The 115,343-nt window shown below is 67.0% G+C and carries 85 protein-coding genes and 2 pseudogenes (1 of these 87 running past the window's edge); 47 read left to right on the top strand and 40 right to left on the bottom strand.

Annotation, left to right across the window (positions count from 1 at the left end):
- Together NE2_RS10450 and NE2_RS10445 are read left to right on the top strand one after the other, a co-directional pair.
- A protein-coding gene (locus tag NE2_RS10450; protein WP_233429730.1) for a glycosyltransferase family 2 protein crosses the window boundary here: on the top strand, positions 1–373 show its 3' portion. The gene continues 290 nt to the left of window position 1, outside the view; 373 of the gene's 663 nt are visible here — the last part of the coding sequence; the start codon falls outside the window, past its left edge; the stop codon is at positions 371–373.
- Complete coding sequence (locus tag NE2_RS10445) at positions 370–1,044, top strand: TIGR04282 family arsenosugar biosynthesis glycosyltransferase (RefSeq protein WP_063025741.1); 675 nt, start codon at positions 370–372, stop codon at positions 1,042–1,044. The genes NE2_RS10450 and NE2_RS10445 overlap by 4 nt, the downstream gene beginning before the upstream one ends.
- A 19-nt stretch (positions 1,045–1,063) precedes the next feature.
- On the opposite strand, the gene NE2_RS10440 is transcribed toward NE2_RS10445, so the two are convergent.
- The gene (locus NE2_RS10440; RefSeq protein ID WP_063025740.1) at positions 1,064–2,179 is read right to left on the bottom strand and encodes an aminotransferase class I/II-fold pyridoxal phosphate-dependent enzyme; all 1,116 of its coding nucleotides are present in this window, start codon (positions 2,177–2,179) and stop codon (positions 1,064–1,066) included.
- Positions 2,180–2,432: 253 nt separating this feature from the next.
- Here NE2_RS10440 and NE2_RS10435 point away from each other — a divergent pair, with 253 nt between their 5' ends.
- On the top strand, positions 2,433–3,455 hold the full coding sequence (locus tag NE2_RS10435) for an NADP-dependent oxidoreductase (protein WP_063025739.1): 1,023 nt from the start codon (positions 2,433–2,435) through the stop codon (positions 3,453–3,455).
- Positions 3,456–3,586: 131 nt separating this feature from the next.
- On the opposite strand, the gene NE2_RS10430 is transcribed toward NE2_RS10435, so the two are convergent.
- The 6 genes from NE2_RS10430 to NE2_RS10405 all read right to left on the bottom strand — a co-directional run bounded on the left by NE2_RS10430 (position 3,587) and on the right by NE2_RS10405 (position 11,071).
- Positions 3,587–3,988, bottom strand: coding sequence for a hypothetical protein (locus NE2_RS10430; protein ID WP_063025738.1), 402 nt, complete (start codon positions 3,986–3,988; stop codon positions 3,587–3,589).
- A gap of 310 nt (positions 3,989–4,298) precedes the next feature.
- Positions 4,299–5,285, bottom strand: coding sequence for a quinone oxidoreductase family protein (locus NE2_RS10425; protein WP_063025789.1), 987 nt, complete (start codon positions 5,283–5,285; stop codon positions 4,299–4,301).
- Between the two features lie 220 nt (positions 5,286–5,505).
- Complete coding sequence (locus tag NE2_RS10420; protein WP_063025737.1) at positions 5,506–5,877, bottom strand: nitroreductase family deazaflavin-dependent oxidoreductase; 372 nt, start codon at positions 5,875–5,877, stop codon at positions 5,506–5,508.
- 1,200 nt (positions 5,878–7,077) lie between these two features.
- A complete protein-coding gene (locus NE2_RS10415) occupies positions 7,078–7,971 on the bottom strand; it encodes an SAM-dependent methyltransferase (protein ID WP_063025736.1) in 894 nt (297 codons plus the stop codon).
- 108 nt (positions 7,972–8,079) lie between these two features.
- The gene (locus NE2_RS10410) at positions 8,080–9,213 is read right to left on the bottom strand and encodes an acyl-CoA dehydrogenase family protein (RefSeq protein WP_084493943.1); all 1,134 of its coding nucleotides are present in this window, start codon (positions 9,211–9,213) and stop codon (positions 8,080–8,082) included.
- A 196-nt stretch (positions 9,214–9,409) separates the two neighbouring features.
- Positions 9,410–11,071, bottom strand: coding sequence for a cutinase family protein (locus NE2_RS10405; RefSeq protein ID WP_167356727.1), 1,662 nt, complete (start codon positions 11,069–11,071; stop codon positions 9,410–9,412).
- Between the two features lie 946 nt (positions 11,072–12,017).
- Between NE2_RS10405 and NE2_RS10400 the strand changes: the two genes are divergently transcribed.
- The 5 genes from NE2_RS10400 (at position 12,018) to NE2_RS10380 (ending at position 40,148) form a co-directional block, all read left to right on the top strand.
- Positions 12,018–12,284, top strand: a complete 267-nt coding sequence (locus NE2_RS10400) for an MbtH family protein (RefSeq protein WP_030518083.1) — start codon at positions 12,018–12,020, stop codon at positions 12,282–12,284.
- A 189-nt stretch (positions 12,285–12,473) separates the two neighbouring features.
- On the top strand, positions 12,474–13,184 hold the full coding sequence (locus NE2_RS10395) for a hypothetical protein (protein WP_228831376.1): 711 nt from the start codon (positions 12,474–12,476) through the stop codon (positions 13,182–13,184).
- Positions 13,185–13,741: 557 nt separating this feature from the next.
- Positions 13,742–38,209 carry a non-ribosomal peptide synthetase gene (locus NE2_RS10390; protein ID WP_063025733.1) on the top strand — a complete coding sequence of 8,156 codons (24,468 nt, stop codon included), beginning with the start codon at positions 13,742–13,744 and terminating at the stop codon, positions 38,207–38,209.
- A 44-nt stretch (positions 38,210–38,253) separates the two neighbouring features.
- Positions 38,254–39,555, top strand: coding sequence for a cytochrome P450 (locus NE2_RS10385; RefSeq protein ID WP_063025788.1), 1,302 nt, complete (start codon positions 38,254–38,256; stop codon positions 39,553–39,555).
- Positions 39,556–39,674: 119 nt separating this feature from the next.
- Entirely contained in the window at positions 39,675–40,148 is a 474-nt protein-coding gene (locus NE2_RS10380) for a hypothetical protein (protein WP_063025732.1), read from the top strand.
- A gap of 18 nt (positions 40,149–40,166) precedes the next feature.
- Here the strand turns inward: NE2_RS10380 and NE2_RS10375 are convergent, their stop codons facing one another.
- From NE2_RS10375 to NE2_RS37435, 3 genes and pseudogenes are all read right to left on the bottom strand, one after another.
- Entirely contained in the window at positions 40,167–41,405 is a 1,239-nt protein-coding gene (locus tag NE2_RS10375; protein ID WP_063025731.1) for an esterase/lipase family protein, read from the bottom strand.
- A 48-nt stretch (positions 41,406–41,453) separates the two neighbouring features.
- Entirely contained in the window at positions 41,454–42,104 is a 651-nt protein-coding gene (locus NE2_RS37440; RefSeq protein WP_267888175.1) for an amidase family protein, read from the bottom strand.
- Between the two features lie 112 nt (positions 42,105–42,216).
- A pseudogene (locus NE2_RS37435) lies at positions 42,217–42,894 on the bottom strand (amidase family protein); the annotation flags it as partial.
- A 128-nt stretch (positions 42,895–43,022) separates the two neighbouring features.
- Here NE2_RS37435 and NE2_RS10365 point away from each other — a divergent pair.
- Together NE2_RS10365 and NE2_RS10360 are read left to right on the top strand one after the other, a co-directional pair.
- A complete protein-coding gene (locus tag NE2_RS10365) occupies positions 43,023–43,967 on the top strand; it encodes a LuxR C-terminal-related transcriptional regulator (RefSeq protein WP_063025730.1) in 945 nt (314 codons plus the stop codon).
- A 95-nt stretch (positions 43,968–44,062) separates the two neighbouring features.
- The gene (locus NE2_RS10360) at positions 44,063–44,533 is read left to right on the top strand and encodes a hypothetical protein (protein ID WP_146165160.1); all 471 of its coding nucleotides are present in this window, start codon (positions 44,063–44,065) and stop codon (positions 44,531–44,533) included.
- Positions 44,534–44,659: 126 nt separating this feature from the next.
- On the opposite strand, the gene NE2_RS10355 is transcribed toward NE2_RS10360, so the two are convergent.
- Complete coding sequence (locus NE2_RS10355) at positions 44,660–45,523, bottom strand: NAD(P)-dependent oxidoreductase (RefSeq protein WP_063025728.1); 864 nt, start codon at positions 45,521–45,523, stop codon at positions 44,660–44,662.
- A gap of 143 nt (positions 45,524–45,666) precedes the next feature.
- Here NE2_RS10355 and NE2_RS10350 point away from each other — a divergent pair, with 143 nt between their 5' ends.
- Both NE2_RS10350 and NE2_RS10345 read left to right on the top strand, forming a co-directional pair.
- The gene (locus tag NE2_RS10350; RefSeq protein WP_063025787.1) at positions 45,667–46,017 is read left to right on the top strand and encodes a winged helix-turn-helix transcriptional regulator; all 351 of its coding nucleotides are present in this window, start codon (positions 45,667–45,669) and stop codon (positions 46,015–46,017) included.
- A gap of 281 nt (positions 46,018–46,298) precedes the next feature.
- On the top strand, positions 46,299–46,571 hold the full coding sequence (locus tag NE2_RS10345) for a hypothetical protein (RefSeq protein ID WP_063025727.1): 273 nt from the start codon (positions 46,299–46,301) through the stop codon (positions 46,569–46,571).
- 106 nt (positions 46,572–46,677) lie between these two features.
- On the opposite strand, the gene NE2_RS10340 is transcribed toward NE2_RS10345, so the two are convergent.
- The gene (locus tag NE2_RS10340; RefSeq protein WP_063025786.1) at positions 46,678–47,346 is read right to left on the bottom strand and encodes a TetR/AcrR family transcriptional regulator; all 669 of its coding nucleotides are present in this window, start codon (positions 47,344–47,346) and stop codon (positions 46,678–46,680) included.
- 226 nt (positions 47,347–47,572) lie between these two features.
- On the opposite strand from NE2_RS10340, the gene NE2_RS10335 reads away from it, so the two are divergent.
- The 7 genes from NE2_RS10335 (at position 47,573) to NE2_RS10305 (ending at position 54,790) form a co-directional block, all read left to right on the top strand.
- On the top strand, positions 47,573–48,376 hold the full coding sequence (locus NE2_RS10335; protein ID WP_063025726.1) for an SDR family NAD(P)-dependent oxidoreductase: 804 nt from the start codon (positions 47,573–47,575) through the stop codon (positions 48,374–48,376).
- A gap of 62 nt (positions 48,377–48,438) precedes the next feature.
- Positions 48,439–49,566, top strand: a complete 1,128-nt coding sequence (locus NE2_RS10330; protein WP_063025725.1) for a DUF5938 domain-containing protein — start codon at positions 48,439–48,441, stop codon at positions 49,564–49,566.
- 8 nt (positions 49,567–49,574) lie between these two features.
- Positions 49,575–51,119, top strand: a complete 1,545-nt coding sequence (locus NE2_RS10325) for an AMP-binding protein (protein ID WP_063025724.1) — start codon at positions 49,575–49,577, stop codon at positions 51,117–51,119.
- A gap of 298 nt (positions 51,120–51,417) precedes the next feature.
- Positions 51,418–51,903: a PNPOx family protein gene (locus NE2_RS10320; protein WP_063025723.1), complete on the top strand. Its 486-nt coding sequence runs from the start codon at positions 51,418–51,420 to the stop codon at positions 51,901–51,903.
- Positions 51,904–52,185: 282 nt separating this feature from the next.
- Entirely contained in the window at positions 52,186–52,806 is a 621-nt protein-coding gene (locus NE2_RS10315; protein ID WP_233429729.1) for an SDR family NAD(P)-dependent oxidoreductase, read from the top strand.
- A gap of 217 nt (positions 52,807–53,023) precedes the next feature.
- Positions 53,024–53,506 (top strand): adenosine-specific kinase, encoded by a 483-nt coding sequence (locus NE2_RS10310; RefSeq protein WP_063025722.1) that lies wholly within the window; start codon positions 53,024–53,026, stop codon positions 53,504–53,506.
- Positions 53,507–53,782: 276 nt separating this feature from the next.
- Complete coding sequence (locus NE2_RS10305) at positions 53,783–54,790, top strand: RNA polymerase subunit sigma-70 (protein WP_063025721.1); 1,008 nt, start codon at positions 53,783–53,785, stop codon at positions 54,788–54,790.
- A gap of 221 nt (positions 54,791–55,011) precedes the next feature.
- Here NE2_RS10305 and NE2_RS10300 read toward each other — a convergent pair whose 3' ends face one another.
- A complete protein-coding gene (locus NE2_RS10300) occupies positions 55,012–55,575 on the bottom strand; it encodes a dihydrofolate reductase family protein (protein ID WP_063025720.1) in 564 nt (187 codons plus the stop codon).
- A gap of 169 nt (positions 55,576–55,744) precedes the next feature.
- Between NE2_RS10300 and NE2_RS10295 the strand changes: the two genes are divergently transcribed.
- The 3 genes from NE2_RS10295 to NE2_RS10285 all read left to right on the top strand — a co-directional run bounded on the left by NE2_RS10295 (position 55,745) and on the right by NE2_RS10285 (position 57,910).
- On the top strand, positions 55,745–56,149 hold the full coding sequence (locus NE2_RS10295) for a DUF3052 family protein (RefSeq protein ID WP_063025719.1): 405 nt from the start codon (positions 55,745–55,747) through the stop codon (positions 56,147–56,149).
- A gap of 395 nt (positions 56,150–56,544) precedes the next feature.
- Entirely contained in the window at positions 56,545–57,153 is a 609-nt protein-coding gene (locus NE2_RS10290) for a DUF8020 domain-containing protein (protein ID WP_030517045.1), read from the top strand.
- Between the two features lie 19 nt (positions 57,154–57,172).
- Positions 57,173–57,910 carry a cobalt-precorrin-6A reductase gene (locus tag NE2_RS10285; RefSeq protein ID WP_063025718.1) on the top strand — a complete coding sequence of 246 codons (738 nt, stop codon included), beginning with the start codon at positions 57,173–57,175 and terminating at the stop codon, positions 57,908–57,910.
- A gap of 73 nt (positions 57,911–57,983) precedes the next feature.
- Here NE2_RS10285 and cobJ read toward each other — a convergent pair whose 3' ends face one another.
- From cobJ to NE2_RS10255, 6 genes are all read right to left on the bottom strand, one after another.
- Positions 57,984–59,576: a precorrin-3B C(17)-methyltransferase gene (gene cobJ / locus NE2_RS10280; protein ID WP_063025717.1), complete on the bottom strand. Its 1,593-nt coding sequence runs from the start codon at positions 59,574–59,576 to the stop codon at positions 57,984–57,986.
- Complete coding sequence (locus NE2_RS10275; protein WP_063025716.1) at positions 59,573–60,208, bottom strand: precorrin-8X methylmutase; 636 nt, start codon at positions 60,206–60,208, stop codon at positions 59,573–59,575. The genes cobJ and NE2_RS10275 overlap by 4 nt, the downstream gene beginning before the upstream one ends.
- A 91-nt stretch (positions 60,209–60,299) precedes the next feature.
- On the bottom strand, positions 60,300–60,872 hold the full coding sequence (locus tag NE2_RS10270; protein WP_063025715.1) for a hypothetical protein: 573 nt from the start codon (positions 60,870–60,872) through the stop codon (positions 60,300–60,302).
- Between the two features lie 150 nt (positions 60,873–61,022).
- Positions 61,023–62,216 carry a precorrin-3B synthase gene (gene cobG / locus NE2_RS10265; RefSeq protein ID WP_063025714.1) on the bottom strand — a complete coding sequence of 398 codons (1,194 nt, stop codon included), beginning with the start codon at positions 62,214–62,216 and terminating at the stop codon, positions 61,023–61,025.
- A 72-nt stretch (positions 62,217–62,288) separates the two neighbouring features.
- A complete protein-coding gene (locus NE2_RS36570; protein ID WP_174553925.1) occupies positions 62,289–62,618 on the bottom strand; it encodes a hypothetical protein in 330 nt (109 codons plus the stop codon).
- 4 nt (positions 62,619–62,622) lie between these two features.
- Positions 62,623–62,877 (bottom strand): hypothetical protein, encoded by a 255-nt coding sequence (locus tag NE2_RS10255; RefSeq protein WP_146165159.1) that lies wholly within the window; start codon positions 62,875–62,877, stop codon positions 62,623–62,625.
- Positions 62,878–63,121: 244 nt separating this feature from the next.
- Between NE2_RS10255 and cobN the strand changes: the two genes are divergently transcribed.
- Positions 63,122–66,745 (top strand): cobaltochelatase subunit CobN, encoded by a 3,624-nt coding sequence (gene cobN / locus NE2_RS10250; protein WP_063025711.1) that lies wholly within the window; start codon positions 63,122–63,124, stop codon positions 66,743–66,745.
- 94 nt (positions 66,746–66,839) lie between these two features.
- Positions 66,840–67,229, top strand: a complete 390-nt coding sequence (locus NE2_RS10245; protein WP_063025710.1) for a PPOX class F420-dependent oxidoreductase — start codon at positions 66,840–66,842, stop codon at positions 67,227–67,229.
- 30 nt (positions 67,230–67,259) lie between these two features.
- Here NE2_RS10245 and NE2_RS10240 read toward each other — a convergent pair whose 3' ends face one another.
- Both NE2_RS10240 and map read right to left on the bottom strand, forming a co-directional pair.
- Complete coding sequence (locus NE2_RS10240) at positions 67,260–67,646, bottom strand: PPOX class F420-dependent oxidoreductase (RefSeq protein WP_063025709.1); 387 nt, start codon at positions 67,644–67,646, stop codon at positions 67,260–67,262.
- 110 nt (positions 67,647–67,756) lie between these two features.
- Positions 67,757–68,524 (bottom strand): type I methionyl aminopeptidase, encoded by a 768-nt coding sequence (gene map, locus NE2_RS10235; RefSeq protein WP_063025708.1) that lies wholly within the window; start codon positions 68,522–68,524, stop codon positions 67,757–67,759.
- A gap of 77 nt (positions 68,525–68,601) precedes the next feature.
- Here map and NE2_RS10230 point away from each other — a divergent pair, with 77 nt between their 5' ends.
- A complete protein-coding gene (locus tag NE2_RS10230; RefSeq protein ID WP_039778318.1) occupies positions 68,602–68,865 on the top strand; it encodes a helix-turn-helix domain-containing protein in 264 nt (87 codons plus the stop codon).
- Positions 68,866–68,911: 46 nt separating this feature from the next.
- Here the strand turns inward: NE2_RS10230 and NE2_RS10225 are convergent, their stop codons facing one another.
- The 3 genes from NE2_RS10225 to NE2_RS10215 are packed head-to-tail and all read right to left on the bottom strand — an operon-like array spanning position 68,912 to position 71,639.
- Positions 68,912–69,844, bottom strand: a complete 933-nt coding sequence (locus tag NE2_RS10225; protein WP_063025707.1) for an SMP-30/gluconolactonase/LRE family protein — start codon at positions 69,842–69,844, stop codon at positions 68,912–68,914.
- Positions 69,841–70,704 (bottom strand): NmrA family NAD(P)-binding protein, encoded by an 864-nt coding sequence (locus NE2_RS10220; protein ID WP_063025706.1) that lies wholly within the window; start codon positions 70,702–70,704, stop codon positions 69,841–69,843. Before NE2_RS10220 ends, NE2_RS10225 begins: the two co-directional genes overlap by 4 nt.
- The gene (locus tag NE2_RS10215) at positions 70,701–71,639 is read right to left on the bottom strand and encodes an EamA family transporter (RefSeq protein ID WP_084493940.1); all 939 of its coding nucleotides are present in this window, start codon (positions 71,637–71,639) and stop codon (positions 70,701–70,703) included. Before NE2_RS10215 ends, NE2_RS10220 begins: the two co-directional genes overlap by 4 nt.
- 79 nt (positions 71,640–71,718) lie before the next feature.
- Here NE2_RS10215 and NE2_RS10210 point away from each other — a divergent pair, with 79 nt between their 5' ends.
- Positions 71,719–72,603, top strand: coding sequence for a LysR family transcriptional regulator (locus tag NE2_RS10210; protein WP_063025705.1), 885 nt, complete (start codon positions 71,719–71,721; stop codon positions 72,601–72,603).
- A gap of 119 nt (positions 72,604–72,722) precedes the next feature.
- Here NE2_RS10210 and NE2_RS10205 read toward each other — a convergent pair whose 3' ends face one another.
- On the bottom strand, positions 72,723–73,367 hold the full coding sequence (locus tag NE2_RS10205; protein WP_063025704.1) for a TetR/AcrR family transcriptional regulator: 645 nt from the start codon (positions 73,365–73,367) through the stop codon (positions 72,723–72,725).
- A gap of 96 nt (positions 73,368–73,463) precedes the next feature.
- On the opposite strand from NE2_RS10205, the gene NE2_RS10200 reads away from it, so the two are divergent.
- A complete protein-coding gene (locus tag NE2_RS10200; protein ID WP_063025703.1) occupies positions 73,464–73,970 on the top strand; it encodes a nitroreductase/quinone reductase family protein in 507 nt (168 codons plus the stop codon).
- Between the two features lie 16 nt (positions 73,971–73,986).
- On the opposite strand, the gene NE2_RS10195 is transcribed toward NE2_RS10200, so the two are convergent.
- Together NE2_RS10195 and NE2_RS10190 are read right to left on the bottom strand one after the other, a co-directional pair.
- The gene (locus tag NE2_RS10195) at positions 73,987–75,375 is read right to left on the bottom strand and encodes a metallopeptidase TldD-related protein (protein ID WP_063025702.1); all 1,389 of its coding nucleotides are present in this window, start codon (positions 75,373–75,375) and stop codon (positions 73,987–73,989) included.
- A 49-nt stretch (positions 75,376–75,424) separates the two neighbouring features.
- Complete coding sequence (locus NE2_RS10190) at positions 75,425–76,948, bottom strand: TldD/PmbA family protein (RefSeq protein ID WP_084493939.1); 1,524 nt, start codon at positions 76,946–76,948, stop codon at positions 75,425–75,427.
- A gap of 206 nt (positions 76,949–77,154) precedes the next feature.
- Between NE2_RS10190 and NE2_RS10185 the strand changes: the two genes are divergently transcribed.
- Positions 77,155–77,808 (top strand): TetR/AcrR family transcriptional regulator, encoded by a 654-nt coding sequence (locus tag NE2_RS10185; RefSeq protein ID WP_081879689.1) that lies wholly within the window; start codon positions 77,155–77,157, stop codon positions 77,806–77,808.
- A gap of 7 nt (positions 77,809–77,815) precedes the next feature.
- On the opposite strand, the gene NE2_RS10180 is transcribed toward NE2_RS10185, so the two are convergent.
- Positions 77,816–78,577: a sulfite exporter TauE/SafE family protein gene (locus tag NE2_RS10180; protein WP_373862241.1), complete on the bottom strand. Its 762-nt coding sequence runs from the start codon at positions 78,575–78,577 to the stop codon at positions 77,816–77,818.
- Between the two features lie 87 nt (positions 78,578–78,664).
- On the opposite strand from NE2_RS10180, the gene NE2_RS10175 reads away from it, so the two are divergent.
- The 6 genes from NE2_RS10175 to NE2_RS35595 all read left to right on the top strand — a co-directional run bounded on the left by NE2_RS10175 (position 78,665) and on the right by NE2_RS35595 (position 85,218).
- Positions 78,665–79,885, top strand: a complete 1,221-nt coding sequence (locus NE2_RS10175) for a sensor histidine kinase (protein ID WP_063025701.1) — start codon at positions 78,665–78,667, stop codon at positions 79,883–79,885.
- Between the two features lie 31 nt (positions 79,886–79,916).
- A complete protein-coding gene (locus NE2_RS10170; RefSeq protein ID WP_036501594.1) occupies positions 79,917–80,576 on the top strand; it encodes a response regulator in 660 nt (219 codons plus the stop codon).
- 84 nt (positions 80,577–80,660) lie between these two features.
- A complete protein-coding gene (locus tag NE2_RS10165; RefSeq protein ID WP_063025700.1) occupies positions 80,661–81,143 on the top strand; it encodes an FxsA family protein in 483 nt (160 codons plus the stop codon).
- A gap of 50 nt (positions 81,144–81,193) precedes the next feature.
- Complete coding sequence (locus NE2_RS10160) at positions 81,194–82,789, top strand: amidohydrolase (protein WP_063025699.1); 1,596 nt, start codon at positions 81,194–81,196, stop codon at positions 82,787–82,789.
- 107 nt (positions 82,790–82,896) lie between these two features.
- Positions 82,897–84,486, top strand: a complete 1,590-nt coding sequence (lnt, locus tag NE2_RS10155; protein ID WP_084493950.1) for an apolipoprotein N-acyltransferase — start codon at positions 82,897–82,899, stop codon at positions 84,484–84,486.
- A gap of 558 nt (positions 84,487–85,044) precedes the next feature.
- Positions 85,045–85,218: a hypothetical protein gene (locus NE2_RS35595; protein ID WP_157110928.1), complete on the top strand. Its 174-nt coding sequence runs from the start codon at positions 85,045–85,047 to the stop codon at positions 85,216–85,218.
- 115 nt (positions 85,219–85,333) lie between these two features.
- On the opposite strand, the pseudogene NE2_RS10150 reads toward NE2_RS35595, so the two are convergent.
- From NE2_RS10150 to NE2_RS10105, 11 genes and pseudogenes are all read right to left on the bottom strand, one after another.
- Positions 85,334–86,548 (bottom strand): annotated as a pseudogene (locus NE2_RS10150) (IS110 family RNA-guided transposase); the annotation flags it as partial.
- A 657-nt stretch (positions 86,549–87,205) separates the two neighbouring features.
- Positions 87,206–87,505, bottom strand: a complete 300-nt coding sequence (locus NE2_RS35590) for a hypothetical protein (RefSeq protein ID WP_146165158.1) — start codon at positions 87,503–87,505, stop codon at positions 87,206–87,208.
- A 9-nt stretch (positions 87,506–87,514) separates the two neighbouring features.
- Entirely contained in the window at positions 87,515–88,357 is an 843-nt protein-coding gene (locus NE2_RS10145) for a hypothetical protein (RefSeq protein WP_063025782.1), read from the bottom strand.
- Between the two features lie 319 nt (positions 88,358–88,676).
- The gene (gene acs / locus NE2_RS10140; RefSeq protein ID WP_036497383.1) at positions 88,677–90,665 is read right to left on the bottom strand and encodes an acetate--CoA ligase; all 1,989 of its coding nucleotides are present in this window, start codon (positions 90,663–90,665) and stop codon (positions 88,677–88,679) included.
- A gap of 10 nt (positions 90,666–90,675) precedes the next feature.
- Entirely contained in the window at positions 90,676–91,827 is a 1,152-nt protein-coding gene (locus NE2_RS10135; RefSeq protein WP_063025697.1) for an acyl-CoA dehydrogenase family protein, read from the bottom strand.
- Positions 91,827–93,614, bottom strand: coding sequence for an acyclic terpene utilization AtuA family protein (locus tag NE2_RS10130; RefSeq protein WP_063025696.1), 1,788 nt, complete (start codon positions 93,612–93,614; stop codon positions 91,827–91,829). The genes NE2_RS10135 and NE2_RS10130 overlap by 1 nt, the downstream gene beginning before the upstream one ends.
- A 14-nt stretch (positions 93,615–93,628) precedes the next feature.
- Complete coding sequence (locus NE2_RS10125) at positions 93,629–94,429, bottom strand: TIGR03084 family metal-binding protein (RefSeq protein ID WP_063025695.1); 801 nt, start codon at positions 94,427–94,429, stop codon at positions 93,629–93,631.
- Positions 94,429–95,193, bottom strand: a complete 765-nt coding sequence (locus NE2_RS10120; protein WP_063025694.1) for an enoyl-CoA hydratase/isomerase family protein — start codon at positions 95,191–95,193, stop codon at positions 94,429–94,431. Before NE2_RS10120 ends, NE2_RS10125 begins: the two co-directional genes overlap by 1 nt.
- Positions 95,193–97,214: an ATP-binding protein gene (locus NE2_RS10115; protein WP_063025693.1), complete on the bottom strand. Its 2,022-nt coding sequence runs from the start codon at positions 97,212–97,214 to the stop codon at positions 95,193–95,195. The genes NE2_RS10120 and NE2_RS10115 overlap by 1 nt, the downstream gene beginning before the upstream one ends.
- Before the next feature lie 8 nt (positions 97,215–97,222).
- Entirely contained in the window at positions 97,223–98,821 is a 1,599-nt protein-coding gene (locus NE2_RS10110) for an acyl-CoA carboxylase subunit beta (protein ID WP_063025692.1), read from the bottom strand.
- 238 nt (positions 98,822–99,059) lie between these two features.
- On the bottom strand, positions 99,060–100,082 hold the full coding sequence (locus NE2_RS10105) for an NAD(P)H-dependent flavin oxidoreductase (protein WP_063909351.1): 1,023 nt from the start codon (positions 100,080–100,082) through the stop codon (positions 99,060–99,062).
- A gap of 122 nt (positions 100,083–100,204) precedes the next feature.
- On the opposite strand from NE2_RS10105, the gene NE2_RS10100 reads away from it, so the two are divergent.
- Positions 100,205–101,545 (top strand): LuxR C-terminal-related transcriptional regulator, encoded by a 1,341-nt coding sequence (locus NE2_RS10100; protein ID WP_084493938.1) that lies wholly within the window; start codon positions 100,205–100,207, stop codon positions 101,543–101,545.
- Between the two features lie 2 nt (positions 101,546–101,547).
- Positions 101,548–102,735 (top strand): LuxR C-terminal-related transcriptional regulator, encoded by a 1,188-nt coding sequence (locus NE2_RS10095; RefSeq protein ID WP_063025690.1) that lies wholly within the window; start codon positions 101,548–101,550, stop codon positions 102,733–102,735.
- A gap of 85 nt (positions 102,736–102,820) precedes the next feature.
- Here NE2_RS10095 and NE2_RS10090 read toward each other — a convergent pair whose 3' ends face one another.
- On the bottom strand, positions 102,821–104,173 hold the full coding sequence (locus tag NE2_RS10090) for a C40 family peptidase (protein ID WP_063025689.1): 1,353 nt from the start codon (positions 104,171–104,173) through the stop codon (positions 102,821–102,823).
- A gap of 417 nt (positions 104,174–104,590) precedes the next feature.
- Here NE2_RS10090 and NE2_RS10085 point away from each other — a divergent pair, with 417 nt between their 5' ends.
- The 11 genes from NE2_RS10085 to NE2_RS10035 all read left to right on the top strand — a co-directional run.
- A complete protein-coding gene (locus NE2_RS10085) occupies positions 104,591–105,421 on the top strand; it encodes an MlaE family ABC transporter permease (RefSeq protein WP_084493937.1) in 831 nt (276 codons plus the stop codon).
- 2 nt (positions 105,422–105,423) lie between these two features.
- On the top strand, positions 105,424–106,251 hold the full coding sequence (locus NE2_RS10080) for an MlaE family ABC transporter permease (protein WP_063025688.1): 828 nt from the start codon (positions 105,424–105,426) through the stop codon (positions 106,249–106,251).
- A gap of 7 nt (positions 106,252–106,258) precedes the next feature.
- Positions 106,259–107,458, top strand: a complete 1,200-nt coding sequence (locus NE2_RS10075) for an MCE family protein (RefSeq protein WP_063025687.1) — start codon at positions 106,259–106,261, stop codon at positions 107,456–107,458.
- Between the two features lie 23 nt (positions 107,459–107,481).
- Entirely contained in the window at positions 107,482–108,474 is a 993-nt protein-coding gene (locus NE2_RS10070) for an MCE family protein (protein WP_307617481.1), read from the top strand.
- A complete protein-coding gene (locus tag NE2_RS10065) occupies positions 108,474–109,631 on the top strand; it encodes an MCE family protein (protein WP_063025780.1) in 1,158 nt (385 codons plus the stop codon). The genes NE2_RS10070 and NE2_RS10065 overlap by 1 nt, the downstream gene beginning before the upstream one ends.
- 2 nt (positions 109,632–109,633) lie before the next feature.
- A complete protein-coding gene (locus NE2_RS10060; RefSeq protein WP_233429728.1) occupies positions 109,634–110,917 on the top strand; it encodes an MCE family protein in 1,284 nt (427 codons plus the stop codon).
- Positions 110,917–112,056 carry an MCE family protein gene (locus tag NE2_RS10055; RefSeq protein ID WP_084493936.1) on the top strand — a complete coding sequence of 380 codons (1,140 nt, stop codon included), beginning with the start codon at positions 110,917–110,919 and terminating at the stop codon, positions 112,054–112,056. The genes NE2_RS10060 and NE2_RS10055 overlap by 1 nt, the downstream gene beginning before the upstream one ends.
- Positions 112,053–113,468 carry an MCE family protein gene (locus tag NE2_RS10050; protein ID WP_063025684.1) on the top strand — a complete coding sequence of 472 codons (1,416 nt, stop codon included), beginning with the start codon at positions 112,053–112,055 and terminating at the stop codon, positions 113,466–113,468. The genes NE2_RS10055 and NE2_RS10050 overlap by 4 nt, the downstream gene beginning before the upstream one ends.
- Complete coding sequence (locus NE2_RS10045; protein WP_233429727.1) at positions 113,468–114,268, top strand: Rv1363c family protein; 801 nt, start codon at positions 113,468–113,470, stop codon at positions 114,266–114,268. Before NE2_RS10050 ends, NE2_RS10045 begins: the two co-directional genes overlap by 1 nt.
- Positions 114,265–114,834 (top strand): hypothetical protein, encoded by a 570-nt coding sequence (locus NE2_RS10040; RefSeq protein WP_084493935.1) that lies wholly within the window; start codon positions 114,265–114,267, stop codon positions 114,832–114,834. The genes NE2_RS10045 and NE2_RS10040 overlap by 4 nt, the downstream gene beginning before the upstream one ends.
- On the top strand, positions 114,831–115,343 hold a 513-nt coding region (locus NE2_RS10035; protein ID WP_507755385.1), incomplete at its 3' end, for an Rv1363c family protein. The genes NE2_RS10040 and NE2_RS10035, both read left to right, overlap by 4 nt.

The following is a 115,343-nucleotide window of genomic DNA, read 5'->3' as shown; positions in this document are numbered from 1 at the left end:
GCTGCTGGTGGCCGAATTGGGCCCCGATGTGACCATGGTGGCCGGGCGCCGCCGCCCGGTCCGGGGCGCCTGGCCGTGGCATGCGCGCCTGGGCAATTGGCTGCTGGCGCACTGGTTGCGGCGCCATTACGGGCTGCCGGTGCACGATCTGGCCGCGATGCGCGTGATCCGCCGATCCGAGCTGGTGGCACTGGGCCCGCTGCATCCGCGGTCGGGATATCCGCTGGCTCTGCTGGCCGGGGCGGCGCGGGCCGGGTGGAAGGTGGTCGAACGGGATGTCACCTATCGGCCGCGCACCCACGGTGTGTCGAAAGTGTCCGGTTCGGTAATCGGGACGGTACGTGCCGCCCGCGACTTCTGGAGTGTGCGATGACTGTTCTGCCATTGACGCTGCTGGTGGTGGCGAAGGCGCCGGTCGCCGGATTCGCCAAGACCCGGCTGACCCCGCCGCTGGCTCCGGCCGAGGCGGCGGATCTGGCCGCCGCCGCGCTCCTGGACACCCTGGCCGCGGTGCGTGACTGCGGCCCGGCGCGAGGCGTGGTCGCGTGGACCGGCGACCTGGAGCGAGCGTGCCGCGCACGCGAAATAGGTTCGGCCCTGCGCGATTTCGATGTGGTCCCGCAGCGTGGCGACGGTTTCGGTGTGCGCCTGGCGAATGCGCACGCCGACGCGGCTCGATTCGGGCTGCCCGTTCTGCAGATCGGGATGGACACCCCGCAGGCCGGGCCGGCGCTGCTGGCCGAATGTGGGGCTCGGCTGCTGGCCGGCCCGGATGCGGTGCTGGGGCCGGCGGCCGACGGCGGCTGGTGGGCGCTGGGGCTGTGTGACGTGCGCCCGGCGCGAGCCCTCGCGGAGGTGCCGATGTCCACCGATCGAACCGGTGCGCTCACCCGGGAGGCATTGCTGCGCAACGGTTGTCGCGTCGAGATGCTGCGGGAACTCAACGATGTCGATCTGTACTCCGATATCGCCGAGGTCGCAGCGGGCTGCCAGGGCCTGTTCGCGGCGGCGGCCGGATCGCTGACGGCGGCTCCGGGCACATGAGCGCCGAGCGCGGCCGAGGTCATTTGCCGTATACGGCATGGACCTGTTCGCACGCGGTGATGATTCGCCCGATCTGCTCGGCGGTGAGTGCGGCGTGCAGCGACAGCCGGATCAGCGACCTGCCCGCAGGGGTGGCGGGCGGACAGAACGGCGCGCCGAGGACACCGTGTGCTTCCAGGATCGTGCGCACCGCGCGACCGTCGGCTTCGGTTCCGGCGGGAACCGCGATGATGTGGCTGTCGACTCCCGCCGTGTCGAAACCTGTGCGGGCGAGCGCTTTTCGGACGGTATGGGCGATCTCGCACAGCCGGGCGCGGCGTCCGTCCTCGGCTCGGATCACCTCGAGGGTCGCGGACAGCCCGGCGATGTCGTGGGATCGCAGGCCCGAGGAGAAGATCGCAGGGTAGGACACCGACTCGAAATAGGGTGCGAACTCGGGGTCGAGCGCGGTCACCAGCCCGGCCCGGCCGACGAACGCCTTGGCCAGGCTGGCGGTGCGAAACGGCACGCGCCGGGTGAGCCCGAGCGCGACGACGGCACCCGCACCGTGCGGGCCGACGACGCCCAGAGAGTGCGATTCGTCGACCACGAGCAGAGAACCGGTCTCGTCGGCGACGTCGCACAGTGCGGCCAGGGGGCTCGGGGTGCCGGTGGTGTTGTCGATCGCGTCGACGGCGATGATGCCGGGGCCGTGGGCGCGGATCTGCGCCGCCAGCCGGGCGGGGTCGTTGTGCCCGAAGGTGTGCAGTGGCGCGGCCGCGGCCAGGGCCGCCTGTCGCCAGGACATGTGCGTGTTCTCCCCGACATGTATCGGAACGCCCGGCGCCGCAATGGCCTGCAACAACCCGAAATTGGCTGCCCAGCCGGATTGGCACACCACCGCCGTAGCGCTGTGTGTGTAGTCGGCCAGGCGGCGCGCCAGAGGACCCGGTTCGGGCTCGATCGGGGTGAGCAGCGCCTCGCTCATGGCGGCTGTGATCCGCCTGTCGCCGGACAGCGCCAGGTAGTCGCTCGTCGACAGTCCGATGTCGGTGGCGGCCGTGCCGGGGCCGCGAAGAAACATCCGGGCTTCTCGCATCTCCGCCGCGTGGCCGCGGCCGATATGTTGCTGCACGCGTTCGGCGACTGTTGCCACCTCGGTCTCCTCGGTAGGTCACGCTCGTCGGTGTGATTCGCCCTGCCTGGTCGGTGCCCGCCGCCACAGCCTGATGAGCAGGCGCCCCGAAGATCATCGCGCACTCGGAGGGGGAGGTGCCCCGCGATGCGATGACGAAACAATGACGTCATGATCTCGTCTCGTCGGGCCGGGGTAGTAGTCGAATCCGTGCCTGCCGGTCACGGCGGAAAATGGTTCGAAGGCTGTGATGTATGTGATTTAGCATCGCCCGGTGGCGGATACGGTGAACCGGCAGTGGATTCTGCGGAGGCGGCCCGAGGGGGAGTTGCGGGAGGGTGATTTCGAGCTCGGAACCGCTCCGATTCCGGTGCCGGGGCCTGGGGAGGCCTTGGTCAGGGTGCATCGACTGGGTATCGATCCCACCCAGCGTGGGTGGCTCAACGATTCGGACAACTACATCGATGCGGTCCCGGTCGGCACGGTGATGCGGGGGAGCGGGGTGGGACAGGTGGTGCGCTCGAACACCGCGAGCTATCCGGAGGGCAGCTGGGTCGCCGGTATGGTCGGCTGGCAGGATTACGTCGTCGCGTCCGACGGGGGTTTGTTCGGGCTGAACGTGGTGCCCGACGGCGTCGCCCCGACGCTGATGCTGAGCCTGTTCGGAGCGCCCGGTTTGACCGCGTACTTCGGTATGACGGATATCGGCCGGCCCGAGCCGGGCCGGACGGTGCTGGTGTCGGCTGCGGCCGGTGTGACCGGATCGATTGCCGGACAGATAGCGAAAGCCTTGGGCTGCACTGTCATCGGCATCGCGGGCGGTCCGGCCAAGTGCACCTGGATCACCGACCGCGCGGGCCTGCATGCCGCCATCGATTACAAGAACGACGACGTCTCGGCCGGTTTGTCCCGCCTGGCCCCGGACGGTGTCGACGTCTTCTTCGACGGTGTCGGCGGCCGCGTTCTCGAGCATGGTCTGGCGCACCTGGCGCACGGCGCTCGTGTCGTTCTGGCCGGTGCGATCTCTTCCGGGTACAGCGGCGCGGACCCGCAGTACGGGCCGCGGAACTACATGCAGCTGGCCATGCGCCGGGCACGCATGGAAGGTTTCATTTTCCTCGACTATCTCGACCGCTTTCCCGAGGCGTTCGCGGCGCTGCGCGACTGGCACGAGCGGGGCGAACTCACCATCGCCGAAACCGTGAGTATCGGCTTGGAATCCGCTCCCGGTGCACTGCGCGCTGTCTTCGAGGGCGGCAATCTCGGTAAGCAGTTGGTCGACATCGTGGAGTCCTGACCAATCGACCGCCGAGGACCGCGAGGCTGCTCCGGAAGGGGCCCTACGTCAGGCCACGCACTGTTCGAAGGCCATCGGGCCGAGACCCATCCGCAAGATGGAACTCGGCCCGGCGACAGCGCGCGCAGTCTCTATGCGGTGTGCATGGCCGCGGTGATCTTGCGGATCATTTCGGAGGTCACGGGGCTGGGGCGGCCGTGAGCCGCAGCGGCCTCGAGCGCCATCTCGACGGTGGTGCGGAAGTCGTCGGCCTGGGCGGGATCCTGCTGGGCGAGCACCGTCACCGCGGTGGTCAGCGCGGGCAGTACCTGGTCGGCGAGTTCGGCGATGGACTTTCCGCGCAACGTGATGTCCTTGGACTTCGCAGCCAGCAGATGCCCGACGGGACCGGTCGCCGACATCAGCGCCACCGAGCCCGCTGTGGCGGCCTTGTGGGGCTTGTCGGAGGTAGCGGCGAGCAGAGAGACGGCGCCGTAGGCGGCGGTGCGCACGGTGAGCTGGTGCTGCTTGGTCGCAACGAGGGCGGTGGACATGGCGTACTCCTTCGAAAGATGTTGTGGCGGTTGCCCTACCGGTCTCGGTGGGGCTCGCCTGTTCGATGGACTTACTGTGTCCGGTGCCGCTGACAGGGCCCTGATGCCGTTCTGACACCGACGCTGACACCGGATGTGTGGGCTAATCATCCCCGCGGGACCGGGCGCAGGACCGAACGCATCGTCGCGCCAGCGGAAGATCAACCCGCCGAAACTGTTTCGCGTCGACCTGCCCGCCTCCGACGCAGTGTGCTCTCCGCTTTCCTGCGCGCCACATCCGAGCCGGCACGGCGTTGACTCCGCTGTGCATCTAGTTCGACACAGAACCGATGCGGGCGACGTATTTGCCCGCACCCTGTCCGGACGCCAGCAGGTCGTGTCCGGCAATTACCTCGTCCAGCGATGCCAGTTCGGTGACCGGGAGTGAGAGTGTGCCCTCGGCGAGGTAGTCCAGCACTCGGCGGGTAGCGGCGGCGACCTTCGACGGTGCACCGGCGACGAGGCCGCGGTGGCTGAAACCGGTCAGGGTGAGGTTGCCGCCCAGCAGGCGACCGAACGGCGGGAGCGGGGCGGGTGCGCCGCCACCTGCGTTGCCGAACAAGACGATTCGGCCGGTGGGGCGGGTGACCTCGAGATCCAGATCCAGTGCCTCGGTGCCGAGCGGGTCGAGCACGAGGTCCACTCCGCGGCCATCGGTCACCGCGCGGATCTCCTCGGCCAGGCCGTCACCACGGATGAGGACGGTGTCGTAGCCGGGCACCGACCGGCCGGCGCGGCTCACCGTCCCCAGGAGGCGGCCACCACCGAGCAGCGGTACCAGCTGTGCCACCGCGCCGCCGATACCACCGGCGGCGGAGTGCACCAGAACCGTGTCCCCGGCGGTGAAGCGGCCGGCCTCGGTGAGCAGTAGCAGAGCGGTCGCCAGGCCGAGTGGGGTGGCGGCGGCCGAGCTCAACGGGACGGCGTCCGGTACCGGCACGGTGAGTTCCGCTCGCGCCGTGGCGATCTCGGCGAAACCTCCGCCGCCGAGCGCGACGGCCGCCACCCGTTCACCGACGGCCAGTCCGGTGACCTCGGCACCCAATTCGCGCACAGTGCCCGCGATTTCCAATCCGGGGCGGTAGGGCCACGAGGAGGCGTAGCCCGCATCGCCTCGGCGAGCCATCACGTCCATGAAGTTCACGCCGGCGTAGGCAACGTCGATGGTCACCTCGCCCGCAGCGGGCCGCGGCGCTTGTTCCTCGCGGATCTCCGACTTCTCCGCACCGCCGGGGGCGGTCATCACCAGGGCTCGCATCGTCACTCCCAACACTTCGCTGCCATCGATCGATGGGGATCAACCCCACGACGCGGAGGCACATTCCTGGCGACCGAGTCGCCGAGCGCGGCCACCCACGCCACGAAGATTGTCCATTCCCGCGGAAGGCCTGCCTTCCCACCGGTAGAGGTGCACCGGCCCGAGAACTTCTGTTGAATCTGAATCGGGTTGCTGCAGCGGTAGTTGGCGGGACCGGAAGTCAGCTTGACGCCAGGTCCATGCGAAGGAACTCGGTGATCCGCATCAGCCGCGGCGGGCGCGCCGCGTCGGGGAGATACTGGAACGCCTCGGATTCACCGATCAGGCGCGGGTTTTCGAGTTCCATAGCCTCTCCGTTGATTTCCAGCTGTGCGCGACCGGACGCCAGCGCATTGCGCACCCAGTCGGCGCCGGATCCGTACACCGGCACGAACAGGTAGCCGCCGTCGACGGGATACGCATCGAGCGGTGTGCGGTAGCTCTTGCCGGATGTGCGGCCGACGTGAGTCAGCACCGGCCACTTGCCGTTCGCGATCGCGCGCGGGTTGAACACCCGCTTGTTGACATGCCCCCACCACTTCGGCATCGGCATCGCAATCTCCTATATCCGCTGTCTCCATTGCCCTGAGATCGTTTCTGCAGGCGGACGCACGATGGCGTGATGATCCCGAATCATGCTGCACCGCACCAGTACTCGAGAGTCGTGACGATCCCGCGTGAGGTTTCGGGTGTGGGACTCGACAGCGTGCCCGACGCGTGAGTCCCCGGCTCCTGCGCGAGGGAGAACGAGAAGGGCATCGCTGGAGGATAGCTGCAGCATAACAAGTTTCGTTGTCGAGGCGGATGGCCTGCGCCGTCCGGTGAAGTGGCTGTCGTCCGCCGAGTAGATCGTCGGATGTGCACGCCGCGCTGAGAGTAACGGCGCCGGGTGCTCACCCGATAGTCATCCGGATCGGCTTAGTCACGCGCTTTATCGGCGTGTTCGCTGGTCCCAAGCATCGATTCGCGCTGTGTGAACCGCCGGTCACCTCGAGAGAGGTTGCGGAACCGACCGGACACCTGCAAAGAAGGCGTAGTGGCTGCAGCCGCATTCGTGACCCGGCGGGTGAGAAAAACCTTTCGGCATCGGATTCATTGAATTTGTCGAAACGAACCCGAATTGTGTCGGTCAATGCGTGAACGAGAGTGCGGATTGGCGAGTGGTAAGCGCGAGAGGTGCAGGGATCGGGCAGTTTCTTCCTTCGCGCGTCTTTCTTCAGGCGCTTTCACGTGAGTTTTGATCTGCAATGTCATTGTGTAATGTTTCGGATCGGGCCCAGATAGCCGATTCAATTCGGCAAAGGCAACGATGTTCTCGAAGGGAGGTGATTGCTTGTGATTCTGACTTTCGTTGTGAACCTGCTGCACTCGCTGCTCGGCATTGTCGGGCTGTGAGTGCGAGCCGGCCGACCTACCTCCCCAATTTTCGGCCGGTATTTCTTCTCGGCTCGTAAATTCCGCTGTTGCTCTCCTCTGCTGTGGGGGGCGCGCGGTGGCGGGTCGAATCAGGGGTGCACCACAGACCCCTGAGCACCGCGAATAGTTGATTCGCAGGAATTGGGTGCGGTGATAGAATCCGGCGATTTACCAACACCGCATTCGGTTCTGTCTATGCCCGGATTTCCTTATCGGTGTGAACAGTCTCCGTCGGGTAATTCGGTCGCTGCTGGGATCTTATCCACGAGATACCCAATAATGTCGGACGCGGGTGGCACCTTGGCATGCCGCCCGCGTCCGCATATTCCGGCGCTTGTCACCGATGCTTGCTCTGGTGCTGAAGTGGGATCACGGTGGACCGCAACGTTTTGCGCCCGACTCCGCCGAGAAGTAGCCGTTTCTCGAGGCATCGGGGTTCGAGTTCGGGCCCCATCGGCCACCAGTCGTCCAGTTCGACGAGTCCGGGCGCGAGAACCTCCAGATCACCGAAGAACGAGGCGATCTCGTCGCGGGTGCGGTACCAGCCGGACCCCAATCCCGACGTCATGAACCGGTGCTGGAGTCGAACAGCCATGTCGTGTGCCGCGGATCCGTCGGCGGGATCCCAGAAGTGGGTGATCGCAACATAGGATCCGACCGGTATCGCGTCGATGTATCGGCGCATGACTCCGGCGGGGTCGGCATCGTCGTCGATGTGGTGAAGGACGCCGCACAGAATCAGAGCGAGAGGACGGCTCGGATCGAGCTGTGCGGCAATCTCGGGACAGGTCAGCAAGGCATGCGGCTCGGTCAGGTCGGCCGATGCGAAGTGGGTGTGTTCGTTGCGTTCGAGTAGGGCTCGGCCGTGGAGAGCGCACAGCGGATCGTTGTCGACGTATACCACCTGTGCGGTGGGATTGTGCTGTTGTGCGATCTCGTGGGTATTGCAGACGGTCGGTAGTCCGGCACCGAGATCGAGAAACTGGTCGATGCCGACGCAGCCGGCGAGGTATCGGACCACCCGATGCAGCCATCGACGGTTCATCCAGGCCACATCGCTTTGGCGCGGCGCGATTTCAGCGACCGTATCGCGAACGACACGATCGACTTCGTAGTTGTCCTTGCCGCCGAGCGTCGCGTCGTAAACGCGAGCGATGCTTGCCCGCGAAGTGTCCAACCCGACAGGTGTGCGCCCATGGTCCGCAGCGATGGTTTCGGACGGGTCCGGCATGAAGACCTCTCTGGACTACGAAGTCGATGGCGAAGTGGGAGTGTTTGCCGCAATTCCTTAGTGTGACAGCAGATTCATTGACGTGATGCGGGTTTCCGGCCGCGCTCCTCAGATCGTGGCGACCGACGTCGCCGCAGATACGAAGTCGGCAGTATTCGGGGCAGCCCCGTCGTCGTGTGGTCGAGGCAGAGCGCATTCGGCGCGGGGGCACTCCGGTCGGAACGGAGAGCCGCCGATGATGCGGGCGATGGCCTTCGCTTGCGAGTAATAGCGGTACAGCGGTGCCGTGTGTTCGGAGCCGATGCCGTTGAGCTGGTAGCACTTCCGCACGGCCTCCGGCAGCGCCGTGGCGACCCGGTAAGCCAGCGTCTCGAGGGCAGTGTCGATGCGCTTTCGATGTTCGGCGCTGTCGTCCTCCTGCGCAAGCGCCCGATTCGCCGACAGTGTGATCGAGTGCACCGCACGAGAGGCGACGTAGATATCGTGGATGTTCCGGGATGCCGCCCGGAACTGTATGGGGGACAATCCGAGCCGAGCCTGGGCCTGCACTTGTTCGACGGTCCGTCGCAGCACTCCGTGCAGCAGGCCATCCGCTACCGATCCGATCGTAGCCAGCGCCAACCGCTTCAGTGGCGGGACACCATCGGGCAGCAACTGCTCCGCTGGTATGGACACGTTGTCCAATCGCAGCGTGAATTCGGGCACTCCGGTCGGAGATGCGTTCGGGACACGGCTGATACCGGGCGCTTTCGCATCCACGACGGCGAGTCCGGAATCGGTCGGCACCAGGATCCAGCTTGCCCGGCTCGCATACTGCACAACGACCTTGTGGCCGCTTATTCTCACCGTGGTGCCGTCGGTGATCGCAGTGGTCGAGGGTTTCGAGGAGAACGGTGCCCCGGGTTCGTTGAGCGCCGCCGTGACAATCGCTCCCTCGGCGACAGCTGGGAAAACTCGTTCCATCACGTCATCCGTCGCGGCTCGTAGCAAGGGAAGTACCCCGAATCCGAGGGTCGACAGGACCGGAACCTCGACGGCGTCGGTTGCCAGCTCCTTCAGTATCGCCGATACCTCCAAGAGGCCCAGGCCCTCTCCGCCGTAGCGTTGCGGCAGGGGCGCCGAGAGCAGGCCGCTGCCGAGGAGGGCGGGCCATAGGTCGATATTCCGTGCGCTCACGCGCTCCAGCAGGCTTACGACAATTTCGGCAACTGCGTCCTGGCTCTCATCCATGGTGACGTTCAATACAAAGCTCCCGGTCGACGTAGATTCGTGTGCGGCTTCGATGGATAACTCGATAAGCGGACCACGTGAACTGTTCTGTTTTATTCGAGAAGGTGCGGGCTTGCGCGTGCGAAATCCGTTCCGGCAGAGCTGAATTCGGCCGGCTGTCGCAGTCTGCCCGTTCCGGGAAAATTTCGCGGAACGGGCAGGATATGTTTTACCCGGTGGGGAGGGATGAAGAAGTGGTGCTGCGGCGCGTCGCTTCCGGCGCTGATTCGCGCTGATCCACCGTAATCTCGGCGTCGTCTCCCGGCTCGGGAGTGGTGATATTTTCCGGTAGCGTGTGAACGACTTCTTCGCTTGCGGAATCCTCTCGAGGGGACTCCGCAGCGGCGTGCGCCCGGCGCAAGCGAGTACGTATTGCGGTCGCAGCTCCGGAAACAATGACGAAACCCATCAGGACCAGCAGCAAATTGAGTCGCGTGTCCGTCCGATCGGTCTCGCTGAGAATCGGGGCGGTGCCGGTCCGGGTATTCGGTGTAGTCGCAGTCGGGGCAGGGAGTACGGCTGGTGACGAGGGCGCCGCGGGCGGAACCGTGACCGGTGGACTCGCGGGCAGCGCCGGAGGCGAGGTGGTCGGTGCCGAGACCGGGGGGCCGGGCGTTTCGCTCGATCCTTCGCTGGGCGGGGGGAGCCGGTGGCCGGCCAGGTCGCGGGCTACGGCCGTGAACCACTCGGTGAGCATTTCGGTGCTGGAGCGGACGCCGACGCCGGCGGTGGCATACGCGCCGTGCTGGCGGACGGTATCGACATAACGGAGCCAGATGTGTGGATCCAGCAGTTCGGCGTTGTCGGCTCCTAGCTCGCCGAGGGCGTCGAATATCTGAGTCAATAGCCGAGACGCTTGCGTTGGTGGCGGCGGGTGGTGCGACGCGGAGGCGATTTCCTGGGCGAGAATTGCGATCCCCGCGAGTGGGTTGATCGCCGCTGTGCCGGCGATTTCGGAAAACTCCGAGGTGGACAACACGGTCCCGGTGATCGCGAGGAGGGTGTTGAATGCGGCAGCGGCAAGCTTCAGCAGTGCCTCGTGCGCCTCCGGGCCGACAGGCACGCGCGGGTCGGCAGCTTCCGCGAGCCGGATACTGAGTGTCTTCTGCGGGGTCAGCGACAGTGTTCCCAGCGAATCACCGTGCAGGTCGTCGGTTACCACCGCTGTCAGCGTTTTGGCGATCGTCGCCTGGAGGGTGGCCGCGATGGAGGACAAGGTCAGCAACAGGTCGTCGGGGTCGAATTCGATCTGGCCCGCGATGGTCGCGACCATGTGGATCAGCGGCGAATCGGCGGGTGCGTCGCAAGCCAGATCGCCGGGCCGACACAGCGACGCCACCCGCCCGGTGAGCGCACCGAAATCGTCGATGATGTCTCGCACCGGGCCGATCCCGCCGCCAGGCGGCGTCGCAAGTGGAAACTGCGGCAACTCGGCGACCTCTGTGCCGGTGGTGTCGGGCGCCGGATCCGGCCGGTCTTTACCGGGGGCTCCCGGGAATACGGGTGCAGCACGGCCGCGAGTCGGGTCCGCGAGTAGTGCCACCGCCGCAACCCGATCCGCCGGCACCGCACCTCCGCCGGCCCCGACCTCCCGCGCGAACATCGAAACGACGTGCGCCCCTTGTGAATACCCGATCAACCCCAGCTCGGTATGAGGGCATCGGCCGACGACCTCGCGCGCCATCGACCGCAGACTGTCGAGCCCCTCGGCCGCTGAGTACGAATACGGCGTCAGACCGCCGGGGACCATCCCGCCGAACGAGGCCTGGTAAGGGACATACGCATGCCCGGCCTGCCGCGGCCCCACCCTCGACAGCAGCGGGACCAGCACAGCCGAAAGCATGCCGTCATCGACGGAAGCCGGTGCGTCGGGCGACGATTCGCCGGTCCCTTGCACCCCTAGGACATACAGGGGTGGGCAACGCTGCAAGTCCGGAGACGGCCCGTCTTCGGGTTGCGCCTGTGCTGAGCCGACGGAAGTGACGACGGCTACAACGAATACAGTCGACATCCCCCGCAACAACGCCGAGCGTATCGGTCGTGCGTGCACATTCGAAGTCAATAGACGCATCTCCCGGATGGAATTCTGTGCGTGCAGCCGCGGACCACCCGGCAGCCCCGACAGTGCAACGTGCGGTGACGGGGAGGCAGGGAACAGTGCTGCTGACCGGAACCTCGGTTTCGAGGAAGTAGCAACGTAGTGCCGTGTCGAGCCGGCAAGCCGTCAAGGCTCCGGCTGGATCCGGCATCCGAACTTCTTGGCCCGCCTACGGTTCCAGCTCGGCTGGATCGAGACGCTCGGCCGCGGAATCCGACTCACACGGCCCTTCTGCCCCTTCGGGATCCCCACCCACCAGCGGCATCGACAGCTATTCGAAGCCGCAGGGATCTTGGATCGGAACATTTTTCGCTGTCTCGGTGACCGCCGTTTGCACCGTATGGCCGACATGAGCGGTTCGCCCGATTAGCGGTTTGAGTGTTCATCCGCATACTTTGGTACTGCCGGATCGACGATTGCCGACTTCTCGCCTCAGGACGGGCGTGGATGCTTCGCCCCATCCACGTGTGGTACCGCCTCGAAGAACATGCAATTCGCACCCTCTTCTCCTGCCCGGAGATCGACACACCGGGGAGGGGATCCGACGGTGTCGCAACTCATCGGCCATCCGCCGGAGCGCTCGCCGCTCCACGCACGGTGTGATCGCACACCGGTTGCGGACACCGATACACGCACGAGCATTACCTATCCGCACAATGCGAGCATTCAGCGAGGTGAAATGAGCACCAATCCCTTCGATGACGACAACGGCCGATTCTCGGTTCTGATCAACCACGAAGAGCAATACTCCCTCTGGCCGGTCTTTGCCGAGGTCCCCGATGGATGGAGCGTCGTCTTCGGTGAAGACAGCCGGGACGCCTGCATCGAGTACATCGAAAAGAACTGGACAGATATGCGACCGAAGAGTCTGCGCGATGCGATGGCCGCCGACGACGCGCCCCGCAAAACCGGCAAACCCAAATCATCCACCCGTCGTAGCAAATAACACCCGACCGGCTCCATCGGCGTTATGCACTGCCGGAGCCGATCGACGCTTACGGCAGGCCACCTCTGTTCGGGTATCGAGCATCTCTTTTCCGATGAAAGGTGATCTATGGGCAAGGGCAAGCACAGGGCTCGCGACACGCAGCGAAAAGTGGTGACTTCGGCGATCGGGACAGGGGTCGCCCTTTCGATGACTTTCACGCTGGCGGGCGCCGGACTCGCGAAAGCCGAAACCGTGCGGACCGTCCCGGCGGCCGGGTCCAGCCGGTCGGAGGTTGCGCAACCGGCGCAGTGGCCCGCGGCCGAGCCTCCGAACGTCCATCCGTACGAGGGGCTGGAAATTCCGCACGATACGTTGAGCTCGCTGCAGTGGGCACGGCCGATGCCCGAGAAAAACTATTTGGCACCGGTGGGCGTGCTCCACCCGCCGGTCCCGGTCGCTCCTGTACCGCCGATAGCACCGCCGGCCGGAAAGTTGCGCTTCGGGGACGTGCAAGTCGACGCGCCGCAGTGGCTCTACCGGGAGCAGGCCATCCAGGTCAACGACGGCGCTGCAGTCGCGGAAGCCGATATGGCCACCTTTCTCGATTCCGTGGGGATGGAGCGCAGCAGGTCCGACCGCATCGCAGGCGAGACTCTGGGCGGCGCCGCGATCGGTGCGGCGGCGGGCGCTGCGGTAGCGAGCCCGTTCGCACTGATAGGAGCCGTCGTGGGTGGCGGAATCGGACTGGCCGTCGGTGTGCCGTTCGCGCCGATCGGCCTGGCCGCGGGGCCGATAGGCGCCGCATACGGTGCCGCCCTCATGGCTGTCCCGTTGACGGCCATCGGTGCGGCGGCCGGCGGAACCCTCGGTGCGGTGCATGCTCTCACCGCGCCGCCGCGGACTGTCGAAGACCGATGAAATTCCTTCGGCGATAACTTCATCCGATTCCGAGCAAACCACGGTTCAGCGGTGTGGTGTGTGCGGCGAGCTCGAATATGCCGCACATACGTATCCGTCCTCTTCTTTTCGGATCGGCAATCGCATTTTCGGCAGCACCGAGGTGTGCGGATGAAGGCTCGATCGCTGATCGGGCGAACCGCTCATGTCGTCTATACGGCGCAAACGGCAATCACCGAGACAGCGAAAAATGTTCCGATCCAAGATCCCTGCGGCTTCGAATAGCTGTCGATGCCGCTGGTGGGTGGGGATCCCGAAGGGGCAGAAGGGCCGTGTGAGTCGGATTCCGCGGCCGAGCGTCTCGATCCAGCATGCGTACCACTGCTGTCTGCAGAGAATTCGCCCGTTTCGGGGGCGGGTGCATCGAGCTGAGCCGTGCACCGCAGTCGGTCGGCGTATTCGAATGCAGTCGTAGTTCGGGTTCGATCTCGAATAGGCATGAATACACATTTCGGATAGTGGTACGGCGTGGTTCCGTTGTGCCGCAATGCCCGCGAGTCTGAGCGAGGGATTACACGATGAATCTGAAGTCAACCGGAACCGCCGACGACGAACTGGATCTGATTCCGCTCTCGAGGGCGCAGCACGGTATGTGGTTCGCGGACAGCATGCCGGGCGGACCGGCCGTCAACATCGCGCAGTACGTCGATCTCGAAGGCCCGATAGATGCCGACGTGTTCGCTCTGGCGGTCAACCGCGCCGCGCTCGAGATCGAGTCTCCGGTGGTGCGGGTGGTCGAATCCGATGGTCGCCCATACCAATTCGTCGACCGCAGCATCGTCTACGACGAGCCCGTACTGGATTTCAGTGCCGAGGACGATCCGTTCGAAGCGGCGATGGAGTGGATGCGCCGCGACTACAACACCAAGGTCGCCGACCTGAGCCGTGATCGGCTGGCGGTGACACGGCTCATCCGGATCTCCGAGGACCGGCACCTGTGGTATGCGCGTGCTCATCATCTGGTGATCGACGGTTACGGTGCGTTCAATCTCATCACCCGAGTAGCCGAACATTACAACGCAATACTCGAGAACAGGCCGCCCAAGAAGTTGGTGGCAGCCAAGTTGCGGGAGATCATCGAGACGGAGCAGACCTACCGCGCCAGCTCTCGGTTCGAGACGGACAAGTCGTATTGGCTCGACAAGGTCGCGGATCTTCCGACGCCGGCAAGCCTGTCGGGCCGCACCGCACGCTGGAGCAAGGACGACCGCGTAGTCGGCCGGCAGCTCCCCTCGCAGTTGTCCGACCGGCTCGACCGTTTCGCCGACGATCTGAAAGCCTCCGCCGCCCAAGTGGTGATCGCCGCATTCGCGGCGTTCCTCGCCCGCATGACACGGACCGACGATGTGGTGCTGTCGATGCCGGTGAGCGGGCGCGTGACGATGAAACTGCGCAATGCCGCCGCCATGTTGGCGAACATGGTGCCGATCCGATTCAGTGTGAACGCGACAACTACCGTCGAGGAGCTGGTCGGCGCCTCGGTGTCCGAACTCGTCTCGGCGATGCGGCATCAGCTCTACCGATTCGAGGACCTGCGCCGAGACTCGAATGCGCTGGACGCGGCGGCGAGTTCGTTCGGGCCGATCGTCAATGTTCTCTTCTTCGACTCCGAGATTCGCCTCGGGTCAGCGGAGGGCCGCTACCGTGCCTTGACGTCCGGGGTGCTCGACGACCTGCAGCTGAACCTGTATCGGCCCGGCGCCGAGGCGCCGCTGCTGATCGAATTGCACGGCAACGCGAACCTGTACGACCAGGATGAACTCGAACTGCATGCGCACCGATTCATCGCATTCCTGCACCGGATGATCGAGTCGCCGGCGGGCACCGCCATTATCGACGTCCCGCTCGTCGACCCCGGCGAGAAGCTGCGAATCGTAGAGGAACTCGCCGGCCGCCACGGAGAATCGCCCGGCGAGACTCTGGTGGACCTCCTGGCCCGGCAGGCTGCCGCCAGTCCGTCCGCGGTGGCTGTCAGTTACGGCGCGACAGCGCTCACCTACCGCGAACTGGACGAGTCGTCCACACGGTTCGCGCGCAGGCTCATCGCCCTCGGCGCAGGGCCGGAGACTCTCGTGGCCATCGCCATGCCGCGGAATGTCGATCTGATCGTCGTCGTCCTGGCCGTACTGAAGTCGGGCGCCGGATACCTGCCGTTGGACGTAGCTCACCCGACCGAGCGGCTCGAATACGTGTTGAACGACGCCGACCCGATCGTCATCGTGACGAATCAGGGTATGCGCGAGCATATTCCGGGTGACCCCGGACGCGTGGTTCTCTTCGACGACGATACCTGTGTAGAACCCGGCGACCGCTCGGCTCCGATCAGCGATGCCGAGCGCACCGGCGCACTGCGTTCCGACCACGTCGCCTACGTCATCTACACATCCGGATCGACCGGCCGGCCGAAGGGAGTCTCGATATCCCATCGCGCCGTCTCCACCTACCTTATGAATACGTGTGCCGAGATCGGAGTGGGCGCCGAGGACGTCTGGACGTTCTTCCACTCGTTCGCGTTCGACTACTCGGTGTGGGAAATATTCGGCGCCCTGGTCACCGGAGGCCGAGTCGTCATCGTCGACAGCCTGACCACGCGTTCGCCCGACGATGTCGTGCGGCTCGCGGTCCGTGAGAAGGTGACCGTTTTCAACCAGACGCCTTCGGCGTTCCTCCAGTTCGCAGCCGCCCGGCAGCGCTACGCCACCGCAGGGGAGCCGGACGGTGCGCTATCGCTTCGATTGGTCATCCTCTCGGGCGAGGCGCTGGATCCGGCGGGTTTGGCCGACTGGTACGAGCACAACCCGAACTCGCCTGTGCTGGCCAACAGTTACGGGATCACCGAAACCACGGTCTTCGTCACCTACCTCGGGCTCACACGCGACATCGCCGCGCCGGGCGCGCCGAGCGCGATCGGGCCGGCGTTGCCGGGTCTGCGAACATTCGTCCTGGACGAACGCCTTCGCCCGGTCCCGCTCGGCGCGTGGGGCGAGATCTACGTCGCGGGCGCTCAACTCGCGCGCGGTTACCTGAACCGCCCTGCGTTGACCGCCGGACGCTTCGTCGCGAATCCGTTCGGGAAGCCGGGCGAGCGCCTGTACCGCAGCGGTGACGTGGCACGACGAAACCACAACGGCGAGTTGGAATATCGTGGCCGAGCCGACCAGCAGGTGCAACTGCGCGGGTTCCGGATCGAGCTGGACGAAATTCGTAACTCACTGTTGAGTCACAGTGCGGTGTCGGCGGCCGTCGTCGTCGTACACCGCCCGGGCACGGAGGCGGCCCGGCTGGTCGCCTATGTCGTGCCGGCCGACGATGCCATCTGCGAAACCGAATCCCTTCGCGCACATGTCGGTGCGCGGCTGCCGGAATACATGGTCCCCGCGGGCATCGTCGTATTGGCGGCTTTGCCGCTCACGGTCAACGGCAAGGTGGACCACCGTGCGCTGCCGGATCCGGTATTCGATTCGGCCGCAGCGTACGTCGCGCCGCGCACCGCTGTCGAAGAGTCGATCGCAGACGTCTTCGCCGAGGTTCTCGACCTGGAGCGGGTTGGCGTGTCGGACAGTTTCTTCGAACTCGGCGGCAATTCGCTCACCGCGACCAGCGCGGCCGTGCGCATCGCTGAGGTGACCCGACGCGATGTGTCGGTCCGCGACCTGTTCGGTAAACCGACGGTCGCCGAACTCGCCGCGCATATCGAGGCCGGCCACCACGCTCGCCGGCCGGTGCTGAGCCCGGCGCGGCGGTCCGGGCCGGTTCCGCTGGCACCCGCGCAGAACAGAATGTGGCTGGTCAACCAAGCCGATCCGGCTTCTGCCGCATACAACATTCCGTTGGTGATGCAGCTGACCGGACGTCTCGACACCGCGGCACTGCGTGCCTCCCTGACCGACGTGATCGACCGGCACGAGTCACTGCGCACTTTCTACCCGGCCGTGGACGGTACCGGGACACAGGTCGTTCTGCCGGCCGAGGAAGTCGTCGCGGAACTCGATCTGACGCCGAAGCCCACCGACCCCGACGAGATCGAGAACCGGATTCGAGAGCTGGCCTCGGCCGGGACCGATGTGCGGCTCGGTCCGCCGATCAGGGGCGCGCTGCTTGCGACCGGCGACCGGCGGTGCCACGTCCTTGTTCTTGTGCTGCACCATATTTGCTGCGACGGCTCATCTCTGCGACCGCTCGCCGCCGATGTGGCAGCCGCGTACAGCGCGAGGTCGGAGGAGAAGACTCCGGACTGGCAGCCGTTGACGGTGCAGTACGCCGATTACAGCGTCTGGCACCGGGAACTGCTCGGCGACGAGAACGATCCGAACTCGGTGGCGGCGCAGCAATTGGGTTACTGGACACAGCGACTGGCGGGCATGCCGCCGGTGCTGGAACTCCCCGCCGATCGCCCGCGCCCCAGCCGCCGATCCCTGCGCGGCGACGTCGCGCACACGGTGATCCCGGCTCAGACCTTCGGCGAGATCGAGCGGTTGGCGCGCACCGCGAATGTCACGACCTTCATGGTCGTTCATGCCGCACTGGCCGTGCTGCTCGCCCGACTGTCCGGTTCCTCGGACATCACCATCGGAACACCGGTCGCGGGCCGAGGTGAACGCGCGCTCGAGCAGCTCATCGGAATGTTCGTCAATACGGTGCCGCTGCGCACCGAGGTGCGCGACGACGAATCACTCACCGCATTCCTGGCGCGCGTCAAAGATATCGACGTCGACGCCTTCGCCTACCGGGATCTGCCGTTCGAACGCATCGTGGAGAAGCTCGATCCGGCACATTCGTCGGCGTATGCCCCGTTATGTCAGGTCTATCTGGCCTTCGAGAACATGGACCGGCCGAGACTGGAGCTTCCTGAACTCACCGTCGAGATCCTGGATCCGGGGCCCCAGCCGGCAAAGGTGGACCTCATCGTCACGGTGGCCGAGAACTCGGCTGCGGGCGGCGACGTCGCACTGCGAATCAATTACGCGACAGACCTGTTCGACCGGGGCACGATCGAGGAGCTCGCCGCGCGGCTGAACCGTATTCTCGAGGCCTTCGTATCGAACCCGGGGGCGCAGGTCGGTGACGTGGAGTTGTTGTCGGGGCTCGAGCGGATGCAGCTGGTGCCCGCGTCGGGTGGCGCCGGCGTAGAACCGTCGGTGCTGGCGAACTTGCTGGGCGGAGATCCCGATGCGCCTGCGATTGTGTCCGGTGCGTACTCGGTGTCCTACGGCCGATTGGACGAGTGGTCGAATCGTCTTGCGCGAGTGTTGATCCAGGAGGGCGTGGGCCCGGGCGAGCACGTCGCGTTGATGATGGCTCGGTCGGTGGAATTCGTGGTCGGACTGTGGGCGACGACCAAGGCGGGTGCCGCGTTCGTTCCGGTCGATCCTCGCAACCCGGCAGAACGTGTTGCACATATGATCGCGGACTCCGGCGTGCGGATCGCGATCACCATCGACAATTCGCGCAACCTGCTCCCGACCGCGGTTCGAGCGCTGGTTCTCGACGATCCGGACACGCAGGCGTCGCTCGCGACACGATCGGCCGCCACCGTCACGGACGCGGACCGGATACGCCCCTGCCGAGCCGCGGATACGGCATACGTGATCTACACCTCGGGATCGACAGGCACACCGAAGGGCGTGGCGGTCACCCACGCGGGCCTGGCGAACTTCGCGGCCGAACAGCGTGAGCGCTACCGGGCCGATTCGAGATCGCGCGTGCTGCAGGTGGCCGCGCCCGGTTTCGACGCGGTGATGCTGGAGCTGTTGATGGCGCACACCAACGGCGCCCTGCTGGTGATCTCGCCCCCGGATGTGTTCGCCGGCCGTGAGCTGGCGGAACTGATTCGGACACACCAGGTTTCCCACGCGTTCCTGACACCGAGCGTGCTGGCGACGATGTCGCCCGCCGGACTGGATTCGCTGCAGGTGCTGGTGGCCGGTGGAGAGGCCGTGTCCTCGGAAACCGTGGCGGTATGGGCGCCGGGACGACAGCTGTTCAACGGGTACGGACCGACCGAGACCACGATCATGGTCGCGATCAGTGATCCGTTGTGTGTCGGAGACCTCGTGACGATCGGTGGTCCGATCCGTGGAGTAGAGGCTGTGGTGCTGGACGCGTCATTGCGGCCGGTGCCGGTCGGGGTGACCGGAGAGTTGTACGTCGCCGGCATCCAGCTGGCTCGCGGATATCTCAATCGGCCCGCCCGGACGGCCGCGTCGTTCGTCGCGAATCCGTTCGGTGCGCCGGGCACACGCATGTACCGCGTCGGCGATCTCGCCCGCTGGACACCGGAGCACACGCTGGAATATGTCGGGCGCACCGATTTCCAGGTCAAGATCCGCGGCCAGCGGATCGAACTCGGTGAAATCGAATCCGTTCTGTCCGGACATCCCCACGTCGCGGCAGCAGTCGCCGTAGGAGTCGCGACCGACGGCGGCACTCGACTGGCCGGCTACGTGGTTCCCGCCGGAGCCGATATCGACACAGCGGAACTGTTGAACCATGTCGCGCAGCGCTTGCCCTCCCACATGGTGCCCGAGACGGTGATGGTGCTCGACACGCTGCCGCTGTCGTCGGTGGGCAAAGTCGATCGAGCGGCACTGCCGGAACCGGTCTTCGCCGCGACGACCACCGAGTTCGTCGCACCTCGCAACGCGGCCGAGCAGAGCGTCGCGGATGTCTTCGCGGAAGTTCTGGGCATCGAGCAAGTCGGTGTCTTGGACAGCTTCTTCGATCTCGGCGGCAATTCGCTGTCGGCTACCCGTGCCGCGGCCCGCTTGAGCAGCGCGTTCGGCGTCGACGTACCCCTGCGCGCCCTGTTCGAGGCGGACACCGTCATGGCGTTGGCGGAGCGCCTCCGCACCGCCGACGCGGGCGGACGAGCACCGCTCGAGCCACAGCAGCGTCCGGACCGAATCCCACTGTCACCCGCCCAGACCCGCATGTGGTTCCTCAACCGATTCGACACCGGCTCTGCGGTATACAACGTTCCGCTGGTCGTGCGCATGTCGGGAGCCCTGGACGTGAGCGCCATGCACGCCGCGATCGCGGATGTGCTCGACCGGCACGAGTCCCTTCGTACCGTCTACCCGGACAGCGAAAGCGGCCCGCACCAGGTGATCGTCCCGGTGGATGCCGTTCTGCCGACGCTGGCCCCGGTGCCCGTCGCGGCGGATGAAGTTGAGGCACGGATCGCCGCCGAAGTCGCGGCCGGGTTCGACGTCACCTCCGCCGTGCCATGCCGAATCACGCTGCTGCGCACTGCGACCGACGAGCACACCTTGGTTCTCGTGGTTCATCACATCAGTATCGACGGTTCATCGCTCGCCCCCCTCGCCGCCGACTTGACGACCGCCTACCGAGCTCGCACTCGGCAGCAGGCTCCGCAATGGGCGCCGTTGCCCGTGCAGTACGCGGATTACGCCTTGTGGCAACGTCAGCTGCTGGGTACCGAAGACAACCCACACAGTGCCACCGTGGCCCAGATCGCGTACTGGCAGGCAACTCTCGCCGATCTGCCCGAGGTGCTCGACCTGCCCACCGACCGTCCGCGACCGGTACAGCAATCGTTCCGCGGGGCGACGGTGTCGACGACTGTGCCGGCCGACCTGCATCGCGACCTGGCCGGGCTGGCCCGCCGCCACGACACCACGGTGTTCATGGTGACGCACGCCGCGTTCGCGGCGCTGCTGGCGCGACTGTCGGGAAGCGATGACATCGCAGTGGGTACGCCCATCGCAGGTCGTGGAGAGCCGGGACTCGACGGTCTGATCGGTATGTTCGTCAACACACTGGTGCTGCGGACGCGCATCGAGCCCGATGCGTCCTTCACCCGGATTCTGGAACAGGTCCGGGCCACCGATCTGGCCGCCTTCGAGAATGCCGATATCCCGTTCGAACGCCTCGTGGAGGTGCTGAACCCGCAGCGCACAACGGCCCACGCTCCGTTGACCCAGATCGGATTCTCGTTCCAGAACATCGACATCCCCACGGTGACGTTCGACGGCCTGACGGTTTCAGCTCACATGCCCGACCCGAGCGTGGCCAAATACGACCTGCATCTGAACCTCGTCGACACTCTCGGACCCGCTGGCGAACCGGGCGAGATGACAGTCGAGTTCGGGTACGCCACAGACCTGTTCGACGAGACGACGATCGCCACGATGTTCGAGCGCTACCTGTCGCTCCTGCGCGCGGTCGTCGCCGATCCTGCCCGGGCCGTCGGCGACATCGATCTGCTGTCGGCACACGAGGCACGCGTACTCACCGCACGCTCGACGGGGGAGACCATCCGCCGTACGAGCTCGACGATTGCGCAGATGTTCGCGGCGCAGGCGGCGGCGACGCCGGCGCACACGGCGGTTCTGGCCGCCGAGACCGGGGATCGACTCACCTACGGTGAGTTCGCTGCGCGAGTGAATTCACTCGCCCGCGCGCTGATCGCACGCGGGATCGGCCCGGAAACCGTTGTGGCGGTGGCGATGCGGCGCTCCGTCGAGATGCTGACCACCCTGTATGCGATCCACGCGGCCGGCGCGGCCTACTTGCCCCTGGATCCGGATCATCCGATCGACCGCCTGCGGGCCGTGCTCACCGCCGCACGGCCGAGCGCGGTCCTCACCCGTCGCGCCGACACGGTGACTCTGCCCGACGACGTTGCGGTGTGGACGCTCGACGAGCTCGAGACCGCCCACATTCACGGCGCGCCGGTGACCGACGCCGACCGGATTCGGCCGTTGCGTGCGGACGATCTGGCCTATGTCATCTACACATCCGGGTCGACGGGTGTGCCGAAGGGGGTCGCCATTCCGCACGCCGCGGTCGTGAACCAACTGCGGTGGATGCGCGATCACTACCGGCTGGGCGGCGACGACGTCATGCTGCTGCGGACGCCCTTCACGTTCGATCTGTCGATCTGGGAGCTCTTCTCGGCGTTGACGTGCGGCGCGTCGCTGGTTGTCGCGGGTCCCGACGCGCACGCCGACCCCGCTGCCGTGGCCCGGGTGATGGCGGAGCACCGGGTGACGACCGTGGACTTCGTCCCCTCGTTGCTCTCGGCCTTCGTCGACGTGGCCACTCCCGGCGCGTTCCCCGACCTGCGCCGTGTGCTGTGCATCGGCGAGGCGCTCCCGGCCGACACCGTCCGCCGATTCCGCGATCTCAGCGACGCGCGCATCGACAACCTGTACGGGCCGACCGAGGCCGCGGTGAGCGTGACCGCCCACCGGATCGAGGATTTCGATGCCGTCGCGGTGCCGATCGGAGCTCCCGAAGCCAACGTGGTCGTCCACGTGCTGGATTCGCGGCTGCGTCCGGTTCCCCCCGGGGTGACCGGCGAGTTGTACCTGGGCGGAATCCAATTGGCGCGTGGCTATCACCGGCGGCCGGGTCCGACGGCGGCGACATTCGTCGCCGATCCTTTCGCCGGTGCCGCCGGCGGTCGCCTGTATCGCACCGGCGACCTGGTCCGCTGGGACGAGGGCGGAGATATCCGGTACGTCGGTCGCGGGGACTCTCAGGTCAAGATTCGCGGGCTGCGGATCGAACTCGGTGACGTCGAAGCGGCGTTGCTCGCCCACGAGCAGGTGCACGGGGCCGTCGCGCAGGTACGCGCCGACGGCGGCGAGCAGCGGTTGGTCGCCTACGTGGTGGCCGAACCCGCGCTCGACGTCAGGCAGGTGCGAAGTTTCCTGCTGCAGCGATTGCCCGCCTACATGGTGCCGGCGCCGGTGGTACGGGTCGACTCGATCCCGCTCACGGCGAATGGCAAGGTCGATTTCAGGGCGTTGCCGGTACCGGAAGCGGGCACCCATCCGTCCGAGTACCGGGAGCCGAAAGGTCTTGTCCAACAGGCCATCGCCGGGGTCTTCGGCGAGCTTCTCGAGCTGCCGGTGGTCGGCGCCGACGACAGCTTCTTCGACCTGGGCGGCAATTCGCTGCTCGCGACGCGCGCATTGAGCCGCATCGGCCATATTCTCGACGTATCCATACCGGTGCACGTGATCTTCGCGGCATCGACTGTGGCCGACCTCGCCGAGCGTATCGGGCATTTGCGTGCGGTACCGGGCCTTCCTGCGCCGACCCGGCGCTCCCGGCCGGATCGCCTTCCGCTGTCGCAAGCGCAGAATCGGATGTGGTTGCTCAACCAATTCGATCCCGAATCGGCGGGATACGTTGTGCCGCTGGCGATTCGGCTCGAAGGCGTCCTCGATATCGATGCGCTGGCAGCGGCCGTGGGCGACGTCATCGAGCGGCACGAGAGCTTGCGTACGGTATACCCGGCAGTCGACGGTACTGCGGCTCAAGTTGTGCTGGATGCGGCCGACGTGCTCGCCACGTGCGATCTCACGCCTCAGCCGATCGGCGAGCGCGAGCTGGCGCAGCGGCTGACCGAATTCTCGAGCATCGGATTCGATGTTTCACAGCGAGTGCCGTTGCGCGTCGCGCTGTTTCAGCTGTCGGACACCACCTGGACGATCGCGATGGCTGTCCATCACATCAGTTGCGACGGCTATTCGGTGGCGCCCCTGGCCACCGATATCGTCACCGCCTACCGGGCGCGGTCCAGTGGCACCGCGCCGGAATGGGCGCCGTTGCCCCTCCAATTCGCCGATTACGCGCTGTGGCAGCGCGAGGTGCTCGGCTCGGTGGACGATCCGGACTCCTACGTCGCCCGCGACATCGCCTACTGGCGAACTCGATTGGCGGGTATCCCCGAGCTGCTGGAGCTGCCCACCGATCGGCCGCGGCCGATCGAGCAGACTCAACGCGGAGCGGTGACCCACGTCGCGATCTCCGCTGAACTGCACGGGCGGGTGGAGTCGCTGGCGCGCAGAGCCGGGGCCACGACGTTCATGGTGGTGCACACCGCGCTGGCCATCGTGCTGTCGAAACTGTCCGGCAGCGACGACGTCACCATCGGTGTGCCCCACGCCGGCCGCGGCGACCGGTCGTTGGACGATCTGGTCGGGATGTTCGTCAATACGTTGGTCATGCGCACCCGCATCACGCCCGATCAGACATTCATGAGCCTGCTCCACGATGTGCGGCGCACCGATATCGAGGCATACGACCATGCCGATGTTCCGTTCGAGCAGCTCGTCGATGCGCTGAATCCGCCACGATCGACGGCGCACACCCCGTTGTTCCAGGTGATGCTCGCTTACCAGAACATGGCGCGGGCACGGGTCGAGCTTCCCGGTCTCACTGCCGAGAGCGTCGACCCCGGCGACAGCGCCGCGATCTACGACTTGCTGCTCATGATGACCGAGGAACACGGCACACACAACGAGCCGGCCGGCATGCGATTGCGCATGACATACGCCACAGATCTTTTCGACGAAGACTCCGTGCGACGCTTCGCCGAGCAGTTCGTGCACGTTCTCGATGTCGCGGCATCCGATGCCGGCACGGCCGTCGATCGGATCGATCTGCTCGGTTCCGACGACCGGAAGCTACTGGAACGGTGGAACGACACCGGCGGCGCCGTCGTGACGGGCCGAACCCTTGTCGATGCCTTCGACGAACAGGTAGCGCGCACGCCCGACGCTCCGGCGATCGTCGGCCCGGACGGTGACGTGTTGACCTACCGGGATTTCGACGCCCGCGTCAATCGTCTGGCCGGATGGCTCATCGCCCGTGGCGCGGAGCCCGAAACCGTTGTGGCAGTGGCCGTGCGCCGCTCCGCCGATCTCATGACGGCTCTGTACGCCGTGGTGAAGTCCGGCGCCGCGTTCCTTCCGATCGATCCGGATCATCCGAGTGCGCGTCTCGCGCGTGTGCTGGACGCGGCACAGCCGCTGGTGGTGCTCACCACCACGTCCGACGGCGCCGAACTGCCGGATGAATTCGACTCCGTGCGGATCGATCGACTGGACCTGACGGGTATGCCCGACAGCCCGATCACCGACGCCCAGCGGCGCGCGCCGCTCGAGGCGGGACACTGTGCCTACGTCTTGTTCACCTCCGGCTCCACCGGTGTACCGAAGGGAGTCGCCCTCACTCACGCAGCGACTGTGAGTCAGCTGGCGTGGGCACAGCAGCAGTGGCCGCACAGCACGGCGGACGTGGTGCTGCACAAAACTCCGATCACGTTCGATATCGCGGTCTGGGAATTGTTCTGGCCGTTGCAGACCGGCGCGCGGATCGTGATCGCCGCGCCGGACGGACACCGCGATCCGGCGTACATCGCCGATGTCATCGCGCGCCATCAGGTCGGCACGGTGCACTTCGTCCCGTCGATGCTCGACGTGCTTCTCGAATCCACGAGCTCCCCGCAGATGTCGTCCGTGCGGCGGGTATTCGTCGCGGGAGAGGCGCTGGCACAGCGCACAGTCGACGCCGCGGCGCAGGTGTTCGTGAACGCGGATCTGGTGAACTGGTACGGCCCCGCAGAGGCAGAGGTCGTCACCTCCCGGCGGTGCCTGCCCGGCGTGACGCCCCGCGCGACGGTTCCGATCGGTACACCCGTCGCCGGTATGCGGGTTCATGTGCTCGATGCGCGGCTGCGGCAGGTGCCCATCGGGGTGGTCGGCGATCTGTACGTCTCGGGTGTACAGCTGGCGCGGGGTTATCACGCTCGTTCCGCTCTTACGTGCGCGGCCTTCGTCGCGAACCCGTTCGGTGACCCGGGGGAGCGGCTGTACCGCACCGGCGATCTGGTCCGGTGGACGAAGGCCGGCGAGCTGGAATTCCTGGGCCGCAGCGACTTCCAGGTGAAGGTCCGCGGACAGAGGGTCGAACCCGGCGACATCGAAGCCGCGCTGTCCGCACTGCCGGAGGTGGCTCGTGCGGTTGTTGTCGCCACCTCGGATCGGATCGTCGGATACGTGACGCCGGCACCGGGCGCGACAACCAACGGTCGCGCGATTCGCGACCAGCTCACTCGCTCGCTGCCGCCGTACCTGGTTCCGGCCGCGGTGGAAGTGCTCGACTCGATGCCGCTCACCGCGAACGGCAAGCTCGATCGAGCCGCGTTGCCGCAGCCGACGTTCGACGATGGCGAGGAATTCGTGCCACCTCGAACCGATCGCGAAACGGTACTCGCGAATATCGTCGCGCAGGTCACGGGAGCCGATCGCGTGAGCGTGACGGCGAACTTGTTCGAGATCGGTGTCAACTCGCTCTCGGCCGCGCGGATAGCGGCGCGGGCCCAGGCAGCCCTCGGTGTCGAGGCCGGCATCCGTGACATCTTCGACGAGCCGACGATCGCACGACTCGCCGAGCACCTCGCCCGGCGCACCGACTCCACGACGATTCCCCTCGCACCGCGGACACGGCCGGCGACCGTGCCGCTGGCGGCGGCCCAGCGACGGATGTGGTTCCTCAATCAGTTCGACACCGTGTCGGCGGCGTACAACATCTGTTTCGCGGCGCGGTTGACCGGTGCCCTGGACGTCGCTGCGCTGCAGGCGGCGCTGCTCGACGTGGTGGCCCGGCACGAGCCGCTGCGGACGACATATCCCGCCGTCGACGGCGAGCCGTGCCAAGTGGTGCACGACGTGTCCGCCATGGCGGCGGAACTGGCGCTTGTTCCCGAAACGGTCGCCGGCGAGCTCGAGCTGACCGACCGGATCCGCCAGGCCTCCGGCGCGGGTTTCGACATCGCGCATTCGGCGCCCGTGCGTGCACGGCTGTACCGCATCGGCGCCGAAGAGCACGTGATCGTGCTCGTGGCTCATCACATCGCCGCCGACGGCTCCTCGATGGCGCCGCTGGCCGGCGACATCTTCGCCGCCTACGAAGCACGTGTGAACGGGCTTGTGCCGCAATGGGAACCGCTGAAAGTGCAGTACGCCGACTATGCGCTGTGGCAGCGCGACATGCTGGGTGCCGAGGACGATCCGGCGTCGCTGTCGGCGCGGCAGATCGCCTACTGGAGCGATGTTCTCGATGACGCCCCGGAAATGCTCGACCTTCCGACCGATCGGCCCCGGCCGGCCACTGTCTCGACGGCCGGCGGCAGCATCGACGTCGCGGTGCCGCCGCGGCTGCACGACGCTGTGGTGCGGCTGGCACACCGCGAAGGCGTCACCGTGTTCGTCGTGCTCCATGCGGCGCTGGCGATCCTGCTGGCTCGCACCGCCCACAGCGAAGACATTTGTGTCGGCACCCCGGTTGCCGGGCGCGGCGACCAGGCGCTGGACGATCTGGTCGGCATGTTCGTCAACACCGTCGTGTTGCGCACGCGGGTACGTGAGGACCGGTCGTTCCGCGAATTTCTGTCGGAGGTGCGCCACACCGATGTGGAGGCGCTCGCGCACGCCGACGTGCCCTATGAACGACTGGTCGACGCCCTGGAGCGCCCCCGGTCGACCGCGTATACACCGTTGTTCCAGGTGATGTTCGGGCTGCAGAACATGCGCCCGGCCCGGTTCGAGTTGTCCGGTGTCGAGGTCGAACTCCTCGATCCCGGCGTGGCACAGGCCAAAACCGACCTCACCGTGCTGGCGACCGAACGCGTCGAGGATGAGCGTCCCGCCGGTATCGACGTCGAGATCGTCTACGCCACAGATCTTTTCGTGGAGTCGACCGTGGCATCGTTCGCGGAGCGGTTCGTTCGCGTACTCGACGCGGTCACGGCCGATCCGACCCGGCCGGTGGGCGACATCGGATTGCTGAGTGCCGAGGAGGCGCAACGCCTGCTTCCCGCACGTGGCGCCGGCACGACCTCGCCGTGCCTGCTTCCCGTGCTGCTCGCGTCGGCCGCGGTCGCGAACCCCTTCGCGATCGCGCTGATCGGAGACGGCGAGACCCTCACTTACGGGGAGCTCGACCGTCGGTCGAACCGGCTCGCCGCTCATCTGCTGGCCCAGGACGTCGGACCGGGTGTATTCGTCGCGCTCGCCGTGCCACGGTCGGTCGACTATCACATCGCCATGTGGGCGATCGCGAAGACCGGCGCCGCGTTCGTGCCGGTGGATCTGCGGTATCCCGCCGAGCGCATCGGGCATATGGTCAACGATTCCGGTGTCGAGATCGGGATCACGATCGAGGCAGCACGCACGTCATTGCCGGACGGTGTCCGCTGGCTGATGCTCGATGACCCGCGTTCGGCCGCCGATATCGCCTCGTGTCCACAGCGCGCCGTCATGGACGCGGATCGCCCGCGGGCCTTGCAGATTCGAGACGCGGCATATGTGGTCTACACCTCCGGGTCGACGGGAAAGCCGAAGGGCGTTGTCGTCACACACGAAGGACTGGCGGGCTTCGCGGCCGAGCAGCGCGATCGGTACCGGGTGGACAGCACCTCGCGGGTGCTGCAAGTGGCCGCGCCTGCCTTCGACGCGGTCCTGCTCGAGGCGTTGATGGCGCACGCCGCCGGTGCGGCGTTGGTCGTATCGCCACCGGAGGTGTTCGGCGGTTCGGAGCTGGCCGAGCTGATCAGGACGCACCGGGTATCGCATGCGTTCCTGACACCGAGTGTGCTGGCGACGATGTCGCCCGCCGGCCTCGATTGCGTGCGGATGCTGGCGGTCGGCGGGGAGATGGTGGCGACCGATGTGGTCGCCGCCTGGGCACCGGGCCGGCGTTTGCACAACATCTACGGGCCGACGGAAACAACGATCGTGATCACGATGAGCGATCCGGTGCAGCCCGGGGACGTGATCACCATCGGCGGGCCCATCCGGGGTGCGCAGGCCGTGGTCCTGGACGCGCGGTTGCGGCCGGTGCCGGTCGGAGTGGAAGGGGAGCTCTACCTTTCGGGCGCTCAATTGGCGCGCGGCTACCTGAATCGGTCCGTGGCGACGGCGGCTGCGTTCGTGGCGAATCCTTATGGGGAACCGGGCTCGCGGATGTACCGAACCGGTGACACGGTCCGCTGGACCGCGCGCGGTGCGCTGGAATACGTCGGCCGCATCGACTTCCAGGTCAAGATTCGCGGCCAGCGCATCGAACTCGGCGAAATCGACGCCGCGCTGCTCGCGCACCCCGAGGTGGTCTCCGCGGTGACCGTGCACCGAACCGGTCCCGGTGGGCAACCGATTCTCGCCGCCTATATCGTGACCGACCCTGCGGCGGACCTCGAATCGACTGCGGTGCTCGACCATGTCGCTGCCGCCTTGCCTGCGCACATGGTGCCGGCGGTCGTCACGGTGCTCGACCGCATGCCGCTCGCCTCGACCGGCAAGGTGGACCGGAAAGCGCTGCCGGAGCCCGTCTTCGAGTTGGAGGAAGACGATGTGCCGGCATTGGCGACCGACCTGGAACGTACTATCGCGGCTGCCTTCGCCGACGTTCTCGGCATCGCGTCGGTCGGCGCGGGAACATCGTTCTTCGCGCTCGGCGGTGACTCCATCATGTCGATCCAGCTGGCATCGCGGCTCAAGTCCGCAGGTGTCGTCGTGACCGCCCGGGACATCTTCGAGCGCAAGACCGTTCGCGGACTGGCGCAGGTTGCGGCGGCTTCCGAACGGACATCGCTCGCGGAGCTGCCCGAGGGCGGAGTGGGAGAGGTCCCCTTCACGCCGATCGTGTCGTGGTTCGTCGACCGACTCGGGGCACCGGATCGGTTCGCGCAATCGATGGTGGTGCGGTTGCCCGGTGACGTGCGAGTCGACGACGTGACCGCGACCGTGCAGGCGGTTCTTCAACGGCACGACATGCTGCGCTCGCGGTTGCGCGAACGACGGCTGGAGGTGCTACCGGAGTCCGCCGCTGACGCCGCGGGGTCGGTTCTGACCCGCACATTCCGTGCCGGCGAGGCGCCGGGCAGCGACGGTTTCACGGCCGTGGTGGAAGCGGCGCTGGCTGCCGCGTCCGACGGTCTGGATCCGGCCACGGGCCGGATGCTGCAGGTCGTGTGCCTGGTTCCCGAACCGGGTGTCGATGCCGAGGCCCGGGCCCTCATCGTGATTCACCACCTGGCGGTCGACGGGGTGTCGTGGCGCATCCTGATCCCCGACTTCGTGGCCGCCTGGCAACAGGTCACACACGGGCAACCGGTGGAGCTGCCGACGCAGGGCACGTCCATGCGCCGGTGGGCGTACGCGCTGGGTGCTGCCGCTGAGGATCGCGCCGGTGAATTCGAACTGTGGCATCGGATGAGTGCGGCCGCCGATCCGCTGCTCGGCCGTGCGGCATTGGATCCCGCAGTCGATACTCAGTCGACCGTGCGGCATCTGGCAGTGTCCATTCCGGCAGCGTGCACCTCGGTGTTGCTCGATGCGGTGCCCGGTGCCGTTCGCGGCGGCATCGACGATGCTCTGCTCGCCGCACTGGCCGTGGCGGTGACACGCTGGCGCAAGCGGCGCGGTGTCACCCACGAGGGCGTGAAAGTCTTGTTGGAGGGCCACGGACGTGAAGAGCAGATCGCTGCGGGCGCCGACGTCTCACGCACCGTGGGGTGGTTCACCAACGCGTACCCGGTTGCGCTCGACCTGAGTGGAATCGCACTCGCGGATCCGCGCGCGGCGGTCAAGTCCGTAAAGGATCAGTTGCGCGCGATCCCGGACAAGGGCATCGGATACGGTCTGTTGCGCTATTCGAACGCCGACACCGCCGACCGGCTCGCAGTCTCGCCGGAGCCACAGATCAGCTACAACAATCTCGGCCGCGCCGGCGTCGATCTCACGTCCTTGTCGGACCTGGCATGGGTGCCGACCGATGAACAGTTCGACCGGCGGGCCGCATTCGATCCGGATATGCCCGCCGCGGCCGTGCTGACGATCGACGTCAATATCGCGGACACTACGGCCGGACCCGAGCTGTCGGCACACATCGGCTACGCCTCGCGGTTGCTCGAACACGACGACGTCGCCGAACTCGTCGGCGAATGGGTCGACGCCGTGACCGCGATCGCCGAGGCGGCCTGCGCGAACCCCGATTGGGGTCTCTCCCGCGCCGACGTCCCGCTCGTCGACCTCACCCAGCCCGACCTGGACGCATTCGCCGACCGGTACGGTGCGCTGACCGACGTATGGTCGCTGGCGCCGCTGCAGGCGGGGTTGCTGTTCCACGCCGAACTCGCCACCGGCCGGCTCGACGTCTACACAGCTCAATCGGTGCTCGCCCTGGCCGGCATCGTCGATGAGAACCGGCTCGAGCGTTCTGCGAACGCCCTGCTCGAGCGGTACCCCAACCTGCGAGCCGCTTTCACCCGCACGGCCGACGGCGTGCCCGCGCAGATCGTGCCCGCCCACACCACCGCCGGCTGGCGCAGAATCGAGTTGACCACCGGCGCAGAGCAATTGGATGACCTGCTCGCAGCCGAGCGGACGGCCACATTCGAGCCGGCCGACCCACCGCTGCTGCGATTCTTGTTCATCGTCGTCGGGCCGCAGGACTTCCGGCTGGTGTTGACGGCGCATCACCTCCTGGTGGACGGTTGGTCCTTGCCGCTGTTGTGGCGTGAGCTGATCGGCCTGTATGCGGTGGACACCCGGGCGGAACTGTTGCCCGACGTCGCGTCGTACCGCGACTACCTGGACTGGCTGGACCGGCGCGAGTGGTCGACCAGTATCGCGGCGTGGCGAGATGCGCTGTCCGACATCGGTGAGCCCACACTGGTCGCCGATCCACACTCGGCGGCGACCACCGACATCCCGATCGATCTGGCGATCGTGCTCGATCACGCCGTCACGGCGGAGTTGGTGGAATTCGCCCGGGCCCGAGCGGTGACGATGGCGACGATCGTGCAGTTCGCCTGGGCGCTGGTACTCGGCAATCTGCTCGGCGTCGAACGCGTCGTATTCGGCAGCACTGTTTCCGGCCGGCCGGCCGACCTGCCGGGCGTCGAGTCGATGATCGGCCTGTTCATCAATACAATCCCGGTCGTCGCCGACGTGAGCCGGAACCTGACCGTCGAGGACGCGCTGAATCGGTTGCAGGCCGAGAACACCGGTCTCCTCGAACACCACTACGTAGAACTGTCGCAGATCATGGCGGCCGCGGGCGGCACTCAACTGTTCGACACACTGGTCGTCTTCGAGTCCTATCCGGTCGACAGCAGCGGCATGGGTGACGCCGACATCGACGGGATGCGGGTGGTCTCGGCGGAAGGCAGCGACGCCACGCACTACCCGATCACGGTGCAAGCGCATCACACCGACGAACTGCATGTCCGAGTCCGGTACCAGCGGTCGCGTATCGACGACGTCATGGCGGCCGGTCTTGCCGCACGTGTCGAGGCGGTGCTGCGCGCGGTCACGACCCATCCGCGTACACCGCTCGGCGCGATCGACCTGTTGTCCGCGCGCGAGCGTCGCGAGCTGGTACCCGCTTCGGGTGGCAGCGCCGAAGCGCCGCGCTTGACGGCGGAGCTGCTCGCAGTGGGCCCGACCACCGAACCCGCTGCCGCAGCGATGATTTCGGGCGAACGCACGGTGTCCTATCGTGAGCTGGACGCCTGGTCGAACCGGATGGCGCGACACTTGATCGGCTGGGGTGTAGGCCCTGGAGATCAGGTCGCGCTGGTGATGCCGCGGTCGGTGGAGTTCGTCGTCGCGTTGTGGGCGGTGGCCAAAGCGGGTGCGGCTTTCGTGCCGGTCGATACTCGGAATCCGGCCGAGCGAGTCGGGCACATGATCGCAGACTCCGGTGTGCGAGTGGCGATTACGGACTCGGCATCGCGGCAGTTGCTTCCCGACGCGGTGCGCGTGCTGGTTCTCGACCACCCGGACACCGCGGAAACCATCGCCTCGCACCCGGCGTCCGTCGTGACCACGGCAGAACGCACACGCACCCCCCATATCCGGGATGCGGCATACGTGATCTACACCTCGGGCTCGACGGGGACACCGAAGGGGGTCGCGGTCACCCATGAGGGACTGGCGAATTTCGCAGCGGTACAACGTGATCGCTTCGGTGCCGACAGCGGGTCGCGGGTGCTGCTCGGCGCCGCACCCGGCTTCGACGTGATGGTGCTCGAGGTGCTGCTGGCACACAGCAACGCCGCGACGCTGGTGGTGCCGCCGCCGGAGCTGTTCGCCGGCGAGGCGCTGCGGGAACTCATGGCGGCGCAGCGAGTTTCGCATGCCTTCCTGACCCCGAGTGTGCTGGCGACGATGTCGCCCACCGGACTCGACTCGTTGCGGGTGCTGGCCGCCGGCGGCGAGGCGGTCACGGCCGAGACCGTGGCGGTGTGGGCGCCCGGACGGCGGTTGCTGAACGGATACGGACCCACCGAAACCACGATCCTGGCCGCGATCGGCGAGTTGTATCCCGGTGACGTGGTGACGATCGGGGCCCCGATGCGCGGTGTCGAGGCCGTCGTGCTGGACGAGTGGTTGCGGCCGGTGCCGGTCGGGGTGGTGGGGGAGTTGTACCTGGCCGGTGTACAGCTGGCTCGTGGCTACGTGAACCGGCCCGCGGCGACCGCCGCCGCGTTCGTGGCCGATCCGTTCGCTGCGGCAGGTTCACGCATGTACCGCACCGGCGACCTGGCCCGCTGGACACCGCAGCACACGCTCGAATATCTCGGCCGCCGCGATTTCCAGGTCAAGATTCGCGGGCAGCGCATCGAACTCGGCGAGATCGAGTCCGTCCTGGCCGGCTGTCCCGGGATCGAGCGTGCGGGTGTCGCGCTGCGAAAGGACGAACGCGGCATCGGCCGGCTCGTCGGTTATCTCGTCGCCGCCGACAAGGTGGACCCGGACGATGTGCGGGCCGCCGCGCGGTTGCGGCTGCCCGCGCACATGGTGCCCGACGTGTTCGTGACGCTCGCCGAATTGCCCCTCACCACCACCGGCAAACTCGACCGCCGGGCGCTTCCCATGCCGGCATTCACGGGTATCAAGGAGTGGGTCGCCCCACGCACCGACGCCGAGCGTCGCGTCGCGGAGGTGTTCGGGGAGGTGTTGAACGTCGACCGCGTAGGGGCAGTGGACAATTTCTTCGACCTCGGTGGAGATTCGCTGTCGGCGACGCGAGTGACTGCGCGGTTGAGCGCGGCCCTCGGGGTGCGCATCGGTGTCCGGGATCTGTTCGAAGCGGCGACGGTTGCCGATCTCGCGGCTCGCACGGCGACCTACGACCGGCACGTTCGGAGGCCGCTGAGTCCGCGACCTCGGCCGGCATTCGTGCCGCTGTCACCGGCGCAGCAACGGATGTGGTTCCTCAACCAGTTCGACACCTCGGTCGGCGCGTACAACATCCCACTGGTGGTCCGGTTGCGGGGAGAACTCGATCTCGACGCACTGCGGCGCGCGTGCGGATTGGTCGTCGACCGGCACGAGTCGCTGCGGACCAAGTTCCCGGTGGCCGACGACATGCCGCACCAGGTCGCCGTCGCCGGAGACGAGGTCGTACCCGCCCTGACGCCCGTCCGGATCGATGAACCGCATCTGATGGAACGCGTGGTCGCGGCCGTATCGAGCGGTTTCGATGTGCGACAGGCGCCACCCGTGCGCATCGAACTGTTCGCTGTCGACGACCGTGACCATGTACTGGTCGTCTGTGTGCACCACATCTGTGCCGATGGGCAATCGATGATGCCGCTGGCGCGGGATGTCGCTGTGGCGTACGAGGCGACTCGGCAGGGGACGGAGCCGACATGGCCGGCCCTGTCGGTCCAGTACGCGGACTACGCGCTGTGGCAACGTGAATTGCTCGGCGATGAGAACGATCCGGACTCGGTCGCGTCCCAGCAGTTGCGGTTCTGGAAGCAGACCCTCGACGGGCTGCCCGACCTGCTCGAGTTGCCGACCGATCTGCCACGGCCGCCGGTGGCGTCGATGCGAGGCCGCGCAATCGATTTCGAGCTGCCCGTCGCATTGCACACCCGCATCGATGCCGTCGCACGCGCGTCGAACGCGACGGCCTTCATGGTGCTGCACGCCGCGTTGACCGTCCTGCTGTCCAGGCTGGCGGGGGTGGACGATATCGCGATAGGCACCCCGGTCGCCGGGCGCGGGGAGCGCGAGCTCGACGATCTGATCGGGATGTTCGTCAACACCCTCGTGTTGCGATCGCGGGTGTCGCCGAATCAACCGTTCGCCGAATTGCTGGCCGTGACGCGTGATACGGATCTTGCCGCCTTCGCGCACGCCGAGGTGCCCTTCGAGCACGTCGTGGAGATGCTGAATCCGCCCCGGTCGACCGCGCATCTGCCGCTCTACCAGGTCACGCTCGATGTGCAGAACCTCAGCAGGGCCGCACTGGAACTGCCGGGGCTCACCATCGAGCCGGTGGAGGGCGGCTTCGATCAGGCACAGGCGGACCTGGCCGTGAAGCTGGTCGAGCAGGTGGACGAGGCGGGGCGTCCCGCCGGCATGGTGGGTCGATTGACCTTCGCCACCGATCTTTTCGTCGAGGAGACGATGACTCGGTTCGCGCAGGCGTTCGTGCGGACGCTGGAGGAGGCGACCACGAATCCGGCGGTGCCGGTGGGCGATATCGACATCATCGGTCCGGTGCAGAGGCGCGAATTGCTCAGCGCGGCGGGCCAGCCGGGCGTCCCGGTCGCGGACACGACGCTGGCGGAGCTGTTCGTCGAGCGGGTCGCGGCGCAGCCGGACGCGGTCGCCGTGACCGACGGCGTCACACAGCTGACCTATGCGGAGCTCGATCGGCGTGCCGGTGAAGTGGCCGCGCGGTTGGCCGAGCAGGGGGTGGGACCGGAATCGCTGGTGGCAGTGGCGCTGCCGCGCTCTGTCGAACTGGTCGTCGGCCTGCTCGCGGTGGTGCGGGCGGGTGCCGGCTACCTGCCGTTGGATGTGGCATACCCGCCCGAACGATTGCGGTTCATACTGGACGACGCCGCTCCGGCGGCGGTGCTGATCTCGGCGGATATGGCGGCGGCGATTCCGGAATACCCCGCACCGCTGATAATTGCCGAGGATTGTGTGGGGGCGATCGCGGCCTGTCACGATGCGGCGTTGCCGAAGCCGCGGCCGGACAATCTCGCCTACGTGATCTATACGTCGGGGTCCACGGGCCGTCCCAAGGGAGTGGCGGTCAGCCATCGTGACGCGGTCACCTTGTTCACCCATGCGGCCGAGCGATTCGACATCGGTCCCGAGGATGTGTGGACGCTGTTCCATTCGTATGCCTTCGATTTCGCGGTGTGGGAAATGTGGGGTGCGCTGCTTTCCGGTGGCAGGGTGGTGGTTGTCGACTACGACACGTCCCGGTCCCCGCAGGAGATGGTCGATCTCGTGGTACGGGAGCGCGTGACGGTCCTGAGCCAGACTCCGTCGGCGTTCTACGGGTTCGCCGATGCGGAGCGCTCCTACCGCGAATCCGGTTGCGGGGCGGGTGATCTCGCCCTGCGGTACGTCGTATTCGGCGGTGAGGAATTGGATACGTCACGGTTGGCGGGCTGGTTCCTGGCTCATTCCCCGGAATCGCCGCGATTGGTCAACATGTACGGAATCACCGAGACGACTGTGCATGTGACGTCGACCGAAATCGACGGGGCGGGTCGGGCCGGAATCGGAGCACCGCTGCCGGGCTTGAAGGTGTACGTACTCGACTCCCGGTTGCAGCCGGTGCCGATCGGTGTCGCCGGGGAGATCTACGTAGCCGGTGAGCAACTCGCGCGCGGCTACCTGAGGGCTCCGGCGCTGACCGCAGGCCGATTCGTGGCGAACCCGTTCGATCCGAGTGGCGCCCGGTTGTACCGATCCGGAGATGTCGGCCGGTGGCAGAAGTCTGCGAGCGGTCTGGAGTTGACGTATGCCGGCCGTGCCGACGCACAAGTACAGCTGCGCGGTTATCGGATCGAACCGGGTGAGGTGGAGGCGGCGCTGCTGCGGCATCCGTGCGTGACACGGGCCGCCGTGGCAGTCCATCGCCACGAGCGCGGCGTGGATCAGCTGATCGGTTACGTCGTGGGCGTCGACGGGCAGCCGATCGAACCGGGCGAAGTCCGGGAGGTCGCTGCGCAGGTCCTGACCGGCTACATGGTGCCGTCGGCGGTCATGGTTCTGCCGGATCTGCCGTTGACGGTCAACGGCAAGCTCGATCGAAAGGCGTTGCCCGCCCCTGATTTCGACGTGTCCGGCGACGAATTCGTGGCACCGCGTACGCGCACGGAGAAGCTGATCAGTGACGTCTATTCGAAAGTGCTGGGAGTACAGCGGGTCGGCGTATCGGATGGGTTCTTCGATCTGGGCGGCAATTCGCTGCTGGCCACGATGGTGGTCACCGAGCTGCGGGCGCGTGGTGTAACGATCGCATTGCCGTGGATGTTCGACGACGCGACGCCGAAGGTACTGGCGCGCAGGGCCGACGAGGCGACGGGCGGTGGCTCGGGCCTGGACGTGTTGCTTCCACTGCGCGCGCACGGAACGAAACCCGCGCTGTTCGCTGTGCACCCCGCCGGCGGGCTGGCGTGGTTCTACGGTGGCCTGCTCGAACATCTCGACAGTGATCGACCGGTCTACGGATTGCAGGACCCCCACGTAGTGGCGAGCGAACCACCGGCCGAGTCGGTGGAAGAACTGGCCGACCGCTATGTGGCCGAGATTCGTCGTGTTCAGCCGAACGGGCCGTACCACCTGCTCGGTTGGTCATTGGGTGGGCAAATCGCACATGCCATGGCGGCGCGACTTCGGTGCGACGGTGAACCGGTCGGAATGCTGGCCGTACTGGACAGCGCCCTCGCCACACCGGAGGAGCCGATTGCTTCGCCCGCAGTGGTGGAAGAACCGGCGCCGGGGCAGCTGATGGCAGACCTGCTCGGCGGCTGGCGAGAGTTGTTCGGCCTCGGAGACGAAGCGCAAGCCGACACCTACGAACAAGCATGGGCCGTCATCCGCGATCAGGTGACCGGCACCGGGCTCTTCACCGCCGAACAGGTCGATCGGGTGATGGCGAGCTTCGAGACCGCGAGTCACATCGCCGATGATTACCGGCCCGACGTTTTCGACGGAGATCTGATCTTCTTCACCGCGGGAAAGGATCACTCCGACCACGATGAACTCGCGAAGCAGTGGCGTGTCTATGTCACCGGTGAGGTTTACAACAAGGTGGTCGATGCGCGTCATCTCGAGTTGAGTCATCCTCACGCACTCTCCGAGGTCGGTCCGGTGATCGAAAGGGTGATGGACGAGTGGTGACGACCCGGCCCGCGACCGGACTTCGACCGGAATGGAAGGGCTCGATGAAACCGCAGTACCTGTATCGGTGGGTCAACAATCACGGGGTGATCCTCCTGTTCAAGAAGGTGCAGCTCCGTCGCGGTGATCTATTCGCGCAATTGATCGGCAGCGCGGAGGGGATAGAAAACCCGTACGCCCTGATCGAGAAGATGCGCGGAAAGGGTGGATTGATCCGGGCGCACCCGGTGTGGATCACCTTCGATCACGATATGGCCCGAGAAATACTGCGTGACAAGCGTTTCGGCGTGGGCGTACCGACGATGCTCGCGCCGCGCCTCGGACGGCGCCTGCTGCACCGCCGGCCCGTCCCGCCGAACCCGGTGGATCCGCCGTCGATGCTGGTGATCGACCAGCCCGAACACACGCGGATGCGCAAACCGGTGACTGCGGCCTTCACACCCCGTGCCATCGCCCGGCTGCGCGAGCGAATCGAGACCGTCACAGCGGAACTGCTCGCAATGCTCCCCGACGACGGGCCCGCCGATCTGGTGGCGCAGTATGCCGCGCAGGTGCCCATCGCCATCATCTCCGAAATACTCGGCTTCCCGGATGCCGACCGCGAGATGTTCCTGCGCTGGGGCGACGACATCAGTCCGTTGCTCGACCTGGGGATCTCCTGGCACACACATCAGCGGGCGATGGAATCCTCGGAGCGAGTGCACCGATATCTCATGGAGCACATCGACCGCCTTCGCGCCGAACCCGGCGACGATGTCCTCAGCAACCTTGTCACCGGAAGCGATCTGTCCACCCACGAACTGTGCGCCTCGGCGACCCTGCTGATGGCTGCGGGCTTCGAAACAACGGTCAACGTGATCGGCAAGGGCATCACCTGGCTGCTGCGTCACCCCGATCAGTTGAGTCGATTGCGCGCCGAACCGGAGCTGTGGCCCAACGCGGTCGAGGAAATCCTGCGGATCGATCCGCCGGTGCAAACCACCGCCCGCACCACCCGGACAACGCTGGAGATCGGCGGTATCCGACTTCGTGCGGGTTCGACCGTGGTGCTCTCATTGGCCGGCGCGAACCGCGACCCCGCTGTGTTCACCGAGCCGGCCCGTTTCGACATCACCAGGAACAATGCCAACAACCACCTGTCGTTCAGCAGCGGTATCCATGTGTGCCTGGGCGCCGGTCTGGCACGGATGGAAGCGGTGCATGCCCTGCGAGCTCTTTTCGAGACCTTCCCTGACCTGCGATCGACCGACGCGCCTACCCGTCGCCCGCTCTTCACGCTGCACGGATACGAACGCCTTCCCGTGCACACCGGTCCACGCCTCCGCAGCCACCAGCCTGTCGGCTGATGGCTGCGGTTTCGTCGCGATGCAATTCCTGTGGAGGATGGCGCGAGGCGGGTGAGACCACCTCTTCAGCTCTCGGCACCGCGAGGTAGTCTCACCCGAAACGATGAGGGGGCGGTGGTGTGAGAGATCCGCAGGCACACCCGGAGTCGTTTGCGCCACATGGTGCGACCGCCATCACCGCAGCCATCACAGCGCTGGTAGCAGGACTGCTCACCGGCATCGCCGGAATCCTGTGGGTTCTCTACACGATCGCCGGAATCGAGGATCAGGCCCGCGAAGCGCCGACCGAGATCAGCCGATCCACGGACCTGGTGGTCGTGGGCATCGTCGCCGCTGTCATCGGACCGGCCTGGGTTGTCGGAGGATTCCTGCTGCTGACGTACATGCAGACGGGCCGAGTCCTGTTGATCCTCGCGTCGGGGGCGGCGCTGGTCGGGAGCGTGGTGCAACTTGTCAACAGAGGCTTCGCCTTCTTGTACATACCGATCGCTGTGAGCCTGCTGATTTTCATCCTGTGCGCGGTTCCGGCAACCGGTCGCTGGATCGTGTCCGAACAACTGGAGCCGAATCCCGATGTGGGACATGACGCGTGATCGGTCGAACGGCCGGCGTCAGCCTGGACGAAGCGACTTCTGTTCGCGCTCGCCGCGCAGCCAGTGGGTCAATGCTTCATAGACTGCCTCGTGGTTGAGTAGCGTGAAATGATTCGCGCCGGGTAGGTGCAGGCCGTTGTCGTCGTCGAAACCTATGCGGCGGGCGCGATTCCGGCCCGAACCGCTCGTGGTCAGCACCAGACCGTCCCCGATCAAGCGGCCCAGGGGATTTTGCGGGCTGCGGGTTATGGTCGCGGTGACGAAGTAGTGATCGGCGCCTTCGAGGAGGGGTATCTCGCGGATCGCTCTGCGGCGCAGCGCATCCGCGTCCACACGGTCCCAGTTTTGATCGACGAGTGAACCATGGCGCAGATCGCGGATGCCCGCACTGCGGCGGCGTAGTAGCCGTCCGAAGGGGCGGGTCTCCGGGACGCGGACCAGTGCTGCGGAGAGGTAATGGACGATTTGCTCGAGTGGTGCTCCCAGGTGGGGTGACCCGAGGCAGACCAGCTGGCGCACGTACTGTACCCAGGAACGTCGCTCCTCGGCGGCGTGGAAACACGCGCTGCGGGCTATGAGTCCACCCATCGAATGGCCGACCAGCGACAACTGTTCGATCTCGACCGGCCAGTGCTCGGCGAGGCGCTGTAACAAATCGTTCAGTTGCTGGGCGTTCTCGGAAATGTGCAGACCGCTGTTGTATCGCACCTGAAGGGATGTGCAGCCGAGATCGGCCTCGAGTCGTTCGGCGTAGGTCGGTCTGCCGCCGAGACGCCACGCGTGTTCGGTTTCCGCCAAACCGTGCAGGAAGATCACGACTCGACCGCTCGGGTTCGTGATGTGCTTCGCGAGCCGTTCCGGCGCCACCGGTTCGCCGTCGGACCGAAATGCCATGGGCTCGGCCAGAATCGGCCGCTGCTGGGCGAGAGTGTCACCGATCAAACCTTGCAGGGCCGCGAGGAAGCCGGAGCCGAAAACCGTGCGCGACGGGGTGGGGACCCCGGAGAACGTCGCGGCATGTCCGGCCAGCATGCCCGCCGCCACCGCGGAATCGCCGACGATCCGGTACACGTTGTCGGCGATGGTGTCGTGTACCACCTGCGCCGGCCGTGCGGCCGGGCCGACACCCAGCCGCACGGCAGCGAAAACGTGATCGGAGACGGCGCGATGTACCGCGGCGATCCCATCGACGGCACCGCCTAGTTCATCGCCGGCCAACCGGGCGAGCGCCTCGATCTCCTCCTGCCGATCGCTCACCCATTCAGTGTATGACTGTCCACTGAAATTGGTCAGCTGCCACGATTGCTACCGCCCCGCGTGCACGGCCGGACGGCGGTCCGCCCACGGCATGGCGCGCTCGAGGTCCCCGGCCAGCGCCAGCAGCGTGGCCTCGTCGCCGTGGCGGCCGGCGAACTGGATTCCGATCGGCAACCCCGTCGCGGATTCGGCCAGCGGCAGCGAGATGGCGGGCATACCGGTGACGTTGAACAGCGCGGTGAAGCTGCCGTAGTCGAAGATGCGGTCGTACCACTCGCGGGCGCTCAGCGAGGCGTCGTCGGCGTCGAGGTGACCCAGCGGGATCGGTGGCGCGCTGGTCGTGGGTGTCAGCAGCACGTCGTAGCGGGTGAGGAAGCCGGCGACCGCGCGGGTGGTCTGGTTGAACACCCGGTCGGCGGCGTAGATGTCGAAGGCGGACAGCGTCTTTCCGTATTCGACGCACGCCAGCGTGGTCGCCTCCAGGTGCTCCCGGCTCGCCTGCACGCCCAGCTGCGCCGAGGCACCCAGGACGGCGTCGGCGAGGAAACTGCACCACGCGTCGAGGTTGGCCTGGTCGAAGGCCGCCACATCGAGTTCGGGTGCGGCCTCCTCGACGATGTGCCCCATCTCGGCCAACCGCTCGGCCACGTGGTTCACCGCGGCCACGCATTCCGGGTCGACGGCGCGACCGGCGTCCATCGGGGTCGCGGTGACGGCGATTCGCAGTGGCCGGGAACCCGGCGGCGGCGTGCTCGGCGAAGCTGCGCACCGGGCCGGGCAGCAGGTAGCGGTCGCCGGGCTCGGCGCCGTGCACCGCGTCGAGCAGCCGCGCGCTGTCGCGCACGGTGCGGGTGACGGCGAATTCGATGCCGAGCCCCAGCAGCGGGTCGGCGAAGTCAGGGCCGGGTGTGGTCCGCCCTCGGCTCGGCTTGAGGCCGACCACACCGCACGCGGCGGCGGGGATGCGGATCGAGCCGCCGCCGTCGTTGGCGTGCGCCATCGGCAGCGCGCCGCCGGCGACCAGCGCCGCCGAGGCGCCGCTGGAACCGCCGGGGCTGCGGTCGGTGGCCCAGGGGTTGCGGCTCGGTCCGCCGTAGGCGAGAGCTTCGGTGGTGGCATTGAATCCGAACTCCGGGCTCCGGGTGATCGCGCCGATCGCCAGGCCCGCGCGGCGGAACCGCGCCACCAGATGGGTGTCCTCCGGGTGGGCGACACCCGCACCGAACAGCCTGCTGCCGCTGCGGCTCGGCACCCCGCCCGCGTGCGCGATGAGGTCCTTGAGCGCGAACGGCACACCGGCGAACGGACCGGACTCGTCGTAGTCGAGCGGTTCGTCGAAGCGCTCGCCCGCCACGGCGGCCAGTTCGGGCTCGACCGCGTCCAGGGCGGTCGCTGCGGCCGTCCAGACCTCGGCCGCGCTGACCTGTCCGTCGCGGATCAGCTCCGCCAGACCGGTGGCGTCGTGTGCGGCGTATTCGGCGACATCCATGCGATTTTCTCCTCGTGCTTCGCGGGCAGGATGGGCGAAGGGTAGGAGCGAACATCACGGCGCGTATCGGCAGAATTGCGGAGGCGCAATCGCGGACAAGTCGCTAGCCGCGCACCTACCATGACCGCATGAGCGAGTCGGCGGTGCGTGCGCGTCTCGCCGCCGCGCTCGAACTCCGGGACACGGCGGCCGGATCACCCGGGGGCGAACCCCTCAAACAGCAGGCCGGCCGTCTGCTGTTCGCGCTGCGCCGAGTGGTGCCCTACGACCATGCCGCGCTGTCGACCCCGGACCCGGTGACCGGCGAGCACACCACCTACACCAATTTCGGCTACAGCACCCCGACGCTGGACCTGATCAACGACGCCATGCCGGCCATGGAGCTGTACGACGAACTGCGCGAGACCAGGCTCCCGGTACTGCTGCACGACGTGGACGGGCGGCGGCGGCGCGGCGTCGTCTTCGACGTCATCCGGCGCAACGGCTTTCGCGACGGGCTCAGCCACTGCCTCTACTCGCCGCACGGCCGCTACCTCGGCTTGCTGAACCTGAGTACCTACACCCCGCTCGACGAGCACACCCTGCCGCTGACCACCCTGGTCTCCGACGCGCTCGCCGCCGCGGTCGATCCGCTGCGCCCGACGGACGGCGGAGCCATCGCGATCGGCGCGGGGGAGGAGGCTCTGCTCATCGATCGTGACGGCACCCCACGCCCCTTGACCGCCGGCGCCCGCATGGACCTGGCCGCCGCCCTGATCGGTCGTGACCGGGCTGCGGCGGTGACGGTGATCCACGGCGCGCAAGTGCACGAGGTCCGCCTGGACGCGGTGCGCGGTGGCACCCTCGTCCGGCACCGCCCCGTGCCGCCGCCCGCGGGACTGACGCTGCGGGAACTCGAAGTGCTGGAACTGCTTTCGCACGGTGCGGCCAACACCGAGATCGCCCGCACCTTGCGGATCGGCGCATCGACGGTCGCCACCCACGTGGAGGCGATCCTGCGCCGCACGGCATCGTCCAACCGGACCGCCGCGGCCGTCTACGCGACGCGCCTCGGGCTGTGCCGTACCGCGTGACCATTAACAGGCAATTTGCCTCCGGCCCATTCCGTGACCCCACTTCGAGCCCGCTCGCTTGCAGGAATGTGGTAGTCGTGCGAACCTGTTCATCCGTGGGGATCGGACAGCGGATTCGCTGGCAGACACCGGAAGCAGAGCCGCAATCGAACAAGTCTGCGCCGGAGACGGACGCGCCTGTGGCATGGCAGGACGTGATCGTCGCCCTCGACCGCCTCGCGCCTGAAATCGCGGCAACCTGCCGCGCGCGGCAGGTCCCGTCCCTCGAGCGATCACTGCTGACCGGACGAGGGTGGCTCCTCGACTTCTATCCCGGTGCGCGCCTGCAGTTGCGGATCGATTGGACCGGCGGCTGGGTATTCATGCACCGCCCCGTCCCTCAACCCGGCGCATACCGGGCCCTTCCCGGGCACGGAGCGAAGAGGATCTCGAAGAACGATGCTCGTCTCCATTGGGAGAGCCGAGTCGCCAGAGATCCCGCCGCCCGTTCGGAATTCACAGAAGCTGCCCTTCGGGAAAGCTTCCGGAACCAGATCGCGCGCCTGTCGCCGGCGAGAACGCACTGAGTAGCTCGCCGGCGAGCCATCCCACCGCGGATGGATGGCGTGCAGCCGGTCGAGGTGCACGCCCCCGATGAGGACCAGGCTGCGAGTGTCGACCTCGGGTTCACCGCCGGCTGGACCACGGTCTCTTCATCGCAGCTCTTCGAAGGTTCGCGCGAACGCCAGTGCCCCGTGCCCATCGGCGACCTGGCGGTCGATCAGATTCTTGACCGGCGCGACCATGTCGAGGGCGACACCGGCATCGCGGCTGGCGCGCACGATCGCGTCCAGCGCCGCCTTCTGGAAGGCCAAATGTTGCCGATCGGTGGTGTAATCCCCGGATTCGATGATCCGTCCGTACTCGGGCAGGGATTGCGACATGGCACTGGCCCATGCGGCGGCCCGATCGGAGAACGCCGCGACCGACTGCCCGGCCGAGGCGACCATGGCCGCACCATGCAGGAATCCGGTGAACATCGTGTACATCCCGGCCAGCAGGGCGAAGTCGTACAGCGAGGCGAGACCGGCGTCCGCGCCGAAATACTCTGCGGTGCCGAGCAATTCGAGAGCTGCGCGATTCGCGTCGAATACCGAGCGGGATCCGCTGTAGAGAACCGACGAGCCCGGCCCGCCGATCATCTGCGGGACCGCCATGATGCCGCCGTCGAGATAGTCGATGCCGTGGTCGGCGGCCCAGCGGGCCAGCTCCCGAGCCTCCTCGGGTGAGGTACTGGTGAGATTGATCAGCTGCCGCCCCCGTAGCTGTCCGGCAACCGGGTCCAGCGTGGCATGGACGGAGGCGTGGTCGAGCAACACGGTCACGATGACATCGCTCGCCCGCACCGCGTCGACGATCGAGGATGCGCGGGTGGCGCCGGAGGCGATCAGGTCGGCATCCTTGCCCGCGGTCCGGTTCCACACCGTTGTCGGGTGGCCGCCTCGCACGAACGCCGCGGCCAGTGCGCGGCCCATCGCGCCGAGCCCGAGGACCGTCACTGTGGTCTGTTCCGCCATTGCGGATCAACTCCTTGGAAACTGGGAAACGTTGTGGTCAGCGCGCTGGAATCAACCCTGCGGCAAGGCCGTTCATTCGACAAGTACCTACTATTCGGTCGGGTACTTACCAGCAGGTGTGTGAACAGATAGCGAGGGTGCCGATGGGCGCGAAGAGATCCGGACCATACTTCTGCGGCATCGACGCCGCCATGGACGTGCTCGGCGGCAAGTGGAAACCGCTCATCCTCTGGGAGTTGGAAGCACACGGCGTCCGCCGATTCGGGGAACTCCGCCGTGGGCTGCCCGGTGTCTCGGAGAAGATGCTCATCCAGCATCTGCGCGAACTCGAGGAAGACGACATCATCACCCGCAACGTCTTCCCGGAGGTTCCGCCGCGCGTGGAATACGAACTCACCGAACTGGGTTCGGCACTGAATGCCGCCCTGGAACCGCTCGGAGCGTGGGGGCGCGTCCGCATCGACCGGATCGGCGCATCGCGAGTCCACGGCTGAACCGGACGCTGGGCGGTGACGAACGAGCCGTGGCGTAAGGCCGGTCGCCGTGGCGGCGGTCGGACCGTGGGTGGCGTCGATCCCGCTACCTGCGCGTCGTGGTGTCCGGCGGGGGATAGGGGTCGGGCGTACATGTGGCCGTCGCGGACGCCGAACTCGATGCGGCAAGGGAAGATGGGGACTTCGTCGTCGGCGCGGTGGTGGTGGGTGACGAGCATGGTCATCGCCCAGTCGCGCAGCGGTACGGGCAGTGCGATCGTGGTGCCGTCGTTTAGTCGCAGGTGGGGTTCGCCGCGGCCGAGGGGGTCGGCGATGGTGATGCTGACGACGTCGAGGATCAGGCCGGTGTCGGTCGCGGAGGCGACCACGGGTGGGTCGAGCGCGAGAGCCATATCGGCAACTTGGTCGCGACACCTGTCGCCCTCCCGCACAACCGGGGCGTGACGCTGCCCGGCCTGGACCACGGCTCACCCGCCGATCCCAGCCAGACCAACAGCGGCGGCAACCCCACCGCCGTCGCCCCCTCCCTCCGCGAGTTCTTCGCCCAGCCATGACAACCGGTCCCCACATCCTCGGAAGCGCAACGGACCGAGAACCTTTCGGCTCGCAGAGCGCCACTTCATCGGGAGATCGGGGGAGTGTGGGATTGCCGGTTCTGCCTCACTTCGCCGGTGAGGTCGCCTCGATCCGGTTTCGGCCGGTCGGTGCGCTCAGTAGGGCGAAAACCGCGTCGAGCTGGTCGCGGGCTCGGTCGATTTCGGCTGCCCGGCCGGCGATGTGGTGCAGCAGTGTGCGCTGAAAGATCCCGTCGATGGTGACGTAGACGGTGGCGGGCGTCAGCGCCGGTTCCGTGCCGGAAAGTTCGCAGTAGCGTGAGACGACCCGCCAGATCATCTCCTCCCGGCGGGCCTCGATGTCGAGGACGTCGGCGCGGAACGAGTCGTCGAACAGGCTCTGGTTGCGCAGGTCGTACCAGAGCCGGTGTATCGCCGCGTCGGCCTGGAGGGTTCCGAAGAAGGTCGCGGCGAACTCGGTACGAAGCTGCTCGGCGCTCTCCGCCGCCGCGCAGACCTCGTCGTAGCGGGTGACGCAGACCGCCTCGTATTGGCGTACGGCGTGGGCGATCAGGTCGAGTTTGTCGGTGAAGTAGTAGTGCAGTACGCCGTGCGAGTACTCGGAGTTCTGTGCGATCTCGCGCAGGCTCGTGCGCGCGTAACCGAGTTCGGCCAACGTGTGCAGAGTGGCCCTGGCCAGCTCGTTGCGCCGCGCCTGGAACTTGTCGCGGGCGCGTTCTTCCACGCGGGCTTTGGGGTCGGCGACCTGCGTCACGTTGAGTCCTGTCCGGGTCACGTCATGTCTGTCCTTTGAGTGTAGCGGTGCCCGTGCGGCGTCCTTTGACGAGTGTCCAAGGAAGTCTTGACGTCTGTCAAGAAAAGTCTTGACGAGTGTCAAGATTCCCGCTTACTGTGGCCTGCGACACATCGACTGATGACTGTCTCCCACATCACGCTCGCAAGTTCGCGACGCTTGCGGATTTCGACGAAGAGGTATCGATATGACGAGCTACAACCTGGCCGGACGCACCGCACTGGTGACCGGTGGGGCACAGGGCCTGGGGGCCGGCATGGCTCGAGCGCTCGCGGCGGCGGGCGCCTCGGTGGCGATCGGCGACATCGACGTCGAGGGCGGCCGGCAAGCCGCCGAGGCGCTGCGGAAGGCGGGGGCGAAAGCCGAATTCATCGCGTTCGACGTCACCGACGACGCCGCATGGGAGGCCGCGACCACCACCACGGTGCAGGCGCTGGGCGGGCTGGACATCGTCGTGAACAACGCGGGTGTCGAGGTCACGAACCTGCTGGTCGATCTCGACCCCGTAGCGACATCGAAGATGATGGAGATCAACCTGTTGGGCACCGCGCTCGGTATCAAGCATGCGTTCCGCGCCATGCGTCCCGGCGGTGCGGCCGGCAACGGGGGAGCGGTGGTCAACATCGCGTCCGTGGCGGCGACGATCGCGTTCCCGGGCATCAGCATGTACTCGGCGACCAAATCCGGCATCGACCGGCTCACCAGGGTCGCCGCGGCAGAATCCGGCAAACTCGGCTACGGCGTGCGGGTCAACTGCATCTACCCGGCGCTGACCCCGACCGCCATGGGCAACAAGCTCGCCGTCGACTGCGCCGAACTCGGGCTCTTCCCCTCTCCCGAGGCCGCCGCGCAAGCCGTCGCCGAGCTCACGCCGCTCGGCCGCCTCGGCCAGGTCGACGATATGGCCGACGCCGTCGTATTCCTCGTCTCGGACGCGGCGAAATTCATCACCGGAGCGGGCCTCCCGGTCGACGGAGGCATGGGGATGTAGCCCGGATCTTCGACCGTCGCAACAGCTTTCACCGACACCCCAACCTTCAGAGGAGTCCAGCCATGCCCACCGACAAGCGCGTCGTCGTCTACGGTGCCTCCGGTTACACCGGTCGTCTTATCTGTGAGTACTTGCGCGAGTACACCATTCCGTTCCTCGCCGCCGGTCGCGACCACGGTCGCGTCAAAGCCGCAGTCGATGCCGTGCCGGGCATCGACACCGTCGACCACGAGATCGTCGAGGTCGAACACACCACCGCCGCACTGGCCGAGGCATTCCGAGGCGCGGATGTCGTGCTCAACACCGTCGGTCCCTTCGCTCGCTACGGCCACGAAGTAGTGCAAGCCTGCCTGGAGATCGGCGCCCACTACACCGATACCAACGGTGAGCAGAACTGGATGATCGACGCGCAGGCCCGGTACAGCGCCGACTTCGCCTCGCGCGGACTGCTTCTCACGCCCGGCCTTGCTCAGATGTACTCGATCGGTGAGATCGCCGCGAACATCTGCCTGGAGAATCCCGGCCTCGACACCCTCGACATCCAGGTGTTCTGGAAGGGCCATCCCACCGTGGCCTCGACCAACACCATCCTCACCAACGCGGCCTTCGCCAAGGCGTACTACCTGGAACAGAACGAGTACGTCGAATGGCCTCCCGAGGAGGGGCTCTACACCGTCAGCGTGCCGGGACAGCACGAACTCGGCCTGGCGCTGCCCTGGGGCGGCACCTCACACCCGGTGTGGTTCAAGAACGATCCACGCGTCGCCAACGCCCGCGCGCTGGGTGGCGTGTTCAATCGTCCACTGATGCAGGGTGTTCCGGTGTTGGTGGCCGCGGCGTTGCAGCAGATGGAAGGCAAGTCGGAGGAGGAGAAGTACCGGATCATCGACGAGCAGTCGGCAGCGATTCGCAGCGAGATGCCGCCGCGGGAGAACCCCCGGATCAACACCTCGCTGGACTCGGTGTACGCCTCCGGTCCGCTCGGGCGCGCGCACTGCGTGATCCACGGCAACTGCAACTACAAGCAGACGGCCCTGCTCAACGCGCACGCCGCCGCCGAACTGCTGCAGGGCCCACCACGACGCGTCGGATTCGCCTCCAGCTGCCAGGCTTTCGGGCATCGGGAACTGCTCGGGACGCTGCGCGCGTTCGGGCTCGTGCTCGATCCCATCGTCAGTGTGCACCGCTGAGGTCCACGATGCGTCTCGCAGATTATCTCGACAAGGGTGCGTCGCTCGGTCGTGAGGAACCCTGCCTCACGACCGGCGGCGTGACCGCCAGCTACGGCGAAGTCCAGGATCGATCCGTCCGCATCGCGGGTGCGCTGCAGCACACCGGTATCGAGGCGGGCGACCGGGTGGCGGTGCTGTCGGCCAACGACCCCCTCGCACTCACCTGCGTATTCGGCATCTCGCGGGCGGGGGCGGTGTGGTGCCCGGTCAACCCCCGCAACGAGGCCGACGAGAACCGGCAGCTGTTCGACCTGTTCGGATGCCGGCTGCTGTTCTTCCAGGAGAAGTTCGCCGGGCTCGTCGACCGGATCCGCGGCGACCTGCCCCGCCTGGAATGGCTCGTCTGTCTCGACGGCGAATTCGAGTGGGCGATGCGCTACGACGACTGGCTCGCCGAGCATCTCGCGCAACCCGACGAGACGCGCCGGCCGGAGGGCGGCCTGTGCATGCTGGCCGGCACCGGTGGCACCACCGGGCGGCCGAAAGGTGTGCGGCTCACCGAGGACAACATGATGACCTCGACGGCGCTGACGTTGATGAGCTACCCGTTCGGCGACCGGCCGCGCTACCTCGCGCTCGCGCCGTTGACGCATTCCGCGGGCGTGCTGACCTTTCCGATCCTCAGCCTCGGCGGCGAAGTCGTGATCATGCCGGCGCCCGACATCGGCGAGTTCCTCGCGTCGATCGAGCGGCACCGCATAACCCACGCCTTCCTCCCGCCCACCGTTGTCTACGGCGTCCTCGACCATCCCGACCTCGACAGCCGCGACCTCGGATCACTGCGCTGTCTGTGGTACGGCGCGGCTCCCATGTCGCCGACCCGGCTCGAGGAGGCCCTGCACCGGATCGGACCCGTTCTCGGTCAGCTGTTCGGGCAGACCGAGGCCCCGAACATGATCGCCACGCTGGCACCGGCCGACCACTTCCGCCCGGACGGATCGGTGGCGACCGAGCGCCTCACGTCGGCGGGCCGGCCGACGCCATTGACCACCGTCGCCATCATGGACGCGGCGGGCACACTGCTTCCGCGCGGAGAGCGCGGCGAGATCGTCGTCCGCGGACCGCTGGTGATGGACGGATATCACGAAAACCCCACGGCGACAGCGGAGGTCAGCGCCTTCGGATGGCATCACACGGGTGATATCGGTTATCTGGACGACGACGGCTTCCTGTTCGTGGTCGACCGTGCGAAGGACATGATCATCACCGGCGGGTTCAACGTCTATTCGGCGGAAGTGGAGCAGGCCCTGTCGGCACATCCCGCGGTCAAGGATGCGGCGGTGGTCGGCCTCCCCGATGCCAAGTGGGGCGAACGCGTCACCGCCGCAATCGAACTCCGCGCCGGCCACGACACCGCCGGCGAGGACATCATCGCCTTCGTCAAGCAACGGATCGGAAGTGTCAAGGCGCCCAAGGACATCGAGATCTGGAACGAACTGCCTCGCTCGAAGGTGGGCAAGATCCTCAAGAACGAGGTCCGGGCGGCGATGCTGGACATGCGGACGACGTGAGCCCCAGTGCCGGATCCAAATCATCATGCGGCCGGAGTTAGCCGAGTCGATTGCCCGGCAACCGACCCTGTCGTGCAGGTCGACGCCCCCGAACACGGTGTTGTCGCCGTCGAAGACGCCGTAGCGGAAAGATCCGGTGTGGTCCCGGGCTCATCGTCTGCTGTCTGCGGCAGCGGATTCTTACGAGAACAACTTCGGCGCAGTGGGGCTGTCGCCTCATGTGGAGATTCCGTGGTGCACAGTGGGGGCGCTACCGTCTTGCGGTACTGCTGGGGGCAGGCGAGGAAAGGTGGATTGTATGGGCGGGCTGCGGGATCTGCTGTATGCGGCGAAACGCCGGATGTATCGGGGTGACCGGCCGGGGATGTCGGCCCGGGTATTGAATCGGGCCTCGGAGTGGATGTATTCGGCGGGTGTGTTGTCTCCTGGCTATGCCATGACTTTGGAAGTGTCCGGTTGGCGTACCGGGCGCCCGGTCCGGCTGCCGATCGTGGTCGCCGAGTACGAGGGGCAGCGGTACCTGGTGTCGATGCTGGGCGCGAAGGCAGGGTGGGTGCGCAATGTGCGCGCGGCGCAGGGGCGCGCGTTCCTGCTCCGGCGGGGGCGTGAGGCGGTCCGGCTCACCGAGGTGGAGGTGGGGGAGCGGGCGCCGATTCTGCGCCGTTACCTTGCTGTGGCTCCCGGTGCGCGTCCGCACTTTCCGATCGATCGCACCGCCCCGCTCGGTGAGTTCGCGCGGATCGCGGACCGGTACCCGGTCTTCCGGATCGAACCCGCAAGCTAGCCGACGGGTTTCCTCGGTCGGCGAAGATGCGGCAATGGTCCCTGGGCGGAGAGGTCGAACGCGCCCGGAAGGGGGCAGCATTTCCTTCCCGATGAACGGAATCCGGCGCTCGTTCGATCCTCGGCGGGTCCTAGCGTGGCGGTGCCGTGGCAGTCGCGACGCCGTCGTTCGTATCAGGAGGTGAAAGTTGTTCTCGGAGCGGGCCTTTTTCTCGTTCATCGAATTGACCGATTCAGATCGGCATCGGGAATACAACGAATGGCATCAGTTGGACCATCGTCTGTGCACACCGCCGATGTCACCGACGTGGCCGCGGTGAACGCGCTGCCCGCGGCTGTCATCGCAGAGCATGGGCAGGTCGATGGGCTGATCAACGTTGCGGGCGTGATCCACCGGTTCGTTCCGGTCGCCGACTTGGAACGCAGCGAGATCGAGCGAGTCGTGCAGATCAATTTCTGGGGCACGGTCAACATGTGCCTGGCGTTTCTACCCGAGCTGCGGCAGCGGCCTCAGGCCGCACTGGTCAATGTGGCGAGTTTGGCGGGCCTGCTGCCCTTCGCGGGGCAGACGATCTACAGCGCGACAAAAGGTGCGGTCAAACAATTCAGCGAGGGGCTGTACCAAGAGCTTGCCGACACGGACGTCACTGTCACCACCGTCTTCCCGGGCAACATCAGTACCGACCTCAGCCGCAATTCCGGAGTCACGATGATCGACCCGGGGAGTCGAAAGGTCCCGACCACGACTCCCGAGCACACCGCCCGGCGCATCGTCGGAGGCATGGAGAAGGGCAAGTTCCGCGTCGTGATCGGCCAGGACGCCAATCTTCTGGACAGGCTGGTACGGCTTGCGCCGCGGCGGACAACAGATCTGATTTCCCGGCAAATGAAGAGCGTGCTGTGAGTCGACGTATCCTTCTCGCCGACTTCTTCGCAACCTCCGTCGTGGAGAACGCGGAGAGAATAAGACGGCCAACCGCATAGGTGTAGGTCCCGGAGGTCGGCACGATCGGTTTCGTCTCCGACCGACGCGTCGCCCGGTCGGACGGTCTGAGCAGATGCGCAGCCTTCACGGCCGGCGCGCCCTTGTGCAAGGGGATGGGCTGGGCGACGATGGAGCGATGGAACTATCTGCTGTGCGGATAGAGAAGCCGGATGATCAGAACGTGATCATCGGTCAGGCTCACTTCATCAAGACGGTCGAGGACCTGCACGAGGTACTCATAGGAACCGGTCCTTATCTGAAATTCGGGCTTGCTTTCTGTGAAGCGTCCGGGCCGCGGTTGATACGCCGATCGGGCAACGACGACGCGCTGATCGAGCTGGCAGCGAAAAACGCGCAAACCATCGGTGCCGGCCACTCGTTCATCGTGTTCCTGCGCGAGGGCTTCCCGGTCAACGTGCTGAACGCGATCCGTCGTGTGCCGGAGGTGTGCGGCATCTTCTGCGCCACTGCCAATCCTGTCGACGTGATCGTCGCCGAGACGGCGCTGGGGCGTGGCATCATCGGGGTGGTCGACGGCCCGGTACCGCTCGGGGTGGAAGGCGAGGCGGATCTCGCTGCCCGAACGCGGTTACTCCGCGACATCGGTTACAAATTCTGATACGAATGTCGGAGTGCCGGCCGAAGACTCGTGATTACGCCTGCGCCCCGGCGCTTCTTCGCCGTGCCGCGGCCGAGCTCGCCGGGTAGCCGAGAACTTCGCCTGGATGCAAACCTCCACGCCGACACGATCATTCACGCGGTGACGCAGTGACCGTTTCCCAAGATCGATCTTTCGACCCCTGGTTGTGGTGCCAACGCAGCGGCGGCGATCAGAAATCCTCCGCCACGTCGTCAGCTCTGGTAGCCCCTCGCACCAGTGGAAGGATTGATGACCATGACCGACGCCAGAGCGCTGGGCGCCGATGAGGCCACGTTCATCGCGGCGGCCCGCTCGGGCGACACGGCGCGGTTCGCGGACATCACCGAGCGCCACCGGCGTGAGCTGCAGGTGCACTGCTACCGGATGCTCGCGAACTACGAGGACGCCCGGGACTTGACGCAGGAGACGTTTCTGCGAGCGTGGAACAAGCGGGAGTCGTTCCAGGGCCATGCCACGCTGCGGACCTGGTTGTACCGGATCGCGACCAACGCCTGCCTCGACTTCCTGGAGAAGCGCAACGACCGGACACCCGTGCCGTATGGGCTGTCGGACCCCGGCTCCGAGGTGCCGCACCTGCAGCCGTACCCCGACCGGATGCTCCCCGACGACCCGCAGGAATCGGTCGTGGCGCGGGAGACGATCGAGCTGGCGTTCATCGTCGCCGTCCAGCACCTGCCGCCGCGGCAGCGGGCGGTGTTCATCCTGCGTGACGTCCTCGGCTTGCCGGCGCCGAAGGCCGCCGAAGCCCTCGAGCTGACCGTCGCATCGGTCACCAGTGCCCTGCAGCGGGCGCGTGTGACGATGCGTGCGCAGCTGCCCGGCCGTCGCCTCGACTGGCGAAGCCCGGCCACGCACGAGCTGTCGGATGACGAGCGCGGCGTGGTGAAGTCCTACATCGACGCCCATGAGCGCAACGACCTCGCCGGATTGATGTCTCTGCTGCGCGACGACCTGCGCTTCGCGATGCTGCCTGATCCGGGCACCGTCATCGTCGGAGCTCAGGACGCGGTGGACGGCTGGGTCTCCGGTGGGCTTTTCCAGCGCGGCTACGACGACTGGCGCTGTATCGCCACGACAGTCAATCGGATGCCTGCCGCCGTCCTTTACCTCCGCACCCCCGACGACCCGGAGTACCGGTTGTTGAACATCGCGGTTTTGCACATCGCCGACGGGAAGATCGCCGAGCTCACCGGATTCGACGCCACCGACAAACCATGGCTGGGCCTTCCCCCGACACTGTGATCTCGAGGTCGCGCTCGTCGACGAGTCCAGCGCACGGAGCGGGCGTCACCGAAATCACTGTGGGGACGCCCCGACTGACAGAACCCAACGCGACGACGAGAACACCGTCGCCCCGCCGGCGTTGCCGACGGGGCGTCTTGATGCCCTGAAGAATTGTCACGATCGACGACTCGTCGTCCGCATCTCCAGCGAGTCGGTCAATACCTCACTCTGGCCCGTACTCATCGCCTCGTCTCGTATCGGGTCAGCACCGCGCCGCCGGGAAACGTCCGCGTTTCCACCAGATTCAGGTTCACCCAGCGGTCCAGCGCCGGGAAGAACGGTGTGCCGCCACCCACCAGGACCGGATGGGTGACGATCGCGTACTCGTCGATCAGCCCGGCTCGCATGGCGGCCCCGGCGAGCGTCGCGCCGCCGATGCTCATCGTGCCGCCCCCCTCGGCCTCGAGCCGGGTGATTTCGGCGACCGCGTCGCCGGTGACCAGGCGGGTGTTCCAGTCGACGTTGTCGATCGTCGAGGAGAACACCACCTTCGGCGTGTCCCGCCAGTTTCGCGCGAACTCGATCTGCGCCGGGGTGGCGTCGGGCTGCTGGTCGCCGGTCGGCCAGTAGGAGCTCATGTTCTCCCACAGCTTGCGCCCGTACAGCGACATGTCGTTCGCCTGCTCCTGGCCGAGCCACCACTGGAACAGTTCGTCGCTCGGCGCGCTCCAGCCGATGTCGTCGCCAGGCGCGGCGATGTAGCCGTCCAGGGTCACGTTCATGCCGAAGACTATTTTCCGCATTGTTGCCAGCCTCTCGTGAGTCGATCTCACATGTACAGACGGGCGCGCCGCGAAAACCTGATCTGTGTCGATCAAGGGGATCAAGTAGCAGGAACCGATTCTTCCCGCCCCGGCGGTCCTGGCCGTCGTGGCACACGTTCGCCGATCGCGAAGCACGTATCGTGGGCGCATGGCGGGATATTCCGGCGCCCCGTTGGCCCGCAAGCTCGGCATCCGGTCCGGCAGCCGCGTGCTGCTCGCCCACGCCCCGAGTGGATTCGCGCTCGAACCTCTGCCTGAGCAGGTCTGCCTGCAGCGGCGCGCCGGGCGCGGGCAGTATGACGTGGTCGTCGGCTTCTGCCTCGACTACCGGTCCCTGGACCGAGGATTCGGCACGTGGCGCGCCCGCCTCGCGCAGGCGGGTGGCCTCTGGGTCGCCTGGCCCAAGAAGTCCAGCGGGGTAGCTACCGATCTCAGCGATACCGTCGTGCGCGAATTCGGCTTGGCCGCAGGACTTGTCGACAACAAGACGTGCGCGATCGATGAGACGTGGTCGGGTCTGCGCTTCGTTGTCCGGCTGGCCGATCGGCACTGAATTGCGCGACGCTCCACCAGGGTGCCGGCAGTGATCGCGCGGAAACACCGACGATGGCTTGACCCGCAACGATGCTGCGGCCGTTACCGAGCGCTGGTGAGTTCAGCCTGACTCGTGCACAGCGCCGGCCTTGTCTTCGAGCAGAACATCGACGATCCTGCGATCGGGTCATTTGGGGGATCGTCGATAGCCGCACGCCACTCCATCGACAGGCGCGGGCTCGGGCGCAAAGCCGTCGGCAACTCCCAACGGATGGAGTACCTGAATCCCCAAAGTGACGGTAAAGTAACGATTCTGGCTCGATTCCTGCAGTCGGCAACCGCCTGACCTGCGGAAATGTTTCGGGGCAGCGCAATCCGATCGTTATGTCGGGTGATCGATCCGATGGGAAATAGATGAGATTCACCAATATTGTCGGCACCTCGCTGATCGCCATCGCGGCGACGAGCATCGCCTACGGTACCGCTTACGCCGAGCCCGCCGCGCCCGCGCCGGCGCCGAGCCAGGTGCAGACCCAGCAGAGCCCGGCCGTGCAAGGCACGGACCAGGGTGTCGGCTACACCACCGAACTCGCCGACATGGGCAACAAGATCGTCACCACGGTGACGGGCGGCAAGTTCGCCCTCACCTCGGACAAGTCGGCGGTCACCCTGACCAACGACAAGGGCGCCGTGGTGATGAGCTACCCGCTTTCGGCCAAGGGCCCCAACGGCACCTCCGTCGCCGCCGCGGTGAACGAGGACGGCACCAGCCTGACGCTGACCCCGCAGGGGCAGCCGATCTCGTCGGTGAAGAACATTTCCGGTCAGGACTGGTTCTTCTCCGAGTTGCAGCACGCCTCGCTGGGTGCCGCGGTGGGCGCGGTGATCGGCTTCCTGGTCGGCCTGCTGTTCATCGGCATCGGCTCGATCCCGGGTGCGGTGCTGGGTGGTGTGATCGGCCTGCTGGTCGCGGGTGGTCAGCCGCTGATCGACTCCGCCTTCGCCTACTTCAGCGGCAACTGACACCGGAAGTGCTGCGACACTGAAGGTTCTGATTCTCGGCGGCACCCGGGAGGCCCGGCGGCTGGCCGAAATCGTCTCCGGCGAGCGAGGATTCGACATCGTCTCCTCGCTCGCCGGACGCGTGCGTGAACCGGTGCTGCCCGCCGGTGCGGTGCGCATCGGCGGCTTCGGCGGCGTCGAGGGGCTGCGGAACTGGCTGTCCGACAATGCGATCGACGTGGTCGTCGACGCCACTCATCCCTTCGCGGGCACCATCTCCACGCATGCGGCCGCCGCGGCGCGAGCGGGTGGGGTGCCGATCGTGCATCTGCGCCGGCCGGGCTGGTCCGAAGAACCCGGTGACCGGTGGTCGCGGGTGCCGGATCTGGCCGCCGCCGCCCGCGCCGCGGCCGAATTCGACCGCGTCTTCCTCACGATCGGCCGCCAGGGCGTGGCCGCCTTCGCCGAGCTCGATGAGCCGTGGTTTCTCATCCGCGCCATCGACCCGCCCGCCGGACCTGTTCCGCCGCGGCATCTTCTGCTTCTCGCCCGTGGCCCGTTCACCGTGGCGGAGGAAATCGATCTGCTGCGCGAACACCGCATCTCCGCGATGGTGACCAAGGACAGCGGTGGCGACCTTACCGCAGCCAAGCTGACGGCCGCTCGTACGTGCGGCATTCCGGTCATAGTCGTCGACCGTCCGCCTGTGCCCGAGGGCGTCGAGTGCGCGGAATCCGTTGCAGCGGCGTGGGATTGGTTGAACGGGCGCCGAAGCTGAGGCTCGCGCCGCCAAGCGGTGTTCCACCGCCACGGTGTACCGTAGCAGCGAGACCGCGTCGGCCCGTGTGGCCTTACCGGTCGGCCGCGACCGTCGCCGCGTTGTCCTGCGCGGCATGCCCGTACCGCCTCGAGGTGAATACCCGCGTTCCGTGCGGGGTCTCGACCGTGGCGGTGGTGGACGCGCCGATGATGAGCAGCGTGCGCATATCGACCTCGTCCGGATTCAGCTCGGCGAGGGTCGTCACACGCACCGATTCGGTCGGACCGCCCACATCGCGCCCCAGAACCACCGGGGTGTCCGGGCCGCGATGCTCGAGGACGAGTTCACGCAGGGCGCCCACCTGCCATCGCCGCTGGGTGGAGGCCGGATTGTAGATCGCGATCGCCATATCGGCCGCGGCGACCGCCGAAATCCGTTGTGCGACAGTCTCCCACGGCTTGAGACGGTCCGAGAGCGAGATCATCGCGAAGTCGTGGCCGAGCGGCGCGCCGATGCGGGCGGCCACGGCACTGGCCGCAGTGACCCCGGGCAGCACCCGCACCGGCACGTCACGCCACTGTGGATCCGCGGATTCCTCGACGACCGCGGCGGCCATCGCGAACACCCCGGGATCGCCGGAGGACACGACCACCACCCGCGCTCCGGATTTCGCCAGATCCAAGGCCATGGCGGCGCGTTCGGATTCGACCCGGTTGTCGCTGAGATGGCGGCGCTGCCCGGGGCGGACCGGCACCCGATTCACGTACGTGGTGTAGCCGACGATATCGGTCGCCGCCGCGAGGGCGCGGGTGACCTCGGGCGTGGTCCACTGCGCGGAGCCGGGACCCAGTCCCACGACGACGACCTCACCGACCTCGGGAGCATCCGATGCGGTCGAATCGTCCTGAGCCGCAGCGGTTTCGGTAGTTGTGAAGGGTATCTCGGTGGTCGGTGCGGGTCCGGGCACGACGGTGATGGCGAAATACGGCACATCGGCGTCGGAGACGTCGGCGGCGCGCAGGATCCGCTGCCGCCCGGTGCTGGCTCGTTCCACGTAGTAAGCGTCATCGAGCCGCCCGGCCTTCGACAGTGCTTGCCGCACACCGGGATAGGTGCGGCCGAGCTTCATGATCGCCGCGGCGTCGGCGTCGGAGAGGCGTTCGGCCAGCTGGTCCGGCGGCATGGTCCCGGGCAGCACCGTCAGCACCTGCTCACCCTCCACCAGGGGTGTGCCGAGCGCGGCGGAGGCGGCACTGACCGAGGTGATGCCCGGGATGATCTCCGCGGGGAACCGGTCGGCCAGACGCCGGTGCATATGCATGTACGAGCTGTAGAACAGCGGATCGCCGGCCGCCAGCAGCGCGACGGTGCGGCCCGCGGCCAGATGTCCGGCCAGCAGCTCGGCGGCACGTTCGTAGAACTCGTCGATCGCGCCCTGATAGCCGCCCGGATGGTCGGTGGTCTCGGTGGTCACCGGATAGACCAGATGTTCCTCCAGCTGCCCCGGCCGCATGTACGGCGCCGCGATCGAGCGGGAGATGCTGCGACCGTGGCGGGCGCTGTGGAAGGCGATGACGTCGGCGGATTCGATGACGCGAGCCGCCTTCACCGTCACCAGCTCCGGATCCCCGGGCCCGAGTCCCACGCCCCACAACTTCCCGGGAGCCACGTCCTGAGCACTCATTCCTGCTCACTCGCGATCGCGTTCAGGGCGGCGGCGGTGATGGCGCTGCCGCCGCGCCGGCCGTGCACGGTGAGGTATTCGATGTCGCCGTATTCGGCCAGGGCCTGCTTGGATTCGGCGGCGCCGACGAAGCCCACCGGAATACCCAGCACCGCGGCGGGGTGGGGTGCGCCGGCGTCGAGCATGTCCAGCAGATGGAACAGCGCGGTCGGGGCATTGCCGATCGCGACCACGGCGCCGTCGAGGCGATCACGCCACAATTCCAGTGCCGCAGCCGATCTCGTATTGCCCATCTCCCGCGCCAGCTGCGGCACCCGCGGATCGGCGAGCAGGCACAGCACCTCGTTGTCGGCGGGCAGCCGTTTGCGGGTGACGCCGGAGGCGACCATGGTGGCATCGCACAGGATCGGCGCGCCGCTACGCAGCGCGGCGCGGGCCGCCGCCACGACCTGCGGGGTGTGCGAGATGTCGGTGGTCAGATCGACCTGTCCGCACGCGTGGATCATGCGCACCACCACCTGCGCGACATCGGCCGGGAACCGCGCCAGATCGGCTTCGGCCCGGATCGTCGCGAACGAGCGCCGATAGATCTCGGCCCCGTCGGTGAGGTAGCTGGTACGCACATCGGACATGGGCATCACCCTAGCGGTGAGAATCCGGGCCCCGAGCGGCAGCGTGGGCGAGGCGCCGCCCGGCCCGCGACGTCGAGCGGCCCCCGCGACATCAGAACGGCAACCGCGCCCGCCACGGCGATTCGGCCGGATCGTGCAGGGGATTGGCGAAGACGAGATAGCGGAACAGGGCCAGCGCTCCGGTGAGCAGCAGCACCGCGAGCGGGACTTCGGCGAGCACGGCCGTCGCGATCGACACCCGGATGTCGTCGGGACCGGCGGTGGTCGTGTCGAACCAGGCGTCGGCGAGCAGCAGCACCCCGGTGCCGGAGGCTGGCAGGATCACCAGCGCTCGCCGTCGCCAGCCGAGGTAAGCGGTGGTCGCCATCATGACCACCAGCAGGATGTCGAAGCCGATCCACACCAGCGCCCAATGATTCGCGTCGTAGTCCTGCGGCAGTGTGAACCCGAGGTAGACCAGCCACGGGATCATCGCGACCGAACCGCCGACCATCAGCGACAGCCGCAGTCCGCGGGCCACGCGCACTCGGCGCGGATGCGGCCGCACCCGGTCGGGCCGCAGCCGCGCGACCAGTTCGAGCCGCTGAGGGAGCGAGAGCTGTGCGATCTGCGCATCGGAGAGCAGATCGGCGGTGGACGGCGACTGATCCGCGGACGAGTCCATCGATCCAGTGTGCGCGAAGTACGGCGTTGTCGGGGACGTGCCGGCAGGAGCCGTCGGCCACGACCATCCGATCGGCGGCGACGCGGAACGGAACAGCGTCGCGGCGAGGTGCCTCAGCGAGCCGCGCCCGCCGGTGAGGTGACAGCGAAGTCAGTCGCCCGCGCGAGGTCCGGTGATGCGATAGCCGCCGGATTCGGCGACCACCTCGGTCACCGGCCCGGCCGGACGCCCGCATTGCCGATCGCAGCCGGACCAGTGCTGCCGGCCGGCGACGACCACCTGATCGGCCGCGACGCCCGGCAGGTCCGGCGCCGGGGCGCCGACCGGGAGCACGCGGCCGGACATGACGGCGTCGGCCGCGTCGGCCCGCACGTCCGTCAGCGATTTCGCGCAACCAGGTCGCCCGGCGCACGCTGTCACCGCGAGCCACGGTGAGTTCGCGTCGAAGATCAAGCCCATCGGCGCCAGCACCCGCACCACCTGCTCGGCCGTCCACTCGTCCATATCGGCCAGGACGAGGCTGCGCCAGGGGGTGATCAGAATCGGATGCTCCACCGCCGCAACGAATTCCGCGGTCCGGGCGGGCAGGGCGCCCAGCGGCACCGCCGCCCCGAGCGCGACCCGGTCGTCGGCCTGGGTGAGCCAGCCGATCGGAATATCTCGGCGAGCAACGAGATCCATCGGTTCGGCGGTCGGTTCCAGAGCCAATTCGGCCAGGATCCGGGCCGGGCCGTCGGCGACCTCGCGTAGCCGCCACTGCTCGCCGCGCATCCGCTGGAAACCGTGGGCCGCCGCCAGCATCATGTCCACCGCCCGGTCGGCGCCGATCCGCGCGCCCGAATCGCGCCCGGCCAGGACCAGCGCGAACTCGGCCTCGTTGGTGGCGTGCACGCCGATATCGCCGCCGAGACCGCTGATGTCGCCGCGGCCGTCGTCGAGGGTGAACAGCACGCGCCCGGGCAGTGCGGCCAACTCCGGCGCCTGCCGCAGCTCCGCATCGAGTCGCGCGGCCAGCGGGTGCACATCGCTCCAGCCGCCCACCCGGCCCGACAGCGGCGAGGCCACGATGTTGCGCACCCGCTCGTGGGTGGGCGCGGGCAGCAGTTCGGCCTGTTCGAGCCGCTCGGCCAGGGCCGCCGCATCGTGCATCTGCCGCAATTGCACATTGCCGCGGGAGGTCAGTTCGATACTGCCGTTGCCGAGCTCGTCGGCCGCCGCGGCCAGCACCCGCAGTTGATCGGGGGTGATCGCGCCGCCGGGCAGCCGGATCCGGGCCAGCGGACCGTCGGCGGCCTGATGCAGGCGCAGGACACCGGGGCAGGAGTCGGGGGCGGAGCGCGTCATGATGCCACCAGCCTACGAGCCGGGCGCACGGCGAACGCGGGCGAGGCCGGGGCGCGTCCGCGGTTCACGGTGTCAGTGACCGCGCCTCAGGCGCAGGCGGCGTCGCGGATCGTGCGCCGTGCGGGACGGTTCGAGCGGGGCGGCCGGCCAGGAAGTGTCGAACAGCAGGCTGGGGCCTGCGTGGTGGGTGACTCGGTCGTGATGGGCGGTCGCGCCGAACAGGCTCATCCCGCCGAGGAAGGCGGTGGCGCAGATCGCGCCGGCGACGAGAGCCCAGCCGCGATGGCCGCTCGCGGCCGCGGTGAGTCCCATCGCCAGGCTGCCGAATCCGATCAGAACGCAGAAGTAGCTGGTCCAGGCGACCATACGGTTGCGCCGCACCCAAGGCGGGGTGGCGGGCATCGGCTCACCGGTCCTTCTGGCTGCTCTCGTCCCGGGCGCGGATCACGGCCTGCCACAGCTGGTCGTCGACGTAACTGTCCGACAATAGATGTGGTGTGTCGTGGCGTTCGACGTGGTCGCGGCGGACCGTGGACTCGAAGACCAGCAGCCCGAAGATCGCGACCGCCGCACAGGCGCCGGCGGCGACGAGCAACAGCCCGCCGTGACCCCCGGCCGCAGCGGCCAAAGCCATTGCCAGCAATGCGACAGCAACCATCATGCATGTAATTCCTGACCAGGCGGCAAAGCGGTTCCGCCTGCTCCATCCCGGTGAGTTCGGCATATTCACAGCGTACGCCGCGGAATCGGATCGGGAAATACCGGTCACAGCAGTGCGATAGCATCCGGGGGCTCGCCGATACGAGGAAAACCGGTGCAATTCCGGTGCGGTCGCGCCACTGTGACAGTCAGACCCTCCGGGCGGGCGGCCGTATCCGCTATGGGCGCGTCACCCGAGGAGAACCGTGATCCTGCTGCTGTCCACGTCCGACACCGATCTGCTGTCCGCGCGCGCGAGCGGCGCCGACTATCGGCTCGCCAACCCGGCCCGGCTGCTGGTCGAGGATCTGCCGGGACTGCTCGGGGGCGCCGATCTGGTCGTGGTGCGCATCCTGGGCGGTCGCCGCGCCTGGGAGGAAGGGCTGGACGCGGTCCGTGCCACGGGGATCCCGCTGGTGGCCCTGGGCGGCGAGATGGCGCCCGATGCCGAACTGATGGAGTGCTCGACGGTCCCGGGTGGCGTGGCCGCGGACGCGCACAACTATCTGGCCGCGGGCGGGCCCGGCAATCTGCGGCAGCTGCACAACTTCCTGTCCGACACCGTGCTGCTGACCGGTCACGGATTCGAGCCGCCGGTCCAGCTGCCCTCCTGGGGTGAACTCGACCGCACCCCGAAGGAGTTGTCCGGCAACGATTCCCGGCTCGCCGACGCGCCGACGGTGGCCGTGTTGTACTACCGCGCCCAGCACTTGGCCGGCAATACGGCCTACGTCGAGGCGCTGTGCGGCGCGCTGGAACAGGTCGGCGCCCGCCCGCTGCCGCTGTACTGCGCGTCGCTGCGCAACGCCGAACCGGATCTGCTCGACACGCTGCGCCGCGCGGACGCGCTGGTGGTGACCGTGCTGGCCGCGGGCGGCACCAAACCCGCGACCGCGGCCGCCGGTGGTGACGACGAGGCCTGGGATGTCGGTGCGCTCGCCGACCTGGATGTGCCGATCCTGCAGGGGCTGTGCCTGACCAGCGGCCGGGACCAGTGGGCGGACAACGACGACGGCCTCTCGCCGCTGGATGTCGCCACCCAGGTCGCGGTGCCGGAATTCGACGGTCGGATCATCACGGTGCCGTTCTCGTTCAAGGAGTTCGACGCCGACGGCCTGTCGACCTATGTGCCCGACCCGGAGCGGGCGGCGCGGGTCGCGGGCATCGCGGTGCGCCACGCGCGACTGCGGCATCTGCCCGTGGCGCAGCGCCGGATCGCGCTGATGCTGTCGGCGTATCCGACCAAACACGCCCGCATCGGCAATGCCGTCGGGCTGGACACCCCCGCGAGCGCGATCCGGCTGCTGACCGAGATGCGCACGGCCGGTTACGATCTCGGCACGCCGGGCGAGGTTCCGGGGCTCGAGGAGCGCGACGGCGATGCGTTGATCCACGCGTTGATCGCCGCCGGTGGCCAGGATCCGGACTGGCTGAGCGCGGAACAGTTGGAGGGCAATCCGATTCGCATCGGCGCCCGGCAGTACTCGGCCTGGTTCGCCACCCTGCCCGAGGAATTGCGCACCGCGGTCGTCGAGGCGTGGGGGCCGCCACCGGGCGAACTGTTCGTCGACCGCTCCGCCGATCCGGACGGCGAAATCGTCATCGCCGCACTGCGTTTCGGCAATATCGTGCTGCTGGTGCAGCCGCCGCGCGGCTTCGGTGAGAATCCGGTCGCGATCTACCACGATCCGGATCTGCCGCCCAGCCACCACTATCTGGCGGTGTACCGGTGGTTGTCCGCGGCGGCCGAGGAGGGCGGATTCGGCGCCGACGCGATGGTGCATCTGGGCAAACACGGCAATCTGGAATGGTTGCCCGGCAAGACGCTGGGGATGTCGGCGGCTTGCGGCACCGACGCCGCCCTCGGCGATCTGCCGCTGATCTATCCGTTCCTGGTCAACGATCCCGGCGAGGGTACCCAGGCCAAACGCCGCGCTCACGCCACGCTGGTCGACCACCTCATCCCGCCGATGGCCCGCGCGGAGACCTACGGCGATATCGCTCGCCTGGAACAGTTGCTCGACGAGCACGCCAACATCTCGGCGCTGGATCCGGCCAAGCTGCCCGCGATCCGCCAGCAGATCTGGACCCTGATGCGGGCCGCGAAGATGGACCACGACCTGGGGCTCGCGGAGCGGCCGGACGAGGACACCTTCGACGACATGCTGCTGCACGTCGACGGCTGGCTGTGCGAGATCAAGGACGTGCAGATCCGCGACGGCCTGCACATCCTGGGCCAGGCCCCGGCCGGCGAGGGAGAACTGGATCTGGTGCTGGCCATGTTGCGCGCCCGCCAGCTGTGGGGTGGGGAAGTCGCGGTGCCGGGGCTGCGCGAGGCGCTGGGGCTCGACGAATCCGGGGAGGAATCACGCGAGCGCATCGATGTCGTCGAGCAGCGCGCCCGGACACTGCTGGCCGCGCTGCAGGCCGCGGAGTGGTCGCCGGCGGCGGTGGAGGAGCTGGTGGCTCGCCACGAACCCGCCGCCCCGGACACCCTCGCGGCCGTATTGCGCTTCGCCGCAACCGAAGTCGTGCCCCGATTGCGGCAGACCGGAGTCGAGATCGAGCGGATCCTGCACGCCCTGGACGGTGGATTCATCCCGGCCGGGCCGAGCGGTTCGCCGCTGCGCGGTCTGATCAACGTGCTGCCGACCGGGCGGAACTTCTATTCCGTGGATCCGAAGGCGGTGCCGTCGCGGCTGGCCTGGGAGACCGGGCAGGCGATGGCGGATTCGCTGCTCGAGCGCTATCGCGCCGATCACGGCGACTACCCGCGCTCGGTCGGGCTCTCGGTGTGGGGCACCTCGGCCATGCGGACCGCCGGTGACGATATCGCCGAGGTGTTCGCGCTGCTGGGTGTGCGGCCGGTGTGGGACGAGGCGAGCCGCCGGGTCACCCGCCTGGAGGTAATCGACCTGGCCGAGCTGGGCCGCCCGCGCATCGACGTCACCGTGCGAATCTCCGGATTCTTCCGCGACGCGTTCCCGCACGTGCTGGCGCTGCTCGACGACGCGGTCCGGCTGGTCGCCGAGCTGGACGAACCGGCGGAATCGAATTACGTTCGCGCGCACACCGATTCCGATCTGGCCGAACACGGTGACCGGCGCCGCGCCACCACCCGGATCTTCGGTTCCAAACCCGGTACCTACGGTGCCGGTCTGTTGCAGCTGATCGACTCCAAGAGCTGGCGCACCGACGACGATCTGGCCCAGGTGTACACCACCTGGGGCGGCTACGCCTACGGCCGTGGCCTGGACGGCGCGCCGGCCGCCGACGATATGCGCGCGGCCTACCGGCGCATCGCGGTCGCGGCCAAGAACACCGATACCCGTGAGCACGACATCGCCGATTCCGACGACTACTTCCAGTACCACGGGGGAATGGTCGCCGCCGTCCGCGCGCTGACCGGCAAGAATCCCGAGGCCTACATCGGCGATTCGACGCGTCCCGACGCGGTGCGCACCCGCACCCTCTCCGAGGAGACCACCCGGGTGTTCCGCTCCCGCGTGGTGAATCCGCGCTGGCTCGAGGCGATGCGCCGCCACGGCTACAAGGGGGCGTTCGAGATGGCCGCGACGGTCGACTACCTGTTCGGTTACGACGCCACCACCAATGTCGTCGCCGACTGGATGTACGAAAAGCTCTCGGAGAGCTACGTTTTCGACGACGTGAACCGCAAGTTCATGACCGAGTCGAATCCGTGGGCACTGCACGGCATCGCCGAACGCCTGCTCGAGGCGGCCGAACGCAAACTGTGGGAGGCCCCGCAGCCGGAAACACTGGACCGGCTGCGGCAGATCTACCTCGAAACCGAGGGCGAACTCGAGTAGTGCGGACCGGTGCGGCCGCTACGTCGGCGGGCGCACCGGATCCTGCGCCGCGCGGCGGATGCGCGGGCGCGGGTTCGGCCCCTACCGTGGGGATATGACCTGGAACGAACTCGCACAGCAGAAGTACGTCCTGCTCACCACCTACAAGAAGGACGGCACGCCGGTCGGGGTCCCGGTCTGGGTGGCTCCCGACGGCGACCGGCTGGTGGTCTGGACCAATCCGAAGAGCTGGAAGGTGAAACGGCTGCACCGCAACGCCGCGGTGACGGTTCAGGCCTGCGACGCCCGCGGCCGCACGTCCGGATCGCCGGTGAGCGCCGGGACGGCGCGCGTCCTCGATGGCGACGGGACCGAACGGGTCCGCGATCTCATCGCCCACAAATACGGCGTGATCGGCACCCTGCTGATCCGCGGCCACAAGTTGATCTTCGGCAAGGATCGCTCGGTCGGGCTGGCGATCACCGCCCAACCGGCGGGGGAGTGACCACCGCCGATCGAGTGAGATCGTCGCGGATCAGGCTGGGGCAGCGGCGATTTCGATGCCGATCGTACCCTTGCGGCCGCGCCGCAGCACGCTGCCGGTGACGATCAGCCAGCCCATGAGCGAGTACTTGCGCTTGATCAGCTGCCGGGTCCGGTCGCTGCCCTCCTCGTCGAGCACCCGGGCGGTGCCGCGCACGATCTCCCCGTGCGGCTTACCCGACACGCTGCAGGGCTGCAGGGTGACCTCCGGATTGCGCCGCACCCGCTTGACCTTCCAGGCCGCGGTCTCGGTCCAGACGTACAACTTCGCATCGTCGAGCGCCGCCCACACCGGGGTCGCGACCGGTGTGCCGTCCTTCTTGTAGGTGGTGAGCAGAACGTAGTTCGCGGTACCGGCGGGGCCGAAAGGATTGTCCACGACTGCCGAGCCTAATCGGTCGAGCCCGGAGGCGGCGGCGGAGCGTCACCACCTCCGTTGCCCGATCGGGCTGCGAACGACCCTTCCTGATCGGCAGGGGACAGGGTGAATCATGCCGTGTGCGTGAGGATTCGGGGGCCCGCGTCGGTGATGGCGACCGTATGTTCGGAATGTGCGGTGCGCGAGCCGTCGGCGGAACGGATCGTCCATCCGTCCGGATCGGTGATGATGCGATCGGTGGTGCGGGCGAACCAGGGCTCGATCGCGATGGTCAGGCCGGGCACGAGCCGCATGCCGCGCCCGGCGCGCCCGGCGTTGGGGATGTGCGGATCCTCGTGCATGGTGCGGCCGAGCCCGTGGCCGCCGAATTCGGTGTTGACGGGGTAGCCGTGCCGCCGCGCGACCGCCGCGATGGCCGCGGAGATGTCCCCGAGCCGCCCACCTGGCCGGGCGGCCTCGACGGCGGCGGCCAAGGCCTCTTCGGTCGCGGCCACCAGCCGGGCGTCCTCGGGATCGGCGGTGCCGACGATGGTGCTGACGGCGGCGTCGGCGACCCAGCCGTCGACCGAGACCGCCAGATCCATGGTCAGCACGTCACCGTCGCGTAACCGGTAGTCGTAGGGCAGTCCGTGCAGAACCGCGTCGTTGACCGACAGGCAGACGGTGTTGCGGAACGGGCCGCGACCGAACGAGGGCGCGTAGTCCCAGTAGCACGACACCGCCCCTCGTTCCCGGATGCGCTGCCGCACATGCTTTTCCAGATCGAGCAGATTCACCCCGACCTCGGCCTTTTCCCTCAGCTCCGCGAGCACCTCGGCGACGAAGCGTCCGGCCACGCCCATCCGCTCGATCTCGGCGGCTGTCTTCAGTTCGACCACGAAACCTCCCTGGTATCGGTATTTATATACCGACTGTAACCGTAGCGGTATTTGAATACCAGCTCTATGCTGGGGGCATGGTTCGACTTCCGCTGACCCCGGCCCAGGTGGAGGCCGGTCGCCGCCTGGGCGCGCATCTGCGTGCGGTCCGGGGCGATCGGGACCCCGCGGAGATCGCCCGCGCGGCTGGCATCTCACCGGAAACGCTGCGCAAGATCGAATCCGGCCGGCTGCCCAGCCCGGCATTCGGCACCGTCGTCGGCCTCTCCGGGGCGCTCGGAATCCCGCTGCAGGAGTTGGCCGAGGTGTGGCAGTCCGCACGCCTCAGCGCCTCGGCCTGACGGGCGTCCGGTCAGTTCCGCTCGGTAGCCCGGCACGCTTTCCGGTTTACCGCGGCCAATCCACTGCGACCACCGAATAGGGCGTGGTCGGCCCCGGAGGCGTGTCGTACCGCGCGTTGGGCAGATACAGGCGACGACCGAAGCATGCGACCGTTGTCGGGACGTCGAAGCGTGGGTCGGTGATCCGCCGCTCGACCCTGCCGGTCGTGCCCGTGCGATCGAGCGTGATAACGGCGACGGCATCGAGCCGGTTCTGGACCACGAGCAGGGTGGTGTCGCGCAGAAGAAGACCGTCCCCGGCCGGCACTGCATCGCCCCCGAGATCGACCCGTCGCGTGACACCGGTCGCCGGGTCGACGCGGAACAGCTGTCCGGTCGCCGACTGCACGATGACCAATCCCGCGCCGTCGGGGGTGGGCACGATTCCGTTCGCGTTGATCGCGTCGGGCACATAGGTGATATCGCCGATCAGCGGCAGCCGGACCACCGCCTCGGACGGGGGCAGCGCGCCGTCGGGGCCGAGGGGCAGGTGATACAGCACGGGTTTGCGGGAGTCGGTGAACCAGGCACCCGTGGGCGTGAACACCGCATCGTTGACGAAGGTGCCCGGCGCGGTGCCGACCCGGTAGCTCGCGAGCACCGCACCGGTGCGCACATCGATGACACGAATATCGCCGCCGGTGCCGCCCGCGACGAACAACCGGTCGTGCGAGTCGAGCCGGAGACCGAGCGACGGCGTGCCTCGACCGGGAGTCAGTATCGTCCCCCGCCCGGATATCAGGTCGGCTCGATAGATGGAGCCGTCGGAGGCCGACCCGATATACGCGACCGGGAGCGTCCCGATCTCGATACCTTCGGGCCGGAAGCCGGCGGGCAGGTCGATCGTGGCGGGAAACAGCGCCGGCTGGGCCTGCGCAGGTGCGGGTGCGGCGACACCCAACCATAGGAGTATCAGCGGGATTACGAAGGGCCGCTTCATTTTCCGCGTTCCTCCCGCAACCAGTCCTCGAGGCGCAACAGCTGGGGGAATCGCCCGCGCAGTGCGGGGATGTCGACGCGATAGCCGTACGTGTCGAGCCAGTCGAACATCGTCGCTACGTCTCCGGCCTCCGCACGCACTGCGTCGATCGGTGGTCGTTCGAACCGGGTGGGGATGCCGTCGACATCGGTGAACACCTCGGCGATCCGGCGCACGGTCAACTCGTCACCGGCGATGTCGAGCTTCCGGCCGAGATATTCGGGCCGTTGATCGAACACGTCCGCGGCGATCCGGCCGATATCGCTCAGCGCGATCATCTGGAGGGTGGTATCCGGGCCCAGCGGCAGTGCGCCGATTCGCCGGCCGCCGACGGCCGCCGGAATCAGATACCGCCAGTTCTCCATGAAGAACACCGGTCGCAAAACCGTCGCAGGCACACCGAGGGCATCGATGTATGCCTCGATGTCCGCCTTGGCCTCGAAGTGCGCCACCCCGGAACCGCGATGCGCGGCGACGGAACTGTAGACCAGATGGTCGACGCCCTCGGCTTCGGCCGCGGCGGCAACGTTCTTGCCCTGTCGCACTTCGATTTCCGGCCGCGGGTCGGTCATATCGGCCGGCTGCACACTGAAGACGCCTGATGCACCGCGCGCCCCCGCCCGCAACACGTGGAGATCGCCGAGATCGCCCACGACGATTTCCGCCCCGAGCGCTGCGAGCGCCGCCGCTTGCGGCTTCGTCGGATCACGCACCAGGGCGCGCACCGCGAAGCCGCGGGCGAGCAGAGTGCGGGCGACCGCGCCGCCTTGGCCGCCGGTCGCGCCCGTGACCAGGACCGCCTGTCCATTCGTCCTCGTCATCGCCGTACTCCTCCCAGGACGGGCGCGGGGCGGGCCGGTGCCGGAAGCTGGCCCGCGACGATGGCGGCGAGCGAGAGTGCGAACCCCATCAGTTGAATCGGCCCCAGCGTCTGGGCCAGGAGAACAGCGCCGAGAACGGCGGCGACCAGCGGCGAGAGCAGCACGAGTACCGCGGTGGAGGCGACGGGCAGGGTGGTGATACCGCGGAACCACAGCACATAGGCGATCAGACCGCCGGCCAGGCCGAGCCACAGATAGCCGAATGCCGCCGCCGAATCGATCGCGGGTGGACGTCCCTCGACGAGAACGGTGAGTGGCAGCAGGAATGCGCCGCCCGCGGTCAACTGCCAGCCGGCGAAGGTGACCGGGCCGACGCCGACGGGACGTCCCCAGCGCTTGGTGAGCGTGAGTCCCAGCGCCATCGAGCCGGCGCTCGCCAGACCCGCCGCCACCCCGACCGCGTCCAGCGCCGCGGACGGTCCGATCACCACGAGACCGACGCCCGCCACGCCGATCACACCCCAGATCAGGCGCCAGATCGACGCTCGCTCGTGCAGGACGGCCACCGCCAGGAGAGCGACGATCAACGGTTGTGCCGCGACCAGCGTCGCCGCCACCCCGCCCGGCAACCGCTCGGCGGCGATGAACAGCAGCGCGTTCAGCAAACCGATATTCAGCACACCGAGCACCGCGGCCTTCCACCACCATTGCCCATGCGGCATCGTCCGGGTGACAGCCAGGACGATCAGCCCGGCGGGCAATGCCCGCAGCGTCGCAGCGAACAGAGGGTGCCCGGGCGGCAGCAGTTCGGTGGTGGTGATGTAGGTCGTGCCCCAGACCGCCGGGGCGAAGGCCGTGAGTGCGGTCCGGGACAGATCGCCCCGTGCCGCACCGCCAACTCTGTCGGAAATCCTCAGTGCTCCTGCGCTTTTCATATCGGATATCTCACCCGCGTGAGATCTATGAGTCCAACACATGTTTGTCACAGGATCGATCGCAAATCATGATTGATGCATGGAACTCCAGCAGATGCGCTATGTCGTCGCGGTCGCGGAGACGAACAGCTTCACACGCGCGGCCGAACGGTGTCTGGTCGTTCAGTCCGCACTCAGTCACCAAATCGCCCGCCTGGAAAGGGAACTCGGCGCGAAACTCTTCGAGCGCACCAGCCGCCGTGTGCGTTTGACACCGGCGGGCGTGGCATTCCTGCCCGCGGCACGGCAATGTCTGGACGCGGCAGAACGTGCAGCCGCTGAGGTCGCCGCGGCCGTCGGCGAGATTCGTGGCCGCCTGGCCGTGGGCTTGATTCCGACGGTCGCCGCGGTCGACGTGCCGGATGCGTTGCGTGAGTTCCGGCGCCGCTACCCGCACGTGCGGATCAGTTTGCGCGTCGGCGCCAGCGAGGACCTGGCCGAACAGGTACGCGACGGCGCGCTCGACATCGCCTTCCTCGGTCTGCCGACCACCGCGACACCGCAGGGGGTCGCGGTCCGGGAGTTGGCTCGCGACCGGCTGGTCGCCGTCGTCGCGCCGGACCATCCGCTCGCCGCAGAACCCGCGGTCGACCTGCGTAGGCTCTCCGCCGAGGTATTCGTCGATCTTCCCGCCGGAACCGCCGGGCGGATCCAATCCGACCAGGCGTTCGCCGCCGCCGGACTCGATCGCGAGGTCGCCTTCGAGGTGACCACCGCTGATTACATCGGCCGTCTCGTCAGGCCGGGGCTTGCCGTCGCCATGCTGCCCGCAGCCTACGCACCGCAGCTCACCGGAGTCGCCACGGTTGACGTCTCCGATGCACCGGCACGAGTCGAGTACGTCGTCTGGAACCGCACTACCGGCACACCGGCCGCCGCCGCATTCCTCGGCATCATCTCCACCGCCGCCACGCAAGGGCGGTGATCAGCCTGAAACCGTCGGCCGTGACCCTTCTGCCGAGGAGGCGGCAACGGCTCGGACCGCCCTCACCGGACGCCGGACCGGGTCGGCGCGTCACGGTGACCGCTACGCCGAATCGAGAATCAACCTGGAAACACTCCGCGGAACAGGGGAAGGGTCGCGTCGGCGATCGCCTCCGGGGAGGGGAGTGCGGCCCGTGCTTCCGGAGGGCTCATCCGCGACTGGAGTGCTCGCTGGTGGGCCGCGCCCACGAGTAGTAATGCGGCGGTGCGTGGTTCGGTGACGATGTGGTGGCGGGCCGACAGATGTCCGATCACCACATCCAGGGCGCGATGCGGGCCAAGGTCGAAGTCGCGGCTGCGTTCGGAGTAGACCGCGCGCAATTCGGCGTCGGAGTCGATCGCCGCCATGACAGGTAGTGCGGCACGGAAGAAGTCCTCCAACACGGTCACCAGGTGCACGAGATCGCTTCGCAGATCGGCGGATTCGGCCGCGTCCACGGAATGGGACGGATCGGCGAGCATATCCTTCAGCGGCCGCAGGTGATGCTGGATCACCGCTTGGAGCAGGCCGGTGCGATCGCCGAAGTGATAGAAGATGCTCGATTCGGCGACGCGAATGGCGACTTCCTTGGTGGTGAGCCGCGCGACCCCGGAACCGGTGAGGACTTCCTGTGCGGCCGCGATGACGGCCTCCCGCACTCCGCTGCGCGGCCGCCCCCGAGTGCGTGCGGGCGGTTCGGTGTTCTGGGCGTGCTGGCGGGGCACCGCGTATTCCTTCCGATCGGTCGTGCTCTTGCAGTATGCCGCAACCCGTCGTATTTTCTGAGTAGGCACTCGAAAATACTGATCGGAGCTGTCGACATGTCCACTCCCAGCACACCCCCATCGGCCGGCACCGCGGCGAGCGAATCGGCGGGCCGGGGCCGGTTGCGTATGCAAACGGCGGTCGACGCCGGCATGCGCGCCCTGTTGCGGTCGCCGCTGCATCGGCTGCTCAGCGCGAAATTGATGATCGTCACCGTGGTCGGTCGCAAAACCGGCCGCGTCTACGCGAATCCGGTCGGCTACGCCGAATCGGACGGCGCACTGCTGGTCGGCACCGCGGCGGGCTGGCGGCGTAATCTGCGGCCGGGCGAACCGGTGCGGATCACCTGGCGCGGCCGGGAGCGGCTCGCGGACTGGGAGGTGATCTCCGGCGAAGACGAGATCGCCGAGCCCTACCGCATCATCCTCACCCAGAACCCGACGCACGGCCGCTTCGCCGGCGTCAGCCTCGATGCCGACGGCAATGTCGACCGGGAACAGCTGCGTGCCGCCCTCGGCCGCGGCACGGTGGTCGTGCGGCTGCGGCCGCGATCTATGCGCTGAGTGCGGGTGACCGCGCTCAGGTGGCCTGGCTGACCGAGGACATGTGGAAGTCGGGGATCCGCATCGGCGGCATGGCCGTGCGGGTGAACCAGTCCTTCCATTCGCGCGGCAGCGTGATCTCGGTGGCGCCGACCTCGGTGGCACGCCGCAGCAGATCCAGCGGGCTCTCGTTGAAGCGGAAGTTGTTGACCGCGGCGGTGACCGCGCCGTCCTCCACCAGGTACACCCCGTCGCGAGTCAGGCCGGTCTGCAACAGCGTGGCCGGATCGACCTCGCGGATGTACCACAGGCAGGTCAGCAACAGGCCGCGCTCGGTAGTCGCGATCATCTGCTCGAGAGTGGTATCCGTCCCGCCGCTCAGCAGCAGATTCTCACCGGCCACCGTGACCGGAGCGTCGTACTGGGCGGCCACGGCGCGCGGATATATGAGCGACTCGATCACTCCCTCGCGCAACCAGTCGGCGCGACCGGCCGAGAGTCCGTTGTCGAAGACCGAGGAGGTCTCCGACGAAGCGGCGGTCGCGACGAACGGCCGGTACTCCAAACCCGCGGCAGTCGGATCCGAGTACAACGTCAGTGGCAGGTCGGTGAGCCGCTCCCCGATGCGGGTGCCGCCGGCCCGGGCGAATGCGGTGTGCCCCTCGTGGGCGCCGCGTCCGTCCATCGACCACAGCATCGGAATCAGCAGGTCGGCGACCGCCGAGGGCGGCAGCAGGGTGGGATAGCGACCGGCCGGCAACTCGACCCGGCGGGCACACCAGTCCAGGCGCCGGCTCAGCTCGGCCAGTAGTGCGGTGACGCCGATATCGGTGAAATCGGCGGTCGGCGCGCCCACCCAGGCGCTCGCTGGATCGCCGTCTCCGCCGCGCTTGCCGTTGATCTCGATGGATCCGGTGGGCTCGGTCCACCGGCGGCGGATGCCGGTGGACGTGCCCAGCCAGGTGGTGTGCAGTTGATGATGGGCGAAACCGTAGATCCGGTCGGCGCCGGCGAACCCGACCGCGAGCTCACCGGCGAGTCCGGTGAACACCTCGATGCCGGTCTCGCGCACGGGGCCCGACCACTCCGAATCCTGGTGTGCGCCGGCGGTTTCCGGGTCCAGCAGCGGCATCGCGTCCGCGGCGGGCTCGGCGGTGCGAGCCGCCTCCTCGGCGCTGCGCACCACGGCCTCGATCTCGGCGGGATCCACGCTTGTGGAACCGACACTGCCCACCCGCGCCGAGCGCGGGCCCTCGCGCAGGATCGACACCACCGCCCAGGATCGTGACACCGACGACCCGTTGGTGGTCATGGAATTGCCGGCCCAGCGCAGCGAGGCCTCGGAGGCGTCGGTGACGATGACGATCGTCTCGTCCGCGCGCGCGAGGGCCAGCGCCCGCTCCACGACCTCCGCGCCGTGCATCATCGTCACCGACCGGCCTCCCGCGTTGTGTGCCAATTCCGAATCGTGACCATTACCCCGCCTCCTGGCGGGTGTTGAGGATGTTCACCCCGCGCACCAGCACCGACGGACATCCGTGCGATACCGCCGCGACCTGGCCGGGCTGGGCCTTACCGCAGTTGAACGCCCCGCCGAGGACCCAGGTCGACGGGCCGCCGACGGCTTCCATCGCGCCCCAGAAGTCGGTGGTGGTGGCCTGGTAGGCGACGTCGCGCAGCTGGCCGGCCAACTGCCCGTTGCGAATCCGGAAGAAGCGCTGCCCGGTGAACTGGAAGTTGTAGCGCTGCATGTCGATCGACCAGGACCGGTCGCCCACGATGTAGATCCCGTCCTCGACCCGAGAGATCAGCTCGGCGGTGCTGGTATCGGATTCCGGATCGGGTTGCAGCGATACGTTGGCCATGCGCTGGATGGGCACGTGATGGGCGGAATCGGCGTAGGAGCACCCGTTGGACCGGGGCACCCCGAGACGAGGCGCGAAGACCCGGTCGAGCTGATAGCCGATCAGGATGCCGTCGCGCACCAGATCCCAGCGCTGCCCGGCCACCCCCTCGTCGTCGTAGCCGACCGTCGCCAGTCCGTACTCCTGAGTCCGATCACCGGTGACGTGCATGATCGGGGTGCCGTAGCGCAGCGTTCCGAGCTGGTCGGGAGTGGCGAAGGAAGTTCCGGCGTAGGCCGATTCATAGCCGATCGCGCGATCGTATTCGGTGGCGTGACCGATGGATTCGTGAATCGTCAGCCACAGATTGGTCGGGTCGATCACCAGGTCGGTGGGACCCGGCGTCACCGACGGCGCGGCGACCTTCTCGGCCAGCCACTGCGGCATCCGTGCCAGTTCCTCGTTCCAGTCCCAGACGCCGTCGGCGCCGGTGACGTACTCCCAGCCGCGCCCGGCCGGGGCGGCGAGGGTCCGCATGGTCTCGAAACCCCCCGTCGCAACGTCGACGGTGATGGCCTCGAGTTGCGGATGCAGCCGCACCCGCTGCTGGGTGATCGTGGAACCCGCGGTGTCGGCGTAGTAGGTCTGCTCCTTGACCTGCAGCACCGATGCCGTCACGTGATCGATGCCCGCGGCCGAGGACAGGCGCTGCGAATAGTCCTGCAGCAGCACGACCTTCTCCGGCGTGGGCACGGTGAACGGGTCCACCTCGTAGGGCGAGACCCAAGTCGCGTCGCGGTAGACCGGTTCGCCGGCGAGTTCGACCCGCTCGCGGTTGAGCGCCCGCAGCGTCGCCGCGACAGTGACCGCGCGCTGGGCCACCGCCACGGCGGTCGCGGGCGTCAGTTCGCAGTGCGAGGCGAAACCCCACGTACCGTCGACGATCACGCGGACCGCGAAGCCCAGGTCGTCGGCATTGTCGATGGATTCGACGCGGGCGTCGCGCAACCGGATCGATTGCGTCAGCAGCCGATGCACCCGCAGATCGGCGTAGTCGGCGCCGGCCGCGCGCGCCGCCGTCAACGCCGCATCGGTCAGGGCGGCCAGCGGCAGCGCGCGGAACTGCTCGTCCACGGCCGCAGATGCGATGCTCACCCGGCCTACGCTAATTGCTGAACGCCGGCCGGGCCACCGGATTGGCCGACGGGTGCGGCGAAACACTTTGGGACCCAACGCGACACGCCGTGCATGGTTGCAGTCGATGCAAACATGCACGAAATGCGGTGTAGCACGGACTGAAACGCGCGCGAAACGCGCAGCCTGCCGCAGGTTGCGGCGCCGATGGCGTACTGTCTGCCCGCGTGCCGCCATCCGCACTCCGTGACCGTAAGCGGGAACGCACCCGCCGCGCCCTCCTCGAGGCTGCCGCCGATCTGTTCGAATCCCGCGGCTACGAGGCGACCACCGTCGCCGATATCGCCGCGACCGCCGAGGTGGGTACGAGGACGTTCTTCAACTACTTCGAGAGCAAAGAGGAACTGCTCTTCCCCGAACCCGATGAACGCGTCACCGCGGCGGTGGCCGCGATCGCGAGCCGTCGTGCCGACGAACGGCCCGTCGAGGTGCTGCTGCGCGCGCTGCGGGCGGCCGGGGACAATCCCGGTGATCACCTCGGCGACGATCTGGCGGCCCGCATCGCCGTGTTGCGCGCCCAGGTCTCGCGCACCGTCCCCGCCGTCAGCGGCCGGGCCGCGCACGCCCAGCTGGCCGCGCAGCAGGAGATCGCGCGGCGGCTGCGCGACGCCTTCCCCGACGAATTGGACGAGGTCGGCGCGGCCGCGCTGGTCGGCGCGGTCGTCGGGGCGGTGTCGGGTGCGCTGACCGTGCTGTTCTCCGGACGCCACGCGATCGAGGACGGGGAACGGCTGCATCGCACCATTCGCGAGACCACCTCGCGGGTGCTGGCGCCCTGGCTCTCGGCCGGCCGGCATCTGACCGCCGAGGCGCGCTGCTGAGCGCCGCTCAGCCGAACTGCTGCCAGCCCAGGCGCACCACCATCGCGGTCACCACGATCAGCAGCACCGCGCGCACGAACCCGGCCCCGCGCGCGATCGCCATCCGCGACCCCACCACGGACCCCGCGATATTCGCCACCGCCATGCCCAGGCCCACCGACCAGATGATGTGCCCGGTGGCGGCGAGCAGGATCAGCGCGCCGAGATTGGATCCGCAGTTGATCACCTTCGCCACGGCCGCGGCGCGCACGAACTCGGTACCGAGCAGGGTGGCGAAGGAGATGATCAGGAAGGTGCCGGTACCGGGGCCGACCAGCCCGTCGTAGCCGCCGATCAGCCCCGCCGACAGGCCCACCACCAGGATCGTGCGGCGCCGGGTCGGCGGGTGGGTCGCCATCGTCACCCCGATCGAGGGCCGCGTCGCCACCACGATCGCGACACCGATCAGCACCGTCATCACGATCGGGATGAAATAGCGCCGGTCGATCAGGGCCACCGCGGCCGAACCGGCGGCCGCCGCGCACGCCGCGATCGCCGCACCCGACAGCATGAGCGGCCATCGCATCGGCACCCGGCGCGCGAAAGTCAGCGCGGCGGCACTGGTTCCGGCGAATGCGGCGATCTTGTTCGTGCCCAGCGCGGTCTGCGGGGGCAACGTCGGCGCGACCAGCAGCAGGGTCGGCAAAATGATCAAACCGCCACCGCCCACCACCGCGTCCACCCATCCGGCGGCCGTGGCCGCGGGCAGCAGCACCGCCCACTCGGCCATACCCACGGCGGCGACCCAATCAGAGTCGGCGACGTGCGGCAAATCGTGGCGCGCGGTGTCGAGGTGGCGGCCACCTAGGCTGAGCGGGTGCGCCGATTCAGTCTGTGGCTCCGTGGCAAACCCATGGTCGCCGATTCCATCCTCGCGGCCGCACTGGTGCTGTTGGATCTGCTCACGCTCGGCGGCAAGGATCATGCGATCGTCTATCTGATCCTCGGGCTGCTGGTTCCGGTGCCGGTGATCTGGCGGCGCAGCTATCCGCGGGCCAGTGCGGTCGCCCTGCTGGTGCTGTCGATCACCACCAGCGCGGTGAGCGTGGTCCTGCACGAGGATCTGCAGCCGCCGGCGCTGCTGGCGGTCGGCGTCGCGCTCTACACCCTCGTCGCGTACGTGGGCCGGCGCGAGGGTTTGCTGTATCTGGTCGGCCTCGCCGTGGACGGGGCGTTCTCGCTGGCCGTGGTCGACCAGTCGGTGCCGATCGTCATCGGCTTCCTGATCATGTTCTACGCGCTGTGCTGGACCCTCGCGGAATTCCTCGGCGCCCGCCACGCCTACGACGCCGAGGTCGCGGCCCGGCTCGCCGTCGCCGACTACGACCGCGAACGCAGCGCCCACGACGCGGTCTCGGCCGAACGCACCCGCATCGCCCGCGAACTCCACGATGTGGTCGCCCACGCGGTCAGCGTCATCATCGTGCAGGCAGACGGGGCGAAATACGCGCTGCGCCGCGACCCCGGGGTCGCCGAACAAGCGCTGGCCACCATCGCCGGCACCGGCCGCGAGGCGCTGCGGGAACTGCGCCGTACGGTGGAACTGCTGCGCACCGAACACGCCCCGGAGCAGCTGCCGCAACACGGCACCGCCGGACTGGCGAAGGTGGTGGAGATGATGCGCAGCGCCGGGCTGGCCGTGGAACTGGAACTCACCGGAGAACTCGACGATGTCGCCCCCGAGGTGAGTCTCGGCATGCACCGCATCGTGCAGGAATCGCTGACCAACACCTTCCGCCACGCCGGCCCCGACCCGCAGGCCTGGGTACGGGTGCGGCGGCGCGACGCGGACGTGCTGGTCGAGGTCCTCGACCGCGGCGACGCCGGGCCGTCCGCGACCGGGTCTACCGTGGCCACGCAGCCTCCCGTCGTGGACGACACCGCGCTGCGTAACGGCATCGCCGGCAGCGGACTGGGACTGGTCGGGATGCGGGAGCGGATCGCGGTACTCGGCGGCACCCTCGAGGTGGGACGACGTCCCGAGGGCGGCTGGCGCGTCTGCGCCACCATTCCCCTGCAGCGTGAACTACCCGACTGACCGGGCGAGGAGTCCCGGTTAGATTGGTGCGGTGCCGATCACCGTACTCGTCGTCGACGATCAGGAACTCATGCGTGCCGGACTCAAGATGGTGCTGGGCGCGCACCCGGACGTCGACGTCGTCGCCGAGGCCGACAACGGCGCGACCGCCGTGCGCCTGGCCGGTGAGCTGGCCCCCGACGTGGTGCTGATGGATGTGCGGATGCCGGTGGTCGACGGCGTCGCCGCCACCGCTCAGATCCTCGAATCCGGGTGTGGCAGCCGGGTTCTGGTGATGACCACCTTCGATCTCGACGAACACGCACTCGGCGCCCTGCGGGCCGGCGCCAGTGGTTTCCTGCTCAAGGACACCCCGCCCGAGGATCTGATCTCCGCCATCCGCAGCGTCGCGGCCGGTGACGCCGTGGTCTCGCCGAAGGTGACCAAACGGCTGCTGAACCGGCTGATCGCCGCCGACCCCGCCCGCGTGCGCGACCCATCGGTGCTCGACGTGCTCACCGCGCGCGAACGCGAGGTGCTCGAACAGATCGCCGCCGGGCGCTCCAACGCCGAGATCGCCGCCGAGCTGTATCTGTCGGAAGCCACGGTCAAGACTCACGTCGGCCGAGTGCTGACCAAACTGGGACTGCGCGACCGGGTGCAGGCGGTCGTGCTGGCTTATGAAACCGGGCTGGTCACGCCGGGTACCTGACCGGGTGAGCGGCGATATGCCCGAATCGGGAGAAAATCGGGGTCGTCGCGCGTTGGGCAGGGTAGATCGTGGAAAGGATCGCCGATGCCCGCCCTGTTGTTCGCCCTCTATCTCGTCGTCGAGATCGCGGCGCTGGTCGTGGTCGGCCACCTCATCGGTGCCGTGCCGACCATTCTGCTGCTCATCGCCGGGTCCGCGCTCGGGCTGATCCTGGTGCGTTCCCAGGGCCGCCGGGTCTTCCAGCAGTTCCGTCGTGCCCGCCGCGGCGAGATCGCCCCGGGAACCGCCGTCGCCGACGGCGCGCTGGTCGGGGTGGGCGCGCTGCTGATGTTCGTTCCCGGCCTGGTCACCTCGGTGTTCGGACTGCTACTACTTCTTCCGACCCGCGCGCTGCTGCGACCGCTGGTCTCGGCCGCGGCGCTGCGGCGCATCGACCGGCTGACCATGGCCACCGGCTATCGCGGCGTGGTGGTGGAACCCTCCGGGGAGGTCGTGGACGGGGTGGTCGTCGAGCAGTTCTACGACGACGGTCAGGGTCACGCGCGGCGCATGATCGACCCCCGCTGACCGACCCGCACTGATCGCGGGCCGCCGGCCGTGCGGCACACTGGTCACCCGTGAGTACCCAGTTGCTGGTCGGCGGCCGAATCTACAGTTCCAGTTCCCCCGATGCCACCACGATGGCGGTCACCGACGGCACCGTGGTCTGGCTGGGGGCCGAACGCCCCGGCCGCGCTTTGCACCCCGACGCCGAAATCGTCGATCTGGACGGCGCTTTCGTCGCCCCGGCCTTCGTCGATTCGCACGTGCACGTCACCGCGCTCGGCCTGCAACTGACGGGTTTGGACCTGTCCCAAGCGAATTCGCTCGCGCGATGCCTGGAGCTGGTGCGCGAGTACGCCGGCACCCATACCGGAACGATCATCGGCGACGGCTGGGACGAAACCCGCTGGCCCGAGGGCCGCCCGCCCACCGTCGAGGAGATCGATGCCGCCGCCGGGCCCGGCCGCCCGGCCTATCTGGCCCGCGTGGACGCCCATTCCGCGGTCGCCTCGACCGCGCTGCTCGACACGATGAGCGGCGTTCGCGCGGCCGCGGGTTACACTGCCGGCGCGCCGCTTCGCGCCGACGCGCATCACCTCGTTCGCGAGGCCGCACTCGATGGTCTCGACCGCGCTCAGCGCGACCGGGCTCGGGCCGCCGCACTCGATTACGCGGCCGCGCACGGTGTGGTCGCCGTCCACGAATGTGCGGGCCCGCAGATCGCAGGGCGCACCGATGTGCGCGAGTTGCTGGAATTCGAGCACGGTGTGCAGGTGCGCGCGTACTGGGGTGAGGCCGTCACCTCGGCCGACGAGGCGCGGGCGCTGCTCGGCGAACTCGGTGTACACGGGCTGGCCGGCGACCTGTTCGTCGACGGCTCGTTCGGCTCCCACACCGCCTGGCTGCGCGAACCCTATGCCGACCGCGACACCACCGGTGTCTCCTACCTCGACGCCGCGGCGATCGCCGCCCATGTCCGGGCCTGCACCGAGGCCGGGATTCAGGCCGGATTCCACGCCATCGGCGACGCCGCCATCGATGCGGTGGTCGAGGGCTTCGCCCGGGTCGCCGGCGAACTCGGCGCACCGGCGGTGGCCACCCGCGGCCACCGGCTCGAACATGCCGAACTGCTCGATGCCGGGCAGATCGCGAAACTGGCCGAATTCGGCGTGATCGCCAGTGTGCAACCGGGATTCGACGCCGCGTGGGGTGGCGCCGAGGGGATGTACGCCACCCGGCTGGGCGCCGAACGCGCCGCGGCCACCAACCCGTTCGCGGCGATGGCCGCCGCCGGTATCTCGCTGGCGATCAGCTCCGATGCCCCGGTGACGGCGCTGAACCCGTGGGAGGCCATCCGCGCGGCCGCGAACCACCGCACCCCGGGGCACCACATCTCCCCGCGCGCCGCCTTCGCCGCCGCCACCCGCGGCGCATGGCGGGCCGGCGGTGTGCGTGACGGTGTCGCCGGAACCCTGGTGCCGGGCGCTCCCGCCAACTATGCGGTGTGGGACGCCGCGGAACTCGTCGTCGCCGCGGCATCGGACACGGTCCAGCGCTGGTCCACCGATCCGCGCTCCCGCGTCCCCGGCCTTCCGTCCTTGGAAGAGGGCGTCGAACTCCCGCGCTGCCTGCGCACCGTCCGCGACGGAGTGACCATCTATACAGCCTGAGGAAATAACGCGACGAAGACCGACCGCGCTTTCGTCGAAAGTGTCACCGCCGCCGCGGAGCCCCGGCCGGCGGGAACCGCGCACTATCCCAGTAGGCTGGCGCGGTGCTGGGCGTGACGTGGCGGGTATGGGGGAGGATCGGGGCCGCTGTCGTCGCCGGGCTGTTGGTGTTCGCGAGCTTTCCGCCGCGTACCTGCTGGTATCTCGCGCCGATCGGGATCGCGGTCCTGACCCTGACGGTGCGGGACGCGGCGAGGTTGCGCGGCGGCTTCGGCTACGGACTGCTGGCGGGGCTCGCGTTCTTCCTGCCGTTGCTGCCGTGGACGGGCATCTACGTCGGCCCGGTGCCGTGGCTGGCGCTCTCGACAGCGTGCGCGGTGTATGTCGGCTTGTTCGGGCTGCTGTCGCGGCTGGTGTGCCCCCTGCCGGGCTGGCCGGTGTGGGTCGCGCTGATGTGGACTCTGACCGAATGGGGACGCTCCAGCTTTCCGTTCGGTGGATTTCCGTGGGGCCGACTCGCTTTCGCGCAGGCCGACGGCTGGTACCTGCCGCTGGCCTGGCTCGGTGGCGCGCCGGTGGTGAGCTTCGCGGTGGCCCTGACCGGAACAGTTCTGGCGGCGCTTCTGCTTCGGTTGCGCCCGCAGGCACACCAACGGCGTGCGGTCGTAATTATCACTCTCGCAACGGTTGTGGCTATTATCCCGATTACCGGAGTGATCCTCCGGACCGCGCTGCCCGCCCCGGACGACGGAGACCGGTCGATCACGGTCGCCGCTATCCAGGGCAGCGTGCCGCGGCTGGGCCTGGACTTCAACGCCCAGCGCCGGGCCGTGCTGGACAATCACATTCGCCGTACCGAGGAGCTGGCCCGCGCGATCGCCGCCGGGACCGCCGCCCAGCCGGATGTGGTGATCTGGCCGGAGAATTCCTCCGATATCGACCCGCTGCGCAATTCCGACGCCTACGACGAGATCACCGCCGCCTCCCGCGACATCCACGCCCCGATCCTGGTGGGCGCCGTCCTCGTCAACGACGACCGCACCACCACCAATTCGGTGATCGTGTGGGACGCCGACGGGCCGGGGGAGCGCCACGACAAGAAGATCATCCAGCCTTTCGGCGAATACCTGCCCTATCGCGGCTTCTTCCGACACTTCTCCGACTACGCCGACCGCGCCGGCTACTTCGTCCCGGGCCACGGCGACGGGGTCGTGCACGCCCGCCCGGCCGGCGGTGGGCCGATGGTCGCGATCGGCGTGGCGACCTGCTATGAGGTCGCCTTCGACCGGGCGTTCGAGGATTCGCTGCGCGCCGGCGCGCAGTTGCTCACCGTGCCGACGAACAACGCCACCTTCGGCGACAGCGATATGACCTATCAGCAGCTGGCCATGTCGCGGGTGCGGGCAGTCGAACACGGCCGGGCGCTCGTGGTCGCCGCGACCACCGGTGTCAGCGCGGTCGTCACCGCCGACGGCGTGGTGCGGCAGCACACCGAGAAATTCGTGCCCGCCGCACTCGAGGCGACGTTGCCGTTGCGCAGTGAAACGACACCCGCGACCGCGATGGGACCCCTTCCGGAACGGATGTTGTGTATTCTTGCTGCGGCCGTCGCCCTGGTCGCGGCTACTCGGTGGCGAACGACGCGTTCGATTCGTCGTGCCGATGAGGACGTCACCGGCGATCCGGCATTCGATTGACGGCCGCCGCAGCTGTTCCGGACAATCACACAACGCGGGTACCCGCGAATCGGCATTTCTCACAACCTCGATTCCGTGGGCCGTCCAATCGCATTCGCCGGCCGGTTGCGTCACCGGAAACGACGCGCCGTCGCTCCTGCCGTTGACGGGCGCGCTGAGCTGCTAGGCCGTTGTTTGCGGTGAAATAGCTGTCTAATTGCTTTATCTGCCTGTGGTGTTCGCGGCCGAAGATCACGACATCGGTATGTCTGCCGGGGCATTCCGGGCGCATCGGACATCACTGGAGTGCACGCCAAAGCCTATTGACCAGTAGTTTTGGTTCGAAAGCGGGTCACGGGGGCGCACGGGAGTTCGTGTCAGCGCACGGGAGAAAATCACGATGAAAATGACAGCGCAGTAGTAGTTATTCGCGGCTGTCTCCGGTCTTGCCTCACTGCTGGTTGGGCATGGGTAATCCGCTTGTTGTCGGAATCGAAAGGCTCCGTGTGGTAGTTGAAAGATCGACGGTCGGCGTGTCGCAACGCGACACGCCGACTAGTTTTACAATCCAGCAACTGATTGGCAATTGCAGTGCGATGGCCGATCTGGACGGCCGCCGTCGCGTGGGCTTGGGTGACACTGCCGTCCTTCGGTGACCTGCCGGCCGGATTCGTACGCACGCTGTTGTCCCGCCGCAGCCTCGACGATCTCGCTGATATCGCCTACTACTGTGCTTTCACCCCGCCACCGTGACCCGCGAGCAGGTCGTGGCCGTGGCTGGGGCCAGGCGGGCGGTCGAGGAATGCTTCCAAGCCGCCAAGAGACCTCCGATGGTTTTAGGAGTCAAGCCGCAGCGCGTGTCGGGTGAGGGACCGAAAGCCTTTATCGGATCGAAGGATTGGCTGGTTGGGAGGCAGTGGTGCAACTGGCCGAGCATCTTGTTGAACAAGTGCCGCAGCGCGGCCGCGTGGCGGTCGCCGTGTGCCCGCCGGCGCAGATAGTGATTGCGGGCCGCGCCTTCGTTGGCAATCGCGGCGAAGGCCCAGACCCATCCGGCCGCGGCGAGACGGTCGTTCTTGATGCGTCGATGGGTGATGGAGATCGTCTTCCGGAGGCCCTGGTGGCGGGTGCGGATCCGGCGTAGGCCTTCAACGCTCGGTCGTTGGTGAATCGTGTGCGGTCGTCACCGATCTCGGCCAGGACGCGGGCGCCGGTGAGGTCGGCGAGTCCGGGAAAGCTGGTGACGACCGCGTAGTCAGGGTGCTTGCGAAACTCCTCCGCGGTGGCGTGCTCCAGGTCGTGAGCGCCGGTGCAGGCCGCCTCGAGAGTCGCCAGCAGGGCGAGGGCCTGGTGGCCCATCGCCTGCCCAACCGGCGCAGGCTGGTGCAGCTGCGGTTCGCGCAAACCGTGCAGGATCTCGACGGCCAGTGCGTCGATTCCGCGTTGACGGCCGGCCCGACGCAGCGCTGCGGCGACACGGGTTTTCGTGAGTCTGGCCGCGTGGGTGGGTGTCGGTGCGAGGGCCAGGACTGCGCGGGCCGCGGGGCGGGCCAGGTTGGTGGCCGACCGTCCGGCGAAGGTGGACAGGAAGGCCGGGTAGTACTCGCGCAGCAGCGAGCGCAGTTCGTTGCTGGCCTTGGTGCGCCGCCAGACCGCGTCCTGCTGGGCCCGCGCGAGCACCGCGATGGCTTGGACGAACTCGCTGTCGACGGGCATCCGCCGGTGGAACTCGCTATCGACTCGGATGATGTTCGCCAGGGTCATGGCATCGACGTGGTCGGACTTCGCGCGCGTCATGGAGTGGCGTTCGCGGTAACGGGCAACGGCCATGGGATTGATCGCGTAGACGGGTCGGCTGGTGACACGCAGGGCGGCGACCAGGAGCCCGCGCGGGGTCTCGATCGCAACCGGGATCGGGTCCTCGGCGGTGTCGCCGGCCTCGGTCAGCAGAGCGGTGAGTTCGGCGAACCCGGTGGGTGGGGTCGTCCCCGATTCCCTTCTTGGACAAGAGTTTTCCGTCGCGGTCGATGATCGCGATGTCGTGATGGCCTTCGGCCCAGTCGATTCCGCAATATCGGTGCATAACGACGTCCCTCGTGTCGGGTGTCTTCGCAGGTCCAAGACCTCGGCGAGAACGCGCAGCGCCCTACTTACGAGCCTCGATGGGCTTGCCTCCGATGAGCTGTTCGCGATCCCAGCGCACCCACACGGCACCGGTCTCTCCAAGAACTCGCAGCTCTCGAAAAGTGAGGTAACTGATCGTGTGAGCAGGCTCGAACCACGAGCAATTCGGTTCGACACGCACAGCCGGACGGGTCCGACGCACTACGTCGTCTTCCCCGGCCAGCTGCACCGACTGCCGAGCGCCCGCGGTCTCTTGTTGCCCCGAACGAGGAGAGGGTCGATCACGGCAGGTCGCATTCCGCTGCTGGTGCCCCGCTCTTTCTGGAGGGCTTCATTGCCCCGGGGGGCAATGAAGATGTCGCCTCAGCGGCAAGCAAATACGGTTCGGCCGTGGCGCTCGCGGCCTTTCTCCAGGTCTTACACGGACCAAGTGTGGCTGTGGAGTCGACACGGCCGAATCGCCGAACGGTCAGTCTCACCACACCAGCGCGCTGCCAATCGGGAGACCTTCACAGGCCAGGAGCTCTACAGGCGTCTGGCTGCCGATCAACCAACCGTTACCAAATAAGTAGGAGCTCTAAGGCGGCATCCGATGGACGGATACCGCCGGGCGAATTCAGATGGTGGCCGTGGTCATGGTCGTTACCTCCACCGGACCTGTCCACCCGCAGGGTAGGGAGCAGCGTCCGATGGGTTCGCGGGTGGTCGAGCTGTCGGCATAGACATTGATCATCATTGCCGCTTGCGCTGCGTAGCCACAACATGGGCAGTTGCCGAAGTAATTGAGTATCTCAACGGCGTGCCTCCTGATCACAGTCCCACGAGAATCTGTCGACGTCGCGGGTAGTGCATCGGGAATGTCGGATTCGACGATCGGCGGGTTTACGTCTCGTTGCTTCATTGCGATACCGGTCATGATTTTCGTTCACCTTGCAGATGGAATGAGCTGAGGTGTTGCCGATGTTTCATCGGGTTCGAGGGTTCCTGACGGCCTCGGCAGGAATTTGCTCGCACCGTTCACCGCGAGCGCGCACAAGGCCATGGTGCACAACGTTGCTGCCCACACGATCGCACTCGAAAAATGAGCGGCGTCGAGGTGCAGGGCGATGATGAGCGGCGCGCCCAACCCGAAATTCGCACCGAACATGGTCATCGGGAAGACCATCAAAAGGCCGAACAGACCCCAAGGAGATGTGACGCGCCGCCAGAGTTGCACCGCGAGAACTGTGAACAGTACTACTTGTGTACCTTCGAGCACTCCGATTACCAGCGGATAATGCCAGATGCGCAACTCGAAGGGGCCGTAATATGTATAGACGTTGGTGCCGGTTCCGATCATCTCGAAAACGCACGAGGTGACGATTTCGGCGATCCACACTGTAAACAATCCCTTGCGGGTGAGTCGGCCTTCGTACATGCGTCGGCCCACGTATATGCATGCGCTCGAGTAGAGAATGACGTAGCCGCTGTGGGTCCAGTTGGGCTGCACGACGCCAAAGGCGGTGAAATGCGAATACATCGCTCCTGGACGCCCGTTGTGGACATCGTAGAACCATAGATCGAAGGCGACGTCGTAGAGAGGTTCGGCAAACGCTGCGACGCCGGCGGAAATGCATGCTAATAGATAGAATGGCGTTCGTTGCTTCCTGCCCATTTGCGCGGCGAAGATGAGCATGATCGCAACGATTCCCCAGCTGGCCCAGGTGAATACATTCTGCCAGACGATACTGAGTTCATATTGCATTACCGCTGATGGCATTCGGCCCATCGTGACTCCTTCTGGGAAGGCCTGAGAAAGAAGGGTACTCGGTGTAAAAATTCGAGTGATGACAGTCACAATAATTGGCTGCAGCGGTGTCCTGCATCCCTCGTGGGGGTGATGAGTGTCGTACGTTGGATAGAAAAGGAAATCTGCTCTGAACGGTATTATTGCGAATTTCTGCGCGCGATCGATCCCATGGCTTACGTGCACGGGTTTGCCGATCCGAAAATTTCGATTCTCGTGGCACAGACTGCCGAACGGTGGCTGGTCGTGCGAACTCGCCTCACGCAGGGGGCGACGATTCCTGCCTTCCCTGGAGTCAGGATCAGGCGTTGGAGGCGCGGATGGCTTCGAACACGTTGGGGTCGACCAGGGTGGAGGTGTCGCCGAGTTCGCGGCCCTCGGCAACGTCGCGCAGCAGGCGGCGCATGATCTTGCCGGAGCGGGTCTTGGGCAGTTCGGGCACGATGTGGATCTCGCGGGGGCGTGCGATGGGGCTGATCTCGCGGGAGACCTCGGCCTTGAGCTCGTCCACCAGTTGTTGTCCGGAGTTGTTCGAGCCGCCGGTGAGGATGACGAAGGCGACGATGCCCTGTCCGGTGGTGGCGTCGCTGGCGCCGACGACCGCGGCCTCGGCGACGCTGTGGTGGCCGACGAGCGCGGATTCGACTTCGGCGGTGGAGATGCGGTGGCCGGAGACGTTCATGACGTCGTCGACGCGGCCCAGGACCCACAGCGCGCCGTCGGCATCGATCTTGGCGCCGTCGCCGGCGAAGTACCAGCCCTGGGCGGCGAAGCGTTCCCAGTAGGTGGCCTTGTAGCGTTCGTCGTCGCCCCAGATGCCGCGCAGCATCGACGGCCACGGCTGGTCCAGCACGAGGTATCCGACGACCGCGGAGCTTGCGGAGCGGTCCGAAGATTCGGCTTCGGTTCGATTGTTTTCGACCGAATTGCCTTCCTCGTCCACGACTTTCGCGGTGATGCCGGGCAGCGGGGCCATGGCGGCGCCGGGTTTGGCGGGGGTGATGCCGGGCAGCGGGGAGATCATGATGGCGCCGGTTTCGGTCTGCCACCAGGTGTCCACGATGGGTGCGCTGCCCGCGCCGATGACTTCGCGGTACCAGCGCCAGGCTTCGGGGTTGATCGGTTCGCCGACCGAGCCGAGCACGCGCAGCGAGGACAGATCGTGGGCGTCGGGGATCTCGCGGCCCCACTTCATGAAGGTGCGGATCAGCGTGGGTGCGGTGTAATAGATTGTGACACCGTACTTCTCGATGATCTGCCAGTGCCGGTGCTCGTCGGGGAAGTTGGGGGTGCCCTCGTAGACGACCTGGGTGGCGCGGTTGGCCAGCGGGCCGTACACGATGTAGGAGTGCCCGGTGACCCAGCCGATGTCTGCGGTGCACCAGTACACGTCGGCGCCGGGTTTGTGGTCGAAGACGTAGTGGTGGGTGTAGGCGACCTGGGTCAGGTAGCCGCCGGAGGTGTGCAGGATGCCCTTGGGTTTTCCGGTGGTGCCGGAGGTGTAGAGGATGTAGAGCGGGTGCTCGGCATCGAAAGGCTGGGCCTCGTGCTCGGGACTGGCCTGGGCGACGGTTTCGTGCCACCACAGGTCGCGGCCCTCGGTCCACGGGATCTCGATATTCGTGCGGCGCACCACCAGTACGTGTTCCACGCTGTGCGGCACGTCGCCGTGGGCGTAGAGCGCCTCGTCGACGGCTTCCTTCAGCGGTGCGGCCTTACCGCGGCGCCACTGTCCGTCGGTGGTGATCACCAGGCGGGCCTCGGCGTCGTCGACGCGCTGGCGCAGGGCGCTGGGGGAGAAGCCGGCGAAGACCACCGAATGGGTCAGGCCCAGCCGCGCGCAGGCCAGCATCGAGACGATGGCCTCGGGAACCATCGGCATGTAGATCGCGACCCGATCGCCGGCGACGAGGCCGAGTTCGGTGAAGTAGTTGGCGGCCTGGCTCACCTCGGCCTGCAGTTGGGCGTAGGTGATCGAGCGGGAATCGCCGGGCTCACCTTCCCAGTGGATGGCGACCTGGTCGCCGTAGCCGTCGGCGACGTGGCGGTCCACGCAGTTGTAGGCGACGTTGAGCTTGCCGCCGGTGAACCAGCGCGCGAACGGCGCGTCGTCCCAGTCCAGCACCCGATCCCATGGTTGATGCCAGTGCAGCCGCTGCGCCTGCTCGGCCCAGAACCCGTCGCGATCCGCCGTCGCCCGCTCGTAGATGGACGCATCGGCATTGGCCGCCGCGGCGAATTCGGCGGTAGGCGGGTACACGTCTCGGTGCTCAGCGGTGGTGTCGGTCATCTCGCCTCGTTCAGTAGGACTTCGGAAGCCCAAGCCTGTGCTGGGCAACGTAATTGAGGATCATCTCCCGGCTGACCGGCGCGATCTGCAGCAACCGCGCCAGCCCCCACTGCGGTAAGAGGCCGTACTCGGTACTGATGCCGTTTCCGCCGTGGATCTGAATCGTGTGGTCGACGGCCGCGACCGCGGCCTCGGCGGCGGCGTACTTCGCGATGTTGGCCGCCTCGCCGGCCGGCATGCCCCGCTCGTACAGCCATGCGGCCTTGGCGGTCATCATCGCCGCGAGATCGACCTCGATCTCGGCCTTCGCCAGCGGATGCGCGATCCCTTGATAGCCGCCGATGGGCGAGCCCCACACCGACCGGGTACGGGCATAGGCCGCACCGCGCTCGACGGCGAAGCGGCCTATCCCGACACAGACCGCGGCCCCGGTGATTCGCTCGGGATTGAGCCCGTCGAAGACGTGGCGGAACCCGTCGCCTTCGACGCCAATGAGGCTGGAGGCGGGCAGCCGGACATTGTCGAAGTGCAGCGTGAACTGCTTTTCCGGCACGCTGATTCCGACCGGCAGCCGGTGTTTGACGAGGCCGGGAGTGTCGGTCAGGACCAGGAACAACGACATCCGCGCCGCGCCGCTGGATTCGTCGATCCCGGTGCGGGCGACGACGATCAATGCGGCCGCCTCATCGACACCGGAGATGTAGTACTTGGTTCCGGTCAGCAGATAGTCGCTGCCCGACCGCTGGGCAGTCGTGGATATCCGATGACTGTTGGATCCAGCGTCGGGTTCGGTGATCGCGAATACGACCTTCGTGCCGGATGCCATGCGCGGCAACCACTCCCGTCGCTGCGCGTCGGTGCCGTATTTCGTCAGCAGCTCACCGGAAATCGCGCTGGACACGAGCAACAGAAGTTGCGGGCAGCCGTGCGCGGCGGTCTCTTCGCACACCATCGCCAGTTCGGTCATTCCGGCGCCGCCGCCGCCGTACTGCTCGGGCAGATTGATTCCGATGAAACCGTGATCGGCGAGATCCTGCCAGAGTTCGGTGGTCGGCTCATGAGCCACGGCGCGTTCGGCATAGTAGGCGGGGCCGTACTTGTCGGTGATCGCGCCGATCGCGCGGCGAAGGTCGCGGTGCTCGGTGGATTCGGTGAAGTCCATCAGGAATCTCCCGCGAGTTTGTCCGGAATGTCGGTGTACGTCGCACGCAGGAATTCACCGAGTCCCTTGGCCTGTGGATCGGTCCGAGTGCACGATGCGACACCGTCACCGAGAAATCCGACGACGACGAAGTTCAACGCGCGCAGGTTGGGGAATTCGTATCGCCGGATTTCGAAACCCGCCGCGTCGGGTACCAATTCGGTGAATCGTTCGACGGTCAGATGTGAGCGCAGCCAATGCCATCGCTCGACGGTGTCCGTCCACACTCCGACATTCGCCTTGCCCCCCTTGTCGCCCGATCGGGCCGCGACCACCGAACCGAGCGGCCGCCGGGTCGTCGGCCCGAAATCGACTGTGCCGGACGTGCCGTCGTGGCCGGGGATAACGCCGGTACAGCGGTCGTCGGTCTGTGGGGTGTGCGGGATCGTTTCGCGCGAGCCGTCGGCGTGCACCACGATCTGCTCGATCTCGGAGGCAGGAATCACGGTCGGCCAGTAGACGCCGAATTCGGAGGCCGACGACGGCGGGGTCGTGGTGTGAAATCCGGCGTACCCGCCGACGGCGAGCTCGAGCACCGCGTTGGAGAAGGACCGGTCCACCTTCGCCCGCTCGCGGTCTTTGACGGTAACCCGCAAATGCGCCGTCGACTCGCTCAGCCGCGTCGGCTCCGCTCGGTCGTACCGCAACAGCTGGACATCGACGTCGTCGAATCGGTCTCGCCCACCCAGGATTTCGAACAGCTGGTCGGTGGCCCATCGCGCCTTCTCCTCGATGTCGAGGCCGGTCAGCACGAGGGTCATCGTGTTGCGGTACCCGCCGATGAAGTTCATCGCGACCTTCAGCGTCGACGGCGGGGGTGAACCGGTGGCGCCACTGACACGCACACGGTCCAAACCTTCCAGGGTCAGCTGCAGAGTGTCGAAATGTGCTACGACGTCCGGATTGAGATAGACGGGCGAGTCGACTTCGTAGAGCAACTGCGCGGTAACCGTTCCGGGCGACACCAACCCGCCGGTGCCCTCGTGCTTGGTGATGACGAAGCTGCCGTCGTGCGCCAATTCTGCGATCGGCGAACCGGGATAGCGCCGGTCGGTGATCTCGTTGATCTGTGAGTAGTTGCCGCCGGTGGCCTGTGGTCCGCATTCGACGATGTGGCCCGCGGCCACCGCACCCGCAAGCGCGTCGAAATCGGTGCGTTTCCAGTCGTGCCACCACGCTCCGACGCCCACCACGAGCGCCGCATCGGTGACCCGCGGCGTGATCACCACGTCGGCGCCACGCGCCAGCGCCGCCGCGATACCCCAGCCGCCGAGATAGGCGTTGGCCGAAATCGGCTGGGCGCCGGACTCGGCGAGTGTGATTCCCGTGTCGAGATGACGCAACGTGTGGCCGGCGGCCTGCAGTTGCGGCAGGCGCTCGACGATATCGTCACCCTCGATGTGGGCGACCGAAAGTTCGAGCCCTGCTTCGTGCACGACCGACCTGACCCGAGAGGCCAGACGGGCCGGCTCGAGCCCGCCGGCATTGACCACGATTTTGATGCCGCGCTCCGCGCAGGACCGCGCGACTCGCTCGAACTGGCTCAGAAACGTTTTGGCATAACCGGTTTCGGGATCCTTCTGCTTGGCTTTCCACAGAATCAGCATCGTCAGCTCGGCCAGGTAATCACCGGTGACCACGTCGACCGGCCCACCCTCGACCATCGCCTCAAAGGCGGCGAAGCGGTCGCCATAGAAGCCCGACGCATTGCCGATACGCACCGGCCTGCGCGGCGTTGTTCGATTCATCAGTCGAATTCCCTTCAGCGAGCGCTGGTTCGGCTCGGTCGGCCGGTTCCGGGAGCCCCGGCATACGCCTGCGCGATTGCCATCCACCTCGATGCGACAGGCCCGGTGATGGTCAGCTTCGTGTCGTCGCAGTGGCGACGCTGCGTGACCGCCAGGACGAAATCTTCGGCGGGGCCGGTCACCCGATCCGCCGCGTCGGCCGGTCCCCAGGTCCACACCTCGTCGGAGTCGGGCGCATCCAGTTCCACCCGTACGGGTTGGGTCGGCACGGCCAGATGGTGCAGCTGATGAGCGAACGCGAACGTGCTGACACCCAGATGCGCGATGCTGCGCAGCCCGGAGCTCAGCGGATGACTGGCCCCCAGTGCGTCGTAGATGTCCTGACCATGCGCCCAGGTTTCCATCAGCCGCGCGGTCACCGAGGAGGCCACGCTCATATCCGGCCCGAACCAGGGCAGGCGGCGGCGGGGATCATCGGTGCTGAACGCGGTCAGCAGCCGGGCGCGGGATTCCTCGAACCACGTCAGCAGATCGCCGGATGGAAGGTGGCGATTGGCCTCGGCCACGCGGTCGGGGAAGTCCGGTCCGAGCGCTGTCAGCCGGGCCGCCTCGGTATGGAACCGCTCGGCATCGGTGAGGGCCAGATGCGCGCAGTCGTCGAAGTAGGCCAGGTGTGATACCTGGTCACGGATGGTCCAGCCCGGTGCGGGAGTGGCTGATTCCCAGGCCAGTTCGGACGAGCTCGAAAGGCAGTCGATCAGCCGTTTGGTCTCCTGCTCGAGTTCGCGCAGCAGCGCGGGATAGTCGAGGGCCATTACTTTCCCTGCCATCGGGGGGCGCGCTTCTCGGCGAAGGACAGCATGCCCTCCTGCGCGTCCTCGCTCGAATACACTGGTGCCCAGATCTTTTCGGCACGATCGAAGGCATCGCGCAATGGGTATTCCGCGGTCAGTGCCATGGTTTGCTTACCGGCCAGGACCGACAACGGAGCGTTCGCGACGATCTGCTGGGCGAGCGCCTGTGCGCGCTCGCGCAGTTGATCGGGCTCTGCCAGTTGATTGACGAATCCGATCTGGTAGGCGCGCTCCGCCGTTATCGGGGCGCCGGTCAAGACGATCTCCATGGCCACCCGCCGGGGGATCATCTGGGGAAGCGGGGCCGCCCAGGGCGAACCGCGGCCTACCTTGACCTCCGAAATGGCGAACGTCGCCGTGGTGGAGGCGATACACAGGTCGCAGGTCTGCGCGAGCAGGAAGCCACCGGCGAAGGCCGCGCCGTTGACCGCGGCGATGGTCGGTTTGAGAACCTCGATATTCCGGCCGAACTGCGGGACGTAGTCGACAGGCGGAATCGTCAGCTTCTCTTCCGACATCTCCTTGAGATCACCGCCGGCGCAGAATGCCTTGTCTCCGGCGCCGGTAAGTACCAGGACCTTCGCACCGTCGTCGGCGTTGAAGCGGCGTACACCCTCGAAAAGGCCGTGACGCACGGCCTTGCTGAGGCTGTTGCGAGCATGCGGCCGATTGATCGTCAGCCACGCGACACCGTCGTCGATCTCGTAGTGGACTTCGTCCCGCATCAGTCCTCACCGTCCTGCACGACCGCCAGCACCTGGCCCGAATCGACTTGTGCAGCCACCGCGACGGGGATCTTCACGACGATGCCGTCCGAAGGAGTCCGAATGGTGTGCTGCATCTTCATAGCCTCGAGCACCACGACCGCGTCCCCCGCCGAAACCGATTGTCCTTCAGCCACTTCGACGCTCACGACCGTCCCAGGCATGGGGGCCAGCAGGGATCCGGCTTCCTGGATGTCGCTCGGGTCGGGGAAGCGTTCGACCTCGTGCAGTTCGGTTGCGCCGAGGGCACTGTCGACGAAATGCGTTGCACCGCTGCGGATGATGCGATATCGGCGTCTGACGCCGTCGATGGCGATGTCGACGAGTTCGGCGGTCGCGGCCTCGAGTTCGAGACTTTCCGGCCGCCAGTCGCCTACTCGCGCGCTCAGGCGGGCCCGGTCGAAGCGGTATTCGACGTCGATCACCTTGTCGCCTGCCTGGAAGGACACCGATTGGGGTGCGCTGGGCAGAGTGCGGAAGCCGGACGGCAGGCCGGGCAGCACTGGGGAGTTCGCGCGGCGATCGGCTTGCGCGGCGAGGGCGGCGACCAGGGCGTGGGTTGGCCCTGCCGAATCGTTGCCGTTGCGGTGATCCATCAGATCAGCCGGATCGTGTCGTTCGAGATATCCGGTATCGATGGCGCCGGAGCGGAATTCGGGTTCGCGCAGGATGCCGATCAGCAGGTCCCGGTTGGTCGTCACTCCGTGGATGCGGGTCTCCTGGAGAGCGCGTGCTACTCGATCGCAGGCCGCGTCGCGGTCGGGGCCGTATCCGATCACCTTCGCGAGCATCGGATCGTAGTAGGTGCTCACCTGGGAGCCGGAGGCGAACCCGGCGTCGACGCGAACACCGGGAAGGTTCGCGAACTCCAGCGTCGTCAATGTTCCCGATACCGGAATGAAGCCTGCCGCAACGTCTTCGGCGTAGAGACGGACCTCCATCGCGTGGCCCTGCGGGGTGACATCGAGCATTTCCTCGGGCAGCGGTGCGCCTGCGGCGACCAGCAGCTGGCCGCGGACCAGATCGATGCCGGTGACGAGTTCGGTCACGGGATGTTCGACCTGCAGGCGGGTATTGACCTCGAGGAAGTAGAACGAGCCGTCCTGCGCCATCACGAATTCCACCGTGCCGGCACCCTCGTAGGACAGCGCCTTACCGGCGGCTACCGCGGCGCGTCCGAGTTCGTCGCGCAGTGCGTCGTCGACCGCGGTGGACGGCGACTCCTCGATGATCTTCTGGTATCGCCGCTGGATCGAGCATTCGCGTTCACCGAGATGGACGACCGTGCCGAAGCTGTCGCCGAAGATCTGTACTTCGATATGCCGTGGAGACTGCACGAACTTCTCCAGGAATACCGTGCCGTTCCCGAACGCCGAGGCGGCCTCGCGCCGGGCGCTGCCGACCGCCTCGATCAACTCGCTCTGATCGGACACGATGCGCATACCGCGCCCGCCGCCACCGAATGCCGCCTTCACCAGGATGGGAAAGCCGATCTCCGCGGCGGCCGCGCGCAGCCGTTCCGGGTCCTCGTCGGACTCGTTCTCGACGGTGGCGCCGGGCAGTACCGGCACCCCCGCGGCGGCCATCATGCGCTTCGCCTCGATTTTCGAGCCCATCGCGGCGATCGCCTCGGGACTGGGGCCGACGAAGATCACGCCTGCCGCCCCGCAGTCGCGGGCGAATTGCTCGTTCTCGGAAAGGAATCCGTAGCCCGGGTGGATCGCGGTGGCGCCGGTGCGGCGGGCCGCGTCGAGCACGAGGTCGGCGCGCAGATAGGTGTCGGCGGGTGTCGTGCCGGGCAGGTGCACCGACTCGTCGGCCTGGAGCACGTACGGTGCGTCGATATCGGCGTCGGAGTACAGCGCCACGGTGGCGATGTCCATCTGCCGTGCGGTGCGGATGACCCGGGACGCGATCTCGCCGCGATTGGCGATGAGGAGTTTGGTGATCGCGGGCCGGTTGTTCGGGGCTGTCGAAGGCATCGGATTTCTCACATCCTGAAGACGCCGAAGCCGCGCCGACCGGCGACCTCGGCGGAATGGGCTGCGGACAGGGACATCCCGAGCACGGAGCGGGTGTCGCGCGGGTCGATCACGCCGTCGTCGTAGAGGCGCGCGGAGATGAAGAACGGATGGGATTCGTCTTCGATCTGCTTCTCGATGGCCGCGGTGCGTTTCGCGTCCGCCTCGGTGTCGAACTCCCGGCCCGCCGAGGCGGCCGCCGCCTTGCCGACGATGGACATCACACCGGCGAGCTGCTGGGCGCCCATGACGGCCAGCCGGGCGTTCGCCCAGGTGAACATGAAACGCGGATCGTATGCGCGCCCGGACATTCCGTAGTTGCCGGCCCCGAACGAGCCACCCATGTTGATGCTGATGTGCGGCACGTCGCTGTTGGTGACCGCGTTGATCATCTTGGCGCCGTCCTTGATGATCCCGCCCTGCTCGTATTCGGTGCCGACCATGAACCCGGTGACGTTGTGCAGGAAGATCAGCGGGGTGTCTGTTTGGTTGGCCAGCAGGATGAACTCGGTTGCCTTCTTGGCCTCGTCGCTGAACAGGACGCCGCGAGTGTTGGCGAGGATGCCGACCGGGAAGCCGTGGATCGAGGCCCAGCCGGTCGCGATGCTGGTGCCCCAGCGGGGCTTGTACTCCGAGAAGCGGGATCCGTCGACGATCCGGGCTATGACCTCGCGCGGATCAAAGGGGATACGGGGGTTTCCGGAGGCGATGCCGAGCAGTTCTTCGGCGTCGTACAGGGGTTCGTCGGCGGGCTGGCTCGGCCCGGGACCCAGCTTGCGCCAGTTGAGGTGGGCGACGATATCGCGCCCGATGCGGATGGCGTCGGTCTCGTCGACCGCGAAGTAGTCCGCCAGGCCCGACACTCGCGAATGCATATCCGCACCGCCGAGTTCCTCGTCGTCGGCGTCCTCGCCGGTAGCCATCTTCACCAGCGGCGGGCCGCCGAGGAAGACCTTCGCCGCGTTGTCGACCAGGACCGCGTAATCGCACATGCCCGGCACATAGGCACCCCCGGCGGTCGAGTTGCCGAACACCAGCGCGACGGTGGGAATGCCCATCGATGACATCTCGGTCAGTTCGTGGAAGATCCGGCCCGCGTGTACGAACAGCTCCGCCTGGGTGGGCAGATCGGCGCCGCCGGATTCCACGAGATACACCACGGGCAGCCGGTTGATGCGGGCAATCTCCAACGCGCGCAAGTTCTTTCGCAGTGTGTAGGGATTCATCGTGCCGCCGCGCACGGTGGGGTCGTGCGCGATGATCATGCACTCGATCCCTGACACCACGCCGACGCCGGTGACGATCGCGGCGCCGACGTTGAACTCGGTGCCCCAGGCCGCTAGCGCGGACAGCTCCAGGAACGGGGCATCGCGGTCGATCAGCAGTTCGATGCGTTCTCGTACGAGCAGTTTGCCGCGGTCGTGATGACGTTTGGCATAGCGCTCACCGCCGCCGGCCGCGACCAGCGCCAGCTGTTCGTTCAGGGCGGCCACGGCCGCCGACTGGGTGTCGTGATTCTCCAGATACGTCGACGACGCGGTGTCGACCTCGGATTTGAGTACGGGCATCCGTACGCCTTTCGATTCGAATGTCGCTGTCACAGTCGGGGCGGTGTACTCAGCGCAGGCGACTTAGTGAATAGCAATACACTAACTCAAGACTAGCAATCAGGGAAGATCTGACAATGATCCCGGTTTGCCTGCGAATTTTTCTCGGTCTTCCATTCGGGGATGTCGATGTTTAGTGATTGGTAAGTATCTAACTAGTGATCGGATGGGCATCCCGGCGATGCTGCCGGAGCCTCGGTCATCGGCTGGGTGAACCGGTGACGACCGATTCGGCGGGACCGTCGGCGGTGTGGTCTCTCACGGGGCCGCGGCCGGGCGAACCCGGGCCGGTGAGCGTCGACAACAGCGTCGTCCGTGCGTGGTCGTATTGCTCGGCGATCGTCCGGATCAGCTCGGCCACCGAGGTGACGGCATCGACTCCGGCCACGCTGTGCCCCGCACTCCAGGCGGTGCGGTTGCGCAACAGCCGGTCCTGTTCGAAGCCGTTCGAGTCCCGCGTTCCCGGATCGGACGTGTCCTCGCGGGCGAGCCAGCTCGCGAGCAGGCTGGCCGGTATGCCGCCGACCCGGGTGGACAGCGTGACATCGTCGAGTGTCGACTCGATCAGTGCGGCGCGGTAGTCGTCCTCGGCGAGGCTTTCGGTCGTCGCGATGAACCGCGTCCCCAGATAGGCCAGATCGACGCCCAGCGCCTGTGCGGCGAGGATGGATGTTCCGTCGGTGATACCACCGGCGAGCACGATCGGCCCGTCGAAGTGTGCGCGGACGGCGCGCGTGAACGCGAACGGATTGGCCCAGCCGGTCTGACCTCCGGCGCCCGCGGTCAGCAGCACGAGACCATCGGCGCCGGCCTCGAGCGCGCGCTCCACGTGCGCCATGCTCGAGACATCCGCGAACACCTGGCAGCCGATGTCGTGGAGCGGGGCGATGACCGGCTTCGGTGATCCCACGCTGGTGATCACGAGTTCGACACCGTGGCGGACCAGGCAGTCCAGGTCGGCCCGCAGGCGCGCGTTCGTCCGATGTACCACGAGGTTCGGTGCCACGGGGGCGGTCGGCCCGCTGTGCCCGCCGACCGCGGCGGAGATCCGGTCGAGCCAGCCATCGAGCTCCTCGGTGGTGGCGGCGTTGTGCGTCGGGAAGGAGCCGACCACGCCATTACGGCAGGCGGCGATGACCAGATCCGGGCCGGACACGCTCGTCATGGGCGCGGCGATAGCGGGAATCGTCAGCCGATTCGTCAGGGATTCGGGCAATGCCATGGTGCTAGTAAATCACGAATCACTTAGCTTGCGAGACTGAGTCCCGCTCGTCGCTGATCGACGCTTCAAACGTCTGACGACGCGGCATTTCGCACCAGGTCCTGCGATAGCGGTCGCTTGACATGGTGACCTGCATCACGGACTATGTAGCCGTAAGTAAATCGCGCAACACATTGTTAACGTGGCGCGAGGTGTGGAACCCCGGGAGTTGGGCCAAGGGCGCGACGAGGCACCCGGAACGTGGGCTGCGTGGATTCCGGCCTGCGTCAGTAGAAGCTCGAGGGACGATGAGGGCACCGGCAGCAGTACCGCAGCACACTTTCGCCGGGCTTGTGTCCCGGATTTCGGATCTGAACACCCGGGTCGGTCGACTGGCCGAACATGCCGCCGGGGGCGGTGCCAACCGGCCCTACCTGCAACTGCTGGGCGTGACTCTGGAACGCACGAACCGTCGGCTGGCCTCCGTCCAGGGCGGTTCGGTCGAGGTGACCGATCTGGCCGAGCTACTGACCGATGTGAGCGCGGTGCAGTCGACACTGAGGAAACAAACCCTGACGCAGCCCAGCTTCGCTCCGGGGCGAATCTTCGAGGCGCTGGCACGATTGCGCAGGAAGACCACCGCCGACGAGGTCTTCGAAGCCGCCGCGGCCGAACTGTGTGCGGCGGCGGGCTTCGACCGGGCCATGGTCTCGCTGGTGCGCGGTTCGGTCTGGGCGCCATCGCTGCTGTTTCTGTCGGATGGCAACGACAGTGGCTTCAACCGCGAACTGACCGATTACATCGCCGAACTCGAGATCCCGCTGGCCTCACCGATGGTCGAGGCGGAGATCGTGCGGCGACGGCTGCCGGCTCTGGTCACCGACGCGCAGAACGAGCCTCGGACCTTCCGTCCGCTGATGGACGCCTCGCATACTCGCGAATACGTGGTCGCCCCCTTGATCGCGGGCGGTTCGGTATTCGGGTTGCTCCATGCCGACACCTATTTGTCGGGACGCCCGCTCACCGTCGCCGACCGTGACAGTCTGCGTACCTTCGCGGAGGGGATCGGCGTGATCTACGAGCGCACCGTGCTCGAGTTACGCCTGGCCCGTCAGCGTGAACGATTGTCCGAAGTGTTCCGCTCGGCCGAGCAGATACTCGAGCCCCCCGAGAAGTTGTCGGTGCGGCTTCCAGACCCGGCGGTGCGCACAGCGATGGCCGTCGAACCGGAAGCGCTTGCCGCGCGGGCGGACTCCGGACGGGTCGAGCTCGGTGGTCTGGCGAGGCTGACCGCTCGCGAACGGGAGGTATTGAGATTGCTGGCCGGTGGCCTCACCAATGCGCAGGTGGCCGACCGGCTCACGGTCGCCGAGAGCACGGTGAAATCCCATGTCAAGCACATACTGCACAAGATCGGCGCACCGAATCGTGCCAGTGCCATCGCGCAATACATTCGCGCCACGAACAATGAACGGCGGGTGTGACGATGGCAGTGGCCATGGCGAGTGATTACACCGGCGTCGGCCCGACCGGCCGTGTGCGTCAGGGATGGCGTCGTCGAGAGGGAGAGATTGCCGCCCGGCTCGCGGTGCTGCGCGATGCGGTCTTCGATGCCGTCGGCGCCGACGCCGCGCTGCCGCGGGTGGAATGGGACGGCCCGTGGCGTTCGGCCGAGGTGGTATCCACCCTCATTCATTTCTGTATCGCGCATTTGCGCACCATCCGCAGTGCCGATACGGGGTCCGCCGAGCGAATGTGCGGTTTGATACTCGAGCTGCAGCAGCTCGCGTTGGACCTCTATCTTCACGACACCGGCGAACGCAGTCAGCGGCTGGCGGAATGCGCCGCCGGATTGAGCCGCTTGCGTTCCATTCGCGACACCACGGCGCTACTGGATGTGGCCTGCGAGGAAATCGTGCTGCGCTGCGGATTCCAGCGGGTGGTCCTCTCGCGAGTGGAGGGACGTTCGTGGCGTCCGTCGCTGGCGCATTTCGCCGGCGAACGCGAATCGGAATCGTGGTTCGTGGACTGGATCAATCAGAGCATTCCGCTCGATTCCCGGGCGCCGGAGGCACAGCTGCTCGCCAAACGGCGTCCGTCGCTGGTGTACGACACCGCGAACGCTCCGGTCTACCGGCCGATCATCGTCGATGCGGGGCGGTCGCGATCGTATGTGGTGGCCCCGATCGTCCACGGCGACGATGTGGTCGGATTCGTTCATGCCGACCACCACCCGCTGACTCGCCGCGCCGACGAAGGTGACCGGGATGTGTTGTGGGCCTTCACCGATGGATTCAGTCATATCTACGAACGCACCGCGTTACTGGAACAGCTGCGCGAACAGCGCGATCAGGTACGGGATTTGATCGTTTCCGCGGTGAATCGCATGGATGATCTGTGTGAGGCCGACATCTCGATGGCCGGTTCGGGTAACACCGAGGATCCCGAATCCCCCTCGATCGTCTCCGGGCGCGCCTACGGGAACATGGCCGATCTCACCGAGCGGGAGGCCGATGTATTCCGCCTGATGCTGGCGGGCGCGACGAACCGCGCCATCGCCGAGCGCCTGATCATTACCGAAGGCACCGTGAAATCACACGTCAAACATATTCTGCGGAAATTCGGTGCGGCCAACCGGGCGCAGGCCATCGCCTGGTCGCTCCGGTCCGAGTAGTCCTCGCGTGCGACCGTCCGGCTGATCTCGCCCTGACGAACTCGGCGCCCCCGGGAATTCCCGGGGGCGCCGCCGCACTTCCCGCTCAGTTGATCCGGCGAGCGTGCATACCGGACATCACGCGGCTGATCCGGACGGTCTCGCCGGGCTGTGGCGCGTGGATCATCTGATTGTTGCCCAGATAGATCGCGACGTGGCCTGGGCCGTCGGGGCCCCAGTTGCCGAACAGGAGATCACCCGGTGCCGCGTCGCGCAGGGAAACCTCGGTGCCCGTGCGCCATTGGCCCTCTGAGGTGCGCGGCAGGGTGACCGTCCCGCCGGTGGCCGTGTGGACGGCGAACGAGGTGAGCCCGGAGCAGTCGAAGCCGCCCATGGACGGCCCGTTACTACCGCCGCCACCCCAGACATAGGGAATGCCGAGGTATTTCATCGCCTGCTCGACAATCCTGGAGCCGACGTCGCTGGCCGGGCGTAGGAGATCGGGTACCCGCTCGAGCCAGCCGTATTCCTTCTCCGTGGCGCGGATGCGAGCAACGTAGGGTTTGGTTTGCTGCTCGTAATCCGGACTGCCGGAAGGCATTCCGCCGGAGCGCAGTACCGCGCCCGCACCGGCGTTGTAGGCGGCGAGGGTCAGATCGAGCGTATCCCCGGCGACTCGCCCGTCGGCCTTCCACGATTCGATTTGTCGATAGCTGTCGCACAGCAGATGTCCCGACGCCATGACCGAATCACCGATATCGAAGACATCGGGAGTGCCCGTGCCGTGCACGTCCTTGCCGTACACCGCCCAGGTGCCGGGCATGAACTGTCCGGGGCCGAGTGCGCCGGTCGGCGATACGGGTGCGTCGGGTCCGTAGCGGAAGCCGTTCTCGGCCGCGTACAGGGCCGCCAAGGTGGGTGCTTTGATACCCGGGCACAGGGAGCCGGCCTTCTGGAACCACGGCACGAACGCCGCGATCCGGCCGGTGGTGACCGGCGGCACCGCCGAGGCATCGGGCACCGGGATCGAAACCGGCCGGGAGGGCGCGACCGCGTACTCGGCGCTGCTCGGCCCCGCGCCGGCGGTGGCGGTGTGCTGTGGTCCAGTGGTGTCGGTGGGCTGCGGTCCGGCGGCGTCGTCGCCCGCGCCGGGAGCGGTCTCGCTCGGCTCCGGTGCCTGATCCGTATCGGGTTGTCCTGCAGGAGCATTCGGCGGCGGCACAATCGCCGCGAGCTGATCGGCGGCGGCGTCGACAGCGTTACGCGCGGTCTGCTGTGCCGGTTCCGGCAGCTGCGCGACCGCGCGGTCGAGCTGAACGCTGAACGACGTGGCCGCGTCGCCGCCGGATTCGACCACCGCGTGCGCGGATGCCTGTGCGGCACTGGGCAGATTGGCATTGTCGATCGCACCTGTCGCGGACATGACGATGGTGGCGATCACGGAAATCGGATCCGACATCGCGGCTCACCCTTCTGGATCGGTTTTCTGGGAGCTCGGCAGATATTGCTGCTGTTTCGATACCCCCGGAACCATCCTGATGAGTGGGCGGTTTCGCCGAATCCTCCTCTGATAGGCGATGTCCCCTCCGATAGGGGGGTACCGCGACGCGCACAGCGGGCGCTCCGGCCGATCGGTGGATATGCGTGGTGCGAATCGGCGTGATAATCGCCGGAAAATCCGACGTCGCAGACCTGTGTGCGGACTCGCAGGCCACGGCCGTCTCTCCCGATCGGGTGGTGGGCTTCCCCCCGGGGGATATCGCGGGTGAGGTGATTCCCGTCATACGTTGGGGACGTTCTCGATGAGCATCCCATTTCGACAGCGGGCCACCGATTTCGGGGCGGTCCAGTCCACAAATGATGAGGAGGAAAGCCGATGACCGGTTCGCCGGAAACCGGCTCGAGCACACCGGCAGCGGTGGTGCGCCGGACGGCCAGGGTGTCGAAATCGGCCGATACCGCTCTGCGGGGGGTCGGTGCATTCTTCGAAATGTGCGCCGCGACATTTCGTGCCATGGTGAAACCACCGTTCCAATGGCGGGAATTCGTGCTCCAGTCCTGGTTCATCGTCCGGGTGTCGATGGTCCCGACCCTGATGGTCGCGGTGCCGTTCACCGTGCTGGTCGTATTCACCCTGAATGTTCTTCTGGTGGAATTCGGTGCGGCGGATCTGTCCGGCGCCGGCGCCGCGCTCGGCGCGGTGACCCAGATCGGACCGCTGGTCACCGTCCTGGTGGTCGCCGGTGCGGGCGCGACTGCGATCTGCGCCGACCTGGGTGCACGCACCATCCGCGAGGAAATCGACGCGATGCGCGTGCTGGGCATCGACCCGATTCAGCGGCTGGTGGTGCCCCGGGTGCTGGCCTCCACGGTGATCGCGTTGCTGCTGAACGGCCTGGTCATCACCATCGGAATTGTGGGCGGGTTCATATTCTCGGTCTTCTTCCAGAATGTCACCCCGGGTGCCTATGTATCGTCACTGACCTTTGTCACCGGAACACCCGAGGTTGTCATTTCCGAATGCAAGGGATGCATCTTCGGCCTGATCGCCGGATTGGTGGCCTGCTATCGCGGACTCACGGTGAAGGGTGGCGCGAAGAGTGTCGGGGACGCGGTGAACGAAACCGTCGTCTACGCGTTCATGGCGCTGTTCGCCGTGAATGTGATCGCCACCGCCGTCGGCGTCAAATACGGAACGGGAAAATAGTCATGGCCATAATATCGACAGTGGTCGCCGCGCCGCGCAGGACGCTGGAGTCGCTGGGTGATCAAGCGCTGTTCTACTGGAAGACCGCACGCTACTCGCCGCACGCGTTGCGCTCCTACAACCGGGAGACACTGCGTCTCATCGCCGAAATCGGCATGGGCACCGGAACTCTCGCGGTCATCGGCGGCACCGTGGTGATCGTCGGCTTCATGACCTTCGCCGGTGGCACCCTCGCGGCGATCCAGGGCTTCAACTCGCTGGGAAATATCGGCGTCGACGCCCTCACCGGATTTTTCGCCGCGTTCTGCAACGTGCGGATCATGGCTCCGATCACGGCCGGTATCGCGTTGTCGGCGACGATCGGCGCGGGCTCGACCGCGCAGCTGGGGGCCATGCGGATCAGTGAGGAGATCGACGCACTCGAGGTAGCCGGAATCCGATCCATGTCGTATCTGGTATCGACCAGGGTCATCGCGGGTGTGGTGGCGATCATTCCCATCTATTCCGTGGCCGTCATCATGTCGTTCCTCGCCGCGCGGGTGATCACCGTCGACGTCTACGGGCAGTCCTCGGGCATCTACGACCACTACTTTTTCACCTTCCTGCGCCCGAGCGACCTGTTCTGGTCCTTTCTGCAGGCGCTGCTCATGGCCAATGTCGTGATGTTGATCCATTGCTATTACGGATATCGAGCGGCGGGCGGACCGGCCGGAGTAGGCGAAGCCGTCGGCCGTGCCGTGCGCACCTCATTGGCCGTGGTCGTGATGGTGGTCCTGTTCGCCTCATTGGCCATCTACGGTGTCTCCGGCAAATTCGACCTCGCGGGATAGGTGCGATATGAGCACAGGTAGGAAGAACCATTACAAGAAGCCGCCGCTGATCAGAGCCGGACTGGCTCTCACCGCGGGTCTGGTCGCCGCAATCGTGTTCTGCACCTTGTCATTCCATGGAGATCTGAAGCGTACGGTGCCGATCACGGTGATCGCCGATCGGTCCGGTCTGGTGATGGAGGACGGCGCCAAGGTCAAACTGAACGGTGTTGTGATCGGTCATGTGCGCAATGTGTCGCAGGCCGATGGGCGAGCGCGGCTGAATCTCGACATCGATGCGTCGCGTTTCACGTTGCTGTCCGCCGACACCAGCGCCGAGATCAAGGCGACCACCGCATTCGGATCGAAATATGTCGCGCTGAACAGCTCGGCGAATTCCGGGCGTCGCCTGGCCTCCGGTGCGCAGGTGCGTTCGACCAATGTCACCACCGAGGTCAACACGGTGTTCGAAAACCTGGAATCCGTGATGCAGCACGTCGATCCGGCGAAGCTCAATTCGGCGTTGTCCGCGGTGTCCGACGGAATGCGCGGTCGCGGACAGCAACTCGGTGACACCCTGGCGAAGACCGATGAGACGCTCGCGCGACTGCATCCGGCGATGCCGCAGCTACAGCGCGACCTGCACGACGCCGCGACCGTGACCAATATCTACGCCGACGTCGCGCCGCGACTGTTGGATATGCTCGGCTACGCCTCGACCACCGCGGATTCAGTTGTCGCACAACAGGCTCAGCTGACCTCGATTCTGCAGGCCGCGGTGACCTTCGGAAAGGAAGGGGCCGGGCTGACGAACGATCTCGAACACGGTCTGGTCGATTCGATGCGGCTGCTGGTTCCGACCGCCGGACTGCTCGCCAAATACAGTCCGGAGCTGACCTGCCTGCTGCACCAGAGCGTGGACACCCGTGACGCCCAGCTGAAATCCTTCGGCGGCAATACCGGATACTCGGCCGATCTCGATATCGGATTCCTGGGCGGTGCGGACCCGTACCGGTATCCGGAGAATCTGCCGAAGGTGGCGGCCACCGGCGGCCCCGGCGGGCAGCCCGGTTGCTACCCGATGATCACCCGCCAGATGTATCCGGCGCCGGTGCTCGTCACCGATACCGGCGCGAATATCGTCGATTCGACCGCCCCCCGGCTCGGTTCGCCGTACTTCGCCGACTATCTGTTCGGAAACATCCTAGGAGGGCCGGCCCCCCGATGAAGATATCCGGAACACTATTCAAGTTGTCGATTTTCGCTGTGGTCATGGTCTTCTTCACCGCCGCGGTGATCATCGTGTTCTCCCAGATGCGTTTCGGTTCGGAGCGGACCTACCGCGCCGAATTCACCGATGCCTCCGGACTGAAATCCGCGGAGTTCGTCCGGGTCGCGGGCGTCGAAGTCGGCAAGGTGAAGTCCGTGCACGTGACCGGAAAGGGAACCGCCCTGGTCGAATTCGGGCTCACGCACGCCGTGCCGTTCACCCAGTCGACCAAACTGGCTGTGCGGTACGAGAATCTGGTGGGCGAACACTATCTGGAGTTGCTCGACGCACCGGGCTCGACGACCCCACAGTCCGCATCGGCCACGATTCCGGTGAGCCGCACCGTGCCGGCCTTGGATCTGGACGCGTTGATCAACGGCTTCCGCCCGTTGTTCAAGGCATTACAGCCCGACCAGGTGAACCGGTTGTCGAACTCGCTGCTGACCGTTCTGCAGGGTCAGGGCGGCACGATTTCGGATCTGCTGCGGGAGGCCGGTCAGCTGACCTCCACGCTGGCCGATCGTGATCAGCTCATCGGATCGGTGATCAAGAACCTCAATACCGTTCTGGGCACCGTGGACAAGCGCAATGCCCAGTTCGACGAGGGCATCGACAAATTGCAGCAACTGATCAGCGGCCTGTCGGCCCAGTCCGGTCCGATCGGTGATGCCCTGGTGCACGTGAACAACGCCTCCCGGTCGGTGGCGGATCTGCTGACCAACGCCAGACCGACGATCAAGAACGATATCGCGGAGGCGGGCCGGCTCGCCGGAGCGATCAACAGCGGTAAGGACTATGCCGACTGGGCACTGGGCAGTTTGCCCGATGCCTACAACCGGCTGTCGCGGCTGGGCCTCTACGGCGACTTCTTCACCTTCTACCTCTGCGATGTGCAGATCAAGGTGAACGGTCCCGACGGCAATCCGGTCTACATCCCGATTATCGGGCAGCGGGCAGGAAGGTGCACACCCTGATGACAAGCCGCAAGAGCAACGAAAAGAAGTCACACACCGTCCGGACCGGGCTGATCGGCATTCTCGTCGTGGTCGCCCTCGTGGTGGTGGCGGTCGGCTTCGACACCATCAGCTCCTGGTTCTCCTCGGCCCGGACATACTCGGCGTATTTCGGCGACACCGGCGGAATCGTGCAGGGAGACAAGGTATTTCTCGCCGGTGTCCAGGTGGGGAATGTGAAGCACATCGAGATCGAGGGCGATAAGGTCCTGATGAAATTCGATGTCGACGGACCCGAGCTGGGCAACGACAGTCAGGTCGCGATCAAAACGCTGACCGTGCTCGGCCGCAAGTCCCTGCAGATCAATTCCCGCGGCGCGAAGAAACTCTCGCCGAATCACCCGATCCCGATCGAGCACACCACCACGCCCTATCTGCTCACCGACGCGCTGGGTGATCTGTCGACGACGGTGAGCGATCTCGACCTGGGGCAGGTGACCGACGCGCTGGGCACCCTCAGCCGGACGTTGGACCAAACCGCGCCCAATCTAGGTGCCGCACTCGACGGCGTCGGTCGCCTGTCGAATTCGGTGGCCTCGCGCGACAAGATGGTGCAGGACCTGTTCCACAACGCCGAGTCGCTGACCAAGGTGCTCGGTGGCCGCAGCGAGCAGATCAACAAGCTGCTACTCGACAGCAACACCCTGTTCGAGGCGCTGAACCAGCGTCGCCAGGCCGTCCAGACGCTGCTGACCAATCTGTCCTCGGTCACATCGAATATCGCGGGGTTGATCGATGACAACCAGCAGCAACTGCGCCCGGTTCTGCAGCAGCTCAACAGCGTGACCGATCTACTGAACCGGCGTAAGGACGATCTGGCCAAGGCCATCCTTCCGGCCAGTCAGTACATCACCTCGCTCGGTGAGTCGGTCGCCTCCGGCCCGTTCTTCAAGGCATACATCATGAATCTGCTGCCGGGGCAATACCTTCAGCCCTTCATCGACGCCGCGTTCAAGGACGCGGGTCTCGATCTCACCGCCTTGGGTGGGCCACCCCCGCCACCCGCGCCGGGGGCAGCCGCCGCACCCGTCCCGGCATCCCCGCCCGCCCCGGCACCGGCACTGCCCGGACTGCCGCCGCTGCCGGGACTGCCGCCGCTGCCTGGATTGGGAGGCTGACGATGTCGCGAACAGGACTGACCAAGCGCATTCTTCGCAGCAAACTCGTCATCGGGGGCGTGGCCGTCGTCGTGCTTGCCGCGCTGTCGGGAATCGGCTGGCACTTCTACTACCGGGAGACAACGAAAACCGCGGTGGCCTACTTCGACAACACCAACGGGTTGTTCGCCGGGGACCGGGTGAAGATCCTCGGTGTCGACGTCGGCACGATCGACGCGATCGACCCGGCCGGCGACCGGATGCGGGTGAAATTCCACTACAGCGCCCACTACCGGCTGCCCACGCAGGCCAAGGCGGTGATCCTGTCGCAGAGCCTGATCTCCTCGCGCGCCATCCAGTTGACGCCGGCGTACACCGGTGGCCCGGAGCTGGCCGACGGTGCCACGATTCCACTGGAACGCACCGCGGTACCGGTGGAATGGGACGACCTGCGCAAGCAGTTGCAATCGCTCGCCGACAACATCAACCCGACCGAGCAGAACAAGGCGGGCGCACTCGGTGACTTCGTCAACTCCGCCGCGAACGCGCTGGGCGGCAAGGGTAATCAGATCAACGACACCCTCACCAAACTGTCCAATGCGATGACCACGCTGTCCGACGGGCGCGATGACCTGTTCGCCACGGTGCGAAACCTGCAGGCATTCATGACCGCGTTGTCGGCCAGCGACAGCGAGATCGTGCGGCTCAACCAGAACGTGGCCTCGGTGTCGGGCGCGCTCGACGGCACCGATCAGGAGCTCGCGATCGCGCTGCAGGGGGTCGACGCGATGTCGAGCAGGCTCGAGCAGTTCGTCAAGGACAATCGGGACCCCGCGGCGAAATCCATCGCCGATCTCGCGGCAGTAAGCAAGTCGCTCAACGATATTCGCCCGAACATCGAGCAGCTGCTGCATGTGGCGCCGACGGCTATCCAGAACTTCTACAACATCTACAACCCGGCGCAGGGGTCGTTCACCGGCGCACTGGCCGTCACGCAGCTGGACAACCCGGTGCAATTCATCTGCGGTGCGATCCAATCGGCGAGTCAGCTGGGTGCGGCCGACGCGGCGAAGCTGTGTGCGCAACAGCTGGCGCCGGTGCTGAAACTGCTGCAGATGAACTATCCGCCGGTCGGTGTGAATCCGGTATCGGGTCTGTCGGTGCGCCCGGACCAGATCGACTACAGCGAGCCGTGGTTGCGCGGCACCGCGCCCGCGCCCGCCGCCACCGAGTCGGTGGATCCGTCGCGCGGTCTGGCCGGTCTGCTCGGAATCCAGAATCCCGCGACCACAGGAGGTGGCCGGTAATGCGGTATAAGAAACGCCTCGCGGCGATGGCAATGATCGGCGGGGTCACGCTGGTCGCGTCCGGATGTCAATGGGAGGGGCCGAACTCGCTGCCACTGCCCGGTACGGCCGGTGGTGGCTCCGGCTCCTACACGGTCAAGATCGAGATGCCGAATGTGATGTCCATCCAGCGCAATTCGCGCGTCCGAGTCAACGATGTGACGGTCGGCAACGTCGCCGACGTGCAGTTGGCGGGATGGCACGCGGTGGTCACGGTGACGCTGAATCATGACGTGCACCTGCCGGCCAATGTCACCGCCAAGATCGGCCAGACCAGTCTGCTGGGTTCGCTGCACATCGAGTTGGCGAATCCGCTGAGCGAGCCGCCGGTCGGAGAGTTGAAGAACGGCAGCGTGATTCCGATGGACCACGCCAGTACCTATCCGACCACGGAACAGACGCTGGCCTCGTTGTCGACGGTGCTCAACGGCGGCGGCCTGGCCCGGATCCAGGAGATCAGCAACCAGACCAACGCGGCGCTGTCCGGTCACGAGAAGGAGGTCCGCGACCTGCTCGCGCAGACCAGGACCTTCAGCAGTGACCTCAACGCGCAGAGCGACGACATCATCACCGCCGCAACGGGTCTGGATCGGCTGGCCGATACGGTCGGTAAACAGAACGACGTGCTGGCCGGGGCGCTCGACCGCATTCCGGGCGCACTGTCGGTCCTGGCCGAGCAGCGCCAGCAGCTCACCGACACCGTCGAGGCACTGGGCGGGTTCGCCGACTCCGCGGACCGGGTGGTCACGGCCAGTTCCGAGGATGTGCAGCAGAATCTGCGCGATATCGAGCCGGTCATGCGTGAACTCGCCAACGCGGGACCGGATCTCACCGGCGCCCTCGGCTTGCTGCCCACCTATCCGTGGCCACTGGCGAATATCCCCAAGTTCTTCCGCGGTGACGCAGGAAACCTCAGCGGCACAGTGGATCTCACGCTGGGCAGGCTCGGGCGCGGGCTGCTGCAGGGCACACCGCTCGAGGGGGTGCTCGAGAACGCGGAGACCTCGCTCGGGCGCACCGTCGACCGGATACCGGCCCTGTCCACGAAGAACCCGCTGACCGCGGGGCTCGATTCGGTTGTCGAACGAGGTGGGAAATGATTCTGTCCAGATTCGTCCGCATCCAGTTGATCATCTTCGCGGTGGTGACCGTGGTTGCCCTAGTGGTCATGGGGCTGGTCTACATACGACTGCCCTCGCTGGCCGGGGTGGGACGCTACACCGTGACGGTGCAGCTGCCCACCAGCGGCGGCCTCTACGACAGTGCCAACGTGACCTATCGCGGCAAAACCGTGGGCATCGTGACCGGTGTGACGCCGACCAGGACCGGTGCGGTGGTCACGCTCAGTGTGGACAGTTCGGTGCGAATCCCGGTGTCGTCCACCGCGAATGTGCACAGTCGCTCCGCGATCGGTGAGCTGTACCTGGACTTCGTGCCGACCACCCAGAGCGGGCCGTATCTGAAGAACGGCGACGTGGTCCCGCCCGCGCGGACCACGGTGCCGCAGGATATCGCCCCGTTGATCGACACCCTCAACACCAGTCTCACCTCGATTCCGAAGGACAAGCTCACCACGGTGATCGACGAGACGCAGAACGCGTTCGGAGGCTCAGGTGACGCGTTGCAGCGGCTGCTCAACGGGACCGACCGAGTCCTCGACCAGGCACACACCGACACCGATGCGGTGACCACCCTGATCGACGATTCGGCCCCGTTCCTGGACTCACAACAGGTCAGCAGTCCGGCCATCCGTGAATGGGTCGCCCACCTGTCGAATTCGGTGCGGCAGGCCCAGGCGAGCGATCAGCAGATCCGCGATGTGTTGAAGACGGGGCCGGGAGCGGCACGTGAGGCGAGCGAACTGTTCGGGAAATTGCATCTGACCGCGCCGCTGCTGGTCGCCAACCTCAGCAGTCTGGGACAGGTGGCGGTGACCTACAACCCTTCGATCGAGCAGCTGCTCGTCCTGCTGCCGGCGAGTGTGAGCGCGCTGAAGACGATCAACCTCCCGGACTCCGGCGGTACCAACCGGGCATTCCTCGACTTCAAACTGAATCTCAACGCCCCGCCGCCGTGCACGACCGGCTTCCTGCCGCCGGAGCAGCGCCGAGACGGTACGCCGACCGACGCCCCGGTCCGTACCCCCGACCCGATCTACTGTGCGATTCCACAGGACGCCCCTAATGCCGTTCGCGGCGCCCGCAATCTGCCCTGTATGGGCAATCCGGGTAAGCGAGCGCCCACGGTCGAGGAATGCGACAGCGATCGGCCATACGTCCCGAAGGGCACCAACCAGTGGCGGGAGAACCCGACGCCGACGGTCGACAACCCGCAGGCACCGGCCGACCAGCCCGTCCCCGCCACACCGCCGCGGGTGGGCACCGCCAGCTACGACCCGGCCACGGGCGGATATGTCGGCGGTGACGGCACCGTGCACACGCAGCGGGGACTCGTTCCGGGCACCGGACAGGTCGCGCCGACACTGCAGACCCTGCTCACAGGAGGTCACTGATGACTCACCGAATCGCCGACTCCACGCCTACCGAACCTCCGCCCACCGAGGAGGACGTCGGTCGAGAACGAGCGCCGGCCGCCAGTGGAAACGCGGGCCGTGTTTGCGAGGGAAGCGAAATCGACAGCGACGACCCGGACCGCGCCGATCCGGATGCCGGAGAGGTGGTCTGTGGTCACTCCGATGACGGCGACCCGACCGGCGATGGCCCGGACGGTGACGACGTGGATTCCGAAGAAGCCTCGGACACAGTCGATTCCGAGACGTCCGGCCGAAGTGCCGGGAAGGGGTCCGCGGTACGCGGGCTCAGGCGCCCCGGTGCGGCCGCGATCGGCGCCGCGCTGATCGTCGTGGTGCTGGCGGGGCTGTCCGCGGCGGCGATCGCGCTGGGAATCGCACATCGCGACAGCGACCGCGCCGGTGAACACGATCTGGCCGTGCTGGGCGCTGCTCGGCAGGGAGTGGTGAATCTGATCTCCCCGAGCGACAAGGATCCCGTGGGCAGTGCGAACCGGATCGCCGCGGACGCGACCGGGCAGTGGCTCACCGAATTCCGCGCGGTCAAGGACAAATTCGTCGGTGCGATCGGCGATTCGAAGACCGATTCCGCCGGCGAAATCCTCGGCGCCGGAATCGAACACCACAATCCGGACGGTAGTACGACCGTCCTGGTCACGGCGGTGTCCAAGGTGTCGAATGCGGCGGGAGCCAAGGACGACCCGCGAACCTGGCGGCTGCGGGTGGATGTGGTCGAGGAGGCGACGGGCTACAAACTGTCGAAGGTCGAGGTCGTGCCGTGATCGCGCGCACGTGGTATCGAGCCGCTGGGTTCCTCGGTAGCCGGGTCGTCGGATGGCGGTCGCGGCTCGGCTCGCCCTCGCCGCGGCAACGCAGGCTGCGTCTCGGTGTGCTCGCCCTGCTGGCCGTGGCGGCGACCGCGTTCGCCGCGGTCGGTTACTTCCACTACACGGTGGCCGACCGCCGAACGAGTGACGTGCGCCGCGATGTCGCCGAACAGGCCGCCAAGCTGACCGCGGGCGTGCTCACCTACAAGGCCGATACCGTCGACGCGGATGTGCGGCAGGCCAAGGGGCATCTCACCGGGCAGTTCCTGGACTCCTACACCAAGCTGACGACCGACACGCTCGTTCCGCAGGCCAAGCAGTCCCATATCGACGCCCGGTGGGAGGTCAGCGGGGCCTCGCTGATCTCGGCGGAGCCGGACACGGCCAGCGTGCTGGTATTTCTGCGCGGACTGACCACCAACAGCACCAAGCCGGATCCGACCTACCTGGTCAGCAGCGTGCGGGTGCGGGTGGTCCGGCCGCACGGCCAATGGCTGATCGACCGGATGGAGCCGCTGTGAGCACCGTGGACATCTCGACCGGCGAGGCGCCGGAGATCACCGAACCGGACGAGCCGGCACCGGATACGCCGCGGCGCCCGACCGGGTTCGCGCGTGTCGCGATCCGCGTCGTGATCGCACTGCTCGTGGTCGTCGTGGTGGCCGGTGGTGCGGTGGGCGGATGGTCGATGGTCCGCCATCACACCGCAGTCCGCGACGCCGACCGCGATACACAATTGCTCGATTTCTCCAAGGACGCGGTGGCGCAACTGGTTTCGACCGACTCCGCCGATCCGCGCGGCTACGTGGACCGGGTGCTGGCGAATTCGACCGGCCGGTGGCACGACGAATTCGACGCGCGCAAGCGCTCGGTCATCGACACCATGCAGGCGTCGGGCGGTGTGACCAGCGGCCACGGCGTCGCCGCGGGTATCGAGCGGCGCAACGACGACGGCAGCGTGAGCGTGCTGGTCGTCGTCACCTCGCAGACGTCGGTGCCACTGCCGCAGTCGGCCCCCGCACAGGGCGCG

Origin of the sequence: Nocardia elegans NBRC 108235, assembly GCF_001612845.1 — a bacterium.
GTDB classification, from domain to species: Bacteria; Actinomycetota; Actinomycetes; order Mycobacteriales; family Mycobacteriaceae; genus Nocardia; species Nocardia nova.
Note: the sequence above shows the minus strand (reverse complement) of the source record. Positions and strands in the feature narration are given on the sequence as shown.

Bases quoted from the DNA above. Each gene is read 5' to 3' on its own strand.
- NE2_RS10230 (WP_039778318.1), top strand. From the start codon at position 68,602: ATGGTTCGACTTCCGCTGACCCCGGCCCAGGTGGAGGCCGGTCGCCGC.
- NE2_RS10210 (WP_063025705.1), top strand. From the start codon at position 71,719: ATGGAACTCCAGCAGATGCGCTATGTCGTCGCGGTCGCGGAGACGAAC.
- NE2_RS36570 (WP_174553925.1), bottom strand. From the start codon at position 62,618: ATGCCCGCCACCCCGCCTTGGGTGCGGCGCAACCGTATGGTCGCCTGG.
- NE2_RS37440 (WP_267888175.1), bottom strand. From the start codon at position 42,104: ATGGACGCCGGTCGCGCCGTCGACCCGGAATGCGTGGCCGCGGTGAAC.
- NE2_RS35590 (WP_146165158.1), bottom strand. From the start codon at position 87,505: ATGACCGGTATCGCAATGAAGCAACGAGACGTAAACCCGCCGATCGTC.
- NE2_RS10095 (WP_063025690.1), top strand. From the start codon at position 101,548: ATGGCAGTGGCCATGGCGAGTGATTACACCGGCGTCGGCCCGACCGGC.
- NE2_RS10425 (WP_063025789.1), bottom strand. From the start codon at position 5,285: ATGCGAGCCCTGGTGATGACCGCCCCCGGCGGTGCGGAGAAGTCGGAG.
- NE2_RS10115 (WP_063025693.1), bottom strand. From the start codon at position 97,214: ATGCCTTCGACAGCCCCGAACAACCGGCCCGCGATCACCAAACTCCTC.
- NE2_RS10090 (WP_063025689.1), bottom strand. From the start codon at position 104,173: ATGTCGGATCCGATTTCCGTGATCGCCACCATCGTCATGTCCGCGACA.
- NE2_RS10430 (WP_063025738.1), bottom strand. From the start codon at position 3,988: ATGTCCACCGCCCTCGTTGCGACCAAGCAGCACCAGCTCACCGTGCGC.
- NE2_RS10255 (WP_146165159.1), bottom strand. From the start codon at position 62,877: ATGATGGTTGCTGTCGCATTGCTGGCAATGGCTTTGGCCGCTGCGGCC.
- NE2_RS10080 (WP_063025688.1), top strand. From the start codon at position 105,424: ATGGCCATAATATCGACAGTGGTCGCCGCGCCGCGCAGGACGCTGGAG.
- NE2_RS10445 (WP_063025741.1), top strand. From the start codon at position 370: ATGACTGTTCTGCCATTGACGCTGCTGGTGGTGGCGAAGGCGCCGGTC.
- NE2_RS10320 (WP_063025723.1), top strand. From the start codon at position 51,418: ATGGGCGGGCTGCGGGATCTGCTGTATGCGGCGAAACGCCGGATGTAT.
- NE2_RS10065 (WP_063025780.1), top strand. From the start codon at position 108,474: ATGACAAGCCGCAAGAGCAACGAAAAGAAGTCACACACCGTCCGGACC.
- NE2_RS10085 (WP_084493937.1), top strand. From the start codon at position 104,591: ATGACCGGTTCGCCGGAAACCGGCTCGAGCACACCGGCAGCGGTGGTG.
- NE2_RS10045 (WP_233429727.1), top strand. From the start codon at position 113,468: ATGACTCACCGAATCGCCGACTCCACGCCTACCGAACCTCCGCCCACC.
- NE2_RS10415 (WP_063025736.1), bottom strand. From the start codon at position 7,971: ATGCCGGACCCGTCCGAAACCATCGCTGCGGACCATGGGCGCACACCT.
- NE2_RS10055 (WP_084493936.1), top strand. From the start codon at position 110,917: ATGCGGTATAAGAAACGCCTCGCGGCGATGGCAATGATCGGCGGGGTC.
- acs (WP_036497383.1), bottom strand. From the start codon at position 90,665: ATGACCGACACCACCGCTGAGCACCGAGACGTGTACCCGCCTACCGCC.
- NE2_RS10350 (WP_063025787.1), top strand. From the start codon at position 45,667: ATGGGCGCGAAGAGATCCGGACCATACTTCTGCGGCATCGACGCCGCC.
- NE2_RS10305 (WP_063025721.1), top strand. From the start codon at position 53,783: ATGACCGACGCCAGAGCGCTGGGCGCCGATGAGGCCACGTTCATCGCG.
- NE2_RS10385 (WP_063025788.1), top strand. From the start codon at position 38,254: ATGAAACCGCAGTACCTGTATCGGTGGGTCAACAATCACGGGGTGATC.
- NE2_RS10300 (WP_063025720.1), bottom strand. From the start codon at position 55,575: ATGCGGAAAATAGTCTTCGGCATGAACGTGACCCTGGACGGCTACATC.
- NE2_RS10365 (WP_063025730.1), top strand. From the start codon at position 43,023: ATGAGCGAGTCGGCGGTGCGTGCGCGTCTCGCCGCCGCGCTCGAACTC.
- NE2_RS10420 (WP_063025737.1), bottom strand. From the start codon at position 5,877: ATGCCGATGCCGAAGTGGTGGGGGCATGTCAACAAGCGGGTGTTCAAC.
- NE2_RS10195 (WP_063025702.1), bottom strand. From the start codon at position 75,375: ATGATGCACGGCGCGGAGGTCGTGGAGCGGGCGCTGGCCCTCGCGCGC.
- NE2_RS10330 (WP_063025725.1), top strand. From the start codon at position 48,439: ATGCCCACCGACAAGCGCGTCGTCGTCTACGGTGCCTCCGGTTACACC.
- NE2_RS10120 (WP_063025694.1), bottom strand. From the start codon at position 95,193: ATGCGGGACGAAGTCCACTACGAGATCGACGACGGTGTCGCGTGGCTG.
- NE2_RS10110 (WP_063025692.1), bottom strand. From the start codon at position 98,821: ATGCCCGTACTCAAATCCGAGGTCGACACCGCGTCGTCGACGTATCTG.
- NE2_RS10075 (WP_063025687.1), top strand. From the start codon at position 106,259: ATGAGCACAGGTAGGAAGAACCATTACAAGAAGCCGCCGCTGATCAGA.
- NE2_RS10245 (WP_063025710.1), top strand. From the start codon at position 66,840: ATGACCTGGAACGAACTCGCACAGCAGAAGTACGTCCTGCTCACCACC.
- cobJ (WP_063025717.1), bottom strand. From the start codon at position 59,576: ATGAGTGCTCAGGACGTGGCTCCCGGGAAGTTGTGGGGCGTGGGACTC.
- NE2_RS10390 (WP_063025733.1), top strand. From the start codon at position 13,742: ATGAATCTGAAGTCAACCGGAACCGCCGACGACGAACTGGATCTGATT.
- NE2_RS10275 (WP_063025716.1), bottom strand. From the start codon at position 60,208: ATGTCCGATGTGCGTACCAGCTACCTCACCGACGGGGCCGAGATCTAT.
- NE2_RS10395 (WP_228831376.1), top strand. From the start codon at position 12,474: ATGACTTTCACGCTGGCGGGCGCCGGACTCGCGAAAGCCGAAACCGTG.
- NE2_RS10180 (WP_373862241.1), bottom strand. From the start codon at position 78,577: ATGGCCGAGTGGGCGGTGCTGCTGCCCGCGGCCACGGCCGCCGGATGG.
- NE2_RS10355 (WP_063025728.1), bottom strand. From the start codon at position 45,523: ATGGCGGAACAGACCACAGTGACGGTCCTCGGGCTCGGCGCGATGGGC.
- NE2_RS10225 (WP_063025707.1), bottom strand. From the start codon at position 69,844: ATGAAGCGGCCCTTCGTAATCCCGCTGATACTCCTATGGTTGGGTGTC.
- NE2_RS10060 (WP_233429728.1), top strand. From the start codon at position 109,634: ATGTCGCGAACAGGACTGACCAAGCGCATTCTTCGCAGCAAACTCGTC.
- NE2_RS10200 (WP_063025703.1), top strand. From the start codon at position 73,464: ATGTCCACTCCCAGCACACCCCCATCGGCCGGCACCGCGGCGAGCGAA.
- NE2_RS10105 (WP_063909351.1), bottom strand. From the start codon at position 100,082: ATGGCATTGCCCGAATCCCTGACGAATCGGCTGACGATTCCCGCTATC.
- NE2_RS10270 (WP_063025715.1), bottom strand. From the start codon at position 60,872: ATGGACTCGTCCGCGGATCAGTCGCCGTCCACCGCCGATCTGCTCTCC.
- NE2_RS10325 (WP_063025724.1), top strand. From the start codon at position 49,575: ATGCGTCTCGCAGATTATCTCGACAAGGGTGCGTCGCTCGGTCGTGAG.
- NE2_RS10400 (WP_030518083.1), top strand. From the start codon at position 12,018: ATGAGCACCAATCCCTTCGATGACGACAACGGCCGATTCTCGGTTCTG.
- NE2_RS10135 (WP_063025697.1), bottom strand. From the start codon at position 91,827: ATGGACTTCACCGAATCCACCGAGCACCGCGACCTTCGCCGCGCGATC.
- NE2_RS10295 (WP_063025719.1), top strand. From the start codon at position 55,745: ATGGCGGGATATTCCGGCGCCCCGTTGGCCCGCAAGCTCGGCATCCGG.
- NE2_RS10215 (WP_084493940.1), bottom strand. From the start codon at position 71,639: ATGAAAAGCGCAGGAGCACTGAGGATTTCCGACAGAGTTGGCGGTGCG.
- NE2_RS10335 (WP_063025726.1), top strand. From the start codon at position 47,573: ATGACGAGCTACAACCTGGCCGGACGCACCGCACTGGTGACCGGTGGG.
- NE2_RS10290 (WP_030517045.1), top strand. From the start codon at position 56,545: ATGAGATTCACCAATATTGTCGGCACCTCGCTGATCGCCATCGCGGCG.
- NE2_RS10310 (WP_063025722.1), top strand. From the start codon at position 53,024: ATGGAACTATCTGCTGTGCGGATAGAGAAGCCGGATGATCAGAACGTG.
- NE2_RS10050 (WP_063025684.1), top strand. From the start codon at position 112,053: ATGATTCTGTCCAGATTCGTCCGCATCCAGTTGATCATCTTCGCGGTG.
- NE2_RS10165 (WP_063025700.1), top strand. From the start codon at position 80,661: ATGCCCGCCCTGTTGTTCGCCCTCTATCTCGTCGTCGAGATCGCGGCG.
- NE2_RS10220 (WP_063025706.1), bottom strand. From the start codon at position 70,704: ATGACGAGGACGAATGGACAGGCGGTCCTGGTCACGGGCGCGACCGGC.
- NE2_RS10130 (WP_063025696.1), bottom strand. From the start codon at position 93,614: ATGAATCGAACAACGCCGCGCAGGCCGGTGCGTATCGGCAATGCGTCG.
- NE2_RS10145 (WP_063025782.1), bottom strand. From the start codon at position 88,357: ATGGGCCGAATGCCATCAGCGGTAATGCAATATGAACTCAGTATCGTC.
- NE2_RS10100 (WP_084493938.1), top strand. From the start codon at position 100,205: ATGGTGACCTGCATCACGGACTATGTAGCCGTAAGTAAATCGCGCAAC.
- NE2_RS10125 (WP_063025695.1), bottom strand. From the start codon at position 94,429: ATGGCCCTCGACTATCCCGCGCTGCTGCGCGAACTCGAGCAGGAGACC.
- cobG (WP_063025714.1), bottom strand. From the start codon at position 62,216: ATGACGCGCTCCGCCCCCGACTCCTGCCCCGGTGTCCTGCGCCTGCAT.